Annotated in this window: 111 protein-coding genes, 4 tRNA genes and 1 pseudogene (1 of these 116 only partly in view); 65 read left to right on the forward strand and 51 right to left on the reverse strand. The window is 67.3% G+C overall.

All coding sequences use genetic code 11. The features are described 5' to 3' along the window. Window positions 1-312: 312 nt before the first annotated feature. From AC1DVI_RS02935 to AC1DVI_RS02955, 5 genes are all read left to right on the forward strand, one after another. Window positions 313-1,887: a DegQ family serine endoprotease gene (locus AC1DVI_RS02935; protein ID WP_476956799.1), complete on the forward strand. Its 1,575-nt coding sequence runs from the start codon at window positions 313-315 to the stop codon at window positions 1,885-1,887. Window positions 1,888-1,991: 104 nt separating this feature from the next. Further along, window positions 1,992-2,750 (forward strand): glycosyltransferase family 2 protein, encoded by a 759-nt coding sequence (locus AC1DVI_RS02940; protein ID WP_094306301.1) that lies wholly within the window; start codon window positions 1,992-1,994, stop codon window positions 2,748-2,750. 31 nt (window positions 2,751-2,781) lie between these two features. Next, a complete protein-coding gene (locus AC1DVI_RS02945; RefSeq protein WP_149165784.1) occupies window positions 2,782-3,117 on the forward strand; it encodes a lipid-A-disaccharide synthase N-terminal domain-containing protein in 336 nt (111 codons plus the stop codon). Beyond that, window positions 3,114-4,799 (forward strand): ArnT family glycosyltransferase, encoded by a 1,686-nt coding sequence (locus tag AC1DVI_RS02950; protein WP_476956692.1) that lies wholly within the window; start codon window positions 3,114-3,116, stop codon window positions 4,797-4,799. Before AC1DVI_RS02945 ends, AC1DVI_RS02950 begins: the two co-directional genes overlap by 4 nt. 142 nt (window positions 4,800-4,941) lie before the next feature. Then, complete coding sequence (locus AC1DVI_RS02955) at window positions 4,942-5,337, forward strand: hypothetical protein (RefSeq protein WP_200526239.1); 396 nt, start codon at window positions 4,942-4,944, stop codon at window positions 5,335-5,337. Here the strand turns inward: AC1DVI_RS02955 and AC1DVI_RS02960 are convergent. Beyond that, window positions 5,309-6,277, reverse strand: a complete 969-nt coding sequence (locus AC1DVI_RS02960; RefSeq protein ID WP_476956693.1) for an ROK family protein — start codon at window positions 6,275-6,277, stop codon at window positions 5,309-5,311. The two genes, AC1DVI_RS02955 and AC1DVI_RS02960, sit on opposite strands and share 29 nt — an antisense overlap. A 258-nt stretch (window positions 6,278-6,535) precedes the next feature. Here AC1DVI_RS02960 and AC1DVI_RS02965 point away from each other — a divergent pair, with 258 nt between their 5' ends. The 7 genes from AC1DVI_RS02965 to AC1DVI_RS02995 all read left to right on the forward strand — a co-directional run bounded on the left by AC1DVI_RS02965 (window position 6,536) and on the right by AC1DVI_RS02995 (window position 13,390). Beyond that, window positions 6,536-7,330 (forward strand): hypothetical protein, encoded by a 795-nt coding sequence (locus tag AC1DVI_RS02965; RefSeq protein ID WP_476956694.1) that lies wholly within the window; start codon window positions 6,536-6,538, stop codon window positions 7,328-7,330. Between the two features lie 401 nt (window positions 7,331-7,731). Beyond that, window positions 7,732-8,637 (forward strand): branched-chain amino acid ABC transporter permease, encoded by a 906-nt coding sequence (locus AC1DVI_RS02970; protein ID WP_109068303.1) that lies wholly within the window; start codon window positions 7,732-7,734, stop codon window positions 8,635-8,637. Between the two features lie 4 nt (window positions 8,638-8,641). After that, the gene (gene livM, locus AC1DVI_RS02975; RefSeq protein WP_476956695.1) at window positions 8,642-10,159 is read left to right on the forward strand and encodes a high-affinity branched-chain amino acid ABC transporter permease LivM; all 1,518 of its coding nucleotides are present in this window, start codon (window positions 8,642-8,644) and stop codon (window positions 10,157-10,159) included. Next, window positions 10,159-11,043, forward strand: coding sequence for an ABC transporter ATP-binding protein (locus AC1DVI_RS02980; RefSeq protein ID WP_476956696.1), 885 nt, complete (start codon window positions 10,159-10,161; stop codon window positions 11,041-11,043). The genes livM and AC1DVI_RS02980 overlap by 1 nt, the downstream gene beginning before the upstream one ends. Window positions 11,044-11,046: 3 nt before the next feature. Beyond that, the gene (locus AC1DVI_RS02985) at window positions 11,047-11,757 is read left to right on the forward strand and encodes an ABC transporter ATP-binding protein (protein WP_014240352.1); all 711 of its coding nucleotides are present in this window, start codon (window positions 11,047-11,049) and stop codon (window positions 11,755-11,757) included. Further along, complete coding sequence (locus AC1DVI_RS02990) at window positions 11,757-12,116, forward strand: DUF6867 family protein (RefSeq protein ID WP_038527921.1); 360 nt, start codon at window positions 11,757-11,759, stop codon at window positions 12,114-12,116. Before AC1DVI_RS02985 ends, AC1DVI_RS02990 begins: the two co-directional genes overlap by 1 nt. Before the next feature lie 173 nt (window positions 12,117-12,289). Then, window positions 12,290-13,390 (forward strand): branched-chain amino acid ABC transporter substrate-binding protein, encoded by a 1,101-nt coding sequence (locus AC1DVI_RS02995; protein ID WP_149165791.1) that lies wholly within the window; start codon window positions 12,290-12,292, stop codon window positions 13,388-13,390. 144 nt (window positions 13,391-13,534) lie between these two features. On the opposite strand, the gene AC1DVI_RS03000 is transcribed toward AC1DVI_RS02995, so the two are convergent. Then, on the reverse strand, window positions 13,535-13,786 hold the full coding sequence (locus tag AC1DVI_RS03000) for a hypothetical protein (RefSeq protein ID WP_476956697.1): 252 nt from the start codon (window positions 13,784-13,786) through the stop codon (window positions 13,535-13,537). A gap of 196 nt (window positions 13,787-13,982) precedes the next feature. Here AC1DVI_RS03000 and AC1DVI_RS03005 point away from each other — a divergent pair, with 196 nt between their 5' ends. The 3 genes from AC1DVI_RS03005 to AC1DVI_RS03015 all read left to right on the forward strand — a co-directional run bounded on the left by AC1DVI_RS03005 (window position 13,983) and on the right by AC1DVI_RS03015 (window position 16,580). Continuing rightward, complete coding sequence (locus AC1DVI_RS03005; RefSeq protein ID WP_476956698.1) at window positions 13,983-14,198, forward strand: hypothetical protein; 216 nt, start codon at window positions 13,983-13,985, stop codon at window positions 14,196-14,198. Window positions 14,199-14,620: 422 nt separating this feature from the next. Continuing rightward, on the forward strand, window positions 14,621-15,661 hold the full coding sequence (locus AC1DVI_RS03010) for an OmpA family protein (RefSeq protein ID WP_149165792.1): 1,041 nt from the start codon (window positions 14,621-14,623) through the stop codon (window positions 15,659-15,661). A gap of 274 nt (window positions 15,662-15,935) precedes the next feature. Beyond that, complete coding sequence (locus AC1DVI_RS03015) at window positions 15,936-16,580, forward strand: response regulator transcription factor (RefSeq protein ID WP_476956699.1); 645 nt, start codon at window positions 15,936-15,938, stop codon at window positions 16,578-16,580. Here AC1DVI_RS03015 and AC1DVI_RS03020 read toward each other — a convergent pair. Next, entirely contained in the window at window positions 16,557-18,020 is a 1,464-nt protein-coding gene (locus tag AC1DVI_RS03020; protein ID WP_476956700.1) for an ATP-binding protein, read from the reverse strand. The genes AC1DVI_RS03015 and AC1DVI_RS03020 overlap by 24 nt on opposite strands. 290 nt (window positions 18,021-18,310) lie before the next feature. On the opposite strand from AC1DVI_RS03020, the gene AC1DVI_RS03025 reads away from it, so the two are divergent. Both AC1DVI_RS03025 and AC1DVI_RS03030 read left to right on the forward strand, forming a co-directional pair. Further along, the gene (locus AC1DVI_RS03025; protein WP_170295885.1) at window positions 18,311-18,469 is read left to right on the forward strand and encodes a 4Fe-4S dicluster domain-containing protein; all 159 of its coding nucleotides are present in this window, start codon (window positions 18,311-18,313) and stop codon (window positions 18,467-18,469) included. Between the two features lie 85 nt (window positions 18,470-18,554). Next, window positions 18,555-18,995: a DUF4383 domain-containing protein gene (locus AC1DVI_RS03030; protein ID WP_149165796.1), complete on the forward strand. Its 441-nt coding sequence runs from the start codon at window positions 18,555-18,557 to the stop codon at window positions 18,993-18,995. A 19-nt stretch (window positions 18,996-19,014) separates the two neighbouring features. Here AC1DVI_RS03030 and AC1DVI_RS03035 read toward each other — a convergent pair whose 3' ends face one another. The 5 genes from AC1DVI_RS03035 to radA all read right to left on the reverse strand — a co-directional run bounded on the left by AC1DVI_RS03035 (window position 19,015) and on the right by radA (window position 24,244). Next, window positions 19,015-19,704, reverse strand: a complete 690-nt coding sequence (locus tag AC1DVI_RS03035) for an RluA family pseudouridine synthase (protein WP_476956701.1) — start codon at window positions 19,702-19,704, stop codon at window positions 19,015-19,017. Between the two features lie 44 nt (window positions 19,705-19,748). Beyond that, a complete protein-coding gene (locus AC1DVI_RS03040) occupies window positions 19,749-20,459 on the reverse strand; it encodes an SDR family NAD(P)-dependent oxidoreductase (protein WP_476956702.1) in 711 nt (236 codons plus the stop codon). A 90-nt stretch (window positions 20,460-20,549) separates the two neighbouring features. Further along, window positions 20,550-21,998, reverse strand: a complete 1,449-nt coding sequence (purF, locus tag AC1DVI_RS03045) for an amidophosphoribosyltransferase (RefSeq protein ID WP_476956703.1) — start codon at window positions 21,996-21,998, stop codon at window positions 20,550-20,552. A gap of 100 nt (window positions 21,999-22,098) precedes the next feature. Continuing rightward, window positions 22,099-22,785, reverse strand: coding sequence for a CvpA family protein (locus tag AC1DVI_RS03050; protein ID WP_145626596.1), 687 nt, complete (start codon window positions 22,783-22,785; stop codon window positions 22,099-22,101). A 58-nt stretch (window positions 22,786-22,843) separates the two neighbouring features. Further along, window positions 22,844-24,244 carry a DNA repair protein RadA gene (gene radA / locus AC1DVI_RS03055; protein ID WP_476956704.1) on the reverse strand — a complete coding sequence of 467 codons (1,401 nt, stop codon included), beginning with the start codon at window positions 24,242-24,244 and terminating at the stop codon, window positions 22,844-22,846. A 158-nt stretch (window positions 24,245-24,402) separates the two neighbouring features. Here radA and map point away from each other — a divergent pair, with 158 nt between their 5' ends. Next, complete coding sequence (gene map / locus AC1DVI_RS03060; RefSeq protein ID WP_476956705.1) at window positions 24,403-25,230, forward strand: type I methionyl aminopeptidase; 828 nt, start codon at window positions 24,403-24,405, stop codon at window positions 25,228-25,230. Then, window positions 25,227-25,820 (forward strand): NUDIX hydrolase, encoded by a 594-nt coding sequence (locus tag AC1DVI_RS03065; RefSeq protein WP_476956706.1) that lies wholly within the window; start codon window positions 25,227-25,229, stop codon window positions 25,818-25,820. Before map ends, AC1DVI_RS03065 begins: the two co-directional genes overlap by 4 nt. A 3-nt stretch (window positions 25,821-25,823) precedes the next feature. Here AC1DVI_RS03065 and AC1DVI_RS03070 read toward each other — a convergent pair whose 3' ends face one another. The 10 genes from AC1DVI_RS03070 to rpsF all read right to left on the reverse strand — a co-directional run bounded on the left by AC1DVI_RS03070 (window position 25,824) and on the right by rpsF (window position 34,341). Continuing rightward, on the reverse strand, window positions 25,824-26,042 hold the full coding sequence (locus AC1DVI_RS03070; protein WP_035673594.1) for a hypothetical protein: 219 nt from the start codon (window positions 26,040-26,042) through the stop codon (window positions 25,824-25,826). 103 nt (window positions 26,043-26,145) lie between these two features. Further along, a complete protein-coding gene (locus tag AC1DVI_RS03075) occupies window positions 26,146-26,937 on the reverse strand; it encodes an ABC transporter ATP-binding protein (RefSeq protein ID WP_476956707.1) in 792 nt (263 codons plus the stop codon). A 22-nt stretch (window positions 26,938-26,959) separates the two neighbouring features. Next, window positions 26,960-27,736: an MlaE family ABC transporter permease gene (locus tag AC1DVI_RS03080; RefSeq protein ID WP_014240372.1), complete on the reverse strand. Its 777-nt coding sequence runs from the start codon at window positions 27,734-27,736 to the stop codon at window positions 26,960-26,962. After that, window positions 27,736-28,872, reverse strand: a complete 1,137-nt coding sequence (gene alr / locus AC1DVI_RS03085; protein WP_476956708.1) for an alanine racemase — start codon at window positions 28,870-28,872, stop codon at window positions 27,736-27,738. The genes AC1DVI_RS03080 and alr overlap by 1 nt, the downstream gene beginning before the upstream one ends. Beyond that, on the reverse strand, window positions 28,850-30,382 hold the full coding sequence (locus AC1DVI_RS03090; RefSeq protein WP_149165805.1) for a replicative DNA helicase: 1,533 nt from the start codon (window positions 30,380-30,382) through the stop codon (window positions 28,850-28,852). The genes alr and AC1DVI_RS03090 overlap by 23 nt, the downstream gene beginning before the upstream one ends. 182 nt (window positions 30,383-30,564) lie before the next feature. Then, window positions 30,565-31,818: a class I SAM-dependent methyltransferase gene (locus AC1DVI_RS03095; RefSeq protein WP_476956709.1), complete on the reverse strand. Its 1,254-nt coding sequence runs from the start codon at window positions 31,816-31,818 to the stop codon at window positions 30,565-30,567. Between the two features lie 249 nt (window positions 31,819-32,067). Further along, complete coding sequence (rplI, locus tag AC1DVI_RS03100; RefSeq protein WP_476956710.1) at window positions 32,068-32,640, reverse strand: 50S ribosomal protein L9; 573 nt, start codon at window positions 32,638-32,640, stop codon at window positions 32,068-32,070. Beyond that, on the reverse strand, window positions 32,640-33,596 hold the full coding sequence (locus tag AC1DVI_RS03105; protein ID WP_476956711.1) for a DUF2232 domain-containing protein: 957 nt from the start codon (window positions 33,594-33,596) through the stop codon (window positions 32,640-32,642). The genes rplI and AC1DVI_RS03105 overlap by 1 nt, the downstream gene beginning before the upstream one ends. Window positions 33,597-33,630: 34 nt before the next feature. Further along, entirely contained in the window at window positions 33,631-33,903 is a 273-nt protein-coding gene (rpsR, locus tag AC1DVI_RS03110; RefSeq protein ID WP_014240379.1) for a 30S ribosomal protein S18, read from the reverse strand. Next, complete coding sequence (gene rpsF / locus AC1DVI_RS03115) at window positions 33,904-34,341, reverse strand: 30S ribosomal protein S6 (RefSeq protein ID WP_014240380.1); 438 nt, start codon at window positions 34,339-34,341, stop codon at window positions 33,904-33,906. A 393-nt stretch (window positions 34,342-34,734) separates the two neighbouring features. Here rpsF and fabD point away from each other — a divergent pair, with 393 nt between their 5' ends. The 5 genes from fabD to mltG all read left to right on the forward strand — a co-directional run bounded on the left by fabD (window position 34,735) and on the right by mltG (window position 39,224). Continuing rightward, complete coding sequence (gene fabD / locus AC1DVI_RS03120) at window positions 34,735-35,691, forward strand: ACP S-malonyltransferase (protein ID WP_476956712.1); 957 nt, start codon at window positions 34,735-34,737, stop codon at window positions 35,689-35,691. Window positions 35,692-35,699: 8 nt separating this feature from the next. Continuing rightward, window positions 35,700-36,437, forward strand: a complete 738-nt coding sequence (fabG, locus tag AC1DVI_RS03125) for a 3-oxoacyl-[acyl-carrier-protein] reductase (RefSeq protein ID WP_476956713.1) — start codon at window positions 35,700-35,702, stop codon at window positions 36,435-36,437. A gap of 169 nt (window positions 36,438-36,606) precedes the next feature. Beyond that, a complete protein-coding gene (locus AC1DVI_RS03130; protein ID WP_014240383.1) occupies window positions 36,607-36,846 on the forward strand; it encodes an acyl carrier protein in 240 nt (79 codons plus the stop codon). A gap of 87 nt (window positions 36,847-36,933) precedes the next feature. Beyond that, the gene (gene fabF, locus AC1DVI_RS03135) at window positions 36,934-38,196 is read left to right on the forward strand and encodes a beta-ketoacyl-ACP synthase II (RefSeq protein WP_476956714.1); all 1,263 of its coding nucleotides are present in this window, start codon (window positions 36,934-36,936) and stop codon (window positions 38,194-38,196) included. Between the two features lie 26 nt (window positions 38,197-38,222). Further along, window positions 38,223-39,224, forward strand: coding sequence for an endolytic transglycosylase MltG (gene mltG / locus AC1DVI_RS03140; RefSeq protein WP_476956715.1), 1,002 nt, complete (start codon window positions 38,223-38,225; stop codon window positions 39,222-39,224). A 48-nt stretch (window positions 39,225-39,272) separates the two neighbouring features. Here mltG and AC1DVI_RS03145 read toward each other — a convergent pair whose 3' ends face one another. Both AC1DVI_RS03145 and AC1DVI_RS03150 read right to left on the reverse strand, forming a co-directional pair. Continuing rightward, entirely contained in the window at window positions 39,273-39,500 is a 228-nt protein-coding gene (locus AC1DVI_RS03145; RefSeq protein ID WP_149165813.1) for a hypothetical protein, read from the reverse strand. 265 nt (window positions 39,501-39,765) lie between these two features. Then, complete coding sequence (locus AC1DVI_RS03150) at window positions 39,766-41,754, reverse strand: lytic transglycosylase domain-containing protein (protein ID WP_476956716.1); 1,989 nt, start codon at window positions 41,752-41,754, stop codon at window positions 39,766-39,768. A 78-nt stretch (window positions 41,755-41,832) separates the two neighbouring features. On the opposite strand from AC1DVI_RS03150, the gene dapA reads away from it, so the two are divergent. The 3 genes from dapA to AC1DVI_RS03165 all read left to right on the forward strand — a co-directional run bounded on the left by dapA (window position 41,833) and on the right by AC1DVI_RS03165 (window position 44,278). Next, the gene (dapA, locus tag AC1DVI_RS03155; RefSeq protein ID WP_476956717.1) at window positions 41,833-42,708 is read left to right on the forward strand and encodes a 4-hydroxy-tetrahydrodipicolinate synthase; all 876 of its coding nucleotides are present in this window, start codon (window positions 41,833-41,835) and stop codon (window positions 42,706-42,708) included. Between the two features lie 66 nt (window positions 42,709-42,774). Then, window positions 42,775-43,221, forward strand: a complete 447-nt coding sequence (smpB, locus tag AC1DVI_RS03160) for an SsrA-binding protein SmpB (protein ID WP_476956718.1) — start codon at window positions 42,775-42,777, stop codon at window positions 43,219-43,221. 28 nt (window positions 43,222-43,249) lie between these two features. Further along, on the forward strand, window positions 43,250-44,278 hold the full coding sequence (locus AC1DVI_RS03165; RefSeq protein ID WP_476956719.1) for a class I SAM-dependent methyltransferase: 1,029 nt from the start codon (window positions 43,250-43,252) through the stop codon (window positions 44,276-44,278). Window positions 44,279-44,323: 45 nt separating this feature from the next. Here the strand turns inward: AC1DVI_RS03165 and hemB are convergent, their stop codons facing one another. From hemB to AC1DVI_RS03180, 3 genes are all read right to left on the reverse strand, one after another. Next, on the reverse strand, window positions 44,324-45,337 hold the full coding sequence (gene hemB / locus AC1DVI_RS03170) for a porphobilinogen synthase (RefSeq protein ID WP_476956720.1): 1,014 nt from the start codon (window positions 45,335-45,337) through the stop codon (window positions 44,324-44,326). Between the two features lie 63 nt (window positions 45,338-45,400). Next, window positions 45,401-46,249 (reverse strand): metallophosphoesterase family protein, encoded by an 849-nt coding sequence (locus tag AC1DVI_RS03175; protein ID WP_476956721.1) that lies wholly within the window; start codon window positions 46,247-46,249, stop codon window positions 45,401-45,403. Between the two features lie 25 nt (window positions 46,250-46,274). After that, window positions 46,275-47,255 carry a diacylglycerol/lipid kinase family protein gene (locus tag AC1DVI_RS03180; protein ID WP_476956722.1) on the reverse strand — a complete coding sequence of 327 codons (981 nt, stop codon included), beginning with the start codon at window positions 47,253-47,255 and terminating at the stop codon, window positions 46,275-46,277. Between the two features lie 167 nt (window positions 47,256-47,422). Between AC1DVI_RS03180 and AC1DVI_RS03185 the strand changes: the two genes are divergently transcribed. From AC1DVI_RS03185 to AC1DVI_RS03220, 8 genes are all read left to right on the forward strand, one after another. Then, window positions 47,423-48,484 (forward strand): enoyl-CoA hydratase/isomerase family protein, encoded by a 1,062-nt coding sequence (locus AC1DVI_RS03185; protein ID WP_476956723.1) that lies wholly within the window; start codon window positions 47,423-47,425, stop codon window positions 48,482-48,484. Between the two features lie 409 nt (window positions 48,485-48,893). Then, window positions 48,894-49,367, forward strand: a complete 474-nt coding sequence (locus AC1DVI_RS03190; RefSeq protein ID WP_014240398.1) for a MarR family winged helix-turn-helix transcriptional regulator — start codon at window positions 48,894-48,896, stop codon at window positions 49,365-49,367. 331 nt (window positions 49,368-49,698) lie between these two features. Beyond that, complete coding sequence (locus tag AC1DVI_RS03195) at window positions 49,699-50,454, forward strand: ABC transporter ATP-binding protein (protein WP_035673736.1); 756 nt, start codon at window positions 49,699-49,701, stop codon at window positions 50,452-50,454. Beyond that, entirely contained in the window at window positions 50,447-51,169 is a 723-nt protein-coding gene (locus AC1DVI_RS03200; protein WP_476956724.1) for an ABC transporter ATP-binding protein, read from the forward strand. The genes AC1DVI_RS03195 and AC1DVI_RS03200 overlap by 8 nt, the downstream gene beginning before the upstream one ends. Before the next feature lie 43 nt (window positions 51,170-51,212). Continuing rightward, window positions 51,213-52,427, forward strand: a complete 1,215-nt coding sequence (locus tag AC1DVI_RS03205) for an ABC transporter substrate-binding protein (protein WP_476956725.1) — start codon at window positions 51,213-51,215, stop codon at window positions 52,425-52,427. Window positions 52,428-52,541: 114 nt separating this feature from the next. After that, complete coding sequence (locus AC1DVI_RS03210) at window positions 52,542-53,429, forward strand: branched-chain amino acid ABC transporter permease (RefSeq protein ID WP_149165824.1); 888 nt, start codon at window positions 52,542-52,544, stop codon at window positions 53,427-53,429. Window positions 53,430-53,432: 3 nt separating this feature from the next. Further along, window positions 53,433-54,416: a branched-chain amino acid ABC transporter permease gene (locus AC1DVI_RS03215; protein WP_476956726.1), complete on the forward strand. Its 984-nt coding sequence runs from the start codon at window positions 53,433-53,435 to the stop codon at window positions 54,414-54,416. Between the two features lie 39 nt (window positions 54,417-54,455). Beyond that, window positions 54,456-55,133 carry an L-2-amino-thiazoline-4-carboxylic acid hydrolase gene (locus tag AC1DVI_RS03220; RefSeq protein WP_476956727.1) on the forward strand — a complete coding sequence of 226 codons (678 nt, stop codon included), beginning with the start codon at window positions 54,456-54,458 and terminating at the stop codon, window positions 55,131-55,133. A gap of 51 nt (window positions 55,134-55,184) precedes the next feature. On the opposite strand, the gene ald is transcribed toward AC1DVI_RS03220, so the two are convergent. Next, on the reverse strand, window positions 55,185-56,303 hold the full coding sequence (gene ald / locus AC1DVI_RS03225) for an alanine dehydrogenase (protein WP_476956728.1): 1,119 nt from the start codon (window positions 56,301-56,303) through the stop codon (window positions 55,185-55,187). Between the two features lie 366 nt (window positions 56,304-56,669). Between ald and AC1DVI_RS03230 the strand changes: the two genes are divergently transcribed. Further along, window positions 56,670-57,236, forward strand: coding sequence for a phasin family protein (locus AC1DVI_RS03230; RefSeq protein ID WP_237903608.1), 567 nt, complete (start codon window positions 56,670-56,672; stop codon window positions 57,234-57,236). 81 nt (window positions 57,237-57,317) lie between these two features. Here the strand turns inward: AC1DVI_RS03230 and AC1DVI_RS03235 are convergent, their stop codons facing one another. Then, window positions 57,318-58,868: a bifunctional metallophosphatase/5'-nucleotidase gene (locus AC1DVI_RS03235; protein WP_476956729.1), complete on the reverse strand. Its 1,551-nt coding sequence runs from the start codon at window positions 58,866-58,868 to the stop codon at window positions 57,318-57,320. 155 nt (window positions 58,869-59,023) lie between these two features. Here AC1DVI_RS03235 and AC1DVI_RS03240 point away from each other — a divergent pair, with 155 nt between their 5' ends. Continuing rightward, the gene (locus AC1DVI_RS03240; RefSeq protein WP_476956730.1) at window positions 59,024-59,737 is read left to right on the forward strand and encodes a type 1 glutamine amidotransferase; all 714 of its coding nucleotides are present in this window, start codon (window positions 59,024-59,026) and stop codon (window positions 59,735-59,737) included. Between the two features lie 3 nt (window positions 59,738-59,740). On the opposite strand, the gene AC1DVI_RS03245 is transcribed toward AC1DVI_RS03240, so the two are convergent. From AC1DVI_RS03245 to AC1DVI_RS03280, 8 genes are all read right to left on the reverse strand, one after another. Further along, window positions 59,741-61,351, reverse strand: coding sequence for an NTP transferase domain-containing protein (locus tag AC1DVI_RS03245; protein ID WP_476956731.1), 1,611 nt, complete (start codon window positions 61,349-61,351; stop codon window positions 59,741-59,743). A 15-nt stretch (window positions 61,352-61,366) separates the two neighbouring features. Beyond that, window positions 61,367-62,083 carry an XdhC family protein gene (locus AC1DVI_RS03250; protein ID WP_476956732.1) on the reverse strand — a complete coding sequence of 239 codons (717 nt, stop codon included), beginning with the start codon at window positions 62,081-62,083 and terminating at the stop codon, window positions 61,367-61,369. After that, the gene (locus AC1DVI_RS03255) at window positions 62,080-62,394 is read right to left on the reverse strand and encodes an XdhC family protein (protein ID WP_035673760.1); all 315 of its coding nucleotides are present in this window, start codon (window positions 62,392-62,394) and stop codon (window positions 62,080-62,082) included. Before AC1DVI_RS03255 ends, AC1DVI_RS03250 begins: the two co-directional genes overlap by 4 nt. Next, a complete protein-coding gene (locus AC1DVI_RS03260) occupies window positions 62,391-63,590 on the reverse strand; it encodes a vWA domain-containing protein (RefSeq protein ID WP_476956733.1) in 1,200 nt (399 codons plus the stop codon). Before AC1DVI_RS03260 ends, AC1DVI_RS03255 begins: the two co-directional genes overlap by 4 nt. Window positions 63,591-63,596: 6 nt before the next feature. Further along, window positions 63,597-64,520 carry an AAA family ATPase gene (locus AC1DVI_RS03265; RefSeq protein WP_476956734.1) on the reverse strand — a complete coding sequence of 308 codons (924 nt, stop codon included), beginning with the start codon at window positions 64,518-64,520 and terminating at the stop codon, window positions 63,597-63,599. A 170-nt stretch (window positions 64,521-64,690) separates the two neighbouring features. After that, window positions 64,691-65,485, reverse strand: a complete 795-nt coding sequence (locus tag AC1DVI_RS03270) for an FAD binding domain-containing protein (protein ID WP_476956735.1) — start codon at window positions 65,483-65,485, stop codon at window positions 64,691-64,693. A 15-nt stretch (window positions 65,486-65,500) separates the two neighbouring features. Continuing rightward, window positions 65,501-67,891 (reverse strand): xanthine dehydrogenase family protein molybdopterin-binding subunit, encoded by a 2,391-nt coding sequence (locus AC1DVI_RS03275; RefSeq protein WP_476956736.1) that lies wholly within the window; start codon window positions 67,889-67,891, stop codon window positions 65,501-65,503. Between the two features lie 35 nt (window positions 67,892-67,926). Then, window positions 67,927-68,424 carry a (2Fe-2S)-binding protein gene (locus AC1DVI_RS03280; protein ID WP_035673773.1) on the reverse strand — a complete coding sequence of 166 codons (498 nt, stop codon included), beginning with the start codon at window positions 68,422-68,424 and terminating at the stop codon, window positions 67,927-67,929. 318 nt (window positions 68,425-68,742) lie between these two features. Here AC1DVI_RS03280 and AC1DVI_RS03285 point away from each other — a divergent pair, with 318 nt between their 5' ends. From AC1DVI_RS03285 to AC1DVI_RS03300, 4 genes are all read left to right on the forward strand, one after another. After that, window positions 68,743-69,681 (forward strand): TAXI family TRAP transporter solute-binding subunit, encoded by a 939-nt coding sequence (locus AC1DVI_RS03285; protein WP_476956737.1) that lies wholly within the window; start codon window positions 68,743-68,745, stop codon window positions 69,679-69,681. A gap of 31 nt (window positions 69,682-69,712) precedes the next feature. Further along, window positions 69,713-71,809, forward strand: coding sequence for a TRAP transporter permease (locus AC1DVI_RS03290; protein ID WP_476956738.1), 2,097 nt, complete (start codon window positions 69,713-69,715; stop codon window positions 71,807-71,809). Beyond that, a complete protein-coding gene (locus AC1DVI_RS03295) occupies window positions 71,806-72,186 on the forward strand; it encodes a DUF1850 domain-containing protein (RefSeq protein WP_476956739.1) in 381 nt (126 codons plus the stop codon). The genes AC1DVI_RS03290 and AC1DVI_RS03295 overlap by 4 nt, the downstream gene beginning before the upstream one ends. 114 nt (window positions 72,187-72,300) lie before the next feature. Next, window positions 72,301-73,788: a sodium:proton antiporter gene (locus tag AC1DVI_RS03300; protein ID WP_476956740.1), complete on the forward strand. Its 1,488-nt coding sequence runs from the start codon at window positions 72,301-72,303 to the stop codon at window positions 73,786-73,788. 43 nt (window positions 73,789-73,831) lie between these two features. Here the strand turns inward: AC1DVI_RS03300 and AC1DVI_RS03305 are convergent, their stop codons facing one another. Next, window positions 73,832-74,656 carry a universal stress protein gene (locus AC1DVI_RS03305; protein WP_476956741.1) on the reverse strand — a complete coding sequence of 275 codons (825 nt, stop codon included), beginning with the start codon at window positions 74,654-74,656 and terminating at the stop codon, window positions 73,832-73,834. Window positions 74,657-74,735: 79 nt separating this feature from the next. Beyond that, entirely contained in the window at window positions 74,736-75,494 is a 759-nt protein-coding gene (locus AC1DVI_RS03310; RefSeq protein WP_476956742.1) for a DUF1194 domain-containing protein, read from the reverse strand. 138 nt (window positions 75,495-75,632) lie between these two features. On the opposite strand from AC1DVI_RS03310, the gene AC1DVI_RS03315 reads away from it, so the two are divergent. The 4 genes from AC1DVI_RS03315 (at window position 75,633) to AC1DVI_RS03330 (ending at window position 78,615) form a co-directional block, all read left to right on the forward strand. After that, window positions 75,633-76,784 carry an acetoin utilization protein AcuC gene (locus AC1DVI_RS03315; protein WP_476956743.1) on the forward strand — a complete coding sequence of 384 codons (1,152 nt, stop codon included), beginning with the start codon at window positions 75,633-75,635 and terminating at the stop codon, window positions 76,782-76,784. A gap of 157 nt (window positions 76,785-76,941) precedes the next feature. Beyond that, entirely contained in the window at window positions 76,942-77,499 is a 558-nt protein-coding gene (locus AC1DVI_RS03320) for a hypothetical protein (RefSeq protein WP_476956744.1), read from the forward strand. Further along, window positions 77,496-78,050 carry a hypothetical protein gene (locus tag AC1DVI_RS03325; protein ID WP_476956745.1) on the forward strand — a complete coding sequence of 185 codons (555 nt, stop codon included), beginning with the start codon at window positions 77,496-77,498 and terminating at the stop codon, window positions 78,048-78,050. Before AC1DVI_RS03320 ends, AC1DVI_RS03325 begins: the two co-directional genes overlap by 4 nt. Before the next feature lie 82 nt (window positions 78,051-78,132). After that, window positions 78,133-78,615: a DUF192 domain-containing protein gene (locus AC1DVI_RS03330; RefSeq protein WP_476956746.1), complete on the forward strand. Its 483-nt coding sequence runs from the start codon at window positions 78,133-78,135 to the stop codon at window positions 78,613-78,615. Window positions 78,616-78,628: 13 nt separating this feature from the next. Here AC1DVI_RS03330 and AC1DVI_RS03335 read toward each other — a convergent pair whose 3' ends face one another. Next, window positions 78,629-79,132 carry a hypothetical protein gene (locus AC1DVI_RS03335; protein ID WP_476956747.1) on the reverse strand — a complete coding sequence of 168 codons (504 nt, stop codon included), beginning with the start codon at window positions 79,130-79,132 and terminating at the stop codon, window positions 78,629-78,631. Window positions 79,133-79,250: 118 nt separating this feature from the next. Here AC1DVI_RS03335 and AC1DVI_RS03340 point away from each other — a divergent pair. From AC1DVI_RS03340 to AC1DVI_RS03355, 4 genes are all read left to right on the forward strand, one after another. After that, window positions 79,251-79,328, forward strand: a tRNA-Pro gene (locus tag AC1DVI_RS03340). A gap of 49 nt (window positions 79,329-79,377) precedes the next feature. After that, the gene (locus AC1DVI_RS03345) at window positions 79,378-79,674 is read left to right on the forward strand and encodes an ETC complex I subunit (protein WP_014240426.1); all 297 of its coding nucleotides are present in this window, start codon (window positions 79,378-79,380) and stop codon (window positions 79,672-79,674) included. 10 nt (window positions 79,675-79,684) lie between these two features. After that, a tRNA-Arg gene (locus AC1DVI_RS03350) sits at window positions 79,685-79,761 on the forward strand. A 447-nt stretch (window positions 79,762-80,208) separates the two neighbouring features. Beyond that, window positions 80,209-80,451, forward strand: a complete 243-nt coding sequence (locus tag AC1DVI_RS03355; RefSeq protein ID WP_236778071.1) for a DUF6460 domain-containing protein — start codon at window positions 80,209-80,211, stop codon at window positions 80,449-80,451. A gap of 331 nt (window positions 80,452-80,782) precedes the next feature. Here the strand turns inward: AC1DVI_RS03355 and hisI are convergent, their stop codons facing one another. After that, window positions 80,783-81,217: a phosphoribosyl-AMP cyclohydrolase gene (gene hisI / locus AC1DVI_RS03360; RefSeq protein ID WP_476956748.1), complete on the reverse strand. Its 435-nt coding sequence runs from the start codon at window positions 81,215-81,217 to the stop codon at window positions 80,783-80,785. 45 nt (window positions 81,218-81,262) lie between these two features. Continuing rightward, the gene (gene metC, locus AC1DVI_RS03365; protein WP_476956749.1) at window positions 81,263-82,441 is read right to left on the reverse strand and encodes a cystathionine beta-lyase; all 1,179 of its coding nucleotides are present in this window, start codon (window positions 82,439-82,441) and stop codon (window positions 81,263-81,265) included. A gap of 241 nt (window positions 82,442-82,682) precedes the next feature. On the opposite strand from metC, the gene AC1DVI_RS03370 reads away from it, so the two are divergent. The 5 genes from AC1DVI_RS03370 (at window position 82,683) to AC1DVI_RS03390 (ending at window position 88,255) form a co-directional block, all read left to right on the forward strand. Next, window positions 82,683-83,705: an amino acid ABC transporter substrate-binding protein gene (locus tag AC1DVI_RS03370; protein WP_149165851.1), complete on the forward strand. Its 1,023-nt coding sequence runs from the start codon at window positions 82,683-82,685 to the stop codon at window positions 83,703-83,705. A 199-nt stretch (window positions 83,706-83,904) separates the two neighbouring features. Next, the gene (locus AC1DVI_RS03375) at window positions 83,905-85,104 is read left to right on the forward strand and encodes an amino acid ABC transporter permease (protein WP_476956750.1); all 1,200 of its coding nucleotides are present in this window, start codon (window positions 83,905-83,907) and stop codon (window positions 85,102-85,104) included. Between the two features lie 5 nt (window positions 85,105-85,109). Beyond that, window positions 85,110-86,228 carry an amino acid ABC transporter permease gene (locus tag AC1DVI_RS03380; protein ID WP_476956751.1) on the forward strand — a complete coding sequence of 373 codons (1,119 nt, stop codon included), beginning with the start codon at window positions 85,110-85,112 and terminating at the stop codon, window positions 86,226-86,228. Window positions 86,229-86,250: 22 nt separating this feature from the next. Beyond that, a complete protein-coding gene (locus AC1DVI_RS03385; protein ID WP_476956752.1) occupies window positions 86,251-87,027 on the forward strand; it encodes an amino acid ABC transporter ATP-binding protein in 777 nt (258 codons plus the stop codon). A 142-nt stretch (window positions 87,028-87,169) separates the two neighbouring features. After that, complete coding sequence (locus AC1DVI_RS03390; RefSeq protein WP_476956753.1) at window positions 87,170-88,255, forward strand: pyridoxal phosphate-dependent aminotransferase; 1,086 nt, start codon at window positions 87,170-87,172, stop codon at window positions 88,253-88,255. Here AC1DVI_RS03390 and AC1DVI_RS03395 read toward each other — a convergent pair. The 8 genes from AC1DVI_RS03395 to AC1DVI_RS03430 form a co-directional block, all read right to left on the reverse strand. Further along, a complete protein-coding gene (locus tag AC1DVI_RS03395) occupies window positions 88,191-89,156 on the reverse strand; it encodes a DMT family transporter (RefSeq protein ID WP_476956754.1) in 966 nt (321 codons plus the stop codon). The genes AC1DVI_RS03390 and AC1DVI_RS03395 overlap by 65 nt on opposite strands. A 52-nt stretch (window positions 89,157-89,208) precedes the next feature. Further along, complete coding sequence (locus tag AC1DVI_RS03400) at window positions 89,209-89,850, reverse strand: GNAT family N-acetyltransferase (protein ID WP_476956755.1); 642 nt, start codon at window positions 89,848-89,850, stop codon at window positions 89,209-89,211. Next, window positions 89,826-90,260, reverse strand: a complete 435-nt coding sequence (locus AC1DVI_RS03405) for a GNAT family acetyltransferase (RefSeq protein ID WP_476956756.1) — start codon at window positions 90,258-90,260, stop codon at window positions 89,826-89,828. Before AC1DVI_RS03405 ends, AC1DVI_RS03400 begins: the two co-directional genes overlap by 25 nt. After that, window positions 90,257-91,144: a 3-mercaptopyruvate sulfurtransferase gene (sseA, locus tag AC1DVI_RS03410; protein WP_476956757.1), complete on the reverse strand. Its 888-nt coding sequence runs from the start codon at window positions 91,142-91,144 to the stop codon at window positions 90,257-90,259. The genes AC1DVI_RS03405 and sseA overlap by 4 nt, the downstream gene beginning before the upstream one ends. A gap of 15 nt (window positions 91,145-91,159) precedes the next feature. Then, the gene (locus AC1DVI_RS03415; protein WP_476956758.1) at window positions 91,160-91,867 is read right to left on the reverse strand and encodes an alanyl-tRNA editing protein; all 708 of its coding nucleotides are present in this window, start codon (window positions 91,865-91,867) and stop codon (window positions 91,160-91,162) included. 16 nt (window positions 91,868-91,883) lie between these two features. Continuing rightward, entirely contained in the window at window positions 91,884-92,888 is a 1,005-nt protein-coding gene (locus tag AC1DVI_RS03420; protein ID WP_476956759.1) for a cysteine synthase A, read from the reverse strand. Between the two features lie 128 nt (window positions 92,889-93,016). After that, complete coding sequence (locus AC1DVI_RS03425; RefSeq protein ID WP_476956760.1) at window positions 93,017-93,625, reverse strand: NUDIX domain-containing protein; 609 nt, start codon at window positions 93,623-93,625, stop codon at window positions 93,017-93,019. An 88-nt stretch (window positions 93,626-93,713) separates the two neighbouring features. After that, complete coding sequence (locus AC1DVI_RS03430) at window positions 93,714-94,736, reverse strand: S1C family serine protease (RefSeq protein WP_476956761.1); 1,023 nt, start codon at window positions 94,734-94,736, stop codon at window positions 93,714-93,716. 188 nt (window positions 94,737-94,924) lie between these two features. Here AC1DVI_RS03430 and AC1DVI_RS03435 point away from each other — a divergent pair, with 188 nt between their 5' ends. Continuing rightward, the gene (locus AC1DVI_RS03435) at window positions 94,925-95,101 is read left to right on the forward strand and encodes a hypothetical protein (protein ID WP_014240443.1); all 177 of its coding nucleotides are present in this window, start codon (window positions 94,925-94,927) and stop codon (window positions 95,099-95,101) included. Window positions 95,102-95,232: 131 nt separating this feature from the next. Continuing rightward, entirely contained in the window at window positions 95,233-95,472 is a 240-nt protein-coding gene (locus AC1DVI_RS03440) for a hypothetical protein (protein ID WP_476956762.1), read from the forward strand. Window positions 95,473-95,522: 50 nt separating this feature from the next. On the opposite strand, the gene AC1DVI_RS03445 is transcribed toward AC1DVI_RS03440, so the two are convergent. From AC1DVI_RS03445 to AC1DVI_RS03460, 4 genes are all read right to left on the reverse strand, one after another. Continuing rightward, entirely contained in the window at window positions 95,523-95,753 is a 231-nt protein-coding gene (locus AC1DVI_RS03445) for a hypothetical protein (protein ID WP_476956763.1), read from the reverse strand. Between the two features lie 195 nt (window positions 95,754-95,948). Then, a tRNA-Asn gene (locus AC1DVI_RS03450) sits at window positions 95,949-96,024 on the reverse strand. A gap of 428 nt (window positions 96,025-96,452) precedes the next feature. Further along, window positions 96,453-96,773 (reverse strand): YciI family protein, encoded by a 321-nt coding sequence (locus AC1DVI_RS03455; RefSeq protein ID WP_476956764.1) that lies wholly within the window; start codon window positions 96,771-96,773, stop codon window positions 96,453-96,455. Between the two features lie 462 nt (window positions 96,774-97,235). Further along, window positions 97,236-97,309 (reverse strand) — tRNA-Cys (locus AC1DVI_RS03460). A 218-nt stretch (window positions 97,310-97,527) separates the two neighbouring features. Between AC1DVI_RS03460 and AC1DVI_RS03465 the strand changes: the two genes are divergently transcribed. From AC1DVI_RS03465 to AC1DVI_RS03485, 5 genes are all read left to right on the forward strand, one after another. Next, window positions 97,528-98,184 (forward strand): protein-L-isoaspartate O-methyltransferase family protein, encoded by a 657-nt coding sequence (locus AC1DVI_RS03465; RefSeq protein WP_476956765.1) that lies wholly within the window; start codon window positions 97,528-97,530, stop codon window positions 98,182-98,184. A gap of 110 nt (window positions 98,185-98,294) precedes the next feature. After that, on the forward strand, window positions 98,295-98,621 hold the full coding sequence (locus tag AC1DVI_RS03470) for a rhodanese-like domain-containing protein (RefSeq protein ID WP_014240448.1): 327 nt from the start codon (window positions 98,295-98,297) through the stop codon (window positions 98,619-98,621). A gap of 35 nt (window positions 98,622-98,656) precedes the next feature. Then, window positions 98,657-100,015 carry a TolC family outer membrane protein gene (locus AC1DVI_RS03475; RefSeq protein ID WP_236778072.1) on the forward strand — a complete coding sequence of 453 codons (1,359 nt, stop codon included), beginning with the start codon at window positions 98,657-98,659 and terminating at the stop codon, window positions 100,013-100,015. Window positions 100,016-100,156: 141 nt separating this feature from the next. After that, window positions 100,157-100,843 carry a DUF2497 domain-containing protein gene (locus AC1DVI_RS03480; protein ID WP_476956766.1) on the forward strand — a complete coding sequence of 229 codons (687 nt, stop codon included), beginning with the start codon at window positions 100,157-100,159 and terminating at the stop codon, window positions 100,841-100,843. A 69-nt stretch (window positions 100,844-100,912) separates the two neighbouring features. Beyond that, window positions 100,913-103,564, forward strand: a complete 2,652-nt coding sequence (locus tag AC1DVI_RS03485) for a valine--tRNA ligase (protein ID WP_476956767.1) — start codon at window positions 100,913-100,915, stop codon at window positions 103,562-103,564. 93 nt (window positions 103,565-103,657) lie between these two features. On the opposite strand, the pseudogene AC1DVI_RS03490 reads toward AC1DVI_RS03485, so the two are convergent. After that, window positions 103,658-104,707 (reverse strand): annotated as a pseudogene (locus tag AC1DVI_RS03490) (methyl-accepting chemotaxis protein); the annotation flags it as partial. 1,077 nt (window positions 104,708-105,784) lie between these two features. Here AC1DVI_RS03490 and AC1DVI_RS03495 point away from each other — a divergent pair. The 4 genes from AC1DVI_RS03495 to tmk form a co-directional block, all read left to right on the forward strand. Then, window positions 105,785-106,609 (forward strand): YdcF family protein, encoded by an 825-nt coding sequence (locus tag AC1DVI_RS03495; RefSeq protein ID WP_476956800.1) that lies wholly within the window; start codon window positions 105,785-105,787, stop codon window positions 106,607-106,609. 105 nt (window positions 106,610-106,714) lie between these two features. Beyond that, window positions 106,715-107,626, forward strand: a complete 912-nt coding sequence (locus tag AC1DVI_RS03500; protein ID WP_476956768.1) for a septal ring lytic transglycosylase RlpA family protein — start codon at window positions 106,715-106,717, stop codon at window positions 107,624-107,626. Window positions 107,627-107,715: 89 nt separating this feature from the next. Beyond that, on the forward strand, window positions 107,716-108,882 hold the full coding sequence (locus AC1DVI_RS03505) for a D-alanyl-D-alanine carboxypeptidase family protein (RefSeq protein WP_476956769.1): 1,167 nt from the start codon (window positions 107,716-107,718) through the stop codon (window positions 108,880-108,882). 70 nt (window positions 108,883-108,952) lie between these two features. Next, window positions 108,953-109,365, forward strand: partial view of a dTMP kinase gene (gene tmk / locus AC1DVI_RS03510; RefSeq protein WP_476956770.1) — the 5' portion only. Its footprint extends 220 nt past the window's final position; 413 of the gene's 633 nt are visible here — the first part of the coding sequence; it begins with the start codon at window positions 108,953-108,955; its stop codon lies off the right edge, out of view.

Below are 109,365 nucleotides of genomic sequence, written 5' to 3' on the forward strand. Positions count from 1 at the left end.
GCGCTTAGGCGGAATGCCGGAGCCTCAGTCCGAAAGCTGGATTGCCTTGTGGCGGCTGCTTGCGCGGACCGCATAGGAATATCCGCGGGCGAAAATTTTAAAAACTGTATTTCACGAACCGGTCGTACAGGAAGCGGTTGCAAAGAGGTTTGAAAAACCATGGCGGTCCGGAATGCGTTGCGGAGCGTTCTGTTGACATGAGGCGCCCATCGCTAAGGCGCGCGCTGTCCGACTGGCGGAGTTTCCTACATGCCGCATTCCATCGATCGATTCCGGCCCTTGTCCGGCTTCGTCCAGCGCCAAGCCGGATTGATGTCCGGATTGACGTTTGGATCCGCATCGCGATTGGCGGCGTCCGCCGCGCCCGCGGGTCTTGTCACTGTCCTTCTCGTCTTGGCGGCACCGGCGTTTGCACAGGATGCGGGTGGAGCATCACCGGCGCCGGCGGCACCGCCGCTGGCGTCCGCTCTGCCGCCCAACGCCCCCCCGACCTTCGCCGAACTCGCCGAGAAGCAGTTGGACGCCGTGGTTTTCATATCCACCACCCAGGCGGCGCCGCAGGACGGTCCACAGGTGGGACCGCGCGGACCGGAGCGTCCCGGATTTCCGCCCGGTTCGCCTTTTGAAGAGTTCTTCCGCGAGTTTCGCGACCGCCAGCGCGGCCAGCCGCAACAGCAGCAACAGGCGCCGCGCCCGACCGCGGCGTTGGGGTCCGGCTTCATCATCGACCCGGCGGGCTTCGTGGTCACCAACAGCCACGTGGTGTCCGAGGCGGCGGAGATTTCCGTCACCATGCACGACGGTACGAAACTGCCCGCGAAACTTGTCGGCGTGGATGGGCCGACCGATCTCGCGGTCCTCAAGGTCAACAGCAAGAAGCCGTTGGTTTCCGCCCCCTGGGGTGACAGCGAGGCGCTGCGGGTCGGCGACTGGGTGGTCGCCATCGGCAATCCCTTCGGTCTCGGCGGATCGGTGACGGCGGGAATATTGTCCGCGCGGCAGCGCGACATCCAGCAGGGGCCGTACGACGACTATTTGCAGACCGACGCCTCGATCAACCGCGGCAATTCCGGCGGGCCGCTCTACAACCTCAACGGCGAGGTGATCGGCATCAACACGGCCATCTATTCGCCGACCGGCGGGTCGGTGGGCATCGGCTTCGCCATCCCATCCTCCGTCGCACGTCCGGTCATCGAACAGTTGCGCGACCATGGGCAGGTGCGCCGCGGCTGGCTGGGCGTCCAGGTGCAGGGCGTGACTCCGGACATCGCCGAGAGCCTGGGCATGCAGGAGCCGGCGGGCGCCCTGGTGACCAGCGTGTCTCCGGATGGCCCGGCCGGGAAGGGCGGCGTCCGCCAAGGCGACGTCATCACCCGTTTCAACGGCGAGTCCATCGAGCAGATGCGCGAACTGCCGCGCGTCGTCGCGGCGACCAAGATCGGGTCCGCCGTGCCGCTGGAACTGGTGCGCGAGGGCAAGGCCGAAACCCTGACCGTGACGGTGGGCGAGTTGGAGCCGCAGGAGCAGGTCGCGTTGTCCGGGTCGAGCGGGGCGCCGCGTCCGGAGACGACGGTCGACACCAAGCAGGTCCTCGGCCTGACCCTGTCGCAACTGACCCCCGGCCTGCGCGACAGCTTCTCCATCAATCCCGATGTCGACGGCGTGGTGGTGACCGAAGTCGGCGATGCCAGCGCCGCCAGCGAGCGCGGGATCGAGGCCGGCGACGTCATCGTGGAGGCCGGGCAGGAACCGGTGAAGACACCGGAAGATCTGAACCGTCTGGTCGACGACGCGCGCAGCCAGGGTCGCAAGACCGTGCTGATGCTGCTCAGCCGCGACGGCGACCTGCGCTACGTGCCGATGCCCATTGAGGACCGTAGGGGCTGAGGGCAGCCGGAGGCTGTCCCCAGGGCCTGTCCCAACCTTTTCCTCTACCGTTTGCCGGGCGGCGGGAGTAATTTGCCCGCCACTTGGCGAATGGGATTAATCCAGTGAGCGTAGATTCCGAGGGCCGTCCGCCCGTGCGGCTGTCGGTCGTGGTTCCGGTCTTCAATGAGGCCGAAAACGTCCTTCCCCTTCTCGAAGAGATCGAACGTGCGCTGTCGCCCGCCGACGTGCTGGGCCGCGCCTTCGAGGTGATCTATGTGGACGATGGGTCCAGCGACGACACGCTGACGCGCCTCGCCCCCGTGGTCGCCGCGGGTCGTCTGCGGCTGGTCCGCCATGTCCGCCGGTCCGGGCAGAGCGCGGCCGTGCGCACCGGGGTCAAGGCGGCGCGCGGGGAGTGGATCGCCACCCTCGACGGCGACGGCCAGAACGACCCCGCCGACATCCCCGCCCTGTTCGCCCTGGCCGCCAAGGGCGGTCCGGACGCGCCGGTGCTGGTCGGCGGCCTGCGCAAGAAGCGGCAGGACACGCTGTCCAAGCGGCTGGCCTCGCGTTTCGCGAACGCGGTGCGGCAATCCTTCCTTCAGGACGGCTGCACCGACAGCGGCTGCGGGCTGAAGCTGTTCCGCCGCGACGCCTTCCTCGATCTGCCCTTCTTCGGGGCGATGCACCGCTTCCTGCCCGCCCTGTTCCGGTCGCACGGCCATCCCGTGGCCTACGTGCCGGTCAATCACCGCCCGCGGGAACGCGGCGTGTCCAAATACACCAATTGGCGCCGCGGACTGATCGGCGTGGTCGATTTGCTGGGCGTCTATTGGCTGAAGCGGCGCACCGCGCTGTCGCCCGCGGTCGAAGACCGCTAACCCCTCCTCCGTCCGGACCGGTCGCCGCCCGATGCTCGAACGCGCCATCGCCTGGTACCAGAGCCAAAGCACCGCCGACCTGATCTGGGTCGGCGTCGGTTTTTTTGCGCAGGCGCTCTTCATGATGCGCTTCGTCGTGCAATGGATCGCCAGCGAGCGCGCCCGGCGCAGCATCGTGCCGGACCTCTTCTGGTATTTCTCCATCGGCGGCGGGGTTCTTCTCTTGGCCTATTCGATCCAGCGGGGTGATCCGGTGTTCATGTTCGGGCAAGGGCTGGGCCTCATCATCTATTTCCGGAACCTCTATTTCGTCTTGAACAACCGCCGGAACGGCGGGTCGGACGGCAACACGGCGGGCACACCGTGAGCGCGGTGCCGAAGGCCTCGGCCGGCCGCCTGCCGGTCCTGGCCTATCTGGCCCTGGCGGTGCTCAGCGTCCTGCTGTTCCTGCCCGGTTTCTTCGATCTGCCGCCCTTCGACCGGGACGAGGCGCGCTTCGCCCAGGCGTCCCATCAGATGCTGGAAAGCGGCGACTATGTCGACATCCGCTTCCAGGACGAGGCGCGCCACAAGAAGCCGGTGGGCATCTACTGGCTGCAGACCGCGGCGACCCGGCTGGTCGACGGGCCAAGCGGGATGCCGAAGGAAATCTGGACCTTCCGCATCCCCTCGCTGATCGGCGCGGTGCTGGCGGTTCTCGCGACGGCCTGGACCGGGGCGCGCATGTTCGGCGGCACGGTCGGGTTTCTCGCCGGACTGATGATGGCCTCCTGCGTCGTGCTGGGCGTCGAGGCGCGCATGGCGAAGACCGACGCGGTGCTGCTCTCGACCATCGTGATCGGGCAGGCGGCGCTGGCCAGCCTCTATTTGAACCGCCATGCGGAGCGGTCCGGCTGGGCGGCGCCGCTCGCCTTCTGGATCGCCGCGGGCGTGGGCATTCTCATCAAGGGGCCCATCGTCCTGCTGGTGTCCGGCACGACGGCGCTGGTGCTGGCGGTGCTCGACCGCCGGGCCGGCTGGCTGAAGCGGCTGCGCCCGCTGGTCGGCCTCGCCATCGTGGTCGCCATCGCGGCGCCCTGGCTGATCGCCATCACGGTCAAGACCAAGGGCGCCTTCTTCGCGGAATCGGTCGGCCACGACATGATGGGCAAGGTGGTCAGCGGGCAGGAGGCGAAAGGCCTGCCGCCCGGCTATTACCTGGGCACCTTCTGGGTGACCTTCGCGCCCTGGTCCTTCATCGCGCTGCTGGCCGTCCCCTGGGCGTGGCGCCATCGCAAGGGCACCGGGCCGGTGGCGGACGCCGTGCGCTTCTGCGTCGCCTGGATCATCCCGAGCTGGCTGGTCTTCGAGGCGGTGCCGACCAAGCTGCTGCACTACACGCTGCCGGTCTTCCCGGCCATCGCCATCCTGACCGCCGCCGCGGCGCGCGAGCATTTCCTGCGCCGTGCCGACGCGCCGCGGTGGGGTCTGTTTTCGGTCGCCACCGCTCTCGGGGCCGTTGGCTTCGGCGCCCTGACGGGCGCGGTCGCGGTGATCCCCTATCTGGTGGACGGGCGCGTCGATCCGGTGGCGGTCGCCATGCTGCCGGTGGTGCTGGTGCTGTACGCGCTGGCCGTACGCCTGTTCGCCCAGCGTCGCGAGACGTCGGCTTTCTCGGCGGGGTTGGCGGCGGCGGCGGTGCTGTACGCGGGCACCTACGGTGCGGTCCTGCCGGGCATCGACGGCGTGTGGATCAGCCGGCAGGCCGCGCGGACGGTCGCGGCGGTGCGCCCCTGCACGGACAGCGTGGTCGCCTCCGCCGGCTATTCGGAACCGAGCCTCGTCTTCCTGCTGGGAACCGACACGCGCCTGACCCATGGAACGGGCGCCGCCGCTCATCTGGCGGAGAACCCGTCCTGCGGGCTGGCTCTGGTGACGGACCGGGAGGAGGCGCAGTTCCGCGCCGCTCTGAAGGGGGCGGAGCCGGAGCCGCTCGGCCGCTTCACCGGCTTCAACTACAACACCGGCAAGCGGCTGACCCTGACGCTTTACGGCGCGGCACGGCCCTGAACGTACCGGAATGGGGTGTCCTCCGGGTAGAGGTTGCCGGATGGGGGTGCGGGCTGAGTAACCCGCCTCCTCCCTGGACATGAGCGGCCGCATCCGGCGGAATCCGTCCTCCACACGCAAAAGGATGGAAGGCCGCCGTGTCATGCTTCGAACGATGACTGTAGCGACCCTCGCGGTGCTGGCCTTTGCCGCACCCGCCGAAGCGCAGAGGCAGGAATACCCCTCCTGGGTGTATGAGGAGATGGTCCCGACCGGCCCCCACATGCGCCGCATGGAAGAGGCCCAACCGATTCCCGGGGCGCGGCCGTCCCATTGGGGCGCCATGGGCAACGGCGAGCAGTTCCGCGCCGGCTCGCGCGGCTACGGCACCGATCCGGCCCGCGCCACCCCCTCCTACTCCCGGACCAACTCGCTGACGCCCCCGGTCCGCGACGGGCGCGGCGCGGCAACGGCGGCTCGGCGTGGCGGTGGCGGCGACAATGTTCCGGGCACCCCGCGCGAGGTGACGCTCAATCCGGAATACACCTTCGAGCGGTAGCCGCGGCCTCCTCGGGCCGCCACAGCCAGGCGGCCCCGCGGACTCCGCTCGAATCGCCGTGGGCGGCCCGGCGGACCGGCGTGTCCACGCTGTCCGAGAAGGTCCAGCGGGCGATGGCCGGGGGAAGGGCGGCGTAGAGGAAGTCCAGGTTGGACAGGCCGCCGCCCAGCACGATCACGTCCGGGTCCAGGACATTGACGATCCCCGCCAGCCCGCGCCCCAGCCGGTCCACCAGCCGGCCGAGGGTGGCGCGGGCGGCGGCGTCGCCGCGCTCCGCCTGAGCGGCGATGGACTCCGCCGTCAGGTCCGCCCCGGTGACCCGGCGGTGGTCGGCGGCGACCGCGGGGCCGGACACGAAGGTTTCCAGGCAACCGGACTTGCCGCAGTAGCAGGCCGGGCCGGGCCGCTCGTCGTCGGTGGGCCAGGGCAGGGGGTTGTGCCCCCATTCGCCGCCGATGGCGTTGCGGCCGCCCAGCGGACGGCCGTCCACGACGATTCCCGCCCCGCAGCCGGTGCCGAGGATCGCCGCGAAGACCACGCCGCAGCCGGCGCCGGCCCCATCCGCCGCCTCCGACACGGCCAGACAGTTGGCGTCGTTCTCGATCCGCACCGGCCGCTCGAGCGCCGCGGCGAGATCGCGGTCGAACGGCTTGCCGATCAGCCAGGTCGAGTTGGCATTCTTCACCAGCCCGGTCGCCGGGGAGATGGTGCCAGGAATGCCGACCCCGACGGTGGCGCCCGCCGATCCCGTCGCGCGCTCCAGTTGCGCCACCAGATTGGCGATGGTCCGCACCGTCGCGTCGTAGTCGCCGCGTGGTGTGGGGACGCGGAAGCGGGCGCGCTCCTCTCCGGCCGCGCCGAGGGCGATCCCCTCCGTCTTCGTGCCGCCGAGGTCGATGCCGATGCGGATGAGCGAAGGGGGAACGTCGGTGCGCTTCATGGGGAAAATTGCCCTGATGTGTGGCCCGCGTCACAGACGGACGCCGGGACTGTTGCAATACTGGGAAAGACCGGCGACCCGCAAGCCAAGCAACCATCCGACCTCTCTGGCGACTCTCGCGCCACAGGCTGGGACAAATGGTCTTTGCTCCGGCGATATGGGTTGACCGTATGTCGGGATCTTGTAGAACCAGCGAAGGAGAGGGCGTGATCCGTCGGATTCCGCCCGTCAATCAGGGCCACCGGAGCCGGACCAACGATGAATCGCCAGCGCGCCGCCCATCGCATTCCTTCCTTCACCTTGCGCAGCGCCGCCGCCGTCGGCCTCGCCGTGCTGTTCGCCGGCACCGCGCTGCCGGCCGTCGCCAAGGAGGCGGCGAAGCCGGCTGCTGAAAAAACGGCTGCGAAGGCCACCGCGAAGCCGGCCGCCGCGAAAAGCACGGCTGCCAAGAGCGCCGCGACCAAGCCCGGCGCCTGCTACAGCCGCGCGGAGCACGCCGCGGAGCAGACCATCCGCATGCACACCGAGATGATGGTGGTCGGGCTGACCTGCCAGCAGGTGAATCCGGACAAGAAGCCGTTCAACCTGTACCAGGACTTCACCATCAAGAACCGCTCGTTGATCTCCAATTCGGAAGCGTCGATGATCGACCACTTCCGCAAGAAGGGCGGCGGCAACGCGACGCGGCAGTTCGACATGTTCCGCACCGAACTGGCGAACGAGGTCAGCCGCCGCGCCGCGGTGATCGGCACCGGCCTCTATTGCGCCAACTTCGTGGACCGTTCCAAGGCGGCCATGGACCTGTCGGCGGACGACATCCGCGTCCTGACTGGCGATGAAAAAAGCGCCGGCCTGATGCATTTGTCGTCAAAGCCGCTGTGCGACGTCCAGGTCGTCAGCAATCCCGACGTGAATTACGACGTCGCCCAGGCCCCGGCCTCGCGCGGCGGCAGCGCGGCGGCGCCGTCCAAGTCGACCGGCAAGGCGACGGCCAAGGCGCCTGGAAAGCCCAAGGCCCCGGCGAAGACCCAGGTGGTTTCCGCCAAGCGCTGACCGGCCAGTATCGATGGTGATGCCGGAGGTCATAGGCGATCCGGCATCATGCATCGCAGCAGTGGCACAGTTGTTGCGAAGCCCTCTTCACCATGGTGGAGAGGGCTTTTTTCATGCGAAGCATTCGCTATGGTAGAAGGCAAGCGCAAACTTCACGGAACTGACATGAATCGATATTGCAAATTCTCGGAAAATTGGTATTACCGCATATAGAGTGCGGGTTTGCCCTCTTGCTCTGTTGAGAGCCGCTGGGCTAACGTTCCGCTCACACAACAATCTTGGCCCCGCGCTCAAGAGCCCGGGTAAGCCAATTCGGGGAGTGGCACTTCACGTGACTGGTGTACGAGCGCGCTTGTCTCGCTCGCCGAAGCCTGCGCATCGCGCCGAGGCGAGGTAAGACAATGGAATATTTTCTTCAGCAGTTGATCAACGGCCTGTCGCTGGGCGCCATCTACGGCCTCATCGCGATCGGATACACGATGGTGTACGGCATCATCGGCATGATCAACTTCGCCCACGGCGAGATCTATATGATCGGCGCCTTCGTGGCCCTCATCACCTTCCTGGCCATCGGCAGCCTGGGGATCACCTGGGTTCCGCTGGCCCTTCTCGTCATGCTGGTCGCGTCGATGCTGTTCACCGCCGTCTACGGATGGACGGTGGAACGCATCGCCTATCGCCCGCTGCGCAGCTCGCCGCGTCTGGCGCCGCTGATCTCGGCGATCGGCATGTCGATCTTCCTGCAGAACTACGTCCAGATCCTGCAGGGCGCCCGCAGCAAGCCGCTGCAGCCGATCCTGCCGGGCAACCTGACCATGATGGACGGCGCGGTGTCGGTCAGCTATGTGCGTCTGGCGACGATCGTCATCACGATCGCGCTGATGTACGGCTTCACCCAGCTCATCACCCGCACCTCGCTCGGCCGCGCCCAGCGCGCCTGCGAGCAGGACAAGAAGATGGCCGGCCTGCTGGGCGTCAACGTCGACCGCGTCATCTCGCTGACCTTCGTCATGGGCGCCGCCCTGGCCGCCGTGGCGGGCATGATGGTCCTGCTGATCTACGGCGTGATCGACTTCTACATCGGCTTCCTGGCCGGCGTTAAGGCCTTCACCGCCGCGGTGCTCGGCGGCATCGGCTCGCTGCCGGGCGCCATGCTGGGCGGCGTGGTCATCGGCCTGATCGAGGCCTTCTGGTCGGGCTACATGGGCAGCGAATGGAAGGACGTGGCGACCTTCACGATTCTCGTGCTCGTCCTGATCTTCCGTCCGACCGGCCTGCTGGGCCGTCCGGAAATCGAGAAGGTGTGAGGCCATGACCGCGATTTCCATGTCTTCGCCGCGGGCCATCGCTTGGCCCGTGATCCTGAAGGAGGCGGCGATGACCGCCTTCGTCGCCCTTCTCCTGACGATTCCGCTGGTCGGCCTGCGCACGGTGGACCGTCCCACCGGCCTCGGGCTGGAGACCCGCTGGAACGAGGTGGCCGCCGCCGTCGGACTGGTCTTCCTCGGCCGTCTCGGCCTCTGCCTGATCCGCGAGGGCCATGCGGTCACCGTCTTGGTCCTGGCCGCCGCCGCCACCGCGGCGGGCTTCTTCATCGCCATGCCGACGGAGGCCCTGCGGGTCATCCTGATCGCCGGTGGCGCCGTCATCGCGATCCGCGCCATCCTGGCGATCCGCACCGGCCGCTCCAAGCTGTCGCAGGCGGAGCGCGACAAGCGGATGGACCACATCGCGGCGCAGGTGCAGCACGCTTCCCGCTGGCTCGGTCCGATCGCCGTCGTCGTCGCGCTGGCCTTCCCGTTCACGCCGCTGGCCGACCGCCAGCTGCTGGACATCGGCATCCTGCTGCTGACCTACATCATGCTGGGCTGGGGGCTGAACATCGTGGTCGGCCTCGCCGGCCTGCTCGACCTCGGCTATGTGGCCTTCTACGCGGTGGGCGCCTATTCCTACGCGCTGCTGGCCCATTACTTCGGCTTCAGCTTCTGGGTCTGCCTGCCGCTGGCCGGCTTCCTCGCGGCGATGTCGGGCGTTCTGCTGGGCTTCCCGGTCCTGCGCCTGCGCGGCGACTATTTCGCCATCGTGACGCTGGGCTTCGGCGAGATCATCCGCATCATCCTGATCAACTGGTACCAGTTCACCGGCGGCCCGAACGGCATCTCCGGCATCCCGCGCCCCAGCTTCTTCGGCCTCGCCGACTTCACGCGGACTCCGGCGGAGGGCACCGCGGCCTTCCACGAGATGTTCGGCCTGGAGTTCAGCCCGCTGCACCGGATCGTCTTCCTCTATTACCTGATCCTGGTGCTGGCCCTGGTGGTGAACCTGTTCACCATGCGCGTCCGCAAGCTGCCGCTGGGCCGTGCCTGGGAAGCGTTGCGCGAGGATGACATCGCCTGCGCCTCGCTGGGCATCAACCGCACGAACATGAAGCTGGCGGCCTTCGCCATCGCGGCGATGTTCGGCGGTTTCGCCGGGTCCTTCTTCGCCACCCGGCAGGGCTTCATCAGCCCGGAGAGCTTCACCTTCATCGAATCGGCGATCATCCTCGCCATCGTCGTGCTGGGCGGCATGGGCAGCCAGATCGGCGTCGTCGTGGCGTCCCTTCTGGTCATCGGCCTGCCGGAAGCCTTCCGAGAACTGGCCGACTACCGCATGCTGGCGTTCGGCATGGGCATGGTGCTGATCATGCTGTGGCGTCCGCGCGGCCTGCTGGCCCACCGCGATCCGACCATCCTCCTGCACGGCCGTCCCAAGGGTGGAGCCGGTGGCCCCGCCGCGGGCACCGCCGCCGCCGGCGGCCAGGGCATCGCCGGGGGGAGCGCGAAGTGATGACGACACAACCCATGACCACCACGCCCCTGCTGACGGTCGAACACCTCACCATGCGCTTCGGCGGGCTGGTGGCGGTCAACGACGTCTCCTTCTCGGCCAACAACGGCGAGATCACCGCGATCATCGGCCCGAACGGCGCCGGCAAGACCACGCTGTTCAACTGCATCACCGGCTTCTACACCCCCACGGTGGGCCGGCTGACGCTGCGCCACGCCAATGGTAAGGAGTTCCTGCTGGAGCGGATGCCGGGCTACCGCATCTCGCAGAAGGCCAGCGTCGCCCGCACCTTCCAGAACATCCGCCTGTTCGGCGGCATGAGCGTCCTGGAGAACCTGATCGTCGCCCAGCACAACAAGCTGATCCGCGCCTCGGGCTTCTCCATCGCCGGCCTGCTCGGCCTGCCGTCCTACACCAGGACGGAGCGGGAGGCGGTCGATCTGGCCAAATACTGGCTGGACCGCGTGCGCCTGCTGGAGTTCGCGGACTGGGAGGCGGGCAATCTCCCCTACGGCGCCCAGCGCCGGCTGGAGATCGCCCGCGCCATGTGCACCGAGCCGGTGATGCTCTGCCTGGACGAGCCGGCGGCCGGCCTCAACCCGCGCGAATCGGGCGAACTGGCCGACCTGCTCACCTACATCCGCGACGCGCACAAGATCGGCGTGCTGCTGATCGAGCATGACATGAGCGTGGTGATGAGCATTTCCGACCATGTCGTGGTGCTGGATTACGGGCGGAAGATTTCCGACGGCGATCCGGCCTTCGTGAAGAACGACCCGGCGGTCATCCGCGCCTATCTGGGCGAGGAGGAGGACGAGGAGCTGCCGCCGGAGATCAAGGCCGACCTGCCGGAGGTCGCCAAGCGAGCCGGGGAGGGGGCCTGAGCCATGCTGAAGGTATCGGGCGTCCACACCTTCTACGGCGCCATCGAGGCGCTGAAGGGGGTCGATATCGAGATCGGGGCCGGCGAGATCGTCTCGCTGATCGGCGCCAACGGCGCCGGCAAGTCCACGCTTCTCATGACCATCTGCGGCAGTCCGCGCGCCCGCATGGGCCGGATCACCTTCGAAGGGCAGGACATCACCCAGATGCCCACCTACGAGCTGGTCCGCCTGGGCATCGCCCAGTCGCCGGAAGGCCGCCGCATCTTCCCGCGCATGAGCGTGTTGGAGAACCTGCAAATGGGCTCCATCACCGCCAAGCCGGGCAGCTTCGCCAACGAGCTGGAGCGGGTCCTGACCCTGTTCCCGCGGCTGAAGGAGCGGATCAGCCAGCGCGCCGGCACCATGTCGGGCGGCGAGCAGCAGATGCTGGCCATCGGCCGCGCGCTGATGAGCCAGCCGCGGCTGCTGCTTCTTGACGAACCGTCCCTGGGCCTCGCCCCGCTGGTGGTGAAACAGATCTTCCAGGCGGTGAAGGACATCAACCGCGAGCAGAAGATGACCGTGTTCATGGTCGAGCAGAACGCCTTCCACGCGCTGAAGCTCGCCCACCGCGGCTATGTGATGGTCAACGGCAAGGTCACCATGTCGGGGACCGGTGCCGAACTGCTGGCGAACGAGGAAGTTCGCTCGGCCTATCTGGAGGGAGGTCACTGATGGACGGCGTTCTCGGGTCCTCTCTGCCTGTGTTCCTGGGCCTGACGGTCCTGGTGTTCGGCGGCTGCGGCGTTCTGACCGGCCAGACCCTGGCCGAAGGCTGGAAGCCGCTGTCGAGCGCGATCGCCTACTCCATCCTGCTGGGGCTGGGCGACCGGTTCCTGGTCTGGGGCCTGTTCGGCGGCCAGCTCCTGTCGGTGTATGGATTCGTGGTGCACACCCTGGTGATCGGCGCGATCACCCTGACCACGTACCGCATTTCGATGGCGCGCCGGATGGTGTCCCAGTATCCTTGGCTGTATGAGCGTTCCGGACCCTTTGGCTGGCGCGAGCGCGTCGGCGGAACGCTCGCTGAATGATTGCGAATTCCATGGGTCCGATCGGGACTGGGACGCGGGTGAAACTGTCGCACTTGGCGATGATCGGACTATAGTGGAACCTTGTCGGCACCGGCGCCCCCAGCCCTTGGGGGACCGGTGAAAAGGCCCCGGCGGGGCCGGCGTACGACTCATAACAGGGAGCCAACGAAACTATGAACTACAAGCTTTCCCTCCTCGTTGCGGTTGCGGCGACCGCTATGACCGCCTCGGTGGCGAAGGCCGACATCGCGGTGGCGACCGCCGGCCCGATCACCGGCCAGTACGCCACCTTCGGCGAGCAGATGAAGAAGGGCATGGAGCAGGCGGTTGCCGACATCAACGCCGCCGGCGGTGTCCTGGGCCAGAAGCTGAAGCTGGAAGTGGGCGACGACGCCTGCGACCCGAAGCAGGCCGTCGCCGTGGCGAACCAGCTCGCCAAGGCGGGCGTGAAATTCGTCGCCGGTCACTTCTGCTCGGGCTCCTCGATCCCGGCCTCGCAGGTCTATGCCGAGGAAGGCGTCCTGCAGATCTCCCCGGCCTCGACCAACCCGAAGCTGACCGAGCAGGGCCTGAAGAACGTGCTGCGCGTCTGCGGCCGTGACGACCAGCAGGGCCAGATTGCCGGCAAGTATCTGCTGGACAACTACAAGGGCAAGAACGTCGCGATCCTGCACGACAAGTCCGCCTACGGTAAGGGTCTCGCCGACGAGACGCAGAAGGCGCTGAACGCCGGCGGCCAGAAGGAGAAGGTCTACGAAGCCTACACGGCGGGTGAGAAGGACTACTCGGCGCTGGTGTCCAAGCTGAAGCAGGAAGCCGTCGACGTCGTCTATGTCGGTGGCTACCACACCGAAGCCGGCCTGCTGGCCCGCCAGATGAAGGATCAGGGCCTGAACGCCCCGATCGTGTCGGGCGACGCGCTGGTGACCAACGAGTATTGGGCGATCACCGGTCCGGCCGGCGAGAACACCATGATGACCTTCGGCCCGGACCCGCGCGAGATGCCGGAAGCCAAGGAAGCCGTGGAGAAGTTCCGCAAGGCCGGCTATGAGCCGGAGGGCTACACCCTCTACACCTACGCCGCTCTGCAGATCTGGGCGGAGGCGGCCAAGCAGGCCAACTCGACCGACTCGGCCAAAATCGCCGACGTTCTGCGCAAGAACAGCTACAACACGGTGATCGGCAAGATCGGCTTCGACGCCAAGGGCGACGTGACCTCTCCGGCCTATGTCTGGTACCGCTGGAACAACGGCCAGTACGCCCAGGTCAAGTAAGCCGGGGTCAAGTAAGCTGGGGTCAAGTAAGCCGGGGCCAACGTCCCGGACGTACGATCTGGTTTCCTCAGGGAAATGAAGTCGTGCAAAGGCCCGGCGGGAAACCGCCGGGCCTTTTGCGTGGCGTGGTGCCTGCGGTGTGGTTCAGAGGGGCGCCGGCTGCGCCGTCATCGAAGGAGCCATTGGAGGGGATGTCGGAGGAGGGGCCAAAGCCGGGGAGCGCTCCGCCAGAAGCCTCTCCGAGGTGTTCATCACGTCGCGCCAGAAGGCGGCGGCGCGCAGGTTGTTCGCAGCCGTGAGTTCGACGAGGCGGACGCGGCTGATGCGGATGGCGGACTCGCCCAGTTCTTCCACGAGGCGGGTCGCGAACAGGAGCACGTCGTGATCGATTTTCATGACGGCATCAACACGGCGGGTCGGCGGTTTGTTCCGCAGGTGCGAAGACGGTTGTTGCAGCACCGCTACATCCCGGCTTCGGTATGCGTGGCGCGCACAACGGACACTCGCCAACCGGGGGCGGTTTGGTGTTTGAATGGCCTGCCGTATCCGCAAGGTTGGCGGGTTTGACGTTTTTGGGTTTTGGAGATCGGATATGCGCAGAAAGCGCGAAGTCGTCGAAGGCCAGATGTTCCGCAAATTGGGCCCCGGCGGTGGCGTCTGGCAGGTGATCGCCATCCGCAAGGATGGGCTGGGCACCCAGCACGCCCAACTTCAGCGGTCCGACGATCACAAGACCCTGAAAACCCTGGCGGTTTCCGCCCTTCTTGACCCCACCCAGTTCGAAATGGTCGCCGAACCGCAGGACTGAGCGGGACGCCGGCGCCGGTTCCGCCGGCTTCTTGCCAGTGACACCGTGAGTGTGCTGCCCCTGCCGAAGGCGGGGTGCTTTCGTGTGTCTGGATTGTTTGTGCTAACTGCAAAAATACCCCAAAAGTCATGCGCCCCACCCAATGGGATTAGGAAGAATTCGGCGAGCGATTGCTTTGTTCTCGAAGGAATATGAAGAGTGTGACGAACGTTCGGGTAATGCAGAAATGCAACATCTCTGTTCATCTTGTCGCAGAGGACTTGTGACGGTGGGTGGTTGCTGATATCTCGAAGTCATGACGTTTCAACCGCCGACGGAATGCGGCGGGCTTGCCCGATGAAGGCCGGAGTCTTCAGACACCCGCCTTTCGAACGGTTCGCTTCGACAGCCCCGGCAACGCTGTGCACAAAGGAAAGAAGAAAATGACTCTGCGTGGGATTCTGCTCGGAACGGCGCTCGCGGCGATGCTGCCGACCGCCGCCATGGCCGCGACCGAGGGCTTTTACGTCGGCGCCGGCGCCGGCGTGAACTGGACGCGCGACGCCGATCTGCGCTTCGAGAACACCCCGACGGACGCCAGCACCAGCTTCAAGCTGGGCGGCATCGGCGATATCTCCGCCGGCTACGCGACGGCCGCCGGCCCGCGCGCCGAGCTTGAGTTCGCGTGGCGCTGGCGCAACGCGATCGACAGCACCGACAGCGCCAACGCGGCGGTGAACGGTCTGGGCGGCAAGGCCAGCTCGCTCGCCTTCATGGGCAACGTCCTGTACGACATCAACACGGGCACCGCCTTCACGCCTTACATCGGCGTTGGCGCTGGTATCGCCCAGGTCCGTCTGGACCTCGGCGGTTTCGATGACCGCGACTGGGTGTTCGCCTACCAGGGCATCGCCGGCGTGTCCTACGCCCTGAGCCAGAACCTGGCCCTGACGCTGGATTACCGCTACTTCGCGACGCTCGATCCGAAGTTCGACCTGGGCGGCCCGGCCGGCCTCGCCAGCTCCACCGTGAAGGGCGAATACCAGAACCACACCGTCATGGCCGGTCTGCGCTACACCTTCGGCGCCCCGGCGGCGGCCCCGGCGGCGGCGGCCGTCGCTCCGGCGGCGCCGGTGCAGGCGCAGCCGCAGTCGGAGTATCTGGTGTTCTTCGACTGGGACAAGGCCAACATCACGGCGGCGTCCGACAAGATCATCGGCGATGCCGCCGCCTCCGCCGGTCAGGTGCGGGCGGTCAGCATCCATGTGGTCGGCCACACCGACACCTCGGGCTCGCCGGCCTACAACCAGCGGCTCTCGCTGCGCCGGGCCGACGCGGTGAAGAACGCGCTGGTCGGCAAGGGGGTCGCCGCCAACCAGATCACCGTCGAGGGCAAGGGCGAGACCCAGCTCCTGGTGAACACCGGTGCGAACGTCCGCGAGCCGTCGAACCGCCGCGCGCAGATCCTCATCCGCGTGCAGTGATCCGGCGGGCCGCCGGCTTCCATCGGGGCCGGTTGGCGCGATCAGGACCGAGAGAAGGGCGCCGCCTCCGCGGCGCCTTTTTCGCATCTGCGGCAGAAGTACGCGCGGCATTGCGGAATCATGCATCAATTGTGGCATGAAACCTCCCGTCGGCGTATGAGGTTCATACCGGAAGCCGCACTTTGGTTTGAGACGACCGAGTCCGGCCCGGTCCCAGCGGACCCTGTCCCATTGGGTCGTCCCCACCAGCCGCCTCCGCCGAAGCAGGGTTGTCATGCAGGTATTGATCGCCGACGATCACTCCATCGTTCGCAGTGGCCTGACCCATCTGGTCGGGGAGCTGAACGAACAGGCCAGCGTGGCGGCGGCGACCAGCTTCGGTCAGTTGATCCAGCTGCTGGACCAGGGACCCTACGACCTCATCATCATGGATCTGCGCATGCCGGGCCTCGGTGGGCTGGACGATGTGGAGGCGGTGGTGAAGCGGGTGGCGCCGGTGCCGGTCGTCGTCTTCTCGATGATCGACTCGCCGGACGAGATGCGCGCCGTGCTGTCGCGCGGGGTGCGGGCCTTCATCCCGAAATCCACAGACGACGTGCTGGTCGTTAACATCCTGCGTCTGGTCATGGCCGGTGGCTCCTACGTGCCGCCGGTGCTCGGCATGCCGGGAATCGCCCAGGCACCGGCCATCGCAAAGCCGCATGAGCCGAGCGTCTTCGACGGCATGACCCGCCGCCAGTTGGAGGTCCTGGACCTGTTGGCTCAGGGCCTATCGAACCAGGAAATCGGGGAGCGTCTGGGCCTGAACCTGTCCACCGTCAAGACACACGTCACAGGCGTGCTGAAGGCGCTCGGGGTGGGCAGCCGGACCCAGGCGGTGCTTCTGGTCAAGGAATCAGGCCGCGACCGTCTCGTGTAGGCTGGGGACCAAGGGGACCCCCACGGAGAACACCGTTCCGCGCCCCTCGACGGAGCGAAGCTCCAGCGGATGGCCGAGCAGCCGGGCCAGCCGGTCGACGATGGCCAAGCCAAGCCCGATCCCCTCGCTGCGGTCGCGGTCGGGCCGGTCGAGCTGGACGAACTCCTCGAAAATGCGTCGGCGGTCGGCTTCGGCGATGCCCCGGCCCGTGTCGTAGACCTCGATCCATGCCGTGCCGCCGCGGCGCCGGCAACCCATCAGCACGCCGCCCTGTTCGGTGTAGCGCACCGCGTTGGTCAGCAGGTTGCGCAGAATACGCTCAAGGAGAAAGGGGTCCGTCCGCACCGACAGATCCGTCGGCACGACGCGCAGCCGCAGACCCTTGTCCTCGGCGATCCCGGTGAACTCCGCTTCGAGTTGGTCGAACAGGGCGGACAGCGCGACGTCGGCGGGCTTCGGCTCGACCACCCCCGATTCCAGCTTCGAGATGTCCAGGATGGCGTTCAACAGGTCGTGCATGGACCGCTGGGCCAGCCGCAAATCCTTCACCAGCGCCAGGGCGCGGGGCTTGTCGAGCTGCCGTTCCAGCATGCCGGTGAACATGTTGATGGCTTGGAGGGGCTGCTTCAGGTCGTGCCCGGCGTGGGCGAGGAAGCGCGACTTCGCCAGATGGGCCTGTTCCGCCGCCACCTTGGCCGTGTGCAGCTCGGCGGTGCGGGCGCGCACCTGGGCTTCCAGCGTGACGTTGGTCTGCTCCAGCGCCTGGGTCATGCGGGTGATGTCCGCGAATTGGCGCTGCACCTGCCGGACCATCGGGCGGAAGATCACCAGCACCTCGGCGCACAGGGTCAGCAGCGTTAAGATGAGTGCGGCGAAGCCCAGATTGTGCAGGGTGGCGAAGCCACGCTCGCCCGCCTCCTGGTAGCGCGCCACCATGTCCTCCAGCCCCGCCAGCAGCGGGCCGAGCGCCTGATGGGTGACGAGGTCGGCCTCGGGCATGGCCCGGGGCAGGCCGGCGGGGCCGGCGGCGATCACCGCACGGAGCGCGGCGATGTGGCGGAGCACCAGATCGTTCAGCGGTTCCGGCCCGTCGAAATAGAGCCGCCGCACGTCCTTGCCCATCGCCGGCCCCTCGTCGGCGCCGGTCAGCCGCCGATGGGCGTTCTCGAACATGTCGGTCGCCTCGGCCAGCCGAGCGGTCAGCGCGCGCCGCTCGGCGTCGGTCGGGGCGTTGCGGAGCTGCTCCGCCAGCAGGGCGGTACGCTGGGACAGCATGCGCTGGCGTCCCGAAATGTTCACGACCTCCAGCATGTCGGCGTGCTGGTCGATGACCCGCTCGGTCATGATGAAGCCGGCCAGCGTGCACAGCGCGATCACCCCGAGCGCCAGCCCGTAACGAAGCGTCATCCAGCGCGCCGTGGTGTTGCCGATGGGGACCATGCCGTCCTTCCTTCCGGTGCGGTGCGGACCTTGACGACGGTCAAGGTCGGGTGGTGCACGAAAGGTCAGTGTACCGCCATCGCCGATGCTCGGCATTCGCGAATGCAGCAAGGACGACACAGCGGAAAAGGAAGGGGAGGGCGGCCATCATGGCGGTCAGTCGCGCGGATCTTTTCCGAGGGCGCTTCCGGTCCGAACCGGCGAGGCCCCAAACACCATCGGCGGCACCGCAAGCGTTGGAGGCGCGCATCGGCGCGGCGTGCCTGTCCTATATCGGGACCGATTGCCGGATGTGCGGCGACCATTGCGACCGCGGCGCGATCCGTTTCCGTCCGCTGGGGCGCGGCCGCTGGCTGCCGATCGTTGAGGAGGGTGGCTGCTCCGGCTGCGGCGACTGCGTGGGCGTGTGCCCGGTCAAGGCCGTGACCATGGAGGCGGTGACCGCCTGAGACTGCGGCCGAATTAAGGGAACGCTGCTTCCAAACCCTCTGTTGGTAAGGCGGTTTCATCCCCTGTCTGCCAACGGAGAGACACATGTGGTGGCGCAACGTGACGCTGGTCTATGCCGCGGCCTTTACGGCCATCGGCATACTGGGCTTCATTCCGACCTTCCTGAGCCCGCCCCCGGAAGGCATGACGCTCGCCGTCGAATCCTTCCATGGCTATCTGCTCGGGCTGTTCCCGGTGAACCTGCTGCACAACATCGTGCATCTTCTGTTCGGCCTGTGGGGCTTCTTCGCCTACTTCTCCAGCCGCCTGGCCTCGCGCAGCTATCTGCGCAGCGTGGCCGTGGCCTATGCCGTTCTGACCGTCCTTGGCTTCATTCCGGGTCTGAACACCCTGTTCGGGCTGGTGCCGCTGCACGGCAACGACATCTGGCTGCACGCAGTCCTCGCCATCGTGGCCGGCTATGTCGGCTTCATGGTGCACGAGACGGAAACCGGCACGGAGAAGCGTGCCGAGTGGCGGGCGTAAAGGCCCGGCGTCCCGGACGTCAGGCGGGGTCGTCTCCTTCGAAACCGCAGGCGGCGAGCGCCGCGCGCATGTGGGGCGGAACCGGCGCCACCGCGCCGACCGCCTCGCGGGAGGGGTAGAGGGGCAGCGAAATGGCCCGCGATTGCAAATGCAGCGGGTGCCCTTCCGGACCGCCATATTGCGGATCGCCCAGCAGCGGGCAGCCCAGCGCCGTGGCGCAATGCACGCGAATCTGATGCGTGCGCCCGGTGTGCGGCTTCAGCTCCAGCCATGAGATGCCGTCGCCGCGGCCGAGGAGCCGGTAGTCGGTGACGGCGCTCTGCCCATCGTCGGCCACGACGATCCGCCAGCCGCCGGTGCGGTTGCTCACCTTCTTCAACGGCAGTTCGATCCGCCCCTGCTCATCCGGCGGATTGCCGGCGACGACCGCCCAGTAGGTCTTGTCGACCTTGCCGTCTTGGAACAGCTTCCCCAACTTGCGCAGGGCCTTCGGATGCCTCCCCAAAATCAGGCAGCCCGAGGTGTCGCGGTCCAACCGGTGGGCGAGGCCCGGCGGCTTCGGAAAGCCGAAGCGCAGGGCGTCGAAATGGCGTTCCAGGTTCGGACCGCCGCCCGGCCCGGCGTGAACGGGCAGGCCGGCGGGCTTGTCGATGATGAGCATGAGCCCATCGCGGTAGAGCACGCGGGCCTGGATTTGTTCGGGTGTCATGCCGGGGTCAGCCTCAGGCGCGTGAAAAAGGAGAGATCCGCAAGTCACCCCTGTGCCGACACCACCTCGCCGTGGCGGGTGCAGGACGCTTCCGCCAGCGCCACGAAGGCTTCGGTCACGTCGTCGGGCTGGGCCAGCTTGGTCTGGTCCTCGCCGGGGAAGGCCTGCATGCGCAGCTTGGTCGCCACGATGCCGGGATCGACCAGATTGACGCGCAGGTTCGACGAAGCGATTTCCATCGCGTAGGTCTTCACCATCATCTCCAGCGCCGCCTTGCTGGCTCCGTACGGGCTCCAGTAGGGGTAGGGCGCGTTCGCGGCGCCCGACGTCACGAAGACGGCGCGCCCCGCATCGGACGCGCGCAGCAGCCGGTCGAAGGAGCGGATCAGCCGGAAGTTGGCGGTGACGTTCACGTCCATCACGCGCTGCCACAGCTTCGGATCGTAATGGGCGACCGGCCCCAGCGCTTCCAGGACGCCGGCGTTGCTGACCAGGATGTCGAGCTTCCCGAACCGTTCGAAGATCGAGTAGCCGAGCTGGTCGATCTTGTCGAACTGCCGCAGGTCCAGCGGGACCAGCGTGGCGTTGCGGCCGGTGGCCTGGAAGATCGCGTCGTCGGTCTCCTCCAGTCCGCCGACGGTGCGGGCGGCGAGGATGACGTGGGCGCCTTCGGCGGCGAAGCGCTTGGCGACGGCGGCGCCGATGCCGCGCGAGGCGCCGGTGATGAGGGCGGTGCGGCCGGAAAGACGGGACATGGCGGCGACTCGACGATGTTCGGTAGCGGGATTGGCGAACGGGCCGGTCCGCTGGGTTGCGGCCGGCCCGTCGCGGCGGTGGTCAGGCGGTCAGGCGCGGATGCGGACGTTCGCCTCGACCGGCGGGTGATCCAGCGCGTCGGTCAGCGCGATGGGATAGTCGCCGGTGAAACAGGCGTCGCAGAAGGTCAGATTCTTCGGGTCGCGGCGCTCCGCGCCCATGGCCCGGTAGAGGCCGTCCAGCGAGATGAAGGCGAGGCTGTCGGCCTGGATGAACTCGCGCATCTCCTCCACCGACATTCGGTGGGCGAGCAGCTTGCTCTGCTCCGGCGTGTCGATGCCGTAGAAGCAGGGGTGCGAGGTCGGCGGGCTGGAGATGCGCATGTGCACCTCCTTCGCCCCGGCGGCCCGCACCATCTCGACGATCTTCTTGGAGGTCGTGCCGCGCACGATGCTGTCGTCCACCAGCACCACCCGCTTGCCCTCGATCATGGCGCGGTTGGCGTTGTGCTTCAGCTTCACGCCCAGATGGCGGATCTGGTCGGTCGGCTCGATGAAGGTGCGGCCGACATAATGGTTGCGGATGATGCCCAGCTCGAAGGGCACGCCGCTCTGCGTGGCGTAGCCGAGGGCCGCCGGCACGCCGCTGTCGGGCACCGGGACCACCACGTCGGCGTCGATGCCCGATTCGCGGGCCAGTTCGGCGCCGATCCGCTGGCGCGCGTTGTAGACGGAGGAGCCCTCCATCACGCTGTCGGGCCGCGCGAAGTAGATGTATTCGAAGATGCAGAAGCGGCGGCCCTGCGGCTGGAAGGGGCGCAGGCTCTGCACACCCTGGTCGTTCAGCACGACCATCTCGCCCGGCTCGACGTCGCGCACATAGTCGGCGCCGACGATGTCCAGGGCGCAGGTCTCGCTGGTCACGATGTAGGTGTCGCCCAGCTTGCCGAGAACCAGCGGACGGACGCCCAGCGGGTCGCGCACGCCGATCACCTCGTTCGGGGTCAGCGCCACCAGGGAGAAGGCGCCCTCGACCTGCCGCACCGCCTCGATCAGCCGGTCGACCGGCGAACCGCCCCGGGCGATGGCCATCAGATGGACGATGGTTTCGGTGTCGGTGGTGGACTGGAACAGGCAACCGCGGCGGACGAGCTGCCGGCGCAGCGTGTGGGCGTTGGTCAGATTGCCGTTGTGGGCCAGCGCGAAGCCGCCGAACTCGAAGTCGGCGTAGAGCGGCTGGACGTTGCGGATCGTCGTGTCGCCCGTGGTGGCGTAGCGGACGTGGCCGATGGCCTGCGGGCCTTTCAGCTTGCCGATGATCGCTTCCGACGAGAAGTGATCGCCGACGAGGCCGAGCGTGTGCTCCAGATGGAAGCGGTCGCCGTCGTGGCTGACGATGCCGCAGGCTTCCTGGCCGCGATGCTGCAGCGCGTGCAGGCCGAGCGCGGTGATGGCCCCCGCCTGCGGATGGCTGTGGATGCCGAACACGCCGCACTCCTCGCGCAGCTTGTCGTCGTCGAACGGATGCGTCGTCAGCATCGGAAGATCCTCGTCATACACAGCATCACCAAAGGGCATTGCCCCGGCGGCCTCTTTGCCAGCGGGGCGTTACTCACAGGCACTCTGCACCATGCGGCGTTCAGCGTGCGTTCTGGATCAGTCGCTCAAGGTCGCCGCGGTCCCGGTCCTTATAGCCGGTATCGGACGGCGAAGCACCACCGGTCTTCGGCGCGCCGGGAACCGGCGTGGACAGGCGGTCCAGCGCCTGCTTGGCCTCCACCGCCTGCCGCGCGCGCTCCCGCGCCATGTCCATCTGGCCCAGCCCATCCTTGCGCAGCGACTCCGGCATCACCTCGTAAATCATGGCGGCCCCGGAGACCAGCATCGGCCGGGTTTTGGCGCTCTGCAGCCACGCCGGATGCTCCGCCGGGTTCGGCACCAGCCAGGCGAAGAAGAGATAGGCGACGGAGGCGAGGATTGCACCCTTCAGCAAGCCGAAGACGAAGCCCAGCGAGCGGTCGAGCGCCGAAAGGCCGGAATTCTGCACCCCCCGCGACACGACGCGGCCCAGGATTGTCAAAACCACAAGGCTGACGACGAACAGCGCCACCGCCGACGCGGCGTAGGCGGCCATCTCGACATGAATGTAGGTCTGCGCGATGGGCAGAACGTGGGGCAGGGCGTTCAGCGTGATCAGCGCCGCACCGACCCAGGCGGCGACCGACAGCACCTCGGCCACCATGCCGCGGGTGAAGGCCAGCAGGGCCGCCAGCAGAAGCACCACGATGACGGCCAGATCCGCCGGATTGATCGGGAATGTGTCCATAACGCCGCTTTACGCCTCGTGCGCTTTCGCTTTGGATGCTCGTGTCAAATCAGACGCTCTAGTCCCGGCCGCGCGGCGGTCGGGTTCCCGATCCGGCCTGGAACAGCGGCAGCAATTCGCTGAGCTGCTGCAGTTCGACCGATTTCAGGCCGCTGTCGCCGCGCCCCGGCTTCTTGCCGTTCCGTCTAGCCGGAAAGATCGCCGTTGAAAACCCCAGCTTCGCGGCTTCCTTCAGCCGGGCGTCGCTCTGGCCCACGGCGCGCACCTCGCCCGACAGGCCGACCTCGCCGAAGACCACGGCGTCGGCGGGCACCGGCTCCCCGGTCAGCGAGGAGACCAGCGCCGCGGCGACCGCGAGGTCGGCCGCCGGCTCGGTGATGCGCAGCCCGCCGGCCACGTTGAGATAGACGTCGTTGGCGCCGATCTGCACGCCGCAGCGCGCTTCCAGCACCGCCAGGACCATGGCGAGCCGCGCCGAGTCCCAGCCGACCACCGCGCGCCGCGGCGTGCCGAGCGGGGAGGGGGCGACCAGCGCCTGGACCTCGACCAGCACCGGGCGGGTGCCCTCCATGCCGGCGAAGACGGCGGCCCCCGACACGTCGCCGCGCCGTTCCGCCAGGAACAGGGCGGAGGGGTTGGCGACTTCGCCCAGCCCGCCGTCGGTCATCTCGAACACGCCGATCTCGTCCGTCGCGCCGAAGCGGTTCTTGACTGCGCGCAGGATGCGGAACTGATGGCCGCGCTCGCCTTCGAAATAGAGAACCGTGTCCACCATGTGCTCCAGCACGCGGGGGCCGGCGATGGTGCCTTCCTTGGTGACGTGGCCGACCAGCAGCAGGACGCAGCCGCGCCGCTTGGCGACGCGGATCAGCTCCTGCGCGCTCGCCCGCACCTGGGCGACGGTGCCGGGGGCGCTGTCCAGATTGTCCACATACATGGTCTGGATCGAGTCGATAACGACCACCTCCGGCCCGTCGGTGCCGTCGAGCGAGGCGACGATGTCGCGCACGCTGGTCGCCGAGGCGAGCTGGACCGGTGCCGTGGCGCAGCCCAGACGGACGGCGCGCAGCCGCACCTGGTCCACCGCCTCTTCGCCGGAGACGTAGGCGCAGCGGTGTTCCTGCGACAGCCGGGCCATGGCCTGGAGGAGAAGGGTCGATTTGCCGATTCCGGGGTCGCCGCCGATCAGGATCGCCGATCCGGGGACGAGGCCGCCGCCGCAGACGCGGTCGAACTCCTCGATGCGGGTCATGCGGCGCGGCGGCGCCTCGCTGGACCCGGCCAGTCCCACGAAGTCCAGCCGGCGTCCGCGCGCCACGCCCAATCCCTTGGGGGCGGCTTCCGGGGCGGCTTCCTCGACGAGGGTGTTCCATTCGCCGCAGGCGTCGCAGCGTCCCGCCCATTTCGGGAAGGACGCGCCGCAGGCCTGGCAGACGTAGCGGGTGGTTGGCTTTGCCAAAGGTCTAGCGATTGGTTGGAGCGGCAGCGCCCCACATATAGCAAGGTGACGTTCTAAATCCTATGGCAGAGGTGATAAAAAGCTGGGGCTTTTCTCGGCTGTTCCGGTGGTAGGTTCTGTACCGGAATCACGATGAACAACGGATGTGAGGTGACACGGTGGCGGACAAGGACGCGCGGAAGATCCCGCTGCACGGCCCGGAGGAGTTCGAGGCACTTCGCAAGGCCGGGCGGTTGGCCGCGGCGACGCTCGACCACATCACGCCCCAGGTGGTGCCGGGAGTCAGCACGGGCCATCTGAACCGTCTGATCGAGACCTTCATGCGCGACAACGGCGCCATCCCCGCGACCCTCGGCTATCACGGCTATCCGGCGGCGAGCTGCATCTCGCCGAACCATGTGGTGAACCACGGCATCCCGTCCGACGACAAGACGCTGGTCGACGGCGACATCGTGAACATCGACGTGACGGTGATCCTGGACGGCTGGTACGGCGACACCAGCCGCATGTTCTTCGTCGGCGACAAGATCGGGGTGAAGGCGCGCAAGCTGGTGGACATCACCTACAAGGCCATGATGGCCGGCATCGCGCAGGCCAAGCCGGGCAATCACCTGGGCGACATCGGCCACGCCATCCAGACCTTGGCCGAATCCCACCGTTACGGCGTGGTGCGCGACTTCGGCGGGCACGGCATCGGCCGGGTGTTCCACGACGCGCCCCATGTCGACCATTTCGGCAAGCGCGGCACCGGGGTTCTGCTGGTTCCGGGCATGGTCTTCACCATCGAGCCGATGCTCAACGCCGGAAAGCCGGACGTGAAGATCCTGTCGGACGGCTGGACCACCGTCACCCGCGACCGCTCCCTGTCCGCCCAGTTCGAGCATCAGGTCGGCATCACCGAAACGGGCTGCGAGATCTTCACCCTGTCGCCGGCCGGCTACGCCCAGCCGCCCTACGAAACCGCGGCCGGAGCCGCTGCGGCATGAGCGGGGACGACCTGAAGCCCTGGACCGTGCTGGACCGCCGCACCCTGCTCGATGCCGGCCCCTTCGTCCGGGTGCACGCCGACACCATCGAGACCCCGGACGGCCAGCGGGTCGAGAACTTTTACCAGGTTGAACAGGGCGACTTTGTTCAGATGTTCGTCGAGGACGCGGATGGGCGTGTCCTGATGCTGCGCCAATACAAGCACGGCCCGCGCCGCGTCACCCAGACCTTTCCGGCGGGCGGGATCGATCCGGGGGAGGCGCCCCTGGCGGCGGCCAAGCGGGAACTGCTGGAAGAGACGGGCTATGTCGCGGAGGAGTGGACCGCGCTCGGCTCCTACGTGGTGCAGGCCAACCAGCGCGGCTGCGTCTGCCACCTGTTCCAGGCCCGCAACGCCCGGAAGGTGGCCGAGCCGGATTCCGGCGATCTGGAGGAGATGCGGCTGGAGTTGCTGACCCGCGCGGACCTGATCGCCGCGGCGGCAGAGGGCGACTACGCCCTGCTGCCGGTCATCGCCCTGCTGGGCGCCGTCCTGCTGCCGGAGCTGCGCGATAACCTCGCGCGGTCGGCGGCGCGTCCGGCGCCGTGACGGTCACTTCCCGTCGGTCGGGCCGGCGAAGAAGTGAGCCAGCGCGTCGGCGGCTTCGAGCGACAGCTGGTTGTCGTTCTTGAGGAGCTGCTCATGGGCGTTCTTGATGGTCTGCACCGTCTCTTCGTTGGTCAGCAGCCCCTTGGCCTGGAGCGTCTCCAGAATCTTGGCGCTCAGCATGAAGCTCGCGAAGGCCAGTCCGTTCGTGGTGATGTCCGCCATACTCGTCTCTCCGATGGGGCGCCGGCCCGTGGTGGCCGGCGTGCTTTGTGGCCGACCCTACCGGGCGGCAGGTTAATTTTGCACGAACCGGCGCTGTGGCGCCTTACAGCGCCCGCACCTGCATCTTGATCGGCCCTTCGCCCCGGCCGTGGACGAACTGGTCGACGTAGGGGTTGCCGGAATGGTCAATGTCGTTGGCGTGGCCGGTCCAGATGATCCGGCCCTGGTAGATCATCGCGACGCGGTCGGCGATCTTGCGGGCCGAGGCCATGTCGTGGGTGATGGTCACGGCGGTGACGCCCAGATCCTTCACGCACTTTACGATCAACTCGTTGATCACGTCGGCCATGATCGGGTCGAGGCCGGTCGTCGGCTCGTCGAAGAAGATGATCTCCGGCTCGTCGGCGATGGCGCGGGCGAGACCGACGCGCTTCTGCATGCCGCCCGACAGCTCCGACGGGAACAGTTCCCCGACCTCCGGGCCAAGGCCGACCGCGCCCATCTTGGCGATGGCAATGTCCTTCGCCTTGGCGCGCGGCATGTGCTCGCCCTGGATCAGGCCGAAGGCGACGTTCTCCCAGACCTTCAGGCTGTCGAACAGGGCCGCGCCCTGGAACAGCATGCCGAACTTGTGCAGCAGCTTTTCCCGCTCGCGCGGGCGCAGTTTCGTCGTCTCCTCGCCATCGACGCGGATGGAGCCGCTGTCCGGGGACAGAAGGCCCAGGATGCACTTCAGCATCACCGACTTGCCGGTACCGGACCCGCCGATGACGACCAGCGACTCGCCGCGCCCGACTTCCAGGTCGATGCCGTTGAGCACGACCTTCGGTCCGAACGCCTTGTGCACGTTCTTCAGCGAAATCTTCGGCGGATGAGCGGGGGGAACCTGCGACATGGACTCGCTCATTGCTCTGCGCTCACTTCGTCGAGAAGAAGATGCCGGTGATGAGGTAGTTCCACACCAGGATCAGGATGGAGGCCGACACCACCGCGTTGGTCGTCGCCGCACCCACCCCCTGGGCGCCGCCACGCGAATGGTAGCCGTGGTAGCAACCCATCAGCGACACCATGAAGCCGAACACCGCCGCCTTGACGAGGCCGGAGATCACGTCCACCGGCTCCAGGAACTCCCAGGTCCGGCCGATGTAGGAGGCCGGGTTGAAGTCCAGCCGGTAGACGCCGACCAGAAAGCCGCCGAACACGCCGATGATGTCCGCCACCAGCACCAGCAGCGGCAGCATGGCCAGCCCGGCGATCAGGCGGGGCGCCACCAGATACTTGAAGGGGTTGGTCGACAGGGTCGACAGCGCGTCGATCTGCTCTGTCACGCGCATGGTGCCGATCTCGGCGGCCATGGCGGCACCGATGCGTCCCGCGACCATCAGGCCGCCCAGCACCGGCCCCAGCTCCCGCGTCACCGACAGGGCGACCACCGTGGCGATGGCGCCCTCCGCCTGGAAGCGGGAAAAGCCGGAATAGCTCTGCAGCGCCAGCACCATGCCGGTGAACAGCGCGGTCAGCCCGACCACCGGCAGCGAGTAGTAGCCGATGTCGATCATCTGGCGGAGGATCTGCCGCGGGTAGAACGGCGGACGCACGCAATGCGACAACGCGGCGCCGGTGAACATGGCGAGCTTTCCGGTGGCTTCCAGAAAGATCAGGAAGGCCCGTCCGGTGGCGGCAAGGAAACCCATCAAGCGACCTCAGGCGGCGGCGGGTCGCGGTAGACCCTGTGGTAACGCGCGCCCAGCGAGGTCAGGATCTCGTAGCCGATGGTTCCGCCCTCGCTCGCCACGGTGTCCACCGGGCGGTTCGGGCCGATCAGTTCCACCAGCCCGCCGGGCGTCACCGCCTCGTCGGGAAGGTGGCTGACATCCACCGTGACCAGATCCATCGAAACGCGCCCAACCACCGGAGCGGCCACGCCGTTGACGAAGACATGGCCGCGCCCGCTGAGCGAACGCAGATATCCGTCGGCATAACCCACTGCGATGGTTGCGATTTTTCCTCTCGCCGCAACGCGGTGCGTGGCACCGTAGCCAACGGTCATAGGGCTGTCAACGTTGCGCACCTGAAGCAGCCGGGCGTCGAGCCGGATGGTGCCCCGCATCGGGTTCACGGCACCGGGCGTCGGGTTGACGCCGTAGAGCGCGCAGCCGGGCCGCACGAGGTCGAAATGGAAGGCCGTTCCGTGGAAGATGCCGGAGGAATTGGCGAAACTCGCCGCGGCCGCGGGCAGGCGCCCGATCGCCGAGCGGAAGCGCCCGAGCTGCTGGCTGTTCATCACCGAGTCTTCGTCGGCGCAGGCGAGGTGGGTCATCCACACCCGGACATCCACCCCGTCCAGCCGGGAAAGGTCGCCGACGAGCGTGTCCAGCTCGTCCGGACCGAGCCCGAGTCGGTTCATGCCGGTGTCGAGGTGGACGACGGCGGGCAGGGCCGTTCCCTGCGTCTTGGCGTGGGCCCGCCACCCGGCGATGTCGCCCAGATGGTTCAGCACCGGCAGGATGCGGTGGGCCGTAAAGTCCGGCGCGGTGCCGGCGGGCAGGCCGCCCAGCGACAGCACGCGGGCCTCCGGCGGCGCCACCGCGCGGACGGCCAGGGCCTCCTCGAACTGGGCGACGACGAAGGTCCGGCAGCCGGCGGCAGCCAGCGCCGGCACGACGCGGTCCACCCCCAGGCCATAGGCGTTCGCCTTGACCACGGCGGCGCATTCGGCGGGCGCCACCCGGTCGCGGAGCTGCGTCCAGTTGGCGACCACCGCGCCGAGATCGATGGTCAGAACGGCGCCAGCGCGGGCCAGCGGATCACTCAGTGGGGCCGAAGTCATGGGTCGTGTCGAGGTCGCCGAATCTGGTGAACTGGCCGTCGAAGAACATGCGGACGCTGCCGATCGGGCCGTGACGCTGCTTGGCGATGATCGCCTCCGCGGTGTTGTGAACCTCGGCAGCGCGCCTCTGCCAGTTGGCGTAGCGGTCGTTGTACTTGTCTTCGGACTCTTCCGGCCGGCGGGCCGGCTCGGCACGCTCAAGATAGTACTGTTCGCGGTAAACGAACATCACAACGTCGGCGTCCTGCTCGATGGAGCCCGATTCGCGCAGGTCGGCGAGTTGCGGCCGCTTGTCCTCGCGCATTTCCACCGCGCGGCTGAGCTGCGACAGGGCGAGCACCGGCACCTCCAGCTCCTTGGCGATGGCCTTCAGGCCGCGGGTGATTTCCGAGATTTCCTGCACGCGGTTCTCGTTGCCCTTGGTGGAGCCGCCGCGCAGCAGCTGGAGATAGTCCACCACCACCATGCCCAGCCCGTGCGTGCGCTTCAGCCGGCGGCAGCGGGTGCGCACCGCGGCGATGGTCAGGGCCGGCGTGTCGTCCACGAAGAAGGGGACGCGGCTCAGCTCCTGGCTGGCCGCCACGAACTTGGGGAAGTCGCTGTCCTTGATCTCGCCGCGGCGGATCTTGTCGCCCGACACCTCGGCCTCGCCGGCCAGGATACGGGTGGCGAGCTGCTCCGCCGACATTTCCAGCGAGAAGAAGCCGACCGGCGCTCCCTCGCCGCCGTTGGTGCGCATGTGCGCCTTGGCGGCGTTGAAGGCGATGTTGGTGGCGAGCGCCGTCTTGCCCATGGAGGGGCGCCCGGCGAGGATGACGAGGTCCGAGGGGTGCAGGCCGCCCAGCTTGCGGTCGAGGTCGCGCAGGCCCGTGGTGACGCCGGTGACGTGGCTGGACCGGCGGAAGGCCGTCTCCGCCGTGGCGATGGCTGCCTTCAGCGACTCGGAGAAAGCGATGAAGCCGCCACGCACGTCGCCGGTCGAGGCGAGGTCGAACAGCTGCTTCTCCGCCGTTTCGATCTGGTCCATGGCGTCGATGTCGAGGTCGTGCTGGTACGCCTCGTTCACCATGTCCGTGCCGACCTCGATCAACTGCCGGCGCAGGAACAAGTCGTGGATCGTCTTGCCGTAATCGCCCGCGTTGACCACCGTCACGACGTTGGCGGCGAGCTGCGCCAGATAGCCGGCGCCGCCGTCCGGCGCCAGTTCGACGTCGTTGTCGAAATAGGCCTTCAGGGTCACCGGATTGGCGATCTGGCCGCGCTCCACCATCTTGGCGATGGCCGAGTAGATGCGCTGGTGCGCCGGGTCGTAGAAATGCTCGGCGCGCAGGAACTCGCCGACCTTCTCATACGCCTTGTTGTTCACCAGGATGGCGCCGAGGAGCGCCTGTTCCGCTTCCTCGTTGTGCGGCGGCGTGCGGTATTCCGCCGTCGGCTTCGCGGCACCGGCACGGGACAGCCCGCCGTCGAGGGGGCGCGGCTCGAAAAGCTGGGTGGTCTTGTCATCCATGGCGGCACTTTAGCAAAGGGCGGCACGCAAAGCTGTGCGATCGGGTTAAGAATACCCACAATCCTGTGAGTAACTTTCATCCACAGCCGGTGAAAGCTGGGGGCAACAGCAAATTCAGACGCCATATCAAGGTGTTGGACCTTGGCAAACTCTGTGTGTCGATGTGGCGCGAACGCCGCTGGTCAAGCGTTGTTGGCGCCGATGGTCCGGCCGGTGCGCAAGGGTGGCGGCACCGCATCGGCCAAGGCTGCTTCAGTGCGATGCATGTAGTCGCGAACGAGCGGAACGGCGCCCAGCGAGCGGGCCAACTGCATCTGGAAAACCATGTGTCCCTGGTGGCGGAAGCTGATTTCCGCCCCGGCCAGATAGAACTCCCACATTCGGCAAAAACGTTCGTCGTACATGCCGACGACCTCCTTCCGCCGGGCCGCAAAGCGTTCCCGCCAGTGGCGCAGGGTCTCGGCGTAGTGAAGGCGCAGAATCTCGACGTCGGTGTTCCACAGCCCGGCCTTTTCCACCGCCGGGATCACCTCCGACAGGGCGGGCGAGTAGCCGCCGGGAAAGATGTATTTGCGGAACCACGGGTTGGTGGACCCCGGTCCATCCGACCGTCCGATGGCGTGAAGCAACGCCACCCCGTCCTCGGCCAGCAGGTCGCGCAGCTTTGCGAAGAAGGCCGGATAATGGGGCACCCCGACATGCTCGAACATGCCGACCGAGACGATGCGGTCGAAGCGTCCTTCCATCTGCCGGTAGTCGCGCAGCTCGAAGCGGACCTGACCGGCCAGCCCGGCATGGGCCGCCCGCTCCCGCGCCACGGCGAGCTGCTCGTGGGACAAGGTGATTCCGGTGACCTGGGCGCCGGTCATGCGGGCGAGATAGAGCGCCATGCCGCCCCAGCCGCACCCGATGTCCAGCACCCGCATGCCGGGCCGAAGCAGCAGCTTCGCCGCCACGTGCCGCTTCTTGGCCTCCTGCGCCTCCTCCAGCCCGGCGTCGGTGGTGGGGAAGTAGGCGCAGGAATATTGCAGGTCGCGGTCGAGAAACAATTCGAAGAAGGCCCGCGACAGATCGTAATGATGGGCGACGTTGCGCCGCGACCGCCGCAGGGGATTGCTCTGCTGGAAGAGCCGCAGCGCGGGGGAGAGGGCTTCCCGGATCATGCCCAGCGCACCCTGGACATTGTCCGGCCCGGCGCACAACAGCGCCAGGAAATCATAGACGGAGCCACCCTCGATGGTCAGGCGGCCGTCCATGTAGGCTTCGCCGAATCGAAGCCGCGGATTCACCACGAGGTCGCGGTGCAGCGCCCTGTCGTGCAAGCGCAACGTGAGGGACGGGGTGCCGACCCCGACCCGGTGCCTCCGCCCATCGGCACCGACGATGTCCAGAGCACCGGTGGTCAGGGCCGGGCTGAGCAGGCGGGCAAGCAGCATCGGGCATCTCCACGTCCGTCGAACGCGACTCGGTCCGGATGTTCGCCGCAAGCGAATCAACCGGGAACGAGAGTCGGAGTTCGGAGCGGGGAGAGGCAACCCGCCGGACGGGGCAGGGGACGGGGCGTCGGGCGCATCCGGATGGGGGAGGGCCGGATGATGCGGGGCGCCGAAAGCGGAAAAGCCGCCTCGCCCCTTTCGGGGGCGGGCGGCTTCCGGACGAGCGGACTGGTCTCGTTGAGCGGGCGGTCAGCCCTCCTCGGAAACCTCGGCCTCGGGGGCCTCGGGGGCCTCCTCGATCTCGTCCTCGTCCTCGTCGTCGCGCAGGTCGGCCGCGGTGACCATGCCGCCGCGGGAACGCTGGAGTTCAGCCTCTTCCTGCGAGCGGGCGACGTTCACCGTGACGGAGATGCTCACCTCGGGGTGCAGGACGACGCGCAGCTTGAACAGGCCCAGCGTCTTGATCGGGGTCTCGATCGACACCTGCTTGCGGTCGACCTTGTAGCCGGCGGCGTCAAGGGCGTCCGCGACGTCGCGCGGGGTCACCGAACCGTACAGAACGCCGGTCTCGCCGGCCTGACGGATCACGACGACCGACACGTCGTTCATCTTGGTGGCCACCTGCTCGGCGTCCTTGCGGCGCTCCAGGTTGACGGCCTCCAGATGGGCCTTCTGCTTCTCGAAGAACGCCATGTTCGCCTTGGTGGCGCGCATGGCCTTCTTCTGCGGCAGCAGATAGTTGCGGGCGAAGCCGGGACGCACCTTCACGACCTGGCCCATCTGGCCGAGCTTCTCGACCCGCTCCAGCAGAATAACTTCCATCACTCGTCCTCCTGATCGGGGCCGGCGGGCCGGAGACGGCGACGCAGCCCAATCCATTGCTCGATCATGCCCAGACCGACCATCAGCACGATCGGCCAACCGAAAAGAAACAGGAACATGTAGAACCCGACGAGGATCGGCAGCTTGGCCGATCGGCTTCGGGCGAACACATGCACCACCGAAAGCCCGGCAAAGGCGAATGGCAGGGCCAGGATCAGCGCAGCGTTGACCGCGAGGAACCCGACCGGGTCCGACGCCAGCGAGGCCGCCACCATGGCCAGCAGGAACGCCGTGGCGAGCCACCGCGGCAGTTCCAGGTCGTCCAGCCGCATGGCGGGGCGCTTGTTGCGGCCGAACCGCATCAGGACGCCCTGCGCCAGGGCTCCGTTGACGATCGTCATGACAAGCCATGAGATCACCGCGAAGCCCGGCAACACCTCGGCCATCCAGATGTCCTGCGGGTCCGGGGCCTGCTGGCCCTGCGCGGAGAACATCTGGTCCGCCATGCGGCCCAGCGTTTCCCGCACCGCGCCCTCCAGCCCGCCGGGCTGATCGAGCGTCAGAACCGCGGCGCCCAGAAGGCCCGCCAGTCCCATTCCGGTCAGCGCCATCAGGAGCCGGCCCGGAGGATACCATTCCACACTCCCGTCGGGAGCCGCCCGCGCCAGCAGCGCCTGCCGCACCACCAGGATGACCGGGACAGCCGCGGTCACCAGATAGGCGAGAGACACCAGAAGGCTGGACGACACCGCCAGGACCGCCACCGTCCCCGCCGCACCGGCGAGAAGGGAGGCGGTGGAGCCGAACCACAGTCCCGCGAGGAACAGCGGCAGCGGCGCCAGGTAGCCCAGGATCAGCGCCCCGAACCCGCCGAACAGCACGGCGAGGTAGAAGAAAGCGCTGACCACGCCGACACCGATGGCAGCCGCCAGAGGGGCGGCCAGGGGCGAGGCCATGGGATTGCCTTTGCCTGTTGTCCGCTTCGGGTCCTTACTTCACCACGTAGGGAAGCAGGGCCAGGAAACGGGCGCGCTTGATGGCGCGGGCGAGTTCGCGCTGCTTCTTCGCGGAAACCGCGGTGATGCGGCTCGGCACGATCTTGCCACGCTCGGAGATGAAGCGGGACAGGAGCTTGACGTCCTTGTAGTCGATCGCCGGGGCGTTCGCGCCCGAGAACGGGCAGGTCTTGCGGCGGCGGAAGAACGGACGGCGGGGACCGCCACCGGTGCGGGCCGGAGCGCCCGAGGTCTGCTTGTCGGACATTTAAGCGTTCTCCCCTTCGGCAACGGTGGGCTCCTGGCGGCGCGGCGGGCGCGGGCCACGATCCTCGAAGCGGCGCGGGCCGCGGTCGCCGCGATCACCGCGGTCGCCACGCTCGCCGCGGCTCTGCATCATCACCGACGGGTTGGCGTCCAGCGCATCGACGCGGACGGTCATGAAGCGCAGCACGTCCTCGTTGATGCCCATGTTGCGCTCCATCTCGAGGACGGCGGCGGCGGGGGCGTCAAGGTTGAACAGGGTATAGTGACCCTTGCGGTTCTTCTTGATCTTGTAGGTGAGCGTCTTCAGACCCCAGTATTCGGTCTTGGCGACCTGGCCGCCGTTGTCGCGAATGATCTGGGCGAACTGCTCGCCGAGCTGTTCGGCCTGGGCGGCCGAGATGTCCTGGCGCGCGATCAGCACGCACTCGTAAAGAGCCATTATACTCCCCATGGCTGTTCATGGTCCGGCGCTGCGCCCCATCCCCTATGGACAGGATCAGCCGCCCGGGCCTAGCCGACGGCACGCGAGCCACCGGCAAGGAGTTATGAAGCGGCGCAGTATGCACAAAAGCCCTATCCCGACAAGCGGAAACATCGGCCGGCCCGCGATTCCGGCGATGTCGTCTTCGGCAGGCCATGGACAGGCCGTCCTCTCCGTTCGTCTTTGCATTGCAGCAATGAAAAAACGCCGGAAAAGCAACAGAAAGGCACCAATTCCAGCCCTTCAACGTTGAGCATCGCTTGACTTGCCCGAAAGGCCGGGTATGACTGTCGCCGAATTCAACGGCAGCGCCGCGGGTGGCGCGCCTTTTTACTAGGGTTTCCAGACAGCATGACCAGGGCGTTCGTCTTTCCGGGCCAGGGCAGCCAAGCCGTCGGCATGGGCCGTGAGCTGGCCGAGGCGTTCGAGGTCGCGCGGCTCACCTTTGAAGAGGTGGACGACGCGCTGAACCAGCGCCTGTCCCGCCTGATGTTCGAAGGCCCCGAGGCCGACCTGACGCTGACCGAGAACGCCCAGCCGGCCCTGATGGCCGTCAGCGTCGCGGTCATGCGGGTGCTGAAGGAGCAGGGCGGGCTCGACCTGAGCAAGCACGCGGCCTTCGTCGCCGGCCATTCGCTGGGCGAGTATTCGGCCCTGTGCGCCGCCGGCGCCTTCACCCTGGCCGACACCGCGCGCCTGCTGAAGCTGCGCGGCCAGGCCATGCAGAAGGCCGTGCCGGTCGGGCAGGGCGCCATGGCCGCCCTGCTGGGCGCCGAGTTGGAGCAGGCCCAGGCCATCGCCGCCGAGGCCGCCAAGACCCCCGCGGGGCAGAACGAGGTCTGCACCGTCGCCAACGACAACTCGTCGGGGCAGGTGGTGATCTCCGGCCACGCCGAGGCCATCGAGCGCGCCATCGTGATCGCCGCGGAGCGCGGGCTGAAGCGCACCGTGCGCCTGCCGGTCAGCGCGCCCTTCCATTGCCCGCTGATGCAGCCCGCCGCCGACGCCATGGCCGAGGCCCTGGCCAACGTGACGATCAACGCGCCTGCGGTTCCGGTGGTCGCCAACGTGACCGCGTCGGCCGTGTCTGACCCCAACGAGATCCGCCGCCTTCTCGTGGAGCAGGTGACCGGCATGGTTCGCTGGCGCGAGAGCGTGCTCTATATGAAGGAGCAGGGCGTCGACACGCTGGTCGAGCTCGGCTCCGGCAAGGTGCTGTCGGGTCTCGCCAAGCGCATCGACAAGGAGTTGGCCGGCACCTCCGTGCAGGGTCCGGCCGACGTCGAATCGTTCCTGAAGACCCTGTGAGGCATTCTATGTTCGACCTGACCGGAAAGAAGGCGCTGGTCACCGGCGCCTCGGGTGGTATCGGGGCGCAGATCGCCCGCGCGCTGCACGCGCAGGGCGCCACCGTCGCCCTGTCCGGCACCCGCGTCGCCCCGCTGGAGGCGCTCGCCGCCGAACTGGGCGACCGCGCTCTGGTGGTGCCCGGCAACCTCGCCGACGCCGCCGGGACCGAGCAGCTCGCCAAGGACGCGGAGGCCGCGCTCGGCCAGATCGACATCCTGGTGAACAACGCCGGCCTGACCCGCGACCAGCTGGCCATGCGCATGAAGGACGACGACTGGCAGTCGGTGCTGGACGTCAACCTGACCGCCGCCTTCCGCCTGTCGCGCGCCGTGCTGCGCGGCATGATGAAGCGCCGCTGGGGCCGCATCATCGGCATCACCTCGATCGTCGGCGTCACCGGCAACCCCGGCCAGGCCAACTACGCCGCCTCCAAGGCCGGCATGATCGGCATGTCGAAGTCGCTGGCCGCGGAGGTCGCGTCGCGCGGCATCACCGTGAACTGCGTCGCGCCGGGCTTCATCACCACGGCGATGACCGACGCCCTGAATTCCGAGCAGAAGGACAAGCTGCTCACCGCCATTCCTTCCGGCCGCATGGGCGAGCCGGGGGAAATCGCCGCCGGAGTCGTGTACCTGGCGAGCGATGAGGCCGCCTATGTCACCGGCCAGACGCTGCACATCAACGGCGGCATGGCCATGATCTGAGGCGGATTCGCTGCCTGAACCACAGGTTCGGACCGGCTCCCGCGGGCGCTGGTCAAGGCTGTAAAAATGTGTTATCGGACGGGGCTTTTTGTGGCAGGAAGGCACGCAGCCGCGTGTTGAGCCGGCCGAATTCGCCCGAGCGGTCTCAAGGATTGGAAGGTCTTAAAAAATGAGCGATGTCGCCGAGCGCGTTAAGAAGATCGTTGTGGACCACCTCGGGGTCGAGGAGTCGAAGGTGACGGAGAACGCCTCCTTCATCGACGATCTCGGCGCCGACAGCCTCGACACGGTCGAGCTGGTTATGGCTTTCGAGGAAGAGTTCGGCTGCGAGATTCCGGACGACGCCGCCGAGAAGATTCTGACGGTGAAGGACGCCATCGACTTCATCAAGGCGAACGCCGCCGCCTGATCAGGCGCTGGCGCAAGAGGGCCAGGCAGCTTTCCAAAGTGGCCTGGCCGTCGCTGAGTTTTCCGAGGAAAGGTCAAGGAATACCCCATGAGACGTGTCGTCGTTACCGGCCTTGGTCTGGTCACGCCGCTCGGTGTCGGCCACAGGCTCAACTGGGAGCGTTTGACCGCCAGCCAATCGGGCATCCGCGCCATCACGGGTTTTGACGCCTCCGATCTGGCCTCGAAAGTTGCCGGGCAGGTTCCGCGCGGGGATGGCGACGGGTTGTTCAACCCCGATGCCTTCGTTCCGCCGAAGGACCAGCGGAAGATGGACGATTTCATCATCTTCGCCATCGCCGCCGCCCACGAAGCGATCAAGGATTCCGGCTGGGTTCCCCAGACCGAGGAGGAGCGCGAACTCACCGGCGTCATGGTGGGCTCGGGCATCGGCGGTCTGCCGGGCATCGCCGAGGGTGCCGTCACCCTCGCCGAGAAGGGCCCGCGACGCATCTCTCCCTTCTTCATTCCGGCCTGCCTCATCAATCTGGCGTCCGGTCACATCTCCATCCAGCACGGCTTCAAGGGTCCGAACCACGCGGTGGTCACGGCCTGCTCGACCGGCGCGCACGCCATCGGCGACGCTTCGCGTCTGATCATGCTGGGCGATGCGGACGTGATGGTCGCCGGCGGCACGGAAGCGGCGGTCAGCCGCCTGGGCGTCGGCGGTTTCGCCGCCATGCGCGCCCTGTCCACGAGTTTCAACGACACGCCGGAGAAGGCGTCGCGTCCCTACGACAAGGACCGCGACGGCTTCGTGATCGGCGAGGGCGCCGGTGTCGTCGTCCTCGAAGAGTTGGAGCACGCCAAGAAGCGCGGTGCCCACATCTACGCCGAGGTGGTCGGCTACGGCATGTCCGGCGACGCCCACCACATCTCCGCTCCGGCGGAGGACGGCAACGGCGGGTTCCGCGCCATGCGCAACGCGCTGAAGCGGGCTGGGATGGACCCGTCGGACATCGACTATGTCAACGCGCACGGCACCTCGACGCCGCTCGGCGACGAGATCGAGCTGGGCGCGGTGAAGCGTCTGTTCGGTGCTGCGATGGACAACCTCGCCATGTCCTCCACCAAGTCGGCCATCGGCCACCTGCTGGGGGCCGCCGGTGCGGTCGAGGCGATCTACTCGATCAAGGCGATCAACCACAGCCTGGTTCCGCCGACGCTGAACCTTGAGAACCCATCGGAGAGCTGCCTCGGCGTCAACCTCGTTCCGAAGGTTGCGCAGGAGCGCCGCGTGCGGGCTGCGCTGTCGAACTCCTTCGGCTTCGGCGGTACCAACGCCTCCCTGATCTTCAAGGAGTTCGTCTGAACGGCGAAGCATCGCGGAGACCGCCGATGGGTTGGGGCCTCCGATTCGCGGCGGGGGCGTTGACCGTCCTCACCGCGGGCAGCGGGTTGGTGTTCTGGGGTGCCCTCCGTGTGATGGCCCCCGGACCGCTCGAGCATGCCGAAACGGTCATCATTCCGCGCGGAAGCGGCCTGGAAGCGATCGCGTTGACCCTGGAGGACGCGGGGGTCGTCGAGTCCCCGATCCTCTTCCTGTTCGCCGCAAAGCTCCAGGGGCCGCTGAAGGCGGGCGAGTACGCGTTCCCGGCGGGCATCAGCGTCGACGGTGTGCTTGAGATGCTGCGGCAGGGCAAGACTGTAGTCCGCCGCTTCACGGTGCCGGAAGGGCTGACCTCCGCCCAGGTGGTGGCGCTTCTCGATGCCGAGCCGGCGCTGACCGGCGAGGTGAAGACGGTTCCGAAGGACGGCGCCGTACTGCCTGAAACCTATCATTATTCCTACGGCGATTCGCGCTCGGCCCTGGTCGAGCGGATGCAGCACGCGATGACCCAGGCGCTGAACGACGCCTGGAAGAATCGCGGTCCGGACCTGCCTTACGAGACTCCGCAGCAGGCGCTGACCATGGCGTCCATCGTGGAGAAGGAAACCGGCGTCGCGGCGGAGCGCGCCAAGGTGGCGGGCGTCTTCGTCAATCGTCTGGAGACCGGCATGAAGCTCCAGTCGGACCCGACGGTGATCTACGCGTTGACCGACGGCAGCGGGGAACTGGGCCGGGCCCTGACCCGCAACGACTGGAAGTTCGAGTCACCCTACAACACGTACGTCACGGCGGGGCTTCCGCCGGGGCCGATCGCCAATCCGGGGCGGGCGTCCATCCAGGCGGCACTGCATCCGGAGAAGCACGACTTCCTGTATTTCGTCGCCGATGGCGGCGGCGGGCATGTCTTTGCGAAGACCTTGCCGGATCACAACCGGAATGTCGCCAAGTGGCGCGAGGTGCAGCGTCGGCAGTCCGGTGGGACGGGCAACGGGGACTCGCCACAGGATTAGCGGTCCCCTGTTCCCGATCGAAAGTCCGCCGAACGGAAGGCCTGTTGGTCAGGCGGCGTTCGACGCCACCACCTCCAGCGCAACGACACCGCCCAGGGCGCCGTAGCTCTTGCGGGCGGCGCGCATCTTCTCCAGCGATTCCATGAGGCTTTCCTCGGCGAAACCAGGGGCGAGCTGCGCCAGTTCCTGTTCCGTCAAGGTGATGAAGGCGTCTAAAAGGCGCGCGTGGATGCGGCACGCCTGGCGGACTTCATCGGCGACCATCGGTGCTGGCATGGTAGGCTCCCAATCACGGAATAAAGAGAAACACGGTCCGTCCGTGCATGAGAATTCTGTCGGCTTGTGGTTAATAGAGAATTAAATGCAATTCATCTTCCGGGTAGGAAGAAGAGTTACCACTTCAGACGAAAAAGACGAAATTCGGACGATTTCGATTTTGGTATGTGACAGAGATAAGCCGGCTTTTGGGACTTTCGAATATTCGGCTTTGATCGAAGCGTATGGATCCCTCTCCAGCCCAGGGAGAGGGATCGTTCGCCACTTACCGACGGATTTCCTTGTCCAGATTCAGCTCCGCCTTGGCGCCCTGGATGCGCGCACGGTAGACCAGCATGGCCTCCATGACCCGCTGGACGTAGTTGCGGGTTTCGTAGATCGGGATCAGCTCCAGCCAGTCCACGGCGTCGATGGCTTCGCCCCGCGGGTCGCCGTAGGTGTCGATCCATTGACGCACGCGGGTCGGGCCGGCGTTGTAGGCGGCGATGGCCATGATGTAGGAGCCGTTGAAGCGGTCGATCATGTCCGCCAGATAGGTCGAGCCGAGCCGCACATTGTAGTCCGGGTCGCTGATCAGCTTGGCATTGTCGTGCTTGACGCCGAGCTTGCTGGCGACCAGCTGCGCCGTTCCGGGCATGAGCTGCATCAGGCCGCGCGCCCCGGCCGACGACACCACGCGGGTGTTGAAGGTGCTCTCCTGCCGGATGATGGCGTGCACCAGGGCGATTTCCGGGGCGGACGGCCGGCTCTCGATCATCGGATAACCGGCTTCCACCAGGAACACGTCGTTCTGCGCGGCGTCCTTCGCGGCGGCAACAGCGAGGTCGCGGCGACCGACCTCGCGGGCCAGCTTGGCGGCCAGCACGTAATCCGCCGGCTCCTTGGCGTCGAGACTGATGCGGCGCAGGAAGGCGGTCACCCGCTCGTCGGTGTTGCCCTCGATCTCCGCCAGCAGCTTGGTCACGCGCACCACCTCCCGCCGCTCGAAGGCGGTGGCGTCGGCGTTGGACACCCGCGGTTCGGCGGGCAGTGCGATGCGCCCGTTGCCGGCGTGGCGGGCGGCGAGCTGGCCGTAGAAGGTCGTCCCGTACTGGGCAGCCTTGGCGTACCAGTCCTTGGCCTGCGCCGTCTGACCAAGCGCCTCCGCGGCGCGCCCGCACCAGTAAGCGCCGCGCGCCTTGCTGATCGGCGCGCCGACGGAGCGGTAGAGTTTGTGGAAGTGGTTGAAGGCGCTCGACGGATCGTCGAGGAAGCGCAGCGCGAGGAAGCCGGCGAGGAATTCCGCTTCCGCCGCACCGCTGCCCTCGGTCTGTCCATGCGCCGTCACCAGCCGGTAGGCGAGGTTGTGGTCGCCGTTCACCATGGCGCGGCGGGCCAGGATGTGGCGCTCCGTCCACCAGGCCTGCGGGCGGCCCATGTCCTTTGGCGCCTGCGCGATGATCTCCAGCGCCCCCGCGTCGTCGCCCTTGCGGCGGCGGTAACGGGCGCGGTCGAACAGCAGGCCGGGGTCGTTGCGCAGGGAGGCGGGGACGCGGGCCAGGGCAGCGTCGGCGTTCTTGGCGTCGCTGTCCAAAGCGATCCGCGCCTCGATCAGCACGTCGTAGGCTTCATCGAAGAAGGGCAGCATGCGGCGCACCGCGGCCTCCTGCCTCTCCCATAGCAGCCGGTCGATGCGGGCCTTGTGTTCCGGCGGGCGCAGGTGCGAGCGGTAGCGGGCGAGGAACTGCTCCTCGTCGGAGGATGTGAAGTTCGCCTCCACCCAGCGGTCGCGCACCATCCGCACCGCCCGCTCGGCATTGCCGGTCGCCAGCAGCGTGTCGGCGTGGCGCATGAAGCCTTCGTTGGACAGCGGCGGGTACTGCTTGAACCACGCCAGCACCCGGTCCTCGTCCAGGTCGATGGGCATCGCCTTTTCCGCCTGACGGCGAAGCTGCGCCTGGTTGGGCCAGTCGCCGTTCTCGCGGATGAAGGCGGCGATCTCGTCGAAGCTGCCGCCGCCGGGAGTCGCCAGGGCCATCCAGCGGATCACCTTGGCCGGCAGCTTGTTCGACGCCTGGGCGGCGAGGCGCAGCGCCTCGTCGTGGCGGTCGTTGTCGGCGGCCTTGAAGGCCTGCCGGTAGACGGCGAGGTCCTGCGCCGTCAGGCTGGCCGCCCCGGCGGGCTGGGCCAGCACGATCAGCCCCAGCAGGGCGGCGGCAATGGCGGAACGGGTGGCGGAACGGGTGGCGGAACGGGTGGCATGTCGGATGATCATCCGGGCGCTCTTGCTCGGGGGAACGGGTGCGGCTAAGGTGCGCGACACTTTTCTTGTAGTCCGTCGGAGGTGGCAGGCATGTTGTACGGTTCCATCGTCGCTCTTTTGACCCCGTTTAAAAACGGGAAAGTGGACGAGGCCGCCTTCCAGTCCTTCGTCGAGTGGCAGGTTGCGCAGGGCACCCACGGTCTCGTCCCGTGCGGCACCACGGGCGAGTCGCCCACCCTCTCCCACGAGGAGCACAATCGGGTCGTCGAGCTGTGCATCGAGGCCGCGGGCGGGAAGGTTCCGGTCGTCGCCGGCACCGGGTCGAACTCCACCGAGGAGGCGATCTCGCTGACCCAGCACGCCAGGAAGGCCGGCGCCACGGCGGCGCTGGTCGTCACGCCCTATTACAACAAGCCGACGCAAGAAGGTCTGTACCAGCATTTCAAAGCGATCCATGACGCGGCGGATTTGCCGATCGTTATCTACAACATTCCCGGCCGCAGTGTCGTGGATATGTCGGTGGCAACGATGGCCCGCCTCGCCAAGCTGCCGAACATCATCGGCGTGAAGGACGCCACGGCGGATCTGGCCCGCCCGGTCCGCCTGCTGCAGGAGGTCGGCCCCGACTTCATCCAGCTCTCGGGCGAGGATGCGACGGCGCTGGCCTTCAACGCGCAGGGCGGCGTCGGCTGCATCTCGGTGACGGCGAACATCGCGCCGGCCCAGTGCGCCGCGATGCAGGACGCTTGGCGGAAGGGCGATCTCGCCACTGCCTACAAATACCGCGACCTGCTGACCCCGCTGCACGATTCCATGTTCGTGGAGACGAGCCCGGCCCCGGTGAAGTACGCCGCCAGCCTGCTCGGCAAGTCCTCGGACGAGGTTCGCCTGCCGCTGGTCGCCGCGTCGGAAAGCACGCGGACCACCGTCCGCGACGCGATGAAGAAGGCCGGGCTGCTGTCCTAAGGGACGGCAGCACCCCGCCCCAGGGAAGGAGGATACGTGGCCGCCCGCGAGCCCGAACCAAGGCGCATGGCGGCACAGAACCGCCGCGCACGCTTCGACTATTTCATCGAAGACACCCTGGAGGCCGGTCTGATCCTGACCGGCACCGAGGTGAAGTCGTTGCGCGGCGGCCGTGCCAGCATCAACGAGGCGTACGCCGGCCTCAAGAACGGGGAGCTGTACCTGTTCAACGCCTACATCCCCGAATACGGGCAGGCAGGCCGCTGGCTTCAGCACGAGACCAAGCGCCCGCGCAAGCTGCTGGTGCACCGCCGCGAGCTGAGCAAGCTCATGGGCGCCATCAAGCAAAAGGGGATCACGCTGATCCCGATGACCGTCTACTTCAACGACCGCGGCATCGCCAAGGTCGAGGTCGGCCTCGCCACCGGCAAGAAGAAGCATGACAAGCGCGAGTCCGAGAAGGAACGGTCTTGGCAGCGCGACAAAGCGCGCCTGATGCGCGACAAGGGTTGAGGAACCAGGGAATAAAGGGAAAGAGCTTGTGAGCCGATTGTCCAACCGCGCGACCGACCGCGATTCCACCGTGGCCGGCGTCGCCGCGGAGGCCCTGGCCGAGCGCCGCCCGCAGGGCCGCATCCTGGTGGCCGGCGACACCGACGGCGCCATGGAAGAGGCCCTGGCCGACGGAGGGGCGGAGGTCGTCTCCTGGCACCGCTTGGCGCTGGACGGCAAGCCGGCCACGCCCTGGCCGGCGGACGGCGCCTTCGACGGCGCGGTCCTGCGCCTGCCGCGCGGCTGGGCCGCCTTCGAGATGGCGCTGCACGCCCTGGCCGCCCGCTTGCCGGCGGGGGCGCCGCTGTGGATCGCCGGCAGCAACGACGAGGGCATCACCTCCGCGCCGAAGCGCTTCGACGGGCTGGCGGAAGGCGTGGAGACGCTGACCATCAAGCGCCGCGCCCGTCTGCTGGAAACCCGCCGGACCAGCGATTCGGCCAAGGGCAATCTGGAGGATTGGCGGCAGACCGTCGCCCTGCCGCTGCCGGGGCGCGACGAGGTGTTGGATCTGGTGTCCTACCCCGGCCTGTTCGCCCATGGCCGTCTCGACACCGGCACGGAATGCCTGCTCCAGGTTCTGCCGGAAATCGCGGCGGGCACCGCCGTCCTGGATTTCGGCTGTGGCGCCGGGGTGATCGCGCGGGCGGTGCGGGAGCGCACGCCGGACGCCCGGCTGACCCTGCTGGACATCGACGCGGTGGCTCTGCACGCCGCCCGTCAGAATGTGCCGGACGCGGAATGCGTGCTGAGCGACGGGCTGGCCGGACTCGGCGCGCGGGAGCGCTTCGGGCTGATCGTTTCCAATCCGCCGCTCCACCGCGGCAAGGACGAGGATTTCGGGATGCTGGAGGCTCTGGTCGCCGGCACCAAACAGTATCTGAAGCTGCGCGGCTCGCTGGTCGCCGTGACCCAGCGGACGGCGGGGGTGGGGAAGCTGTTCAAGACGGCCTTCGGCCACGCCGACCTGCTGCTCGAAACGCCGCAGTTCCAGGTGTGGAAGGGCACCCCGAAGTAACGGACGGGGCGGGGCCGTGCCGCAGCGCGGCCCCGCGCGGATGGGTCAGCCCTCCTGCAGTCGCCGCGCCGCGTCCACCGCGCCATAGGTCAAAATCGCGTCGCAGCCGGCGCGCTTGAAGCCGGTCAGCGTCTCCAGCAAAGCCTTGTCGTAGTCCAGCCAGCCGTTCTGCGCGGCGGCGCGCAGCATCGCGTATTCGCCGGAGACGTGGTAGGCGAAGGTCGGGACGGCGAAGGTGTCCTTCACCCGGCGGATGACGTCCAGATAGGGCAGGCCCGGCTTCACCATCACCATGTCCGCCCCTTCCTGGAGGTCGAGGGCGACCTCGTGCAGGGCTTCGTCGGTGTTGGCGGGGTTCATCTGGTAGGTCTTCTTGTCGCCCTTCAGGAAGCCGCCCGAATTCACCGCGTCGCGGAAGGGGCCGTAGAAGGCCGAGGCGTATTTGGCGGCGTAGGAGCACAGCCGCACCAGCTCATGCCCATGGCCGTCCAGCCGGTCGCGGATCAGGCCGATGCGCCCGTCCATCATGTCCGACGGGGCGACGATGTCCACGCCGGCGTCGGCCTGCGACAGCGCCTGCCGGGCCAGCACCTCGACCGTCTCGTCGTTCTGGATGTAGCCGTCGCGCATCAGCCCATCGTGGCCGTGGGTGGTGTAGGGGTCCAGCGCCACGTCGCCCAGGATGCCGACATGCGGCACCGCGGCCTTCAGCGCGCGGATGGCCCGGTTCATCAGGTTGTCGGGGCGGTAGGCCTCCGCCGCGTCCTCCGACTTGCCCTCGGCGCCGACGACCGGGAACAGGGCGACGCAGGGGATGCCGAGGTCGCCGGCCGCGGCCACCGCCTCGGTCAGCAGGTCGATGGTCAGCCGCTCCACGCCGGGCATGGAGGCCACGGGCACCCTCTGGTTCTGCCCCTCGATGACGAAGACCGGCCAGATCAGGTCGTCCACGGTCAGGCGGTTCTCGGCGACGAGGCGGCGGGTCCAGGCGTCGGCGCGGTTGCGGCGCAGCCGGGTGCGCGGGAAGGACGCCGGGGACCGGAAATGCGAAGCGGACATGCGGGGGACCTGATGTGCTCTTAAAACTTGCGGCGCGATCCTACGCCGCATGGCCGCCGTGACTCAAGCCGCACCGCTCACAGGTCTGAATCCCGAGTCCTGCATCTCCATGACCCAGCGGTGCCCGTCCTTGCGCCATTGCGAGACGAGGCCACCGGTAAAGGCCGCCCCCTCCCAGGACCGCACCTCGAAGGTGACGCGCGGCGGCTCGATGGCTATGAGGTTGTAGGCGTTGGCCTCGTTGCGCAGGCGCGTGGAGGTCGCGGTTGAGGCCTGGGCGACCAGGATGGAGCGCGCCACCTGGGTGTGGTGGGTCATGATGTCGCCGGAATAGGCGCGGTGCAGGTGCCCAGCCAGCAGCAGGTCGACCCCGCAGCTCTCCAGCGCCGGCAGGGCCAGCCTGTGCCGCCCGACCAGCTTCGTCTTCGGCGCGTCGGGCGGCGGCAAGAAGGGGTGGTGGGTGAACAGCACCTTGAAGACGGTGTCGGGCACCTCGCAGAACACCTCGCGCACGCGCTTGATCTGGGCCTTGTTCATGCGCCCTTCGGAAAAATCCGTGATGACCGAGCGCGCCGTGTTGATCCCCAGCACGGCGATTTCCGAATCGATGTGGAAGGGGCTGAGGTCGGTGGTGATGTAGCGCTTGTAATTGCCGAACGGGTCGAGGAAGCGGCGCACCACATTGTAGACCGGGATGTCGTGGTTGCCCGGCACCACCAGATAGGGGAAGGGCAGCTTCTCCAGGAAGGCCCGCGCCTCCAGGAAATGGCGGGCCTTGGCGCGCTGGACCAGATCGCCGGAGATGACGATCAGGTCGGGCCGCGCCGCCGTCAGATCGGCCAGCAGGCCGTCGACCACCAGAGGGTCGATCCGCCCGAAATGCAGGTCCGAGATGTGGGCGAGCTTCTTCACGACACCTCCCCGGCAGTCATTCCCGTCACGCGCCGTCCGCCGTGCCGTCGCTTTCAGCTGCTGCCTTGGGCAGCAGGACCTTCAGCGCCTTGGGGCGGATGCGGTAGTTCAGCGGCGGCTCCATCTGCAGGATTTCGCCGTCGTTGACCATCTTCAGCCGCCGCCGCCGGCTGTGCACCGTCAGTTGCGTGGCCGTCAGCGTTTCCAACTCCTCATCCTGCTGCCAAGTTCCGAGCACGGTGCGCCCCATCAGCCGCAGCAGCCCCCAGGGGTCGCGCTGCCGCGCCACATAGACGCCGAGCTTTCCGGAATCGAGCCGGTCCCGACGCAGGAGCATGCTGCCCGCCTCGCCGTCGAAGGGGTTGTTGGAGACCACCAGAATCGGGGTGCGCACGCGGCGCGGCCCGTCGCCCCAGTCGATCCGCACGTCGAGCAGGGGCAGGCGGCGGAAGGTGCGGACCATGGCGAGCGCCATCGCCGGCCATTTCAGCAGGCGGTGCCGCTTGCGCTTCTCCTCGCGCTCCTGCACCACCTGGGGATAGAAGCCGAGGACGGAACTGTTCAGGTAGACCTCGCCGTTCACCTCCGCCACGTCGATGCTGCTCACCTCCCCGCCGGCCAGGGCCTCGTACGCCTCGTCGAGGTCCAGTGGCGTCTTCAGATCGCGCGCCAGCAGGTTCATGGTGCCGAGCGGCAGGATGCCCAGGATCTTGCCGGTGGGCAGGATCATGTTGACCGCGGTGTGGATGGTCCCGTCGCCGCCGCCCACGATGACCAGCTCCGCGTCGGAGTCGATGGCCTTGCGGATTTCCGCCTCGCAGTCCGTCGGCTCCACCGCGGTCAGCGACACCTCCGCCCCATGCCGCTCGAAGGCGCTGCGGATCGCCACCACCGTGTCGTCAATCGGCTGTCCGGCCAGCGTTCCCGCGGACCGGTTGAGGATGATGGCCGTTTTGCGGCCCGGTCCCTCCCGACGTGACGCTTGCGCTGCTGAGGCTGCCATCATGGAACTGTCCCGCTCATGACTGTGGGTGCGGCAACGGCTGAGGCCGGGGCGGTGTTCCGCGACGCTGCGCTGCGAAACCGCGGTTTGACACGCCGCCCGCCGCCCGTATCATCGCCCGAAACCGATAAATTCGCCCCACAAACGAACAAATGGAAACGACCGGAACCATGAGCGAACCCGCTGAGATCCTGTTCGAACGCCGCGGCTCCATCGGGCTGGTGACGCTGAACCGCCCGAAGGCGCTGAACGCCCTGACGCTGGGCATGATCCGCCTGTTCGATCCGCGGTTGCGCGCCTGGATCGCCGATCCCGAGGTCAAGGCCATCGTCGTGCAGGGCGCCGGGGAGAAGGCCTTCTGCGCCGGCGGCGACGTGGTGAACCTGTACGAGACGGGCAAGGCCGCCAAGGCGGGGCAGGACGACGGCGCGTCCATCCGCGCCTTCTTCAGTGAGGAGTATATCCTCAACCGCCTGATCCATAATTGCCCGAAGCCCTATGTGGCGCTGATCGACGGCATCAGCATGGGCGGCGGCGTCGGCCTGTCAGTGCATGGATCGCACCGAATCGTGACCGAGCGGACGATGTTCGCCATGCCGGAGACGGGCATCGGGCTCTATCCGGACGTCGGCGGCACCTACTTCCTGCCGCGCCTGCCCGGACAGGTCGGCGTCTGGCTGGGCCTGACCGGTGACCGTCTGAAGGCGGCGGACATGATCGAGGTCGGCGCCGCCGACGCCTTCGTCCCCAGCGCCAAGCTGGAGTCCCTGATCGCCGAGCTGGCCGACGGCGTGCCGGCCGACGAGACGGTCGCGCGCCACCGCGAGGAGGCCGGCGAACCCCCGGTCGCCGCCAACCGCGAGGCCATCGACCGCTGCTACGCCCACAACGAGGTGGAGGCCATCGTCGCCGCCCTGGAGGCCGAAGGCACGGAGTGGGCCGCCGGCCAGCTCGCCACGCTGAACCGGGTGTCGCCGACCAGCCTGAAGGTGACGCTGGAGGCGCTGCGCCGCGGCGCCAAGCTGGACTTCGACGGCTGCATGATCCAGGAGCTTCGCCTCAGCCTCGCCTTCCTCGCCCACCATGATTTCTACGAAGGTATCCGCGCGGCGCTGGTCGACAAGGACCGGAATCCGCGCTGGTCGCCAGCCTCTTTGGCCGAAGTGACGGCTGAAGAGGTGGCCGGTTACTTCGCCGAGCCCGTTGGCGGGGATTTGCACTTTACCGAATGAAGAGGCCCGCTCCCCTTTATTGCACTCTGAACGTGCACGGATACGGGCACATTCCGCGCGTTTCTGCGTTAGTATCGGGGAAATCCTTGCGGGACTTGTCTCAAACCTGACCGTTGTTGTGGCCTGACCATTGTTGTCAGGGGTCGGATGAGACGGGTCGGCTTGCCGCCCGGTTCGCCGGGCGGGAACGCCGCCAGGGTGCCTGGATTCCAGGCACATCTTGGCACGCGACGGGGCTTGGCACGGCAGGACGGGGGTATTCCGCAGAGCCAGGCTGTTCTACAACCCGGGCTGTGCTTTTGGGGCATTATTGAGGTGATTGCCGGACAATGATCGGTTAATCTCCCCTTAAGGACCCCGGAAAGGCCACAGGTCGGCCCATGTCCGGTACGAGCCAAAGGAGACCGCGGTGCGCAAACCCTATTATGAAAGCATCCTCTTGATCGAACGGCTTCACCGCCACTTTCTCGAGGTGCTGAAGACCGAGCTTGACCGGCTCGGTATCCAGGACATCAACAACGTCCAGAGCCTGATCCTGTACAACATCGGCGAAGACGAGATGACCGTCGGCGAACTGACGGCGCGCGGCTATTATCTCGGCTCCAACGTGTCCTACAACGTGAAGAAGATGGTCGAGAACGGCTATCTCGGGCAGGAGCGTTCGCCGCACGACCGCCGGTCGGTGCGCGTCCGCCTGTCGGAGAAGGGCCTCGATCTCCGCGAGAAGATCAGCCGCATGTTCGAGCGCCACCTGACGGCGCTGGAGAAGGCCGGCTTCAGCGACGAGGAGCTGGTCAAGGCGAACGAGACCCTGCGCAAGCTCGAACGCTTCTGGTCCGCATCGCTCGACTACAGCGGCTTTCCGCTGACCTCGGCGGCCTGATCCGCGACCGCCTGAGTCGTATCGGTACCGCGGTTTCCGGCTCCTGCGTCGAAAGAGAAAGGCACGCCTCCGGCCTCGGGTCCGGCGGCGTGCCGCGAGTCGGTGTGCGGCCCTGCGTGGCCGCTTTTTTCATGTCCGCGTTTCGGCCTCCTACGGCCCCCTTTTGCCGACGGTTCCGCCATCCGGCCATGCTTTGTCACGTCTTCGATGCTTCCGGATGGACGGGATTAAGTTCTTTCCGTAAGCTGTACGTGTGACAGATTGCTGATAACCTGAACCAAACAACGGGCGGTCTCGCGGAAGGCTGCTGAAAACAGGGAATGGGGAGGATATGGCAAGTGACGTCATTCTGGAGACGCGCGGACTGACCAAGGAATTCCGGGGCTTCGTCGCCGTCCGCGACGTCAGTCTGCGGGTGAAACGGGGGTCCATCCATGCGTTGATCGGTCCCAACGGGGCCGGAAAAACGACCGTTTTCAATCTGCTCACCAAGTTTCTTCAACCCAGCAATGGGAACATCCTGTTCAACGGGCGCGACATCACCGCGGTGAAGCCGGCGGACGTGGCGCGCCTCGGCATCATCCGCTCCTTCCAGATTTCGGCGGTGTTCCCGCATCTGTCGGTTCTGGAGAATGTGCGCGTCGGGCTGCAACGGCCGCTCGGCAACTCCTTCCACTTCTGGAAATCGGAATCGGTGCTCGACCGCCTGAACGGGCGGGCGATGGAACTGCTGGAGGATGTCGGGCTGGCCGGCTATGCCCACCGGCCGGCGGCGGAGCTTCCCTATGGCCGCAAGCGGGCGCTGGAGATCGCCACGACGCTGGCCCTGGAACCGGAGATGCTCCTGCTGGACGAGCCGATGGCCGGCATGGGGCACGAGGACATCGACCGCATCGCGGCGCTGATCAAGCGGGTCTCGGCCAACCGCACGATCCTGATGGTGGAGCACAACCTGTCCGTGGTTTCCAACCTGTCGGACTGGATCACCGTGCTGGCCCGCGGCGAGGTCCTGGCCGAAGGCCCCTACGCCGAGGTGTCGCGCCACCCGAAGGTCCGGGAAGCCTATATGGGGAGCGGTCATGCCTGACGGCGCTGCGGTGAAGACCGCGATGCTGGAGGTCTCCGATCTCCAGGCCTTCTACGGCGAAAGCCATGTCCTGCACGGGGTGAACCTGGAGGTCCGACAGGGCGAGGTGGTGACCCTGCTGGGCCGCAACGGCGCCGGCAAGACGACCACCATGCGTTCCATCATGGGCATCGTCGGCAAGCGCACCGGCGCCATCCGTTTCCAGGGGCAGGAATTGATCGGCATGGCGCCGCACAGGATCCCACGCCTCGGCATCGGCTATGTGCCGGAGGAGCGCGGCATCTTCGCCTCGCTCAACGTCGATGAGAACTTGACGCTTCCGCCGGTCGTGAAGGATGGCGGCATGACGGTCCAGCAGATTTACGAGCTGTTCCCCAACCTTCAGGGCCGGGGCTCGACCCAGGGCACCCGCCTGTCGGGCGGGGAGCAGCAGATGCTGGCCATCGCGCGCATCCTGCGCACCGGCGCCACGATGATCCTTCTCGACGAACCGACGGAGGGGCTGGCGCCGGTGATCATCGAACAGATCGGGGTGGCCGTCCGTAAATTGAAGCAGCGTGGCTTCACCGTCCTGCTGGTGGAGCAGAACTTCCGCTTCGCCGCCACCATCGCCGACCGCCATTACATGATGGAGGAAGGTCACGTGGTGGACATGATCCCGAACAACCAGCTCGCCGCGAACATGGAGAAGCTGCACACGTATCTGGGTGTCTGAATCAACAAGCAGAAACGTTCGAATTCGAACCGGGAGGAATGGAATGATTGCACGTCTGCTTGCCGGAGCGGCGCTCGCCGCAATGGCCGTCGGTTCCGCGCAGGCCCAGCAGGGCAAGGTTTCGGGCGACGTCGTGAAGATCGGCGTCCTCAACGACCGCTCCGGCCTCTACGCCGATCTTGGCGGCGAAGGCTCAGCGATCGCCGTCCGCATGGCGGTCGAGGAGGTGGGCGGCAAGATTCTGGGCAAGCCCATCGAGGTCGTCGCGGCCGACCATCAGAACAAGCCCGACATCGGTTCCAACCTCTCCCGCGAATGGATCGACCGCGACGGGGTGGACGTCATCGTCGATGTGCCGAACTCCGGCGTCGCTCTGGCGGTGCAGGAGGTGACGCGCGAGAAGAAGAAGATCTTTCTGATGCAGGGTCCGGCGACCTCGCGCCTGACCGGCGACGCCTGCTCGCCCACCGGCTTCCACTGGGCCTATGACACCCGCGCGCTGGCCGTCGGCACCGGGCAGGCCATCGTGAAGGAGGGCGGCAAGAGCTGGTTCTTCCTGACCGCCGACTACGCCTTCGGCCACCAGCTCGAAACCGACACGGCGGCGCAGGTCAAGAAGGCCGGCGGCACGGTCGTCGGCGCCGTGCGCGCGCCGCTGAACACGGCGGACTTCTCCTCCTTCCTGCTGCAGGCGCAGTCGTCGGGCGCGCAGGTCATCGGCCTCGCCAACGCCGGCGGCGACACCATCACCTCGATCAAGCAGGCGTCGGAGTTCGGCCTGACGCAGAGCGGGCAGCAGAAGCTGGCCGGGCTGCTGATCTTCCTGTCGGACGTGCACGCGCTGGGGCTCCAGGTCGCGCAGGACCTCGTCCTGACCACCGGCTTCTACTGGGACATGGACGACGAGAAGCGCGCCTGGTCGGAGAAGTACAAGGCGAAGACCGGCAAGATGCCGACCATGGTGCAGGCCGGCAGCTACTCCTCGGTGAAGCATTACCTGAAGGCCATCGAGGCGGCGGGGACCGACGACGGGCCGACCGTCGCCGCCAAGATGAAGGAGATGCCGGTCAACGACATGTTCGCCAAGAACGGCAAGATCCTGCCGAACGGGCGCATGGTCCACGACATGTATCTGGCCCGCGTGAAGAAGCCCAGCGAGTCCAAGGGGCCGTGGGATTATTACGAGATCATCCGCACCATCCCCGGCGACGAAGCCTTCGCCACCCTGGCGGAAAGCGGCTGCAAGCTGCCAGGCTGATCCCCGCCCGCCCCGGCGCCCGGTTTCCCGCCATCGCGCGGGGCCGGGGGCCGGGGGCCGGGGCGATCACACGCCGCGCAAAACGGTCGGAGAACGGCCGGAGGCGAACCACACATGTCCACCATCTTCGGCATCCCGCCCCAGGCGCTGTTCGGGCAGCTTCTGCTGGGGCTGATCAACGGGTCCTTCTACGCGCTGCTCAGCCTCGGGCTGGCGGTCATCTTCGGCATGCTGAACGTCATCAACTTCGCCCACGGCGCGCTCTACATGCTGGGGGCCTTCGTGGCGTGGCTGCTGCTGACCACGGCGGGGATCGGCTACTGGTGGGCGCTGCTGCTGGCGCCGCTGGTGGTCGGCGCCTTCGGCGTGCTTTTGGAAAAGACGCTGCTCAGCCGCCTCTATAAGCTCGACCATCTCTACGGCCTGCTGCTGACCTTCGGCCTCGCGCTGATCGTCGAGGGGATTTTCCGCCACTTCTACGGCGTGTCGGGCCAACCCTATCCCATTCCCGACCTGCTGCGCGGCGGGCAGAATCTGGGCTTCATGTTCCTGCCCAACTACCGCGGCTGGGTCGTCGTCGCCTCGCTGGTCGTCTGTCTCGCCACCTGGTACGCCATCGAGCGGACGAAACTCGGCGCCTACCTGCGCGCCGCCACCGAGAACCCGGTTCTGGTCCAGGCCTTCGGCATCAATGTGCCGCTGATGATCACGGCGACCTACGGGTTCGGCGTGGCGCTGGCCGGGCTGGCCGGCGTGCTGGCGGCGCCGATCTATCAGGTGTCGCCGCTGATGGGCTCCAACCTCATCATCGTCGTCTTCGCCGTGGTGGTCATCGGCGGCATGGGGTCGATTCTGGGGGCGGTGCTGACCGGATACGGTCTCGGGCTGTTGGAAGGCCTGACGAAGGTGTTCTATCCGGAGGCGTCCAACATCGTCGTCTTCGTCATCATGGCCGTGGTGCTGCTGATCAAGCCCGCCGGCCTGTTCGGGCGGGAGAGGTGACCCATGGCGACCGAGATCCACGCCGTCCGCCGCGACACCGCGGCTCCCGCCACCGGACGACCGGCCATGCCGGGTCTGCTGGCCCTGGCCGTGCTGCTGCTGGTCCTGATCGCCGCGCCCTACGTGCTGTACCCTGTCTTCGTGATGAAGGTGCTGTGCTTCGCGCTGTTCGCCTGCGCCTTCAACCTGCTGATCGGCTTCGCTGGCCTCTTGAGCTTCGGCCACGCCGCCTTCTTCGGCGGAGCGGCCTACATCACCGCCCACACGGTGAAGGTCTGGGGGCTTCCGCCGGAACTCGGCATCCTGCTGGGAACGGCCTTCTCCGCGACGCTCGGACTGGCCTTCGGGGCGCTGGCGATCCGGCGGCAGGGCATCTACTTCGCCATGATCACGCTGGCCCTGTCGCAGATGGTCTTTTTCATGGCCTTGCAGCTCAAGTTCACCGGCGGTGAGGACGGCATCCAGGCGGTGCCGCGCGGGCATCTGTTCGGAGTGATCGACCTCAGCCAGCCGATGGCGATGTACTACACCGTGCTGTCGGTGTTCCTGTTCGGCTTCGCGGTGGTCTGGCGCACCGTGCATTCGCCCTTCGGGCAGGTCCTGAAGGCGATCCGCGAGAACGAGCCGCGCGCCGTGTCGCTCGGCTACCGCGCCGACCATTACAAACTGATGGCCTTCGTCCTGTCCGCCGCGCTGGCCGGTCTGGCCGGGGGCACCAAGGCCATCGTCTTCCAGCTCGCCACTCTGACCGACGTGCAGTGGCAGATGTCCGGCGCGGTGGTGCTGATGACCCTGCTGGGCGGCATCGGAACGCTGTTCGGGCCAGTGGTCGGGGCGGCGCTGGTGGTGGCACTGGAGAATTATCTGGCAGCGAGCAACCTGCCGGTGCCAGTGGTGATCGGCGTGATCTTTGTCGCCTGTGTGCTGCTATTCAGGCGCGGAATCGTCGGAGAGATCGCTGCCCGCTTCGGCGGAAAACGCCCATGAGCCAGGAGATGATTGCAGTTATTCATTTTGGAGCACCCAATGGCTGAGACGGTCCATCCATTTTACGAGGATCACCGCGGCGCGATGGAGGCCGCCATGCGCCATCGCCTCGATCTTGCCGAAGCGATGTTGGGCGAGCACGTTCATCCATCCAGCATTGATGGGATCAAGCGGGAGGTGATGGACGAGTTCGACATCGTGCTCACGCAAATGCCCTATGTCGGGGGCGCGGACAGTCGCATGAGCGATTTCTTCATGCGTCTCCTTGGTTTCATGGCCATCAGCCGGGTGCTCCGGCGGCACGGCGTGTCGCTGCTCGTGATCGGCGACATCGAGCGGGAAACCTACAAGGCCCAGCTGCTCACCGTGCCCGAAGCGGAACGGCTCGCCGCGGGCGAACAGTTCCTGTCACCGGAGAATCAGGCGTTTCTACACGAGCAGGCGGAGAAAAGTCGTCAGGAGCAGTTTCCCGAGGATTTCGTCTACGACTTCGTCGAGCCGGGACCGGGGGATGATTTCACGTTCGGCATCAACTACAAAGCCTGCGGTTTCTGCAAATTCGCGGCCCGTCATGGCGACAAGGACCTTTTGCCGAACATCTGCGGCCTTGATTTCGACGCTTACGCGACACGCGGCATTCACTTGGAACGAACGCAAACCCTGGCCGGCGGGGCCAGCCACTGCGATTTCCGATTCTCGCGGCTGCGGTCGGCCTGAACGCCGGTTGCGGAAGGGGGCGATGGCGTCGCCACCCTCCGGGAACAGAATTTACAGCCCTAACGCCTCTTCCGACGGCTGGTAATCCAGCCCTTGCGCATCGGCCACCGCCTTGCAGGTGACCGCCCCGGCGTGGATGTTCAGGCCGGCCCGCAGATGCGGGTCGCGAGCCAGCGCCGCGCGGTAACCCTGGTCGGCCAGCGCCAGCGTGAAGGGCAGGGTGGCGTTGTTCAGCGCGAAGGTCGAGGTGCGCGCGACCGCCCCCGGCATGTTGGCGACGCAGTAATGGACCACCCCGTCCACCAGATAGGTCGGCTCGGCGTGGGTGGTGGGGTGCGACGTTTCGAAGCAGCCGCCCTGATCGATGGCGACGTCCACCACCACGGCGCCCCGCCGCATCCGCTCCACCATCGCCCTGGTGACCAGCTTCGGCGCCTCCGCCCCCGGCACGAGAACCGCGCCGATGACGAGGTCTGCGTCGAGCACATGCTCCTCGATCGTGTCGACGGTCGAATAGAGCGTTTGGAGCTTGGCGCCGAATTGCAGGTCCAGCTCTTTCAGCCGGGGCAAGGATTTGTCGATGACGACCACCTTCGCCTCCAGCCCCATGGCCATGCGGGCGGCGTTGGTGCCGACCACGCCGCCGCCCAGCACCACCACCTTGGCCGCCGGAACCCCGGGCACCCCGCCGAGCAGGACGCCGCGCCCGCCCTGCGCCTTCTCCAGGCAATGGGCGCCGGCCTGCACCGACATGCGGCCCGCCACCTCGCTCATCGGCGCCAGGAGCGGCAGGCCGCCGCGGGGATCGGTCACCGTCTCGTAGGCGATGGCGACGGCTCCGGAATCCAGCAACAGCTTGGTCTGCTTCGGATCGGGGGCGAGGTGCAGATAGGTGAACAGGATCTGACCCCGGCGCAGCATCGCGCATTCCTGCGGCTGGGGCTCCTTCACCTTCACCACCATGTCCGCACGGGCGAAGACGGTTGCGGCGTCTGGTACGATTTTCGCCCCGACGGCTTCATAGTGCTCGTCGTCCAGCCCGATGGCGGCTCCGGCTCCCGCCTGCACGAGCACGCTGTGCCCATGATGCGTCAGTTCACGGACCGAGGCCGGGGTCAGCCCGACGCGGTATTCGTGGTTTTTGATTTCCGTCGGCACGCCGATGAGCATGGGCATCCTCCGCGGGTGGCCGGTGCCGGACCAGGACGGGCAGCGCGCCGGCTCAGGGTGTCTTACCTCAGAATTTGGGGTGTGCGCCGGCCATCCGCATCTCTCTTACGGCGCGGCTTGGTGATTTTCTTTTGGATCAATTAAAACACTTCATGAAATTTGATACGAAACTCTCTCCAATAAATCCCGGCGGAGACTTCTCTGTATCCGCAAAAAAGTAGGTAAGGTTAGTTTTTAGAGTTGTGGAACTATTATTCGCCACCATGGTATATGGATGTTTGTGTCGCACTGCACAAAAATCGCGGCACCCAAGAAAAATTGGGGGGAGCGTCCGATTCGGACGGAACGAAACCAGGAGCAAGGCAGATGGCTTCAGAGAAGGACGCGCAGACCATCGCGCGCGACACCGCCGCCAAAGGCCGGAATGTTGCCGAGGACACCACCCGCCGCATGGCGGAAACCGCCGCGGAGACGACCCAGCGCGGCGCCGATACGGCCAGTGACATGATGGGAAAGGCGACCCAGGTTGCCGGCCAGGTCGCCGGCCAGACCTCCGATCAACTCAACCGCATGATGGGCCTGTCCGCACAAGCCCAGGGCGAGGTCGCCCAGCAAGCCCGCGAGAACATGGACGTCATGACGCAGTGCGGGTCCGTGCTGATGGACGGGATGCAGTCCATCATGCGCGAATGGATGGGCTTCGCCCAGGAGGCCATGGCCCGCAACGCGGAAGGCATCAACGCGATGATGCGCAGCCGGTCCGTCCAGGACCTCTACGCCGCGCAGAGCAGCATGGTCAAAGACGAGATGGAACTTCTGCTGAACCGCAGCGTCAAGGTGTCGGAGCTGTCGGCGAAAACCGCGAACGACGCGGTGCGGCGGCTGAACGCGCGGGCCGAAGGGGCCGCGCGCCACGTTCGCCGCAGCGCCTGACGCTTCACCAACGATCCATCCTGGCCTTGCGCCCCCGGACCAGCCGGTCCAGGGGCGTTCTTTTTTGCGCGCGCGCTCCAGTCACTTCGCGACGATGCGGCCTTCGATTTTCGGGGCGACCGTCTTCTTCGCCTCCACGTAATCCATGACCATCGTCGCCATCAGCACGGCGCCGGAAGCGTCCACCACCGTCCGGCCGCGGGTCAGCGCGGCGTAGCCGTCGCCGCCCTTCAGCATGTAGTCGTTGGTCGCCACGCGGTAGGTCCTGGCAGGGTCGAGCGGCTGGCCGCCCACCGTCACGCCGGTCACACGGGTGCCGGACGGCAGCTTCGGGTCATAGGTGAAGGTCAGGCCCGACACCTGGGGGAAGCGCCCGGCCTTGTCCTCCACCTTCGACACGCCATGCTCCAACGCGGCCAGAATATCGGCGCCGGACAGCAGCGTCAGCACGGCGACGTTGCCGAAGGGCATCTCCGCGAAGATGTCCTTGCGGGTCAGCGAACTGCCCGCCGGATGCAGCGTGTCGGCGCGGATGCCGCCGCCGTTGGTGATGGCGATGTCGGCCTTCAGCCCGTCGCGCAGCGCGTCTGCGATCAGGTTGCCCATCGTCGTCTCCTGCGAGCGGACGACGTCCTTGCGGCTGTCCAGGTCGGTTTCCGTCCGCCCGATCACCCCGGCCAGCGTGGCGTCGAGTTGGTCGGTGTAGCGCTTGACCAGCGCCCCGACCTTCGCGTCCGCGGCCACCCCGGCGGTGCTGACGAAGCGCCAGCCGGCGGGAGCGACGGTGGTCGCCGGCCCCTTTTCGGTGGCTTTCGTGTCGGTGGGTTTGGTGCTGACGGCCAGATCGATGACGCCGAGATAGTGGCCGTCCGCCCCGGCCTTCAGGATCAGGGTCGAGCCCTCGTAGACGCTGATCGGGTCGTGGTCGTGGCCGCCCAGCACGAGGTCGATGCCTTTCACCTTGACGGCCAGATCACGGTCCTCCGTGATGGTCTGGTGGGTCAGCGCGACGACGACGTTCGCCCCCTCATCGCGCAGCGCCTTCACCGCCAGGGCCGCGGCGGCCTGCACGTTGGTGAAGGTGGCCTCGGCCCCGCCGCTGGACAGATGCGCGGTCTCCGGGGTCAGGACGCCGAGGAAGCCCACCTTGACGTCGCCGACCGTCTTCGTCCAGGTGGCGACCGAACCGGGAAACGGCTGGCCGTCCGGCCCGGCGATGTTGGTGCCGACCCAGGGGAATGTCGATTCGGCGATGCGGGCCTTCAGCACCTCCGTGCCGAAGTCGAACTCGTGATTCCCGAAGCCGACGACGTCCACGCCCATGGCGTTGAACAGCGCGGGCATCTGCGCGCCCCGCGTCGTTCCGGAGAGCAGGGAGGGCGACAGGAAATCGCCGCCGACCGTCGTCAGCGCGCCGGCGCTGCGCTCCCGCTCCGCCTTCAGCACCGTCATCAAGGGGGCGAAGCCGCCGCGCCCCTTCACCGGCGAAATCTCGTAGATGTCGTTGAAGTGCAGGAAGGTTACGGTGCCGTTCTGCGCGGCGGCCGATGTCGGGAAAAGCAGGGACGCGGGGAAAAGCAGGGTGCCGGCAAGGGCGGCGGCCCCCGCCAGCGTGCGAATCCGGGTCAGCATCGATCTCGTCTCCCTGGGGAAGTTGAAAGGCTTCCTTCGTGTCCTGGCACTGTACGCCGTCCCGCGGCGCGGCGCATAGCCGCCTTGCACCGCTTGATTTCGCCGCCTCCGCCGCTCATGAACGGGGCATCCGCTTTCACCGACGTGGTCCCTCCATGCGCATCCTGGTCGTTCAGAACAACCGAAACGCCCCTGCCGGACTTGTCGGAGACGCGCTGGCCGAACACGGCGCGACCCTGGTCACCATCGCCGCGGACGAAGGGGAAGCGCTCCCCGCCACACCGGAAGGCTATCACGGGCTGCTGGTTCTCGGCGGACCGCAGGACGCCTGGAACGACGGGCAAGGGCCGCACTTTCCGCAGGTCATGGAGCTGATCCGCGCCTTCGCGGCGGAGGAGCGCCCGGTGATGGGCATTTGCCTGGGCGCGCAGTTGGCCGCCCGCGCCTTCGGCGCCCGTGTCTACCGCCATTCGGTGGCGGAGATCGGCGTGGGCGCGGTCCGGCTGTTCAACGCCGCTTCGGACGATGCGCTGCTCGGCGGGCTGGCGCCGGAGCTGCACATGGTGCAGTGGCACTACGACACCTTCGAGTTTCCCGAGGGCGCCGTTCCGCTGGCCTGGAGCGACGCCTGCATGCGTCAGGCCTTCCGGCTCGGTCGCAACCTCTACGCCTTCCAGTTCCACCCGGAGGCCGACGCCGCCATCGTCCGCGGCTGGGCGGAGAAGTTCGGAGTCGACTCGCGGGAGCGCAACCGGGCCGTCCTCGACGGGCTGGACGCCGCGCTGGAGCGGCACCTGCCCGCCGCCGAGACGGTCGCCCGGACGATCTCCCGTCGCTGGTTGGATCTGGTGATCGAACGGGCGGCCTGACCTTTACCGGCGAAGCTCCGCCAGCAGTTCCGGCGTGTCCACGTCGTAGAGGATGCCGCCGTCCTCCACCGGCACCTCGACCACCTGATCGGCGTGGGTGGCCAGCAGGGCCTTGGCCCCGGCATCGCCACTCAGTTTCGCCATCTCCGCGAAGAAGCTGCGGTCCCACAGGACGGGATTGCCGCGCTTGCCATGGACGGTCGGGACGCAGACGGTCCGGCCTTCCAGCGGGTTGTAGGCGGCGATCAGCCGGTCGATGGCCTGTGGCGTGACGCGCGGCATGTCGCCGAGGCACACCACCACACCGTCGACATCCGCCGGCAGGGCGGCCAGCCCGGCGCGCAGCGAGGCGCTGAGCCCGTCGGCGAAGGACGGGTTGTGGACGATGGTCAGCGGACGCCCGGCCAGCGGCGCGGACACCGCCTCCGCCATGTGGCCGGTCACCACCACCACCGGCTTGGACTGCGAGGCCAGCACCGATTCGACCGTGCGGACGACCAGCGGCTCCCCGCCGACATCGGCGAGCAGCTTGTTGCTGCCGCCCATCCGGCTCGACCGCCCGGCGGCCAGAACCAGCGCGGCGATGCGCGGCGCCCGCGGCGGCTCAACCGCGACGGCGCCGGCGCGGGGCAGGGGCCGGCTGGGGATCTCGGCCAGCAGGCCACCCACACCCATGCGCATGACGTCGGCCCGCGTCACCGGAATGCCCGCGGCGATGCGCTGGAGCACCCAATCGAAGCCGTTCAGCTTGGGCGACCGCGCGCAGCCGGGCAGGCCGAGCACCGGCGTTTCGCCGATGTGGGCGATCAGCAGCAGGTTGCCGGGATCGACGGGCATCCCGAAATGCTCGATCACGCCGCCCGCCCGCTCGATGCCCGCCGGCAACACGTCGCGCCGGTCGGTGATGGCCGAGGCCCCGGCGATCAGCAGCAGATCGACACGCCCCGCCGCCGCGATGGCGTCGGCGAGCGCCGCCTCGCCGTGGTAGCAGCGCGAATCGCGGACCAGCCGCCCGCCCATCGCCTCCAGACGCTGCCGCGTCACGCTTACGGTCTTGTCGAGGACGCTGTCCTTCACGCCGGGCAGGCGGGTCTGGATCAGAGCGGCGGTCAGCGGTCTGAAGGGGGCGACGCGCAGCGCCGGCATCCCGGCGGACGCCTCGACCTCCGCCCCCTCCACCGCGCCGCGGGGGGCGGCGAAGGGGATGATCTTGACCGTGGCGACCATCTGGCCGGGCTCGACCGACGCGAAGGCGGGCAGGGTGGCGACCGTTACGCTTTCGTCGATGAGGTTCAGCGCGTTGATCCGTTCGACATCCGGTACGAACAGGCCGCGCGATTCGGCGAACAGGTTGACGCGGCCGGTGAAGGCGGCGCCGACGGTGATCTCCTGCCCCTTCAGGGCGGCGGCGATGCGGGCGGCGGCGGCGTCCTCGCCCACGTCGTCAGGACCGGGCTTGGCGACGGTCACCGTGGTGAGGCCGGCGTCGCGCAGCGCCGTCACGTCCTCGGCGCTGAGGACGCGGCCCTTCTTGAAGCTGACGGAGCCGCGGCGGACCGAATGCGCCAGGATGGCGCCCTCCAACTCCCGCAGGGGCAGCGGGCCGAAAAACATGGCGATGAACTCCTGTCAGGCCGCGTCGGCCTTGCGCCGCACGGCGGTGATCTGGGCCATGACCGACAGGGCGATTTCCGCCGGGGTCACGGCGCCGATGTCCAGCCCGACCGGGGCGTGGATGCGCGCCAGCTCCGCGTCGGTCACGCCCTGTTCCTTCAGCCGCTCCAGCCGCTTGGCGTGGGTGCGCTTGCTGCCGAGCGAGCCGACGTAGAAGGCCGGCGAGCGCAGGGCCACCAGCAGGGCCGGGTCGTCCAGCTTGGGGTCGTGGGTCAGGGTCACCACGGCGGTGCGGTTGTCGATCGTCAAGGCGGACAGCGCCTCGTCCGGCCATGCGTCGTGCAGGGAAACGCCGGGGAAGCGCGATTCCGTGGCGAAGGAGCCGCGCGGGTCGATCACCGTGACGGCGTAGCCGGTCAGCGCGGCGAGGGGGGCCAGCGCCTGGGCGATGTGCACGGCGCCGACCACCAGCAGGCGCAGCGGCGGGTTGTGGGTCTGGACGAACAGCTGGACGCCGTCCTCCTCGTCCTCCTGATCGCTGATGAGGCCGGAACGATCCTGGCGCAGCCTTTCCCGCACCTCCTCCAAAAGGTCGTCTTCCAGCCCGAAGCCGCCGTGGACGGCGTCCTCGTAAACCAGCGTCTGAAGGCCGGTGCCGAGGTCGGTGACCAGGGCCACGGGACGCCCGGCCTTGCGGGCGGCCAGCAGCCGTTCGGTGATGTCGCGCTTCATTCCACAGCCTCGACATAGACCTGCACCCGGCCGCCGCAGGCCAGCCCGACCTCCCAAGCCATTTCGTTGCTGACCCCGAAGGAGATCATCCGGGGCTCGCCGTCCTCCATGGTCTTGCGCGCCTCGTGCACCACGGCCCCCTCGATGCAGCCGCCGGAGACGGAGCCGATCATCGAACCGGCGTCGTCCACCGCCATCTGGCTGCCCACCGGGCGGGGGGATGAGCCCCAGGTGGCGACCACGGTGGCCAGGGCCACCTTGCGGCCCTCCGCGCGCCAGCCCGCGGCCTGCTCCAGAATATCGTCCTTCATGCGGCCTCCTTCAGCCACTTGCGCAGGCTTTCGGCCCGTCGCGGCCCGTCGCGGTTCAACGCGTCGGCGAGCCCGGCCAGACTGTTCAGGTTGTGGACCGGGCGGAAGTCGTCCACATGCGGCAACAAGGCCCGGATACCGCTGGATCTTGGTGCGAACCCCTCCCACCGCAAGAGCGGGTTCAGCCAGACCAGACGGCGGCAGCTCTTGTGCAGCCGTTCGGCCTCGGCCGCAAGCCCCTCGCCGGCATCGCGGTCCAGCCCGTCGGTGATGAGCAGAACCACCGCCCCCTGGCCAAGGACCCGGCGCGCCCAGGTCCGGTTGAAGGCGTGCAGAGCCGCGCCAATGCGCGTTCCCCCCGACCAGTCCGCCACCGCCGCCGACACGGCGTCCAGCGCCACGTCCACGTCCTTGTGCCGCAGATGGCGGGTGATGTTGGTCAGGCGGGTGCCGAAGACGAAGCTGTGCACCCGGTCGCGGTCGTTGCTGACCGCGTGCATGAAATGCAGCAGCATCCGCGAGTAGCGCGTCATGGAGCCGGAGATGTCGCACAGCACGACCAGCGGCGGCGGGCGCGTGCGGCGGCTGCGCCGCGCCAGATCGGCGAGATCGCCGCCGGAGCGCAGCATCCGCCGCAGCGTCGCCCGCGGGTCCACGCGCGGCCCCCGCGGGTCGGGACGGTGGCGGCGGGTCGTCACCTCGGCCACCGGCAGGGCGATGCGGGCGAGCATCCGCTTGGCCTCGGCCATCTCCGCCGCGGACATTTTCTCGAAATCCTTCTCCTGCAACCGCTCCTGGGCCGAAACGGTGAAGGCGGCGTCCACCTCGATTTCCGATTTTTCCGGCCCCTCGGCCTCCGGCGTGGTGCCACGCAGCGCGTCGGCGACGCGGCGGGACAGCGGGTCCTGGGCGTCCGGCGACTCCGTGCGGATGGTCGGCAGCATCAGCCCCATCATCCGCTTCAGGATGTCCGGGTTGCGCCAGAAGACGTGGAAGGCCTGATCGAAGACCTCACGCTGGTCGCGACGATTCACGAAAACGGCGTGCAGCGCCCAGTAGAAGTCCGCCCGGTTGCCGATCCCCACCGCCTCCACCGCCTCGACGGCCTGGAGCAGCTTGCCCGGCCCGACCGGCAGCCCTGCCGCCCGCAGCGCGCGGGCGAAATGCATCAGGTTGATGGCGAGGCCGCCTTGCATCGTCTTTTACCGTGCCGTGCTGGCGGCGAGTTCCGTCTTGACCTGGGCCAGGATGCGCGCGGCCTCGCTGCCCTGGATGCGGGCGATGTCGTCCTGGTACTTCAGCAGCGTGCCCAGCGTGTCGTTGATGACCGACGGTTCCAACTCCAGCTGGTTCAGCTCCACCAGCGCCTGCGCCCAGTCGAGAGTCTCCGCCACGCCCGGCGCCTTGTAGAGGTCCATGCCGCGCAGGCTCTGCACGACGCCGACCACCTGGGCGGCCAGCCGCGCGTCGGCCTCCGGTGCCTTCACGGCAAGGATGGCGCGCTCACGCTCGGCGTTGGGGTAGTCGACCCAGTGGTAGAAACAGCGCCGCTTCAGCGCGTCGTGAATCTCGCGGGTGCGGTTGGAGGTCAGGATGACGATGGGCGGCTCCGGCGCTGTGACCGTGCCGAACTCCGGAATCGAGACCTGGAAGTCGGAGAGGATCTCGAGGAGATAGGCTTCGAACGGCTCGTCGGTCCGGTCCAACTCGTCGATCAGCAGGACGGGAGGACCGGCCAAGTCGGGTTCCAGCGCCTGGAGCAGCGGGCGCTTGATCAGGAAGCGTTCGGAGAACAGGTCGGCGGCGAGCGCGTCCCGGTCGCGGTCGCCCGACGCCTCGGCCAGCCGGATTTCCATCATCTGCCGGGCGTAGTTCCACTCATAGACCGCCGCGGCGACGTCCAGCCCCTCGTAGCATTGCAGCCGCAGCAGGCGCCGGCCCAGCGTGGCGGACAGCACCTTGGCGATCTCGGTCTTGCCGACCCCGGCCTCACCCTCCAGGAACAGCGGACGCCGCAGCTTCAGCGCGAGGTACAGCGCCGTCGCCAGCGAGCGGTCGGCGACGTAGTTCCCCCGCCGCAGCAGGTCCAGTGTGGCGTCGACGGAGGCGGGGAGGGTGTTGGGCATGGTGGAACGGATGCCTTACGGGGTGCGGTAGCCCTCTCCCCTCTGGGGAGAGGGTGGCCCGGAGGGCCGGTGAGGGGGATGTACATGGCGGTGTACGTTCGGCAAAAGCGCAACCCCCTCACCCTAACCCTCTCCCCAGAGGGGAGAGGGAACTTCGAAGGTGCTTGTCCTCACCCACACGCCTCCACCGCGCGCCTTGCCATCACCCGCACCAGATGGGCGCGGTAGTCGGCGCTGGCGTGGATGTCGGCGTTCAGCCCGTCCGCCGACACCGACGCGCCGTTCAGGGCGTCGGCGCGGAAGTCCTGAGCCAGCGCCGCCTCCATGTCGTCCGCCCGGAAGACGGACGGGCCGGCGCCGGTCACCGCCACCCGCACCTCGCTCCCGAACACGGCCACGAACACGCCGACGATGGCGTAACGGCTGGCCGGGTTGCGGAACTTGGCGTAGGCGGCCTTGTCGGGCTTCTGGAAATGCACGGCGGTGACGATCTCGCCGGGCTCCAGCGCCGTCTCGAACATGCCGGTGAAGAAGTCGTCGCCGGCGATCTCCCGCCGGTCGGTCCGCACCGTGGCCTTCAGAGCGACGACCGCGGCGGGATAGTCGGCCGAGGGGTCGGCGTTGCAGATCGAGCCGCCGAGCGTGCCCATGTTGCGCACCTGCCGGTCGCCGATGCCCTCGGCGAGGCTGGACAGCGCCGGGATGACGCGTTGCACCGTCTCGGAATGGGCGACATCCGCGTGGCGGGTGAAGGCGCCGACGGTCAGGCCGCCGGCCTCCTCCCGGATGCCCTGAAGCTCCGGAATCTGGCCGAGGTCGATCAGGTCGCTTGGACGGGCGAGGCGCTGCTTGAGCGTCGGCAGGAGCGTCTGCCCGCCGCCCAGCAGCTTCGGGTCTTCGAACTGGCCGAGCAGGGCGACGGCGTCGGCGACGCTCTTGGGGCGGTGATAGGTGAAGGCGTACATGATGTCTCCTCCCTCTTACTCGGCCGCCTGGGCGGGGGTGTGGCGCCGGATCGCCTGCCAGACCCGCTCGGGGGTCGCCGGCATGTCGAGATGGGTGACGCCGTACTCGGACAGGGCGTGCACCACCGCGTTCATCACGGCGGCCGAGGCGCCGATGGTCCCGGCCTCGCCGCAGCCCTTCACGCCCAGCGGGTTGTGGGTGCAGGGCTGGTCCTCGTGGTAGCGCACCGTGAAGGACGGCACGTCGTCCGCCCGCGGCATGCAATAGTCCATGTAGGAGCCGGTGATGAGCTGACCGGATTCCTCGTCATAGACGCAGTTCTCGTAGAGCGCCTGTCCGATGCCCTGGACCAGCCCGCCATGCACCTGACCCTCGACGATCAGCGGGTTGATGACCCGCCCGAAATCGTCCACGGCGGCGAAGCTGACCACCTGCACCACGCCGGTGTCGGGGTCGATCTCGACCTCGCAGACGTGGCAGCCGTTGGGGTAGGTGAAGTTCTTCGGGTCGTAGAAGGCCTGCTCGTCCAGCCCCGGCTCCAACTCGTCGAGCGGGAAATTGTGCGGAACGTAGGCTTGCAGGGCGATGTCGCCGATGGTCAGGGCCTTGTCGGTGCCCGCCACGACGAAACGCCCGTCCTTGGCCTCAATGTCGGCCTCGGCGGCCTCCAGCATGTGGGCGGCGATCTTCTTGGCCTTGCGCTCCACCTTGTCCATCGCCTTGACGATGGCTGACCCGCCGACCGCCAGGGACCGGGAGCCGTAAGTGCCCATGCCGAAGGGGATCTTGCTGGTGTCGCCGTGGACGATCTCCACATTCTCGATGGGCACGCCAAAGCGTTCGGAGACGAGCTGCGCGAAGGTCGTCTCGTGCCCCTGCCCATGGCTGTGGGAGCCGGTGAAGACCGTCACCGAGCCGGTGGGATGGAAGCGCACCTCCGCCGATTCGTAGAGCCCGGCCCGCGCGCCGAGGGCCCCGGCGATGTTGCTGGGGGCGATGCCGCAGGCCTCGATGTAAGTGGCGAAGCCGATGCCGCGCAGCTTGCCGCGCCGGGCGGACTCGGCCTTGCGCGCTGCGAAGCCGTCGTAATCGACCAGCGGCAGGGCGATGTCGAGGTTCTTGGCGAAGTCGCCGGTGTCGTACTGCAGCGCCACCGGCGTCTGGTACGGCATGGCGCTGGCCGGCACGAAGTTGCGGCGGCGCAGCTCCGCCTTGTCGATGCCGGTCTCGGCGGCGGCGACCTCGACCAGCCGTTCGATCAGGTAGCAGGCCTCCGGCCGCCCGGCGCCGCGGTAGGCGTCCACCGGCACGGTGTTGGTGAAGACCGCCTTCACCTCGGCGTAGATCGCCGGGGTCTTGTACTGGCCGGCCAGCAGCGTGGCGTAGAGGTAGGTCGGGATCGACGGTGCGAAGGTGGACAGGTAGGCGCCCATGTTGGCGATGGTCGCGACGCGCAGCGCCAGGAAATTGCCGTCCTTGTCCATCGCCAGCTCGGCGTGGCTGACATGGTCGCGGCCGTGGGCGTCGGTCAGGAAGCTCTCGGAGCGTTCGGCGGTCCATTTCACCGGGCGCCCGACCTTCTTCGCCGCCCAGGTGACGACGGCCTCCTCCCCGTAATGGAAGATCTTGGAGCCGAAGCCGCCGCCAACGTCGGGGGCGACGACGCGCAGCTTGTGCTCCGGGATGCCCAGAACGAAGGCGCCCATCAGCAGGCGGATGACGTGCGGATTCTGGCTGGTGGTGGTCAGCGTGTGCTCGCCGGTCGCCCGGTCATACTCGCCGAGCGCCGCCCGCGGCTCCATCGCGTTGGGGATGAGGCGCTGGTTGATCAGGTCGAGCTTTGCGACATGGGCCGCCTGCGCGAAGGCCGCGTCCACCGCCGCCGCGTCACCCAGATGCCAGTCGAAGCACAGGTTGCCGCCGACGTCGTCGTGCACCAGCGGCGCGCCGCCCTCCAGCGCCTTCAGCGAGGTCACCGCCGCCGGCAGCTCTTCGTAATCGACCATCACCAGCTCGGCGGCGTCCTTCGCCTGCTCGCGCGTCTCGGCGATCACCACGGCGACGGCGTCGCCGACGTAGCGCGCGCGGTCGCGGGCGATCGGGAAGTGCGGCGGCTCCTTCATCGGGGAGCCGTCCTTGGAGTGGATCTGCCAGCCGCAAGGCAGGCTGCCGACCTTGTCGGCCTCCATGTCGGCGCCGGTCAGTACGGCGATCACGCCGGGGGCCTGCATGGCCTCGGCCGCGTCGATCCCGGTGATGCGGGCGTGGGCGTAGGGGGACCGGACGAAGACCGCGTGGGTCTGTCCGGGCCGGTTGATGTCGTCGGTGTAGGTGCCGCGCCCGGTCAGGAAGCGCGCGTCCTCGCGCCGGCGCACGGAAGCGCCGATGCCGGTGGGGTTCGCCATCTTCGTGTTCCTCCCATGAGAGCCTTTGCCCGTTGTTATTCGGCGGCGGCCTTCATCGTGCCGCCCTGCATCGCCTCCGCCCCGGCCATCACCGCCTTGACGATGTTGTGGTAGCCGGTGCAGCGACAGATGTTGCCCTCCAGCCCTTCGCGGACCTCGTGCTCGCTGGGGGAGGGGTTGGCCGTCACCAGATCGACGGCGCTCATCACCATGCCCGGCGTGCAGAAGCCGCATTGCAGGCCGTGATGCTCGCGGAAGGCCGCCTGCATCGGGTGCAGCGTGCCGTCCGCCGCCGCCAGCCCCTCGATGGTGGTGACCGCGGCGCCGTCCGCCTGCGCGGCCAGCATGGTGCAGGACTTCACCGACCGCCCGTCGATATGGACGACGCAGGCGCCGCACTGGCTGGTGTCGCAACCGACATGGGTGCCGGTCAGGCCGAGCTGGTCACGGAGGAAGGTGACCAGCAGGGTCCGCTCCTCCACCTCGCGCGAGACCGCCTTTCCGTTGACGGTCATGGAAACGGTACACGGCATCCGCTGTCCTCCCATTGTTGGTGACGTTCTGTTGCCCCGACCTTCGCGACGCTTCTTTCGACGGTTCTTCCAACTCTGCGGGATAAAGTGTGGCGCAGGACCTACCGGAACAAGGATAGGGGGGCGTCGTCCTATCCGGTCAAGACGCCGTTCGGCCTCCTCCGAAGGGAGAGGGATTGCGCCGAACCGCCGCGTTTCTTTCGGATCCTACGGACTGGCGGACCCACCGCCCGCAAGTTAGGATACCCAACAATCCGACGCAAACCAAAGCGTCTTACGAACGATCCGAGACGGACAGCCTTTTGGGAGGGAAGTAGAATGAAGCGTTTCCTGGCCGCGGTCGGCGTCTGCATGCTCACCGCGCTGCCGGCCCAGGCCGAGCAGTTCGTCACCGTCCTGACCGGCGGCACCAGCGGCGTCTATTACCCGCTGGGCGTCGCGCTGTCGGGCATCTACGGCAAGGCCATCCCGGGGGCCAAGGTCACGGTCCAGGCGACCAAGGCGTCGGTCGAGAACCTGAACCTCCTCCAGTCGGAGCGCGGCGAGATCGCCTTCTCGCTCGGCGATTCGCTGAGCGGCGCCTGGAAGGGCGACGAGGAGGCCGGCTTCAAGACCAAGCTGACCAAGCTGCGCACCGTCGCCGCGATCTACCCCAACTACATCCAGATCGTCGCCAGCAAGGACTCCGGCGTGAAGACGCTGGCCGACCTGAAGGGCAAGCGCGTGTCGGTCGGCGCGCCGAAGTCGGGCACCGAGCTGAACGCCCGCGCGATCTTCGCCGCCGCCGGGCTGGGCTACAAGGACTTCTCCAAGACCGAGTATCTGCCCTTCGCCGAATCGGTGGACCTGATCAAGAACCGGCAGCTCGACGCGACGCTGATCTCCGCGGGCCTCGGCGTGGCGGCGATCAAGGATCTGGCGACCTCGCAGGACATCACCATCGTGTCGATCCCGGCGGACGTGATCCAGAAGGTCGGCGACCCGGCTTACATCGCCGAGACCATCCCGGCCAACAGCTACAGCGGCCAGGGCGAGCCGGTGCCGACCGCGGCGGTGCGCAACCTGCTGGTCACCCACGCCGGCGTGTCGGAAGACGCGGTCTATGCGATGACCAAGGCGATGTTCGAGAATCTCGACGCGATGGCCGCGGCCCACGCCGCCGCCAAGCAGATCAAGCTGGACGCGACCGCCATCCAGTCGCCGGTGCCGCTGCATCCGGGCGCCGAGAAGTTCTACAAGGAAAAGGGCCTGATGTAAGCGCGTCGCGTCGGTCCGGGAATCCCGTGCGATGAGCGCATCTCCTCAAGCGGCGGACAGCAAGATCCGCCAAGCGATCGACCGCGAGAATCCCTCCACGGTCGTGGCCTTCGAAGGCGTCGCCGGAAAGGCCGTCTTCGCCATCGCGGTGGCCTTCTCGGTGTTCCAGATCTGGACGGCGGCGTTCAACCCGCTGTCCAGTCTGGTCGTCCGGTCGGTCCATGTCGGCTTCCTGCTGCTGATGACCTTCACCCTGTTCGGCTTTCGCTCGCACGGGGAACGGCGCAGCGTGCCCTGGTACGATTGGCTGCTGGGCCTGGGCGCCTTCGCGCTGGGTCTGTACCACTATGTGTTCGAGGTCGACCTGATCCAGCGGTCGGGCGATCCGAGCATGACGGACCTCGTGGCCGGGGCCGTCACCGTCGCCCTGGTGTTCGAGGCCGCCCGGCGCATCATGGGGTGGGCGCTGCCGATCATCTGCGGCGTCTTCATTCCCTACGCGCTGTTCGGGCGGCATCTGCCTTTCGGGCTGGCCCACCGCGGCTATGACATTGACCAGGTCATCGACAACCTTTTCCTGTCGACCGAGGGCATCTACGGCACCCCCACCTTCGTCTCGTCGACCTTCATCTTCCTGTTCATCCTGTTCGGCGCATTCCTGGAGCGCGCCGGCATGATCAAGCTGTTCAACGACGTGTCGCTGGGCCTCGTCGGCCATGCCAAGGGCGGGCCGGCGAAGGTGGCGGTCATCTCCTCCGGCTTCATGGGGACGATCAACGGCTCGGGCGTGGCGAACGTGCTGACCACCGGTCAGTTCACCATTCCCCTGATGATGCGTTTCGGCTACCGCCCGGCCTTCGCCGGAGCGGTCGAGGCCACGGCCAGCATGGGCGGCCAGCTCATGCCGCCGGTCATGGGGGCCGCGGCCTTCATCATGGCCGAGACCATCGGCGTCCCGTTCAGCGACATCGCCATCGCCGCGGCGATCCCGGCGATTCTCTATTTCGGCAGCGCCTTCTGGATGGTCCATCTGGAAGCCGGCAAGCGCAACCTCGTCGGTTTGCCGAAGGACCAGTGCCCCAGCGTGTCGCGCGCGCTGATCGAGGGCTGGTACCTGATCCTGCCGCTGGCGGCGCTGGTCTACCTGCTGTTCTCCGGTTTCACGCCGCTGTTCGCGGGGGTGATCGGCATCGCGTCGACCATCGCGCTGATCCTCGGCACTAGGATCGTCGGCTCCATCGGGCCGATGGCCTTGCGCGTCGCCTTCTGGGTCGTGCTGGGCCTCGTCGCGGCGGCGCTGTGGCGGATGGGTTGGCGGACGGAGCATCTGGCCTTCGCCATCGTCGGCCTGCTGATCATCCCCTGCCTGATCATCAAGGGCGGACGGGAGACGCTGGCCATGCTGGTGAACAGCCTTGCCGACGGCGCCAAGAACGCGGTCGGCGTGGGCGTGGCCTGCGCGCTGGTCGGTGTGCTGATCGGCATGCTGACGCTGACCGGTCTGGCCTCCAGCTTCGCCGGAACGATTGTTCAGCTTTCCGGCGGCAACCTGCTGGTCGCGCTGATCCTCACCATGCTGGCCTGCATCCTGCTGGGCACCGGACTGCCGACGACGGCCAACTACATCGTCACGGCGGCCATCGCGGCGCCGGCCCTGCTGCAGATGGGCGTGCCGCTGATCGTGTCGCACATGTTCGTCTTCTACTTCGGCATCATGGCCGACCTGACACCGCCGGTGGCGCTGGCGGCGCTGGCGGCCTCGTCGATCTGCCGGGCAGGACACATGCAGGTCGGCTGGATAGCCACGCGGATCGCCATGGCCGGCTATGTCGTGCCCTTCATGGCCGTCTATTCCCCCGCGCTGATGCTCCAGACCAACGATCCGCTGGCCGTGGCCTATGTCCTGCTCAAGGCGCTGATCGCCATTGGGCTGTGGGGGGCGGCGACCATCGGCTTCTTCTGGACGCCTCTCAACCTGGCGGAGCGGGTGTTCGCGGCAGCGGCCGCCTTCCTGTTCGTCGTGGCGCTTCCGGTGACCGACGAAACCGGATTCGTCATGACGGCGGCCTTCCTGCTGTGGCAGCGCCATCGCCTGCGCCGCGTGGGGCGGAGCAGCGCCCCGGCATGAGTGCAGCGTTATGCCTGTCGGCGCTCGGCGGGGCGGTTCTCGCCGCCCTGCCGGGGTCCGCTTTCTCGCTCTCCTGGATCCATTCGGTGGAGAAGACCGAATGGCGGGAGGAATGGCGCATCGAGGACGGACGTCTCGTCCTGGCCGAAGCCCGTGTGAAGGGGGGCGGCGCCGGGATGGAGCCGCCCGCGGACGCCCGCTTGGCCGCTGGCTGGTGGGTCTGGGTGCCGGCGGTGCCGCCGTTGGAACGGGTGGTCCTGGCCGCTTCCTCCTTCACGCCGGAGCACGAACTGTGCGTGGAGGGGACCTGCCGCCCGCTTCATGGCTGGATCGACGGGCCGGTGCCGAGTCCCCTCGAACTGAAGCCCTGCGGCTAGAGTCACGTTATTCACGCACGGCGGGGAAGGAAATTCCGAAGGGGCGTTCCGGCTTGGCTTAGCCCTTTCGGAGACGCATACTTCGGTAACTGATATTACAGATGAATGCGTGTTATGATCGACGCCCGACCGACCCGACCCGGACCGACCCGAAATCGCCTCACCCGTTCCCTGGCCGTCCCTACGGCCGTGCTGGCGGGCCTCGCCGCCGCCGCACTGCCGGGGTTGGCCCTGGCGGCGGAAGCAACGGGCGCACCACATCTCGACGGGCGCGACCTGAACGTCTTCTGGGTGATTCCTTTCGTCGGGATTCTGCTGTCCATCGCGCTGATGCCACTGCTGGCGCCGTCCTTCTGGCACCATCATTTCGGCAAGGTCGCCGCCGGCTGGGCCATTGCCTTCCTGCTGCCCTTCGCGCTGGCCTTCGGGGCGGGGCTCGCCACCTACGAACTGCTGCACACCCTGCTTCTCGAATACATTCCCTTCATCGTGCTGCTGACCGCCTTGTTCACAGTGGCGGGCGGCGTGCGGATCTGCGGCACCCTGGTGGGAACGCCGCTGGCGAACACGCTGGGGCTGGGGCTGGGCACGCTGCTGGCGAGCCTCATGGGAACGACCGGCGCCTCGATGCTGCTGATCCGGCCGCTGATCCGCGCCAACGAGCACCGGCGGCACAAGGTGCACACCGTCGTCTTCTTCATCTTCCTGGTGTCGAACGTCGGCGGCTCGCTGACGCCGCTGGGCGATCCGCCGCTGTTCCTCGGTTTCCTGAAGGGGGTCGGCTTCTTCTGGCCGACCGTGCACCTGTTCTGGCCGATGGTGCTGGTGGCGGGCTGCCTGCTGGCGATCTACTTCCTGGTCGACCTCTACCTGCACACCAAGGACCCCGGCAAGCATCCGCTGATCGAGGGCGTGCATGAGCGGGAGCCGGTGCGCATCGAGGGGGCGGTCAATCTGCTCCTCCTCGTCGCCATCGTCGGCGCGGTGCTGCTGAGCGGCGTCTGGCATCCGGGAGTGGGGGTGGAGATCTACCACATCCACGTGCCGCTGGAGACGATGGTGAGCAACCTGCTGCTTCTCGGCATCACCGGTCTGTCGCTGGTGCTGACCAGCGCGCGCAGCCGCCGCCTGAACGCCTTCACCTGGGGGCCGATCCTGGAGGTGGCGAAGCTGTTCGCGGCGATCTTCCTGACCATCATCCCGGCCATCGCCATCCTGCGGGCGGGCACGGACGGTGCGCTGGGCGCCATCATCGCCGCGGTGAACCAGGACGGCCAGCCGGTCCCGGCGGCCTATTTCTGGGCGGCGGGCATCCTGTCCAGCTTCCTCGACAACGCACCGACCTACCTGATCTTCTTCAACACCGCGGGCGGCGACGCGCAGGTGTTGATGACCGACCTTGCCGTGACCCTGACGGCCATTTCGGCGGGCGCGGTGTTCATGGGCGCCAACACCTACATCGGCAACGCGCCGAACTTCATGGTCAAGGCCATCGCGGAGGAGCGCGGCGTGGCGATGCCGAGCTTCTTCGGCTACATGCTGTGGTCCTTCGGCATCCTGGTGCCGCTGTTCGTCCTGGTGACCTGGGTGTTCTTCCTCTAAAGCTCGGATGCCGGGCGGCCCGTCGCCGCCCGGCGTTTCCCCGTCAGTGGGACATCAGCACCGGCACGTCCAGATTCGCCAGAACCGTTCGGGTGGCGCCGCCGAGGACCATCTCGCGCAGGCGGGAATGGCCGTAGGACCCCATCACCAGAAGATCGCCGCCCAACTCGCGGCAAGAGCTGATCAGGACGTCCCCGACGTCGCCTCCCTGAAAGATGGTCGCCTGATGCTGGCTGCGCACGCCGTGGCGCTCCAGCCAGATCATCAGGTCGCGCCCGCTGTCCAGCCTGTGGCCCGGCGGGTCGATGGTGACCACGGTGACCCTCTCCGCCTCCTTCAGAAACGGCAGGGCGTTGCGCACGGCGCGCCCTGCCTCCCGCGTGTTCTTCCACGCCACCACCACATGGCGCCCGATCGCCGTGGCGAGCGGAGCGGCGTAGGGCAGAACCAACGTGGGGCAGGGGCTGGTCAGCGGCAGCCGGTCCGGCACCTGGAGTGCCACCCGGTCGCCGCGCTCGTCGTCGTGGCTCTGTGTCACCACGGCCAGATCGGCGTAGACAGCGCGGGCGGCCAGCAGCTCCACATGGTCGCCCTCCTCGATCGTCCAGGAGTAGGAGCAGTCCTTGAGCGTCTGCCGCACCTCCTGCTCGATCTGCTCGGCCTTCTCGTGGGCAATGGCCGTGGCCTCCGCGATGTAGGCGTAGGAGGCCGCGCGTCCGGTCACCGCGGCGGGCATGGACACCGGCGTGGCGACGAACAGCACCTCGACGAAGGCGGAGAAGCGCTTGGCGAGGATGGCAGCCGCCTCCAGCCGCTGGGAATGGCGCTCGTCGTTCGACATGTGCAGCAGGATCGTCTTGATCGGCATGGTCTCGCTCGCAGGTTTCGAACCGGATGACCGGCACTCCATAGGTAATGTTTGTTGAGCCAATCTGGCAACGACCCGGCTAGCGGCTGGCGACGCCTGTGCGTCCGCCCACGCCGTGTCCGGGAGGAAGGCCGGAGATTTCCAGAAGCAGCTTGCTCAAAATGGCGTCGGCGAAGGCTTCGAAGCTGACGGCGGGCACCAGGAAGGCGCCCGGCCCACCGATCACATGCTCCTCGTAATAGCCGTCGAGATTCGTCGGCGCCGCCCCGCCCCAGGGATTGGGCCGGTCGTTGAGGATCGGCAGGCCGTTGATGGTGATCCCGGCGGCGACCGCCTCGTCGCGCGCCCACTGCACCGGGCGCCCGCGGTTGTTGACCCCGTCGCCCGACACGTCGATCACCCGCCGCGCCCCTTCGAACCCGTTGTCGTTGAACAGGCGGACGCTGAAGTCGATGGCCGCGCTGATCGAGGTCCACTGCGCGCTGAGATAGGGAGATTCGGCGACGGAGGAGGCGAAGGCTTCAACGCTGCCGTGGTCGCTCAGCAGGGTCCAGGGCACGGTGATGCGCTGGAAGCTGTCCCCGGCCCATTCGACATAGGTGACGGCGATGCGCCCATAGGGGCCGCCACGGATGGCCGCCTGGACCTTCGCGTCGGTGAGGGCGGCGACGTAACCTTCCCGCTGGAGGCGGCCTTCCTCCGCGTCCACGCTGCCGGACACGTCCACGGCAAGCACCAATTCCAGATCGACCGGCGTGTCGGCCTGGGCCGGCGCGCCCGCTCCGCCGACGACAAGAACCGCGGCGGCCATCCCCGCCAGACGCCACGCACCGTCCATGCCGTGCCTCCCCCCGCGGATGTCCCAGACCCCAAGGGCCAAGCCCCCTCAAGAAAAGAGATCGCCACGGGGCCACGACAAGGGGCCTTGTGCACAAGACGTTGACGGACGGTTGTCGCCGCTCCACCTCTCCACCCCATGCCGACCGATTCTCCGAACGAATTTCCCGCCCGCCCTCTGTTCCTGGGCAGCGAGATCTACCGGGGCTCCAGCTATGGAGCGAAGCACCCGCTGGCCATTCCGCGGGTGTCCACCGCCATCGACCTCAGCCGTGCCATGGGATGGCTGCCCGACGCGGTCTACCGCGACAGCCCACTGGCGTCGCCGCAGGAACTGGGCCGGTTCCACACCCCGGATTACATCGCCGCCCTCCACCGCGCAGAGGCGGATCAGCGGGTGGATGCCGAAACGGGGGAGCGCTACAACCTCGGCCGGATGGAGAATCCGGTCTTTCCGGAGATGTTCCGCCGTCCCGCCATCAGCACCGGTGCCGCCGTCCTGGCCGGGCGCCTGCTGGCGGAGGCGCCCGCCGGCATCGTCTACAGCCCGGCCAGCGGCACCCATCACGCCCGTCCGGGGCGGGCCAGCGGCTTCTGCTACCTCAACGCTCCGGTGCTGGGCATTCTGGCTCTGCTCGATTCCGGAATCGAACGGGTGCTTTATGTGGACCTCGACGCCCACCACGGCGATGGGGTTGAGGACGCCTTCGCCGACGACGATCGTGTGCTGACCCTGTCGGTCCATGAGGACGGGCGCTGGCCCTTCACCGGCAAGGCGGAGGATCGGCCCGGCGCTCTGGCTTTCAATCTGCCGGTCCCGCCGGCGTTCAACGACACGGAGATGGATTACCTTCTGGAGACGGTGATCCTGCCAATGGGACAGGCGTTCCGCCCCCAGGCGCTGGTCATTCAGACCGGGGCCGACGCGCTCGCCGAAGACCCGCTGAGCCGGCTGGAGCTGTCGAACGGCGCGCTGTGGCGGGCGGTGAGGGCGTTGATGGGGCTGGCACCGCGCCTGATGGTGGTTGGGGGCGGGGGCTACAATCCCTGGTCCGTCGGACGCTGCTGGGCCGGGATCTGGGCAGTGCTGAACGGCATCGACCCGGCGGTGCCGCCGACGCCGGAGGCCGAGGGCGTGCTGCGGGCGCTGTCCTGGTCGCGCGCCGCCGGGCGCAATCCGCCGGCGCATTGGTTCACCACCCTGGCCGACGCGCCGCGTCCCGGTCCGCTGCGCGACGAGGTGCGTCGCGTTGCCGCTGCGGCAATCACGAAGATGGTCCGCACTGGATAATCTTTGGAAAGTTTTTCATTCACGTATGTCACGCAGTTGACGTATTGGGACGAATCGGACAGCCTGATTCGCGCGAATCGCGCTGTCCGCTGGTCATTTCGATGAATCACGCCATGCCGGAAACCGGGAGCCGGAGAGGGAGAGGGGCAGGCCGCCGATGTCCAACACCACCTTGCTCCTGCTGACCATCGCCGCGATGATGCTGGCCGCGGTGCCGGTCGCCATGATGCTGAAGCGTTTCCTGCCCGACTTTCTTCATCGCTCCGCAGGCATCGACCAGCTTGAGAACCGCATCTACGTCCTGCATTCGGAAATCCATGAGCTTCAGGACCGGGTGAACGGCAAGGTGCAGCGGCGCAACCAAGCGTCCGCCGAGAAGCACCGCGCCGAAACCGAAAACCGCAAGATGGAGCGGGCAATCGCGGAAATCGCCCTCCAGCCACCCGTGTTCGTGCACGAGGTGGGCGACCCTCAGGCCGGCCTGTCGAAGTTCATGGTGAACGTCGCCCAGGAGAAGGCCTCTTCCGGTGGCGACAAGTCCCAAGTCAACCCGATCTGGCGCTGCGCCAACGTGGCGGAGGTCTGGGCGTCCAACGCGGAGGAGGCCAAGCAACTCGTCGAGGTGGCGTTCCCCTTCAAGATGGGCTTCACCAAGACGTTTCAGAAGACGCAGGGGCGCCTCAACCCCGCCCGCATCAAGGCGCCCTCCTCATGATGATCAACTTCCTCATCATCCTGGGGATCATCGCCATCGGGGCGTGGCTGGGCAATGTGCTGCTTGCGGTCGATTCGCAGGTTGCGCAGAGCCGCAGCCGGATGCGCGCCGCCAAGGATTCCATCGGCAAGCTGGAAGCGACGATCCGCCGGCTCCATCGCGAGGAGGAGAGCCTCGTCAAGGAGATCGACGAGTGCATGGCCGACACCGTCGAGGCTCGGCGCAAGCAGTCGGACATCCAGCGACGCCTGTCCGAGGCGCAGACCAAACAGCGGCCCCAACTCCTGATCCTGACCGACCGGCGCAATCCGAACGACAGGGAATGGCTGGTGACCGTCGTCAACACCCAGATCGGCGAGATCGACGCCTTGCACCCGCTTGCCGTCGAATGGGCGCGCGGCCGCGACTATCTGGTCTGGGCCGAGAGCGACCGGGAAGCCGGGGAGCGGGCCATCCGCCGCTTCAGCGCTCGCCCCGGCTACCAGATCAAGCAGGTCAAGCCGCTGACCAAAGACATTTACACCACCGCCACCGACCGGACGGCGGCGTGACGCCGTCGAAGAGGCCGCTGGACAGCCGCACATCGCGGCGGCATCGTCCAAGCTCTGAACGTCAAGGAATGGGTTGGTCGCGATGATCGGACGGGCTGTGCGTGGCCTTTTGGGCGGGCTTCTGATGGGGGCCGCGATTCTGCTGTCGGCCTTGCCGGCGGCGGCGTTGGAGAGCTTCGCGCGCTCCTCCCTGACCGTCGAGACGGCGGGCGGCGGCAAGTACCGCTTCGACGTGGAACTGGCGGAAACCCCGGTGCAGCAGGCGCAGGGGCTGATGTTCCGCGAGAAGATGGCCGCCGACTCCGGCATGCTGTTCATCTACGACCGCCCGCAGCCGGCCAGCTTCTGGATGAAGAACACCCTGATCCCGCTCGACATGATCTTCATCGGCACGAACGGCCGGATCGTGAACATCCACGCCAACGCCGTGCCGCAATCGCTGGACGCGGTGAACTCGGCCGGTCCGGTGAAGGGCATTCTGGAGATCAACGGCGGCATGAGCGCGCGTCTGGGGATCCGTCCGGGCGATCGGGTGGCGCACGCGGCGTTCGGCACCGCGAAGTGACGGCGCCGCGGCGCTAACGAGCCTCATCGGGCAACCCGAAGGTGGTCAGGACGAGCCGGGCGGCCTCCTCAGGGGGCGTGGCGGCGCCGCTCACCACGATGCAGGCGCGCGGGTGCAGCCACATCCGCAAGGCGCGCCGCACCCCACCGACGGACGGCGGCTGTTCCTCCAGCACCGCCGCGGGCGTGCCCTGCCGCGCCAGCCGGACGGCGCCAAGGGCGACGAGTCCGGCGTCCCCTCCCACCCCGATCAGGCCGGCCGGCCGCCGCTCCGCGACGATACGCGCGAGCGCGAGGACGGAAGTGCCGGTGTGGCGCTTGGCGAGGTCGATCTGGCCGATGCCCGGGTGCAGCGCCGCCCGCAACAATCCTCCCCCCATCGGGGCCATGACGTCGAGCCCATATCCCCGCCGCAGCAGGGCATCGGCCAGAGCCACAGCGGCGCGTCCGGCCGGGGTGTCGTCCAGCCCGGACACGAAGACGGCGAGGCGGGGCGGGGGCGAGGAGGTGGCGTTCACGGAGGGAGCAATCGGCGCGGTCGAAAGGGGCGGCATCATACGGAAGGTCCACCCTGCGGGATAGATGCGGCAGCGTCTTGCCGTCCGCTCAGGGTTCGTGTATTCCACTGCGCGACGTCGGGGCGTAGCGCAGTCTGGTCAGCGCGCCAGTTTTGGGTACTGGAGGCCCCCGGTTCGAATCCGGGCGCCCCGACCAACGAAATTCGAACGATGCACCACGCACGTATCAGAGGAGATGCCGCGTCATGAAGGTCCGGATCTACCAGCCGAGCAAAGCGGCCACTCAGTCCGGGCGTGCCAAGACGCATCGTTGGTTGCTCGAATACGAGATCGAAACCCCGCGCCGTCCGGAGCCGCTGATGGGCTGGATCAGCTCCGGCGACACGCTGAACCAAGTGCGCATCGGTTTCGAGACGTCGGAGGAGGCGGTCGCCTTCGCCCAGCGCAAGGGCTGGGACTATACGGTCCAGGATGCGCCGGTGCGCCGCGTTCGTCCGCGCAACTACGCCGACAACTTCCGTATGGACCGTCCGCGATTCTGATCCGGACCGGGGCCCCATAGCTCAGTTGGATAGAGCAATCGCCTTCTAAGCGATAGGTCGCAGGTTCGAATCCTGCTGGGGTCGCCACCTTTCTCCGCAGCACCATTCCTCCATCACCATCGTGGGCCGTCCGCTGGTCATCATCAGCGGACCCTCTGTCGATTTCTAAAAACGGTCAACATAGTTATCCCCATATCCCCATTGCCGTAGGCCAAGGCGATGCGAAGCCTATGGTTGCGGTGTAACGCTGACGATGTGCAGTGTATCCAATGATTTCGCTTCGTGATGACCGGGCCCAATTTGGGGGCATAGGGGCAAGTTGACGCCACTCCAATAGGCTTGAAGACTCATCCACAAAGTTATCCACAGAAAATGGGGATAACTCGAAAGCGCCTGCGTGAGCAGAGGCTAAGGCGTTCTCATGCGCCACCGCCGTAACCATCTACCGCAAGGAACGGTCTCCGTGCCGGTGGCGTTTTACGGGGCGCTTGATCAATCCCACGCCGTTCGGTGTCAGTAAGAGGTGATGTCTTGGTGGGTTGGGTCGTCAGAACGCTTCTGCTGTGCTTCGTGGTCGGGTTGGTTCTGTCCTTTCTGGACATCAATCCGGCCAGCATCCTGACCAACAGTTGGGCCACCATCCAGGACATCGCCCGGCTCGCCGCGGACATGTTCCATTGGGCGCTGCCCTATATCCTGATCGGAGCGGTGATCGTCGTCCCGCTGTCCGTGATCGGAGCCGTCATGCGCTGGACCCGTACGCGCCACCGTCCTTGACGCCGCCCAATGCCCACCACCCGCACAAGAAAAAACCGGAGATCCAGTGGATCTCCGGCTAAGTGAATACAGGGAGGGTTAGAGACAAGGACTGTTTAACTGTTCGGGCGACCTGCTTCGTTGATCTGCATCAATCTGCGATAATTTTATCGATGCGCTGCAACCGGACAGGCTTTGACTTTGGGCAAAAAAATAGCCGAGGGTTCCATTGGAACCCCCGGCATAGGCGAATACAGGGAGGGTTAGAGACAAGAGCTTTCTACCTCTTCCCGCCCCAAGCTACGTTGACATAGATCAAACACTTTTCGCATTGCAGCGAAGGTTTAGCGTCTTACTTATGCGTGTGTCCGTAGAGAACCGAAGGGTCGGTCTCGACATCCTGGATAATTTCGAGTTTCCCATCACGCAGCGCGCGGTAGAAGCAACTGCGGCGTCCGGTGTGGCAGGCCACGCCGTCCTGCTCCACGATCACCAGCAGGGTGTCGCCGTCGCAATCGACGCGGAAATCCTTCAGCCTCTGCATCTGTCCGGAGGTTTCGCCCTTGCGCCACAATCCCTTGCGGGACCGCGACCAGTAGCAGACGCGGCCGGTGCGCAGCGTTTCCAGCACGGCCTCGCGGTTCATCCAGGCCATCATCAGGATCTCGCCGGTTCCCTCCGCCTGTGCGATGGCCGGGACCAGCCCGTCGGCGTTGAAGGAGATGGCGGCGATCACGTCCTCGAATGAGGGTTCAAATGCAGGCTCGAACGCGGTGGCGTCCGTCATGATGTCCAATCCTCGTGTTGTGCGCCGCGTGTCCGGACCCGCCCGTTACAGGGCGGCCCTCAGGCGGGTGAAGGCGCCGTCCAGGTCGCGGATGAGATCGTCCACGTCCTCCAGCCCGGCGTGCAGGCGCAGGACGGTGCCGGGATCGGTCCAGCGGGTCGCCGTGCGGACGGCGGCAGGACGCGCCGGCAGGATCAGGCTCTCGAACCCGCCCCAACTGTACCCCAGCCCGAACAGCTCCAGGGAATTCAGCATGGCCGACAGAGCCGGCTTCGGCACCGCGTTCATGACGATGGAGAACAGACCGGAGGAGCGTCCGATGTCGCGCTTCCACAGCTCATGGCCCGGGCACTCGGGGAAGGCCGGATGCAGGATGCGCGTGACCTCGGGCTGCTTCGACAGCCAACCGGCCAGCGCGAGCGCGCTTGCCTCGTGCTGCTTCAGGCGGACGGAGAGGGTGCGCAGGCCGCGCAGACCCAGATAGATGTCGTCCGGTCCGGCGCAGGTGCCCGTCCGCGTCGCGGCCTTCTTCACCGCCAGCCAGTGCGCCTCGTTGGCGCAGGAAATCACGCCCAGCATCGCGTCGGCATGCCCGACGATGTATTTGGTGGCCGAGTGGATCGAAACATCCACCCCGTGCCGCAGCGGCTGGAAGAAGAGGGGGGTGGCCCAGGTGTTGTCGATCATCACCGTGGCGCCCACCGTCTTGGCTGCTGCGGCGATCGCCGGGACGTCCTGCACCTCGAAGGTCAGGGAGCCCGGCGATTCGAGGAACACGACACTGGTGTTCGGCTTCAGCAGGGCGGTGATCCCGGCGCCGATGGTGGGATCGAAATACTCGACTTCCACGCCGTAGGGCGCCAGCGTGTCGTTGGCGAATCGGCGGGTCGGGGCATAGGCGCTGTCGGTGATCAGCACATGGTCGCCCGCCTTGCTGAAGGCGAAAAAGGCCGTGGCGATAGCGTTCAAGCCCGAGCCGGTGTTGACCGCGCGATAGGCGCCCTCGAGTTCCGCCACCGCCTGTTCGAAGGCCAGCGTGGTCGGAGTCCCGACGCGCCCGTAGTTGATGCTGTCGAAGGGGGTGCGGTCGCTCGCCTCCAACTCCTCCAGCGTCGGGAACAGCACCGTCGAGCAATGGTAGACCGGCGGATTCACGATTCCGTGATTCTCGCGCGGGCTGCGCCCGGCGTGCCCGAGGATCGTATCTTTTCGTGCGTCGTTCATGGGTCTTCCCGCAACAACAGTGATGGCGCCCGTATCCCGACATTCCAAGATGGACCCGGCCACCAAAGATTTCTTTTCCCAAAGCCTCTGTAAGGGATAACCAAGCCAAATGCACGGCTTAAGGATGATTCGACAAGCCGGATGCGGTTGGTGCACTCTTGTCACACGCGCGTGTCCGCCATGCGGGGCGCGCAATGCATGAACCTAAGCGTAAAAACGCAAGAACAGGGTGGAGCTTAATATGAAATCGGGAATCCTCGCCGCTGCTGCCGCGGCCGTGGTGTTCGGTGCCGTCACCGGCGCCCAGGCCGGTCCGACGCTGGACGCCGTCAAGGGCCGCGGCTTCGTCCAGTGCGGCGTGAACGCCGGCCTTCCGGGCTTCGGCAACCCCGACAGCTCGGGCAACTGGACCGGTCTCGATGTCGATTACTGCCGCGCGGTCGCGGTTGCGCTGTTCAACGACCCGAACAAGGTCAAGTTCACCCCGCTGTCGGCCCAGCAACGCTTCCCGGCCATCCAGTCCGGCGAAGTCGATCTGCTGTCGCGCAACACCACCGTCACGCTGACCCGCGACACCTCGGTCGGCCTGAACTTCGCCCCGGTCACCTATTATGACGGCCAGGGCTTCATGGTGAACAAGAAGCTCGGCGTGAAGAGCGCCAAGGAACTGAACGGCGCCACCGTCTGCGTCCAGGCCGGCACCACGACCGAACTGAACCTTGCGGACTATTTCCGCACCAACAACATGTCCTACAACCCGGTCGTCATCGAGTCGAACGACGAGGTGAACGCCGCCTACTTCGCCGGCCGCTGCGACGTGCTGACGACGGACGCCTCCGGTCTGGCCGGCACCCGCGCCGGCGTGGCGCCGGTTCCGGACGACCACGTCATCCTCCCGGAGATCATCTCCAAAGAGCCGCTGGCCCCCGCCGTCCGCCACGGTGACGACCAGTGGTTCGATGTGGTGAAGTGGACCGTCTACGCCACCATCCAGGCCGAAGAGATGGGCATCACGTCCAAGAACGTCGACGAGTTCGTGAACAGCAAGAACCCGGAGATCCAGCGCATCCTCGGCACCTCGCCGGGCATGGGCAAGGCGCTGGGCCTGGACGAGAAGTGGGCCTACAACGTGATCAAGACCATGGGCAACTATGGTGAGATCTTCGAGCGCAACGTCGGCATGAAGACCCCGCTGAAGCTGGAGCGCGGCCTGAACGCGCTGTGGACCAACGGCGGTCTGCAGTACGCGATGCCGATCCGCTAAGGACGGAAAGGGGGACCGCGGACCACAGGGAGGCCCGCGGTCCTTCCTTTTTTGACGACGGGCGGGGCGGCCGCAGGGCGACAAGAATCAATGCCCGTGCCGCAGGCCCGTTTGGGAGACGATATACGTGGCGCAAGTTGCGGCGGACGTTCGGGAGGCGGCCGACGCCCTTACGCCATGCTGGTGAGGGGAGAGAACCGTGGCCAGCGAGACCCGGGACACCGCGCGCCCAAGCGCGCCTGGCGGTGTTTCATTTTCCCTCAGCGACCCGACGGTCCGTGCCGTGTTCTACCAGGTTCTGGTGGTCGGCATCGTCATCGCGGTCGGCTGGTTCCTTATTCACAACACGCTCGACAACCTGTCGAAGCGGTCCATCGCGACGGGATTCGGATTCCTGGACCGCGAGGCCTCCTTCGGCATCGGTGAGAGCCTGATCGACTATCATCCGCGGGACAGCTACGGCCGGGCCTTCCTGGTCGGCGTGCTGAACACGCTGAAGGTGTCGATCATCGGCGTCGTCCTGGCGACCGTGCTGGGCACGCTGATCGGCGTCGCCCGCCTGTCCAGCAACTGGCTGATCGCCAAGCTGGCCTCCACCTATGTGGAGATCGTCCGCAACATCCCGCCGCTGCTCCAACTCTTCTTCTGGTACGCGCTGGTTTCGGAAAGCATGCCGCCGGTGCGGCAGGCGCTGAACCCGATTCCCGGCGTGTTCCTGTCGCAGCGCGGGCTGTTCGTGCCGGTGCCCTCCGCCGACCCGGTGTGGGGCACGATGGGCTTCGCGCTCGCCATCGCGGTGATCGCCGTGATCTTCCTGCGGCGCTGGGCCAAGGGCCGGCAGGAGCGGACGGGGCAGCCCTTCCCGATCGGATCGGCGACCCTGGGTCTGCTGATCGGCCTGCCGCTGATCGCCTACATCGCCGGCGGCGCGCCGACGGCGCTGGACGTGCCGAAGCTGCAGGGCTTCAACTTCGTCGGCGGCGTGGTCCTCACCCCGGAGTTCTTCGCGATCCTGGTCGGGCTGGTCGTCTACACCGCCGCCTTCATCGCCGAGGTGGTGCGCAGCGGCATCCTGGCGGTCAACTGGGGCCAGACGGAAGCCGCAAGGGCGCTCGGCATCGACAGCGGCAAGACGCTGCGGCTCGTCGTTCTGCCGCAGGCCCTGCGGGTGATCGTGCCGCCGCTGACCAGCCAGTATCTGAACCTGACCAAGAACAGCTCCCTGGCGCTCGCCATCGGCTACCCGGATCTGGTGTCGATCGCCAACACGACGCTGAACCAGACCGGTCAGGCGATCGAGGGCGTGGCGATGATCATGGGCACCTATCTGGTCATCAGCCTGGGCATCTCGATCTTCATGAACTGGTACAACAAGCGCATCGCGCTGGTGGAGCGCTGACGGCCATGACAGACAACGTCCATACCGGCAACGTCCATTCCGGAAGCATCCCCGACGAGCGTCCGCCGTCCAACACCGTCGGCCCCGTGGCGTGGCTGCGTAACAACCTGTTCAACACCTGGTACAACGCGCTTCTGACCATCCTGATCGCCTGGCTGCTGTTCAAGGCGATCCCGCCGCTTCTCGACTGGCTGATCTTCAGCGCCAACAGCTTCGGCACGCCGCCCCAGGTGTGCCGGCAGGAGGGCGGCGCCTGCTGGACCTTCGTCAGCGAGAAGCTGCGCTTCGTCATGTTCGGCACCTTCCCGTACGAGGAGCAGTGGCGGCCGCTGATCACCATCGTGATCATCATCGCGCTGGTGCTGGCGAGCTGCGACCGCCGCTTCTGGAAGCCCTGGCTTGCCCTCGTCTGGATCGCCGGCCTCACCGCGGTGGGCGTGCTGATGTGGGGCGGCGTGCTCGGCCTGACCTATGTCGAGAACACGCTGTGGGGCGGCCTGCCGCTGACGCTGATGCTCTCGGTGGTCGGCCTGTCCGTGGCCTTCCCGGCGTCGGTCCTGCTGGCGCTCGGCCGGCGCTCGCAGCTTCCGGCCATCCGCGTGATTTCGGTGACCTACATCGAGCTGATCCGCGGCGTGCCGCTGATCAGCCTGCTGTTCATGGCCTCGGTGATGTTCCCGCTGTTCCTGCCGACCGGCGTGAATTTCGACAAGCTGCTGCGTGCCCAGATCGCCTTCATCATGTTCGCCGCCGCCTACATGGCGGAAGCGATCCGCGGCGGTCTTCAGGCCATTCCGAAGGGCCAGTACGAGGCGGCGGACGCGCTCGGCCTGAACTATTGGCAGGCGATGGGCAAAATCATCCTGCCGCAGGCGCTCGCCATCTCCATCCCGCCGCTGGTGAACACCTTCATCAGCTTCTTCAAGGACACGTCGCTGGTCATCATCATCGGCCTCTACGACCTGCTGGGCACCGCCAAGGCGGCGCTGTCCGACCCGGCATGGCGCGGCTTCTACCGTGAGGCCTACCTGTTCATCGGCGTGATCTACTGGGTGTTCTGCTACTCGATGTCCAAATACAGCCAAAAGCTCGAGCGCGACCTGCATCGCGGTCACCGTCGCTGAGGGAAGGGGAAAAGAGATGACCATGGCCCAAACCGCCGGCGCCGCGCGCAGCTTCCCCCAGGGGGAGCCGATCATCCAGTGCCAGGGCGTGCACAAGTGGTACGGCGAGTTCCACGTCCTGAAGAACATCGACCTGTCGGTCGCCAAGGGGGAGCGGATCGTGATCTGCGGCCCGTCGGGCTCCGGCAAGTCGACCATGATCCGCTGCCTGAACCGGCTTGAGGAGCACCAGAAGGGCTCCATCGTCGTCGATGGCATCGAGCTGACCGGCAACCTGAAGAACATCGAGCTGGTCCGCCGCGAAGTCGGCATGGTGTTCCAGCACTTCAACCTGTTCCCGCACCTGACCGTGCTGGAGAACTGCACGCTCGCTCCCATCTGGGTCCGCAAGAAGCCGAAGGCCGAGGCGGAGGAGATGGCGATGCGCTACCTGAAGCGGGTGCGCATCGCGGAGCAGGCGCACAAGTATCCCGGCCAACTCTCCGGCGGGCAGCAGCAGCGCGTAGCCATCGCCCGCTCGCTGTGCATGAGCCCGAAGGTCATGCTGTTCGACGAGCCGACCTCCGCGCTGGACCCCGAGATGGTGAAGGAAGTGCTGGACGTCATGATCGGTCTGGCCGAGGACGGCATGACCATGCTCTGCGTGACGCACGAGATGGGCTTCGCCAAGTCGGTCGCCGACCGCGTCATCTTCATGGACCGCGGCGAGATCGTCGAGCAGAACACGCCCAACGAGTTCTTCAACAGCCCGCAGTCGGAGCGGACGAAGCTGTTCCTCAGCCAGATCCTGAACCACTGATACCCGCCGACCGCGCCGGAATGGCTTGTTCCGGCGCGGTAAACCAGCGCAACCCGCAACGAACGCTGGCGGGTTGTGCCGGTTTCGGGTTGAATGCAGTCCGTTCGTGCTGTTTGCCGCTATGCACAACGGAGCCTGCCTGATGGAGCTGCTGAGTCCCCGTCCCGGAATTGGCCAGATCAAGCCCTACCGTCCCGCCCGACCACCGGAGGACGGGGCCGCCTGGGTCGATCTGTCGCTGACGGTCAATCCGCTGGGACCCGGCAAGAAGGCGCTCACCGCCTACCGCCATGTGGCGGCGCAAATCCACCGCTATCCCGACTGGTCGCAGGACCGCCTGCGCCACGCGATCGCCCGGCGCTACGATCTGGACGCCGGCCACATCACCTGCGCCAACGGCTCCGACGAGATGATCCACCTCGTCACCCAGGCCTTCACCGGGCCGGGGGACGAGGTGCTGTGCCACGAGCACGGCTACCGCGGCTTCATGAAGGCGATTCGCGCCGCCGGGGCGACCCCGGTCGTCGCCGCGGAACGGGATCTGGTCGTCGATGTCGAGGCGATGATCGACCGGGCGAACGAGAAGACGAAGCTCTGCTTCCTCGCCAACCCGAACAACCCGACCGGCACCTACATCCCGTCGGACATGGTCCTGCGGCTGCGCGCCGGCCTGCCGTCGCACACTCTGCTGGTCCTCGATTCGGCCTACGCCGATTATTGCCGCCGCGACAACTACAGCGACGGGACGGAGATCGTCGAGAATTCCGACAACGTATTGATGGTGCGCACCTTCTCCAAGCTGCATGGGCTGGCCGGGCTGCGCGTCGGCTGGGCCTATGGCCCGGCGGGGGTGATCGAGGCGGTCAACCAGACGCGCGGCCCCTTCAACGTGGGGATCGCCGCCCAGGCCGCGGCGGAGGCCGCCATCGCGGACATCGAGCATGAGGAGGCGACCTTCGCCCACAACAGCGCGTGGCTGCCCTGGTTGAGCCACGAGCTGGAGCAGCTCGGCGTCCGCGTCTATCCCAGCGTCTGCAACTTCATCCTGGCGCGCATCCCGACCGACCCGTCGCTCGGCGTCCAGGCGGTGCTGGACCATCTGGCGCGCCGCGGCATCCTGGTGAAGCCCACCCAGGATTACGGGCTGGCCGACTGCCTGCGCATCACGGTCGGGCGGGAGGACGAAAACCGGGCTCTGGTCGCGGCTCTTGGAGAGATTCTGAGCTGATTTCCGGCTCCTCGCTGGGAACCGGTTCGGGGATGGGGCCAGGGATAGGATCTGGATGCTGGGCGTGTTCGCGGGCGAAGATGAACAGCCCGGAACCGACCACGATGACGATGCCGACCAGCGAGAGCAGGTCCGGCCACTCGTCGAAGAAGATCGCCCCGATGGCCAGCGCCCACAGGATCTGGCTGTACTGGGCCGCCCCCACCCGGTCGGCAGGGGCGAAGGCGGCGGCCAGGGTGAACAGGGCCTGGGCGGCGAAGGTCGTGGTTGCGAAGCCCACCGTCAGAATCCACTGCTCCCGCGTCGGCCAATCGAAGCCGGGGATCATCAGCAGGCCGGACGCGACGGCGGTCGACAGGAACACCGTCCCGATCAGGGTGAAGCGCTTCTCGGAATGCCCAATCATCCGCCCGGTGATGACCACGACGGCGGAGCTGAAGGCACAGCCGAGCGCCGCGAAATGGCCGGGCAGCAGTTCGCGGAAGCCGGGGCGGGCGACGATCAGCACGCCGATGAAGGCCGCCCCGATGGCCAGCCGCCGACGCCAGCGCACCGGCTCCTTCAGCACGACGATCGAGAGCAGCGTCACGAGGCTGGGCATCAGGAAGATCATCGCGAAGGCTTCCGCGAAGGGAAGGCTTCGGAACGACATGACGCTGAGCGGGGTGGACGCCGCCACGAAGACCAGCCGCACCGTCATCAGCCAGGGCCGGTTCCAGCGCAGCAGATCACCGACCCGGTCGCCCCTGGTCATGAAGACCGGGGAGAGCAGCAACGGCAGGATGTAGGCGAAGAAGGTGACCTCGAAGGGGTCCAGCCCATGCCCGATCGCCTTCACCAGCGCATCGCCCCAGGCGAAGAAGGCGAAGGCCAGGAACGCGAACAGAATGCCCTTCGTCATGGCGACGGACTCCCGGCGTTCGGAACGGCGAAGAGCGGGCCTGGACGGCCCGTCACTCGTTGATCGGAATGTGCGGGGCCGAGGTCCGCGGCAGCCAGCCGAGGAGCCGGGGATCGCGGATTTCGCGGGTCACATGGCGGTAGGGCACGAACCCCATCGACTGGTAGAGCGGCAGCGCCTTCGGATGGTCGAAGGTGCAGGTGTTGACGAGAAGCCGCGTCGTCCCGCCCTGCCAGGCCAGCCGGATCGCCGTGTCGAGCAGCCAGGGGCCGAGCTTCAGGCCGATGAAGTCCGGGATCAGCCCGAAATAGGCCAGATCGGTGTCCTCCTCCCGCCGGTCGATCTCGGCGTAGCCGGCCGGCGTGCCGTTCACGTAGAGGACCCAGATCTCGACCCGCGGGTCGGTGACGACACGCCCCAGTTCCGGCATCGGCATCCGCCGCCGCTCGTGCCACAGCCAGGGCTCGCCCACCGTGTCGTAGAGATAGCGGTAGTAGGAGGCCGTCGGCGGGTTGGCCCGCACCAGCGCCACGTCACCCGCCGGGCGGGGCAGGGGCGCGTGGGACGGCGGGGCCGTCATCTCCAAATAGGTGACGATGACGGACAGGCAGCCGGGCGGCACCGGCGCCGCGAGCTGGGAGTGCGACAGGGACGTCCGCGGAGGCGGCGTCAGGGAGAATCGGTCTTCAGCCATTTCTGCATCACGGTAACGGGACCGGTGGCATAGCCCAGCCGCTCATAGAACGCCACCACGGCGTGGTTCGTCGCGCGCACCATGAGTTGCGCCTTGGGCATGCCTGCCTCCACCAGCCAGCCCTCCGCCGCCCGGACCATCGCCCGGCCATGACCGCTCCCGCGGCAGGTGGGATCGACCGCCAGATAGTAGAACCAGCCGCGGTGCCCGTCATGACCGACCATGACGGAGGCGACGGTACGGTCCCCGTCGCGGCCGATCAGGATCGTGGCGTTCGGTTTCGATACCGCGAGTTCGATATCCGCTACCGGGTCGTTCCACGGCACCACGAGGTTGCAGGCGGTCCACAGCGCCACCACGTCGTCGCGGTCCGCCGCCTCATAATGGCGGATGCTCAGCGCACCGCTCACCGCTTCGCCGGCCCGGTCTCAAGCGGAAGGTCGCTGCGCAGCCCCCATTCCGCCCAGGACCCGTCATAAACGGCCACATCCTCCTTGCCGGCCGCGGCCAGACCGAGGGCAAGCACGCAGGCGGTCACGCCGCTGCCGCAGGAGGCGACGATGGGACGCTCCAGGTCGAGCCCGGCGCCCTTCGCCCGCTCTGCGATGGACTCAGGCGGCAGCAGGGTCTTGCTCTCCGCGTCGATCAGGTCCGTGTAGGGCAGGTTGAGGCTGCCGGGGATGCGCCCGCTGCGGCGGCCCGGCCAGGGCTCGACGACGGCGCCCTCGTAGCGGTTGGCGCCACGGGCGTCCACCACCTGATCGACCCGCGAGTCGATGTTGGCGAGAACCTCGTCGGCCCGGCGCAGCAGGCCGGGTCGCAGCGCCGCCGTGAACGCCGCCGGGGCCGGGTCGGCCGGACCGGATTCCAGCGGCCGGCCTTCCGCGATCCATTTCGGCAGGCCGCCGTCCAGAACGGCGACGCGGCCGTGCCCGAACAGACGGAACATCCACCAGACGCGGGCGGCGGCGGTGGCCATGCCGGCGCTGTCATAGACGACCACCGTGTCGCCATTGCCGACACCGAGCGCCCCGACCTTGGCCGCGAAGGTCGCCTCGTCCGGCACCATGTGCGGCAGGGGGTGGGTGTCCGGCTGCGCCACGTCGTCAATGTCGATGCGCATGGCGCCGGGAATGTGCCGCTCCAGGAACTCGGCGCCCGGATCGCGGTCGGAGCCGGGCATGAACCAGGAGGCGTCGAGAACGCGCAGGCTTGGCTGGCCCAGCCGTTCCGCCAGCCAGCCCGTCGGGACGATCGGGCCGGGGAGGGTGAGCGTGGTGTGCGATTCGGTCATGAAGTATCTCCCCGTTCAATCACGCAGCGCGACGATCACGCGCCGGTTCTGCTTGCCCTTGTTCTCGATCTTCACGACGTCGAGCCCGCCGATCTCGCCCAGCCGCCTCACATGGGTGCCGCCGCAGGGCTGGCGGTCAACCCCCGCGATGTCCACCAGCCGGACGCGGCCGTAGCCGCGCGGCGGCTTGACCGTCAGGGTGCGGATCAGCTCAGGGTTGGCGTCCAGTTCCTCGTCGGTGATCCACAGCGAGCCGACCGGCGTGTCCGCGGCGACCAGCCGGTTCAGCGCCGCCGCGATGGCCTCCTTGTCGAGCCCCTCGGTCGGGACGTTGAAATCGACACGGCTGCGCTCCGCCCCGACCTGGGCGCCGGTGATCGAGGCGCCGGGCAGGACCGCGCAGACGAGATGCAGCGCGGTGTGCATTCGCATGTGGCGATGCCGGCGGTCCCAGTCGATCTCGGCTTCCACTGGCGTGCCGGGGGCGGGCAGGGGCGCGCCAGGCTCGGGCACATGGATGACGTCGTCCGGCCCGTCGCCCTTCACCGTGTCCACGATGCGCAGTGTGGCACCGGCGATGCGCAGCAGCCCGGTGTCGCCGGGCTGGCCGCCGCCGTTGGGGTAGAAGACCGTCCGGTCCAAACGGATGCCCCGCTCGTCCGCGGATGTCACGGTGGCGGTGCAGGAGGTGGCGTAGGCGTCCTCGCGGAAGATCAGCTCCATGGGACCTCGGGTGCGTTTACGAATCCAGCCAATCGGGCACGGGCAGATTCTTCTCACGCAGGAACGCCGGATTGAAGAGTTTCGATTGGTAGCGCTGCCCTCCATCGCAGAGAATCGTCACGATGGTGTGGCCCGGCCCCATCTCCTTGGCGATGCGGATGGCCGCCGCCACGTTGATTCCGCTGGAACCGCCCAACACCAGACCCTGCGACTTGATCAGGTCGAAGATGACCGGCAGGGCCTCCTCGTCGGTAATCTGCAGCGCCTGATCGACCGGAGCGCCCTCCAGGTTGGCGGTGATCCGGCCCTGGCCGATGCCTTCGGTGATCGAACTGCCCTCGGCCTTCAACGTCCCATGGGCGTAGTGATGGTAGAGGGAGGCACCCATCGGGTCGGCCAGAACGATGCGGACGTCCGGATTGCGCTCTTTCAGCGCCAGCCCGACGCCGGCCAGCGTGCCGCCGCTGCCCACCGCGCAGGTGAAGGCGTCGATCCGCCCCTCGGTCTGGGTCCAGATTTCCGGACCGGTGGTCAGGCGATGGCCTTCGCGGTTCGCCACATTGTCGAACTGGTTGGCCCAGACGGCTCCGTTCGGCTCGGTCTTCGCCAGTTCCTCGGCCAGACGCCCCGAATAGCGGACGTAGTTGTCGGGGTTGGAATAGGGCACCGCCGGCACCAGACGAAGGTCGGCGCCGACCAGGCGCAGCATGTCCTTCTTCTCCTGGCTCTGCGTCTCCGGCATAACGATGACGGTGCGGTAGCCGAGCGCGTTGCCGACCAGCGCCAGTCCGATGCCGGTGTTGCCCGCCGTGCCCTCCACGATGGTGCCGCCGGGGCGCAGCAGGCCCCGGCGCTCGGCGTCGCGGACGATGGCGAGGGCCGCGCGGTCCTTCACCGACCCGCCGGGGTTGAGGAACTCCGCCTTGCCCAGGATCTCGCATCCCGTGGCCTTCGACGGCCCTTCCAGCCGAATCAGCGGCGTGTTGCCGATGGAGCCGATGAAGCCGGTGCGGATGTCCACGGACTGTCTCCCGAATCGAATGATGAACCGGGCAACACTATCGGATTGCGCACCAGGGAATTCAAGGTCGGCTTGTGAAATGCAGCATTGAACGAAATTTCTTCGTTCTTTCTATCTCCCAACCCTCTCTATTTCCCGATCCACTGGGCACGCAGCCGGTCACGGTTCCGCGCAAACCATCCCAGCGCGATGATGGCGATGGAGTTGTTGAGCGTGTTCTCGTCGAGCAGCCGGATCGCCTCGTCGGCCGGGGCGACCATGATGCGGATGTCCTCATGCTCGTCCGCGCAGCCGCCCGTCGCGGCGAGGCCCCGGCTGTCCACCCGTCCGCAGAAGACGGTGACATGCTCGTCGTAAGCGCCCGGGCTGGGGTAGTAGTCGCAGATCATCTCGATGTCCTGGACGGTGCAACCGGCCTCCTCCATGGCCTCGCGCCGCGCCACCTGCTCGGGCGTTTCGCCCTCGTCCAGAAGGCCGGCGACGATTTCCGTGAGCCACCCCCGCCCGCCGGCCGAAGCCGACCCGACCCGGAACTGTTCGATCAGCACCACGCTGTCGCGGTCCGGATCGTAAAGCAGCACGCCCACGGCTTCGCCGCGCACGCAGACCTCCCGCGGCGGCAGGACGCCGCTCCAGGAGCCGTCAAACTTCTTGTGGCGCAGGCGGTAGACGTCGACCTTGAGATAGCCGTCGTAGACTCTCTTCTTCTCTTGGACCTCGATGTCCGGATGATCCACGGGCGGGGCTCCTTGGCTTGCGGGGCGTGCACGGTCCAAGGATGTAGCGCATCCGCCCGTCCGGGGCGAGGCGACCGGGGATTTTCCCTCAGAAGGTCGGGTTCAGCTTCAGCGTGCTGTAGCGGTCGGCGGACGGGACGGCGACCGGCTCCAGCTTGGGGCCGCGCAGCAGTTCCAGCGGCACGGTGACGCCGGCCGGGCCCAGGCCCCAGACCTTGCGATAGAAATCCGCCAACCCCTTCGGCCGCTGGCCGGCGACCCCGACGATCATGTCGCCCGGTTGGATTCCCACGGTCGCCGCAGGGCTCTGCGGGGTGACCCGCTCGACCATCAGGCGGCCCTGCTCCTCGCGTAGCGTGACGCCCAGCCACGGCCGCGCGGGTTCCTGCCGCCGTCCGAACGCCAGGAGGTCGGCCAGGATCGGCTTAAGGGCGGAGACCGGAACGAACATGTTGCCCGGAATGCCGCCATGGGCCGGAACCGCGTCGCGCACGATCAGCGAGCCGATCCCGACCAGTTCGCCCTTGCGGTCGATCAGGGCGGCGCCGTTGAAGCCCATGATCGGTGGTGTGGTGAAGATCGCCTCGTCCAGCAGATACTCCCAGTAACCGGCGAACTCGCGTTTCGCGGCGATCAGCACCGGCTGCACCCCGGTGGACCCTTGCCGGGTGAGCACCATGGCGCGCTCCCCCTCCTTGATCGCGTCGGAGTCGCCGAGCCGGACGGGTGCGGCGCTGAACCCCATGCCGGCGCGCAGCAGCCCGAAGCCGCTGGCCTGATCGTAGGCCACGAACTCCGCGGGATAGCCGCGCCCCTCGCCGGTGGTGACCTGGAGCTGCGATGCCTCCAGAATCGTGTAGCCGATGGTGAGGATCAGTCCGGCCCCGTCGATGACGACACCGGTCCCCTCGCGCTCCGTGCCGAGCGTGCGAGCGCTCTGGCTGTCGGGAAGGATGGTGGCGGAGATGCGGACCAGGGCGCCCGACAGTTTCGCCGCGTCGAGCTGGTCGGCCCGCGCCGCAGGGATGGGAAGAAGCACCGTGAGGAAGGCCGCAAAGAAGGTCGCAAAGAAGGTCATCGTCCGGGGGATGCGGCGCCAGCGACCCGTCATTTTTCCCTCCCTTGCCGGAGTCGAGTCGGGCGGACGCCGGATTGCTCGATCCCCGGATTAAACATGAGCGTCGGGGCGCTTCCATCAAGGGGTTCCCCGATTCGACCGAAGCCTCTCTGACCGGTCCGTGAAACCTCCGCCCGCCGCGCAACGTTACCCGTATCAGCGACACCACGAAGGACGGGACGATGCCCATCAACAGCGAACGCGAACTCGAACAGGCGGTGGCGGAGTTCCAGCGTCTCGCCGACGAGCCAGCCGGTTCGCCCGGCGAGCGCCGGAAACTCGAACTGGATGCGGAGATCAAGGCCTTCTACGTCCAGCACTCCGATGACATGCGCAAAGGCAAGCCACGGCACGAGTGACGCTCTGCCGCCGACACCGGCACGCATTTCTTCATCGACGCGGAGGGGGCGGCTGACCGACACTGCCGCCGCTCCCGGGCCGTATCGCCGCCCCGGGACGCCGCCGTTGAAGGAAGGAGCGCGTCCCCACGATGAAGCGAATCGACAATTGCTACACCTGCCTGTTCTGGGAAGGGCAGGGCATCCGCCAGAGGGGACCGAAGGGCCTGTGCCGCCGCTTTCCACCGCAGGTGACCCCCCGCGATACGGAAGGACGCTTTCCGATCACCCTCTCCACCGACTGGTGCGGCGAATGGAAACGTGACATCGGCGACCCCGCCGGCGAGGCCGCGGACAGCCGCCTGATCTACGATGACCAGCAACCCCGATAGGCGAACGGGACCGGGTTGCATTGGTGTCGGCCGCCCTTCTGCGCTTCGGTTCAGCGGTGCATCGGTGTGACCACCATGGAGCGCTGGTTTTCCGGCAAGACCGCCTCGCCACGAAACAGCATCCGATTCCAATCGACGCTCAGCAGGGCGACGGCCACCGCCATGGACAGGGCGATGATTGCCACCGCGCCGACCCAGCCACCGCCTCCTTGCCGGCCATCGGACTGTGAAGTCCCGTCCTTCGGCGCGAGGAAATGAAAGTTGAGTGGGAAAATGGTCATGGGTCGCCTCCACCGCTGAACAGGCGCAGTCCCGACTCGAAGGGTATTCTATGAAAGTGTAACGCCGGGAGGCGTGCGGCGGCATCAGGCCTTCGGTCGGAACGCTCGTTCCTTCGGATGATGCCGGAAGCGGTGGAGAAGAATTCCGCTATGAGAAAAGGCCGAGCCCACAGGGACTCGGCCTTTTCATCGAAGTGGCTCCCGGTGCTGGACTCGAACCAGCGACACGCGGATTAACAGTCCGCTGCTCTACCGACTGAGCTAACCGGGATCAGTCTGACCGGCCTTGCGAGACGCAACGTCCGGCGTGGGCGGCTATATAGCTGACCATCCAATGCTTGCCAAGTCTTTTGATGGCAAAAAAAGACGGCCGGAGCGGGGCAGGGAATCCGAGCGCCTTACGATTCGTGTGTCCGCCCTGTGGCGGGCGCTCCAACGCTGCGGCTTCTCCACCATCGCGGAGCATGAAACCTCGGGTGGCTGACGGCCAACATGGTCGATGCCAACATGGTCGAGCAGGTCCAAGCCATGCGAATTGGGCGCAGCAGTGGGGGGCTGACCATAGCGCTGCATACACCGGCGAGGTGTGGCGGTGCGGGCGTGGCCCGGGTCAAAGGCGGCCAAAGCGATGGCGGTCGCGTGATGCACGCTCCGGCACGAGCACGCTGTCTATGGAGAGGTCAGTGCAACTCGCAACCGCTACAACGTGACCGGTCGATCGATGGCCTTGCCCCAAACCAGCAACTCGCAGCGCCTGAATTCCGGCCGATAGTAGGGATCGCCCTCGACCAGTTTCACCGCTTCGTCCCGGCTCTCGACGTCGAGCACCCACAAGCCTCCGACGAAGGGGGCACCCGATTCCGGACGGAGACCGCCACCGATCAAAATCTTATCGCGGTTGGCATCAAGGTAGGCGAGATGGGCGGCGCCATGCTGCTGACGAACCTCCAGCATCTCCGGCGTATCGGTGAACAACGCGATCCATCGGGCCATGGGAATCCTCCCGGCGTTCTTGTCCACGCAGCTAACTTCTGCGGGGGAGGGGCCGCTAGCCAAACTGAAAAAACCGCTCCGGGTTTCCTGAGGGCCCCGTTTCTTTAAAGAATGGGGCAAAGGTCGGTTGTTCGTTGCTGTTCCGGCTTGCAGCGTTGCGAATTTCGCCGCTGGCATCCCCCGCCTACCGCCCCAGAATCGGACACTGTGGCAAGAGCCATAATTGATAGGGAGGGGGGCAGTGTAGCACCGTCCCGCATTCGGCTCCCAAGACCTCCAGCCCGCCATTCGCGCCCGGAAGGATAGGGGCAGGACTACGGCGAGTCGGCAGGGCAGAAAAAGGGCTTCGTCGGGTGACGGTTCAAGCCACGAAGGGCCACCTCGGGGTAAGGCCGAAACCTTGGGGGCAATGGGAGAAAATCGGGTGCCCTGGGCCTTCGGGCTTCAGGGCGAAAGGCTGAAAACCCTAAGGTTTCCAACGGTCAAGGATGGAGGCACGGGCGGGAATCGAACCCACGTACACGGATTTGCAGTCCGCTGCATCACCACTCTGCCACCGCGCCATCCTTGCGTCCGGCACCCCCTAGCGGGAGCGCCGCGGCGTGGGAGCGGACGTATACTGCGGTTCACGGGGGTGGTCAAGCGCCTTCGTCGCGTTATCTCGATGATCCGGTGCGGCGTTGTGTTCGTGAGACTTTGAAGATATATACGCGACGAGGCAGCGAGGCCGCGCACTACGGCTTGGCGCCGCGCTCCGTCCACCAGATTGTAAGCGACCGCCATGTCCGAATACGCCGCCGCCCGTCTCAACATGGTCGAAGGGCAGATCCGACCGAACAAGGTGACCGACCAGCGCCTGGTCGATGCCATGCTCGACATTCCCCGTGAACAGTTCGTTCCAAAGGCGGCGCGTGGCATCGCCTATGTGGACGAGGATCTCGCCATCGGCAACGGCCGCTATCTGATGGAGCCGATGGTCTTCGCCCGCATGCTCCAGGAAGTGGGCATCGACGAGACCGACGTCGTGCTCGACATCGGCAGCGGCTCCGGTTACTCGACCGCCGTTCTGGCCCGGCTCGCGGCCACCGTGGTTGGCATCGAGTCCGACGCCGAACTGGCCCGGCAGGCGACGGAATCGCTCAGCGCGGTCGGCGTCGACAACGCCGTCGTCATCACCGCTCCGCTGACCGAAGGCTACCCGCAGCAGGCCCCTTACGACGTGATCGTGATCGAGGGACTGGTGTCGGAGGTACCGGAGGGCATCCTGGCCCAGCTGGGCGAGGGCGGCCGGCTGGTCGCCGCCGTTCTCGGTGACCGCGGGGTCGGCGAAGTGAAGCTGTATCAGCGCAGCGGCGGAGTCACCTCGGCCCGCACGCTGTTCGAGGCGCACACGCACCCGCTGCCCGGTTTCGAAGCCAAGCCGAAATTCGTATTCTGATTTCAGAGTGAGTGATCCCAGGGGCTTCGGCCCTTTTCGACTTGTCCCCCAGCCTGTCACCTTGCCTTTCACCGGCCGCGGTCCTGCGGCCCGCAGCGGAGAATCAAGGCATGCCGGCGCCGTTTGACATGGACGTCGAGGATCTGGACCGCATCCGGACATCGGGTGGCGATCCGCTGGTGCTCGACGTACGGGAACCGGGGGAGGTGGCTATCTGCGCCCTTCCCGACAGCCTCCACATTCCGATGGGGGCGCTGCCCGCCCGCGTCGGGGAGTTGCCGCGGGACCGCGACATCGTGGTCGTCTGCCATCACGGCGGACGCAGCGCGCAGGTGACCATGTGGTTGCGTTCCCAGGGATTTTCCCGCGCCACCAATCTGAATGGCGGGGTGGATGCCTGGGCGCGCCGAATCGACCCGAACATGAAGGTCTATTGAACATGACTGTGCGAAGCCGTTTCGCGCGCCATTTGATGGCGACCGCCCTCACGCTGGGGGTTGCCTTCGTCGGGGGCATCGACACCGCGTCGGCCCAATCCCTCGAAGACGCGCTAGCGCAGGCCTATTCCAACAACCCGGCGCTCGCCGCCCAGCGCGCGCGCCAGCGCGCCGTGGACGAGAGCGTCCCGCAGGCTCTGTCCGGCTACCGTCCGACGGTGCGGGCGACGGCGGGCATCACCCGCAACGCCACCAACAGCACCTTTCAGGGCGGCGAAACCGGCTCCGAGAACAACGCCAAGAGCGTCGGGGTCACCGCCACCCAGCCGCTCTACGACGCGACCGTAGGTCCGGCCGTCCGCCGCGCCGAGCGCACCGTCGAAGCCCAGCGCGCCACCGTGCTCGCCAACGAGCAGCAGATTCTGCTGAACGCCGCGGCGGCCTATCTGGACGTCGTGCAGAATCAGGCGGTGCTGGAGCTTCAGGCCAACAACGAGCAGGTCCTGCGCCGCCAGCTCGACGCCGCGCGCGATCGCTTCCGCGTCGGCGAATACACCCGCACCGACGTCAGCCAGTCCGAATCGCGTCTGGCCGCCTCCATCGCCGCCCGCATCTCCGCCGAAGGCACGCTGCAGGCATCACGCGCGACCTACGAGCGCGTCGTCGGTTCGATGCCGGGCAAGCTGAAGGCGCCGAAGCCGAAGTTCAAGCTGCCGGGGACGCTCGACGAGGTCGTCGAGATGGCCCGCTCCAACAACCCCTCGGTGCTGTCGGCAACCTACACGGAAGCGGCGCAGCGCGAGGCGGTGGACCAGCAGTTCGGCCGCCTGCTCCCGTCGGCCAACCTGTCGGCGCAGGCCAACCGCACCATCGACGCCGGCCGTTCGTCGGGCATCGACATCAAGCGGCAGGATGGCGCTCAGCTCACCGCGCAGATCACCATCCCGCTCTATCAGGCCGGTCTTCCGGAAGCGCTGACCCGCGAGGCGAAGCACACGGCGAATCAGGCCCGCCTGCAGATCGACGACACGCGCCGTCAGGCGGTCGAGGCGGCGATCAGCGCGTGGCAGGGTCTGCAGGCCGCGCGGGCGAGCATCGAGTCCTACAACTCCCAGATCCGGGCCGCCGAGATCGCGCTGGAAGGCGTGCGGCAGGAAGCCCAGGTCGGGTCGCGCACCGTGCTCGACGTGCTGAACCAGGAGCAGGAACTGCTCAACGCCCGCGTCAACCTCGTCCGCGCCCAGCGGACCGAGATGGTCCAGGCCTTCACGGTCCTCGGCGCGATCGGCCAGTTGACGGCGCGGCAGCTCAACCTGCCGGTCCAGTATTACGACGCCGACACGCACTACAAGCAGGTGCGGAACAAGTGGATCGGAACCGGCGTGCCGGAGTGATCGCACTTGAAAGCCCCTTCCTGGGTGATCGTCCCCGGATGATCGAAACGGCCCGCCTCGGCGGGCCGTTTTTGTCTGGTGGCTTTTTACCCAGTCCTGCCCTAGTGTCCGCGTCAGGATGACGTCCCCGGGTTTGCCACGATGAGCGATAAAGGCCAGCAAGAACCGTCGATGGAGGAGATCCTCGCCTCCATCCGCCGCATCATCTCGGAGGACGGCGAACCCGCGAAGGCGGAAGCGGCGCCCCCTCCGCCCCCTCCGCCACCACCACCCCCTCCGCCACCTCCGCCCCCGCCGCCACCTCCACCCATGGAGGATGACGACGATGACGTTCTGGAACTCACCCAGATGCTCCAGAACGAGGGGAGGGACGAGCCCGACGAACCGGAGCCCGATCCGTGGCGCGACGAGCCGGCCTTCGGTGGCATGACCGACCCGGAGCCGGCGTATCACGCGCCGGACCCCGAACCCCCGCCCCCGCCGCCGCGTCCCGCCGCGAAGCGTCCCGCGCCGGCCTTCGACGATTTCGACGATGACGAGCCGCCCCCGCCGCGGCCGCGCATCCGTGCGTCGGGACTCGACGACGGGCTGATCTCCCGCCGGGTGGCCGAGGAATCGTCCCACCATTTCACGCATCTGGCGCGCCAGCTCGGCGACGACCTGTCCATCGGCCCGATGCCCGTCGGCGTCCGCACCGTGGAGGAAGTCGTCCGCGAGCTGTTGAAGCCGCTGCTGAAGGAGTGGCTGGACGAGAATCTGCCGACCATCGTCGAACGGCTGGTGCAGCAGGAAATCGACCGGATGATCCGGCGCTCCCAAAAATTCTGAGCGGCGTCACGGCCGCCACGCATTCCGGCCACGCATTCCGTTTGAATTCGTAAGCGAAAGTTCCTGGTGATGTTGGAAAAGACGTACCGGCCCGCCGAGGTCGAGGAAAAGCACTACCGGCTGTGGGAAGAGACGGGCGCGTTCGCGGCGAAGACCGAGTCGAACGGCAAGCCCTACACCATCATGATGCCGCCGCCGAACGTGACCGGCAGCCTGCACATGGGCCACGCACTGACCTTCACGCTCCAGGATGTTCTGACCCGCTACAACCGGATGCGCGGGCGCGACGCCCTGTGGCAGCCGGGCACCGACCACGCCGGCATCGCGACGCAGATGGTCGTGGAACGGAACCTCGCCAAGGAAGGCAAGACGCGCCACGATTTCGGCCGCGACGCCTTCATCGACAAGGTGTGGGAGTGGAAGGCCGAATCGGGCGGCACCATCACCCGCCAGTTGCGCCGGCTGGGCGCCTCGCCCGATTGGCCGCGCGAGCGCTTCACCATGGACGAGGGGCTGAGCCGCGCCGTCCGCAAGGTGTTCGTGGAACTGCACAAGCAGGGCCTGATCTACAAGGACAAGCGGCTGGTCAATTGGGACCCCAAGCTGCACACCGCCATCTCCGACCTCGAGGTCGAGCAGAAGGAGATCAAGGGCAACCTCTGGCACTTCCGCTACCCGATTGAAGGCGAGGTGGACCGCTTCATCGTGGTCGCCACCACGCGCCCGGAAACGATGCTGGGCGACACCGGCGTCGCCGTGCATCCGGAGGACGAGCGCTACAAGGACCTGATCGGCAAGAACGTCGTCCTGCCGCTGGTCGGCCGCCTGATTCCGATCGTCGGCGACGAGTACGCCGATCCGGAGACCGGCTCGGGCGCGGTGAAGATCACCCCGGCGCACGACTTCAACGACTTCGAGGTCGGGCGGCGCAACAACCTCGCGGCCATCAACATCATGGACCGCGACGCCCGCATCACCGGCGACGAGGTTCCGGAGGCCTACCGCGGGCTCGACCGCTACGAGGCGCGCAAGAAGGTCGTGGCCGAGCTGGAGGCGCTGGGACTGCTGGAGAAGATCGAACCGCACACCCACATGGTCCCGCACGGCGACCGCTCCGGAGTCGCCATCGAGCCCTGGCTGACCGACCAGTGGTACGTCGACGCCGCCACGCTCGCCAAGCCGGCCATCGAGGCGGTGGAGACCGGCAAGACCGTGTTTGTGCCCAAGCAGTGGGAGAACACCTATTTCGAGTGGATGCGCAACATCCAGCCCTGGTGCATCAGCCGCCAGATCTGGTGGGGCCATCAAATTCCCGCCTGGTACGGCCCGGACGGCCATTTCTTCGTCGAGGAGACCGAGGAGGCGGCCATCGCCGCGGCCAAGGCCCATTACGGCGAGGACGTGGCGCTGACCCGCGACCAGGACGTTCTGGACACCTGGTTCTCGTCGGCCCTGTGGCCCTTCTCCACGCTGGGCTGGCCGGACGAGACTCCGGAGCTGGCGCGCTATTACCCGACCGACGTGCTGGTGACGGGCTTCGACATCATCTTCTTCTGGGTCGCCCGGATGATGATGATGGGCCTGCACTTCATGAAGGACGTGCCCTTCCGGACGGTCTACATCCACGCCCTGGTCCGCGACGAGAAGGGCCAGAAGATGTCGAAGTCCAAGGGCAACGTCATCGACCCGCTGGAGCTGATCGACCAGTACGGCACCGACGCCCTGCGCTTCACCCTGACGGCCATGGCCGCCCAGGGCCGCGACATCAAGCTGGCGGTCAGCCGCGTCGAGGGCTACCGCAACTTCGCGACGAAGCTGTGGAACGCCGCGCGCTACACCCAGATGAACGGGGTGGCCCCAGTCCCCGGCTTCAAGCCGGTCGGGCTGACCCAGACGGTCAACCGCTGGATCGTCGGCGCTCTGGCGGAGGCGGCGAAGAAGGTTGGCGAGTCCATCGAGGCCTACAAATTCAACGAGGCCGCCAACACCGCCTACGCCTTCACCTGGGGCACCTTCTGCGACTGGTACCTGGAATTCACCAAGCCGATCCTGAACGGCACGGACGAGGCCGCCATCGCTGAGACGCGGGCAACCACCGCCTGGGTGCTGGACGAAATCCTGCACATGCTCCACCCGCTGATGCCCTTCATCACGGAGGAGCTGTGGGAGCAGCTTTCGGACGACCGGGCGAACCGCCTGATCTCCGCCCATTGGCCAGAGCACGGCGCGGAGCTGATCGACCCCGCCGCCCGTGACGAGATGGACTGGGTGGTGCGGACGATCTCCTCGGTCCGCTCCATGCGGTCGGAGATGAACGTCCCGCCCGCGGCGCAGATCGAGCTGAAGCTGAAGGACGCCGGTCCGGAGAGCCTCAAGCGGTTGGACACGCATCGCGACCTGATCCTGCGCATGGGCCGTCTGGCCAGCGCCGAGCCGCTGTCCGGCCCGGTGCCGAAGAGCGCCGTCCAGGCCGTGCTCGACGAGGCCACGCTGATCCTGCCGCTGGAAGGCATCGTCGACCTCGACAAGGAACGCGCGCGCCTGACCAAGGAGATCGAGAAACTGTCCGGCGAGATCAAGAAAATCGACGCCAAGCTGTCGAACGAGCAGTTCGTCGCCAAGGCGCCGGAAGAGGTGATCGAGGAGCAGCGCGACCGCCGCGACACCGCGGCGCAGGCCCGCGACAAGCTGCAAAAGGCGCTGGAGATGCTGGCCGCGTAAGGCCGGTCATCCAGACCCCAAAAGTGAGCAAGGGCAGGGGCTTCGGTTCCTGCCCTTTCTTTTTGTCTGAAGAATGCCCGACGGCCTGAGGACTCAAGTCTTGATCGAGGACACGAAGCGGTCGGCGTCGGCTTCGAGCTGCCGGAGTTCGTCCGCCAGTTGGGCGGCGGAGTAGATCATCTCGATGGCCGACTTGCCGGTCTCCGCGGCGGTGATCGCCATGGTGCTGACGCTCTCGGTCACCTCGTGGGTGTTGTCGTTGGCCCGGCCCACGGCGCCGACGATCTCCTCGGTCTGCTCAAGCTGGTCGCGCACGGCGGCGGACACGTCCTCCGACAAATTGGCGACCTCCTCCACGGTGGTCCGGATGGCCCGGATCGCCTCGACGACGGAGCCGGTGGCCTCCTGGATGGCCCCGACCTGACCGGCGATGTCCTCGGTCGCCTTGGCGGTCTGGTTGGCCAGGACCTTGACCTCCGACGCGACGACGGCGAAGCCCTTGCCGGCTTCGCCGGCGCGGGCGGCCTCGATGGTCGCGTTCAGCGCCAGCAGGTTCGTCTGTCCGGCGATGTCGTTGATCAGCCGGACGATCTCCCCGATCCGCTGCGAGCTGTCGGCCAGGGCCGCCACCGCCGAGTCGCTCTGCCGGGCGTGATCCACGGCGCGACGGATGGCCGTGCTGGAGGTGGTCACCCGCCCGCCGATCTCCCCGATCGAGGCGGAAAGGGTGCGCGACACGTTGTTGACGATGCCGACCACTTCCGAGGTCCGCTCCGCCTTTTCCGACGTGTCCAGGGCCTGCTCCTTCATCTTCTCCGCGGTGTCGCGCAGGATGTGAGCACCGCTGCGGATCTGGTCGGCAGCGTGACCAACCGTGTGGAGCACCCGCCCGAACGCCGAATCGAAGTCGTGGGCGATGGCGCGGAGCGCGTTTTCCCGTTCCTCCTCCGCCCGCCGTTCGGCCCGGCGGGATTCCTGCTCCAGCTCATGCGTGCGCTGAAGATTCTCCTTGAACACACTGACGGCACGGGCCATCGCGCCGATCTCGTCGCGCCGCCCGGTCTCCGGCACGGTGGCCGTCCGGTCGCCGCCGGCCAGCCGTTCCATCACGCCCTCGATCAGGCGCAACGGCCGGGTGATGCTGCGGGCAACGAGCAGGCTGATGATCGCGAAGCCGACCAGCAGGACGGAGCCGACCTGGAGCACGTTGGCGATCACCTCGCCGCGCACCCGGTTCTGCGTCTCCACCGCCCCGGCCATGCCGGCGTTGGCCGAATCCAGCAGCGCCTCGAAACGCGGCACCATCGCCTGGAAGGCGTCGTTGAAGGTCTGCACCTCGGCCCGGAACGCCTTGGTGGCGTCGACGAAGCGGCCGAGGTCGGTGCGGTAGGTGCGGGCCTGTTTCTCCAGCTTGGTCTGGGTGGCCGTGTCCAGGCCCGAATCAGCGAGGAAGAAGGTGAATTCGTTGAAGGCCTTGCGGTGGCCGGACAGCAGCGATTCGTCGCTGTAGATGATGAAGTCCTTCTCCATCTTCCGCATGGATTCCATACGGCCGGTCAGCTTGTCGGCGTTCGGCCACTGCTTCAGCTCGTCCTCGATGGCGCGAGCCGAGGCGCGCAGCACACCGCGCAGGCCGCTGTCGTCGGACAGGCCCAGTTCCTTTGCCCGCGCGACCACCGACGAGAAGCGCTCCTTCAGCGTGCCGATGCCCTGCGACAGATGATCCAGTTCCTCCTGCGGCAGGCGCTCCACACCGCGTTCCTTGAGGTTGTCCAGCAGGCGGGAGGCCTCCTCTGCGTTCTTCGCGAAGGCGTCGGCCGCCGTCTCGTCGCGGTCGGCCACGAAGCGCAGCGCCTGGAAGCGCAGGCGGCTGGCGCGGCGCTCGATCGCGGCGGTGTGCTCATAGGCGTCGCGGAACTGGTCCAGTTCGGCGGTCGCCTCGAACATGCGCTGGGCGCCGACGGTGACCGTCCCGCCCAGAAGGCCCAAGGTGACCACGGACGCGGCGACCAGCAGCGCGATTCGCGTGCCGATGGAAATGTTCGACAGCATATGCGGTAAATCCTTGGTTGCGCCGCGGACCTTACCCGCCGCCGAAGACGCCGCTGTTACGGATTGATGGCGGATTCGTTACCGTGCCGTCGCCCCTGGGCATTCATGGTGAACGCCCGTATCTAGAAACCGCTGGAAATCGAAAGGGGAGGTCGGCTGTTGTCCTTCGTGCTGTCGAAGCTGCTGTGGCTCCTGGTCTCGCCGGGCAATCTGCTCGTGCTGATCCTCACCGCCGGGACGGTGCTGCTGTTCACCCGCCGTCTGGCCCATTGGGGGCGGCGGCTGGTCGTGGCGGTCACCGTCGGCTTCGTCATCGTCATGGTCACGCCGATCGCCTCATGGGTCGCGCTGCCGCTGGAGGAGCGTTTTCCCCGCCCCGAGTTGCCGGAGCGGGTGGACGGCATCATCATGCTGGGCGGGGCGGTGAACCCGCCGATCACCCGCGACCGCGGCGAGCCGTCCGTCAACGACGCGGCGGAACGCGTTCTCGGCTTCGCTGAACTGATCCGCCGCCACCCCCAAGCGCGTGCGGTGTTCACCGGCGGCTCGGGGCGGCTGGCCGGGCAGGACGCCCTGGAACTGCGCGAGGACATCGCCGTCCGCGGCGCGCTTCGGCAGGTCGGAATCGACCCGGACAGCGTGACCTACGAGAACGAATCCCGGAACACTTGGGAGAACGCCCTGTTCAGCCAGCGGCTCGTCAGGCCGAAGCCGGGGGAGACCTGGGTCCTCGTGACCTCGGCGATGCACATGCCGCGGTCGGTCGGCATTTTCCGGCAGGTCGGCTGGGAGGTGATTCCCTATCCGGTCGATTACCGCACGCGCTTCGGCGGGCGCCCCTTCGTCCGCTTCGAGTTCGACAAGCAGATCGACGCGCTCCAGGACCCGGTCCGCGAGTGGATCGGCCTCGTCGCCTACCGCCTGATGGGGCGGACCGATTCGCTGTTTCCGGGGCCCGCCCATGACCGCGATGCAGCACAGGCGGGATCCTGACGGGTGTTGCGCGGTTGGCGCGGGGAGGTAACTCGGCTAGAGTGGCGCCACCAGATTTAGCGGGGTGGGGCCATGCGACGCGCGCATATGCTGAGGGGGGCGGTCGTGCTCGCAGGAGCGCTGACGCTCGCCGCCTGCGCGTCCGCGCCGCCCGCGCCATCCCCGTCCGGACTGCCGCGCAGCGGCGTCTACAAGGTCGGCAAGCCCTATCAGGTCAACGGCGTCTGGTATTATCCCGCCGAGGATTACTCCTACAGCGAGACCGGGATTGCCTCCTGGTACGGTCCGGGATTCCACCAAAAGGTCACCGCCAACGGCGAGGTTTACGACCAAAATGAGCTGACGGCCGCGCACAAGACCTTGCCCATGCCAAGCCTCGTGCGCGTCACCAATCTCGACAACGGCCGGTCGTTGGTTGTTCGCATCAACGACCGCGGCCCCTACGCCAACGGGCGAATCATCGACATGTCGCGGCGCGGCGCGCAACTGCTTGGGTTCGAAGGCACGGGCACGGCCAAGGTGCGCGTGCAGATTCTGGCGGAGGAAAGCCGCGCGGTCGCCGCCGCGGCCCGCCAGGGCACGCCGGCCCCGATGCTGGCGGAACTGGACGGCCCACCGCCGAAGGCCGCCCCGCGCAGCATGGTGGAGGTCAATGGCGCCGCCCGCGCCACTCCCGCCGCGGTCACCCGCGCCCCGGTGCCGCCGCCCACCACGGTGGCCGGCGACATGGTCGACGGGCGCTTCGTTCCGGCCCCGGTGGTCGCCGAGCTGCCGGTGAAGCCCTACGAGCAGATCTACGTCCAGGTCGGCGCCTTCGGCAGTCCGGACAACGTCACCCGCGTGCGCGCCCGCCTGGCCTCGCTCGGCCAACAGGCGCAGGTCACCCAGACGGTCGCCGGTCGGCAGCGGTTGCAGCGGGTGAGGGTGGGGCCGCTGGCCAGCGTGGAGTCCGCCGACGCCGTTTTGAACCAAATCCTCCAAGCCGGCCTTACCGACGCCAAAATCGTGGTTGATTGATCACCCGCGAGCCCAGTCCAAGCTTGGCCCGGCACCGGGCCTCGTTCCGTTTCATGTCTTGTCCAGTCCGCGTTTCGAAGGGAGTTGTCATGGTCGCTGTCGTCCGCACCCGCGTTGCCCGCACCCGTTTCGCCATGGGCCTTGCGGTCGCGCTGTTCGCGGCGGGGGTGGGGCCGGTGGCTCACGCCGCCAGCATCGAAACCATCGCCAAGCAGGCGATCCTGGTCGATATCACCTCGAACACCGTGCTGTTCGAGAAGAGCCCGGATCAGCGCATGGCGCCGTCCTCGATGAGCAAGATCATGACGATGTACATGGTCTTCGAATCGATCAAGGAAGGCCGGGTGACGCTGGACAGCACGCTGCCGGTGTCGGAGCGCGCGTGGCGGATGCAGGGCTCCAAGATGTTCGTGGAGCTGCACAACAACATCAAGGTGGACGACCTCATCAAGGGCGTGATCGTGCAGTCGGGCAACGACGCCTGCATCGTCTTCGCCGAAGGTCTCGCCGGCTCCGAATCGGCCTTTGCCGAGCGCATGAACAAGCGCGCCCGCGAATTGGGGCTGAAGGACACCAACCTGACCAACGCGACGGGCTGGCCCGATCCGAACCACTACATGACCGCCCGCGATCTCGCGATCCTGGCCGAGCATCTGATCAAGGACTTCCCGGAATACTACCACTATTATTCGATCCGGGAGTTCAAGTACCACGGCATCAACCAGGGCAACCGCAACCCGCTGCTCTATCGCGGCATGGATGTGGACGGTATGAAGACCGGCCACACGGAGGCCGGCGGCTATGGTCTGACCGCCTCGGCGGAGCGGGAGGGGCGCCGTCTCGTCCTGGTGGTCAACGGTCTGCCGAGCATGCAGGCCCGCGCGGACGAGTCGGCCCGGCTGATCGAGTGGGGCTTCCGCGAATTCGCCACCTACGCCCTGTTCAAGGCGGGCGAGACGGTCGATCAGGTGCCGCTCTGGCTGGGCGCTCAGGACACCGTTCCGGTCACCGTGCCGGAGGACATGAAGGTCACCATGGCCCGCGCCGACCGCAGCGGCATGAAGGTGTCGCTGGTCAGCAACGCCCCGGTCGCGGCGCCGGTGAAGAAGGGCGACGTGGTCGGCAAGGTGGTGGTGTCGGCGCCGGGCTTCCCGGGCAAGGAGTTCCCGGTGGTCGCCGCGCAGGACGTGGAGAAGCTGGGCTTCGTGGGCCGTGCCCTGGCGGCGGCGAAGTTCCTCATTTTCGGGGCGAGCTGATTGGTGTAAGCCGGCCCGTCACCGCCGGAATCCGGAACGCGGCGGGCCTCATCACCATCGGGAGCAGACCATGACGCGCGGGCGGTTCATCACGCTGGAGGGCGGCGAAGGGGCGGGCAAGACCACCCAGATCCGCCTGCTCGCCGACGCGCTGATCGGTTGGGGGAAGCGGGTCGTGCTGACCCGCGAGCCCGGCGGCTCGCCGGGCGCCGAGGAGATCCGCGGCCTTCTGGTGGCCGGGGAAACCGGACGCTGGGGGCCGGTGACCGAGGCGCTGCTGCACACCGCCGCCCGCCGCGACCATCTGGAGCGCACCGTCTGGCCGGCGCTGGAGGCCGGCCACTGGGTCATCTGCGACCGCTTCTTCGACAGCACCATGGCCTATCAGGGCTATGGGCTGGGGCTGGGGCGCGATCTGGTCGCCACGCTCCAGGCCACGGCCCTGGGCGACTTCCGGCCCGACCTGACTCTGATCCTCGACCT

It is taken from the genome of Azospirillum sp. P4_B5 (genome assembly GCF_056402275.1).

What these genes read in the sequence shown, in the direction of transcription:
- AC1DVI_RS03105 (WP_476956711.1), bottom strand. Translation starts at nt 33,596, where the DNA reads ATGGCCTCGCCCCTGGCCGCCCCTCTGGCGGCTGCCATCGGTGTCGGC.
- AC1DVI_RS03025 (WP_170295885.1), top strand. Translation starts at nt 18,311, where the DNA reads ATGTGCGGCGACCATTGCGACCGCGGCGCGATCCGTTTCCGTCCGCTG.
- AC1DVI_RS03145 (WP_149165813.1), bottom strand. Translation starts at nt 39,500, where the DNA reads ATGCCAGCACCGATGGTCGCCGATGAAGTCCGCCAGGCGTGCCGCATC.
- AC1DVI_RS03370 (WP_149165851.1), top strand. Translation starts at nt 82,683, where the DNA reads ATGAAATCGGGAATCCTCGCCGCTGCTGCCGCGGCCGTGGTGTTCGGT.
- livM (WP_476956695.1), top strand. Translation starts at nt 8,642, where the DNA reads ATGACCGCGATTTCCATGTCTTCGCCGCGGGCCATCGCTTGGCCCGTG.
- mltG (WP_476956715.1), top strand. Translation starts at nt 38,223, where the DNA reads ATGGGTTGGGGCCTCCGATTCGCGGCGGGGGCGTTGACCGTCCTCACC.
- purF (WP_476956703.1), bottom strand. Translation starts at nt 21,998, where the DNA reads ATGCTGACGACGCATCCGTTCGACGACGACAAGCTGCGCGAGGAGTGC.
- AC1DVI_RS03065 (WP_476956706.1), top strand. Translation starts at nt 25,227, where the DNA reads ATGAGCGGGGACGACCTGAAGCCCTGGACCGTGCTGGACCGCCGCACC.
- AC1DVI_RS03150 (WP_476956716.1), bottom strand. Translation starts at nt 41,754, where the DNA reads ATGATCATCCGACATGCCACCCGTTCCGCCACCCGTTCCGCCACCCGT.
- AC1DVI_RS03240 (WP_476956730.1), top strand. Translation starts at nt 59,024, where the DNA reads ATGCGCATCCTGGTCGTTCAGAACAACCGAAACGCCCCTGCCGGACTT.
- AC1DVI_RS03330 (WP_476956746.1), top strand. Translation starts at nt 78,133, where the DNA reads ATGATCGGACGGGCTGTGCGTGGCCTTTTGGGCGGGCTTCTGATGGGG.
- AC1DVI_RS03020 (WP_476956700.1), bottom strand. Translation starts at nt 18,020, where the DNA reads ATGGTCCCCATCGGCAACACCACGGCGCGCTGGATGACGCTTCGTTAC.
- AC1DVI_RS03015 (WP_476956699.1), top strand. Translation starts at nt 15,936, where the DNA reads ATGCAGGTATTGATCGCCGACGATCACTCCATCGTTCGCAGTGGCCTG.
- alr (WP_476956708.1), bottom strand. Translation starts at nt 28,872, where the DNA reads ATGACTTCGGCCCCACTGAGTGATCCGCTGGCCCGCGCTGGCGCCGTT.
- AC1DVI_RS03465 (WP_476956765.1), top strand. Translation starts at nt 97,528, where the DNA reads ATGTCCGAATACGCCGCCGCCCGTCTCAACATGGTCGAAGGGCAGATC.
- AC1DVI_RS03305 (WP_476956741.1), bottom strand. Translation starts at nt 74,656, where the DNA reads ATGCCGATCAAGACGATCCTGCTGCACATGTCGAACGACGAGCGCCAT.
- AC1DVI_RS03275 (WP_476956736.1), bottom strand. Translation starts at nt 67,891, where the DNA reads ATGGCGAACCCCACCGGCATCGGCGCTTCCGTGCGCCGGCGCGAGGAC.
- AC1DVI_RS03475 (WP_236778072.1), top strand. Translation starts at nt 98,657, where the DNA reads ATGGCGACCGCCCTCACGCTGGGGGTTGCCTTCGTCGGGGGCATCGAC.
- AC1DVI_RS03030 (WP_149165796.1), top strand. Translation starts at nt 18,555, where the DNA reads ATGTGGTGGCGCAACGTGACGCTGGTCTATGCCGCGGCCTTTACGGCC.
- AC1DVI_RS03270 (WP_476956735.1), bottom strand. Translation starts at nt 65,485, where the DNA reads ATGTACGCCTTCACCTATCACCGCCCCAAGAGCGTCGCCGACGCCGTC.
- AC1DVI_RS03035 (WP_476956701.1), bottom strand. Translation starts at nt 19,704, where the DNA reads ATGACACCCGAACAAATCCAGGCCCGCGTGCTCTACCGCGATGGGCTC.
- AC1DVI_RS03320 (WP_476956744.1), top strand. Translation starts at nt 76,942, where the DNA reads ATGTCCAACACCACCTTGCTCCTGCTGACCATCGCCGCGATGATGCTG.
- AC1DVI_RS03380 (WP_476956751.1), top strand. Translation starts at nt 85,110, where the DNA reads ATGACAGACAACGTCCATACCGGCAACGTCCATTCCGGAAGCATCCCC.
- AC1DVI_RS03220 (WP_476956727.1), top strand. Translation starts at nt 54,456, where the DNA reads ATGGCTGAGACGGTCCATCCATTTTACGAGGATCACCGCGGCGCGATG.
- AC1DVI_RS03080 (WP_014240372.1), bottom strand. Translation starts at nt 27,736, where the DNA reads ATGGGTTTCCTTGCCGCCACCGGACGGGCCTTCCTGATCTTTCTGGAA.
- AC1DVI_RS03005 (WP_476956698.1), top strand. Translation starts at nt 13,983, where the DNA reads ATGCGCAGAAAGCGCGAAGTCGTCGAAGGCCAGATGTTCCGCAAATTG.
- AC1DVI_RS03000 (WP_476956697.1), bottom strand. Translation starts at nt 13,786, where the DNA reads ATGAAAATCGATCACGACGTGCTCCTGTTCGCGACCCGCCTCGTGGAA.
- AC1DVI_RS03480 (WP_476956766.1), top strand. Translation starts at nt 100,157, where the DNA reads ATGAGCGATAAAGGCCAGCAAGAACCGTCGATGGAGGAGATCCTCGCC.
- AC1DVI_RS03435 (WP_014240443.1), top strand. Translation starts at nt 94,925, where the DNA reads ATGCCCATCAACAGCGAACGCGAACTCGAACAGGCGGTGGCGGAGTTC.
- AC1DVI_RS03415 (WP_476956758.1), bottom strand. Translation starts at nt 91,867, where the DNA reads ATGGAGCTGATCTTCCGCGAGGACGCCTACGCCACCTCCTGCACCGCC.
- AC1DVI_RS03075 (WP_476956707.1), bottom strand. Translation starts at nt 26,937, where the DNA reads ATGTCGCAGGTTCCCCCCGCTCATCCGCCGAAGATTTCGCTGAAGAAC.
- rpsR (WP_014240379.1), bottom strand. Translation starts at nt 33,903, where the DNA reads ATGTCCGACAAGCAGACCTCGGGCGCTCCGGCCCGCACCGGTGGCGGT.
- AC1DVI_RS03300 (WP_476956740.1), top strand. Translation starts at nt 72,301, where the DNA reads ATGATCGACGCCCGACCGACCCGACCCGGACCGACCCGAAATCGCCTC.
- AC1DVI_RS03325 (WP_476956745.1), top strand. Translation starts at nt 77,496, where the DNA reads ATGATGATCAACTTCCTCATCATCCTGGGGATCATCGCCATCGGGGCG.
- AC1DVI_RS03185 (WP_476956723.1), top strand. Translation starts at nt 47,423, where the DNA reads ATGAGCGAACCCGCTGAGATCCTGTTCGAACGCCGCGGCTCCATCGGG.
- AC1DVI_RS03195 (WP_035673736.1), top strand. Translation starts at nt 49,699, where the DNA reads ATGGCAAGTGACGTCATTCTGGAGACGCGCGGACTGACCAAGGAATTC.
- AC1DVI_RS03205 (WP_476956725.1), top strand. Translation starts at nt 51,213, where the DNA reads ATGATTGCACGTCTGCTTGCCGGAGCGGCGCTCGCCGCAATGGCCGTC.
- AC1DVI_RS02945 (WP_149165784.1), top strand. Translation starts at nt 2,782, where the DNA reads ATGCTCGAACGCGCCATCGCCTGGTACCAGAGCCAAAGCACCGCCGAC.
- AC1DVI_RS03245 (WP_476956731.1), bottom strand. Translation starts at nt 61,351, where the DNA reads ATGTTTTTCGGCCCGCTGCCCCTGCGGGAGTTGGAGGGCGCCATCCTG.
- sseA (WP_476956757.1), bottom strand. Translation starts at nt 91,144, where the DNA reads ATGACCGAATCGCACACCACGCTCACCCTCCCCGGCCCGATCGTCCCG.
- AC1DVI_RS03445 (WP_476956763.1), bottom strand. Translation starts at nt 95,753, where the DNA reads ATGACCATTTTCCCACTCAACTTTCATTTCCTCGCGCCGAAGGACGGG.
- AC1DVI_RS03235 (WP_476956729.1), bottom strand. Translation starts at nt 58,868, where the DNA reads ATGCTGACCCGGATTCGCACGCTGGCGGGGGCCGCCGCCCTTGCCGGC.
- AC1DVI_RS02960 (WP_476956693.1), bottom strand. Translation starts at nt 6,277, where the DNA reads ATGAAGCGCACCGACGTTCCCCCTTCGCTCATCCGCATCGGCATCGAC.
- smpB (WP_476956718.1), top strand. Translation starts at nt 42,775, where the DNA reads ATGGCGGCACAGAACCGCCGCGCACGCTTCGACTATTTCATCGAAGAC.
- AC1DVI_RS03095 (WP_476956709.1), bottom strand. Translation starts at nt 31,818, where the DNA reads ATGCTGCTTGCCCGCCTGCTCAGCCCGGCCCTGACCACCGGTGCTCTG.
- metC (WP_476956749.1), bottom strand. Translation starts at nt 82,441, where the DNA reads ATGAACGACGCACGAAAAGATACGATCCTCGGGCACGCCGGGCGCAGC.
- AC1DVI_RS03215 (WP_476956726.1), top strand. Translation starts at nt 53,433, where the DNA reads ATGGCGACCGAGATCCACGCCGTCCGCCGCGACACCGCGGCTCCCGCC.
- AC1DVI_RS03090 (WP_149165805.1), bottom strand. Translation starts at nt 30,382, where the DNA reads ATGGATGACAAGACCACCCAGCTTTTCGAGCCGCGCCCCCTCGACGGC.
- AC1DVI_RS03345 (WP_014240426.1), top strand. Translation starts at nt 79,378, where the DNA reads ATGAAGGTCCGGATCTACCAGCCGAGCAAAGCGGCCACTCAGTCCGGG.
- AC1DVI_RS02935 (WP_476956799.1), top strand. Translation starts at nt 313, where the DNA reads ATGTCCGGATTGACGTTTGGATCCGCATCGCGATTGGCGGCGTCCGCC.
- AC1DVI_RS03315 (WP_476956743.1), top strand. Translation starts at nt 75,633, where the DNA reads ATGCCGACCGATTCTCCGAACGAATTTCCCGCCCGCCCTCTGTTCCTG.
- fabF (WP_476956714.1), top strand. Translation starts at nt 36,934, where the DNA reads ATGAGACGTGTCGTCGTTACCGGCCTTGGTCTGGTCACGCCGCTCGGT.
- AC1DVI_RS03440 (WP_476956762.1), top strand. Translation starts at nt 95,233, where the DNA reads ATGAAGCGAATCGACAATTGCTACACCTGCCTGTTCTGGGAAGGGCAG.
- AC1DVI_RS03385 (WP_476956752.1), top strand. Translation starts at nt 86,251, where the DNA reads ATGGCCCAAACCGCCGGCGCCGCGCGCAGCTTCCCCCAGGGGGAGCCG.
- AC1DVI_RS02985 (WP_014240352.1), top strand. Translation starts at nt 11,047, where the DNA reads ATGCTGAAGGTATCGGGCGTCCACACCTTCTACGGCGCCATCGAGGCG.
- AC1DVI_RS03260 (WP_476956733.1), bottom strand. Translation starts at nt 63,590, where the DNA reads ATGCAAGGCGGCCTCGCCATCAACCTGATGCATTTCGCCCGCGCGCTG.
- AC1DVI_RS03250 (WP_476956732.1), bottom strand. Translation starts at nt 62,083, where the DNA reads ATGAAGCGCGACATCACCGAACGGCTGCTGGCCGCCCGCAAGGCCGGG.
- AC1DVI_RS02955 (WP_200526239.1), top strand. Translation starts at nt 4,942, where the DNA reads ATGCTTCGAACGATGACTGTAGCGACCCTCGCGGTGCTGGCCTTTGCC.
- AC1DVI_RS02965 (WP_476956694.1), top strand. Translation starts at nt 6,536, where the DNA reads ATGAATCGCCAGCGCGCCGCCCATCGCATTCCTTCCTTCACCTTGCGC.
- AC1DVI_RS03230 (WP_237903608.1), top strand. Translation starts at nt 56,670, where the DNA reads ATGGCTTCAGAGAAGGACGCGCAGACCATCGCGCGCGACACCGCCGCC.
- AC1DVI_RS03280 (WP_035673773.1), bottom strand. Translation starts at nt 68,424, where the DNA reads ATGCCGTGTACCGTTTCCATGACCGTCAACGGAAAGGCGGTCTCGCGC.
- AC1DVI_RS03200 (WP_476956724.1), top strand. Translation starts at nt 50,447, where the DNA reads ATGCCTGACGGCGCTGCGGTGAAGACCGCGATGCTGGAGGTCTCCGAT.
- AC1DVI_RS03010 (WP_149165792.1), top strand. Translation starts at nt 14,621, where the DNA reads ATGACTCTGCGTGGGATTCTGCTCGGAACGGCGCTCGCGGCGATGCTG.
- AC1DVI_RS03130 (WP_014240383.1), top strand. Translation starts at nt 36,607, where the DNA reads ATGAGCGATGTCGCCGAGCGCGTTAAGAAGATCGTTGTGGACCACCTC.
- AC1DVI_RS02990 (WP_038527921.1), top strand. Translation starts at nt 11,757, where the DNA reads ATGGACGGCGTTCTCGGGTCCTCTCTGCCTGTGTTCCTGGGCCTGACG.
- dapA (WP_476956717.1), top strand. Translation starts at nt 41,833, where the DNA reads ATGTTGTACGGTTCCATCGTCGCTCTTTTGACCCCGTTTAAAAACGGG.
- fabD (WP_476956712.1), top strand. Translation starts at nt 34,735, where the DNA reads ATGACCAGGGCGTTCGTCTTTCCGGGCCAGGGCAGCCAAGCCGTCGGC.
- AC1DVI_RS03255 (WP_035673760.1), bottom strand. Translation starts at nt 62,394, where the DNA reads ATGAAGGACGATATTCTGGAGCAGGCCGCGGGCTGGCGCGCGGAGGGC.
- AC1DVI_RS03485 (WP_476956767.1), top strand. Translation starts at nt 100,913, where the DNA reads ATGTTGGAAAAGACGTACCGGCCCGCCGAGGTCGAGGAAAAGCACTAC.
- AC1DVI_RS03390 (WP_476956753.1), top strand. Translation starts at nt 87,170, where the DNA reads ATGGAGCTGCTGAGTCCCCGTCCCGGAATTGGCCAGATCAAGCCCTAC.
- rpsF (WP_014240380.1), bottom strand. Translation starts at nt 34,341, where the DNA reads ATGGCTCTTTACGAGTGCGTGCTGATCGCGCGCCAGGACATCTCGGCC.
- AC1DVI_RS02995 (WP_149165791.1), top strand. Translation starts at nt 12,290, where the DNA reads ATGAACTACAAGCTTTCCCTCCTCGTTGCGGTTGCGGCGACCGCTATG.
- AC1DVI_RS03310 (WP_476956742.1), bottom strand. Translation starts at nt 75,494, where the DNA reads ATGGACGGTGCGTGGCGTCTGGCGGGGATGGCCGCCGCGGTTCTTGTC.
- AC1DVI_RS03050 (WP_145626596.1), bottom strand. Translation starts at nt 22,785, where the DNA reads ATGGACACATTCCCGATCAATCCGGCGGATCTGGCCGTCATCGTGGTG.
- AC1DVI_RS03430 (WP_476956761.1), bottom strand. Translation starts at nt 94,736, where the DNA reads ATGACGGGTCGCTGGCGCCGCATCCCCCGGACGATGACCTTCTTTGCG.
- AC1DVI_RS03470 (WP_014240448.1), top strand. Translation starts at nt 98,295, where the DNA reads ATGCCGGCGCCGTTTGACATGGACGTCGAGGATCTGGACCGCATCCGG.
- AC1DVI_RS03505 (WP_476956769.1), top strand. Translation starts at nt 107,716, where the DNA reads ATGGTCGCTGTCGTCCGCACCCGCGTTGCCCGCACCCGTTTCGCCATG.
- AC1DVI_RS02970 (WP_109068303.1), top strand. Translation starts at nt 7,732, where the DNA reads ATGGAATATTTTCTTCAGCAGTTGATCAACGGCCTGTCGCTGGGCGCC.
- AC1DVI_RS03400 (WP_476956755.1), bottom strand. Translation starts at nt 89,850, where the DNA reads ATGGCTGAAGACCGATTCTCCCTGACGCCGCCTCCGCGGACGTCCCTG.
- AC1DVI_RS03040 (WP_476956702.1), bottom strand. Translation starts at nt 20,459, where the DNA reads ATGTCCCGTCTTTCCGGCCGCACCGCCCTCATCACCGGCGCCTCGCGC.
- ald (WP_476956728.1), bottom strand. Translation starts at nt 56,303, where the DNA reads ATGCTCATCGGCGTGCCGACGGAAATCAAAAACCACGAATACCGCGTC.
- AC1DVI_RS03290 (WP_476956738.1), top strand. Translation starts at nt 69,713, where the DNA reads ATGAGCGCATCTCCTCAAGCGGCGGACAGCAAGATCCGCCAAGCGATC.
- AC1DVI_RS03180 (WP_476956722.1), bottom strand. Translation starts at nt 47,255, where the DNA reads ATGATGGCAGCCTCAGCAGCGCAAGCGTCACGTCGGGAGGGACCGGGC.
- AC1DVI_RS03285 (WP_476956737.1), top strand. Translation starts at nt 68,743, where the DNA reads ATGAAGCGTTTCCTGGCCGCGGTCGGCGTCTGCATGCTCACCGCGCTG.
- AC1DVI_RS02980 (WP_476956696.1), top strand. Translation starts at nt 10,159, where the DNA reads ATGACGACACAACCCATGACCACCACGCCCCTGCTGACGGTCGAACAC.
- rplI (WP_476956710.1), bottom strand. Translation starts at nt 32,640, where the DNA reads ATGGAAGTTATTCTGCTGGAGCGGGTCGAGAAGCTCGGCCAGATGGGC.
- AC1DVI_RS03210 (WP_149165824.1), top strand. Translation starts at nt 52,542, where the DNA reads ATGTCCACCATCTTCGGCATCCCGCCCCAGGCGCTGTTCGGGCAGCTT.
- hisI (WP_476956748.1), bottom strand. Translation starts at nt 81,217, where the DNA reads ATGACGGACGCCACCGCGTTCGAGCCTGCATTTGAACCCTCATTCGAG.
- AC1DVI_RS03295 (WP_476956739.1), top strand. Translation starts at nt 71,806, where the DNA reads ATGAGTGCAGCGTTATGCCTGTCGGCGCTCGGCGGGGCGGTTCTCGCC.
- AC1DVI_RS03395 (WP_476956754.1), bottom strand. Translation starts at nt 89,156, where the DNA reads ATGACGAAGGGCATTCTGTTCGCGTTCCTGGCCTTCGCCTTCTTCGCC.
- AC1DVI_RS03265 (WP_476956734.1), bottom strand. Translation starts at nt 64,520, where the DNA reads ATGCCCAACACCCTCCCCGCCTCCGTCGACGCCACACTGGACCTGCTG.
- fabG (WP_476956713.1), top strand. Translation starts at nt 35,700, where the DNA reads ATGTTCGACCTGACCGGAAAGAAGGCGCTGGTCACCGGCGCCTCGGGT.
- hemB (WP_476956720.1), bottom strand. Translation starts at nt 45,337, where the DNA reads ATGTCCGCTTCGCATTTCCGGTCCCCGGCGTCCTTCCCGCGCACCCGG.
- AC1DVI_RS03070 (WP_035673594.1), bottom strand. Translation starts at nt 26,042, where the DNA reads ATGGCGGACATCACCACGAACGGACTGGCCTTCGCGAGCTTCATGCTG.